This is a genomic window from Tropicimonas isoalkanivorans, from assembly GCF_900112335.1.
GTDB classification, from domain to species: domain Bacteria; phylum Pseudomonadota; class Alphaproteobacteria; order Rhodobacterales; family Rhodobacteraceae; genus Tropicimonas; species Tropicimonas isoalkanivorans.
Genome location: NZ_FOLG01000007.1, coordinates 57,672 through 170,396, shown reverse-complemented (window position 1 = coordinate 170,396; position 112,725 = coordinate 57,672). Strand labels below are relative to the sequence as shown.

The following is a 112,725-nucleotide window of genomic DNA, read 5'->3' as shown; positions in this document are numbered from 1 at the left end:
TCGATTTCCTCCTGCATCAGCGGCCTGAGCCCTGTCGTCCAGGCCTCGGTGAAGACCGGATCCATGACATAGTACGTAAGCACCAGGGCAAGCGAGATTATGAGTGTATTCGGCGGCGACTGCTGCAGCCCCGTCGCCTGGCGCAGGATCGAAAGCACTGTGACAATCAGCGGGAAGCAGGTGGCCATCACCAGAAGGCCGGGCGCGAAGCTGATGAATCCGACGAGCAGGAATAGCTGGATACTGGTTGCGGTCAGGGAGTTGCCCTCCCCGAGGGAGAGAACGACCTCTTGCGCCTGTGCCGATCCGGCCAAAAGGGCTGGCGCGAACACGGCCAAGATCGTCGCGGCCCGCCACACGATGCGGGATCGTGTCACGTCAGGCTCTCGCCGTTCTCGATGATCTCCGTAAGCCGCACGGCGAGTTGCCCCTCCCGCGCGCCGCTCTGTTCGATCAACTGCCCGCGCGCGATCAGCCGGTCGCCGACGAAGAGTTCGACAGGGTCCTCGACGCGCCTGTCCAGCGGCAGAACCGCATTGCGCTCCAGCCCGAGCAGTTCGGAAATCCGTGGCCGGGCGTGGCCCACGGAAACGATGACTTCGACCGGAACTTGGGAGAACGCATTGGATCGGTCGGGCGTAGATGCAGTATCAGGCATTGATGGCTTCCTTTTCAGGCGTGCCGCACTCGAAGAAATCGGTCACGGCAGCGGAAATCTCGAGCAGGACACTGTCGAGGTCGACTTTCTCCTCCGTCCTTCCAATCCGGAGGAAGGCCTGCCCGCCGCCGAGGGACACTTCCTCCCGTATGTCCAGAGGGGGGGCCACCTTGCCGGCGACGATCTGGCGGAGCCGCTCCGCGTTTTCCGGAGCGATCACGATCTCCACGGGAACCTCGGCCGCCTCTTGCGAGACCTCCAACACCCGGTCGAGGATCATTTCGCCCAGGGAGGGTTGCAGGGCGGACGGCAGGATCCGCTCGACCATGCCCCGCAGGATAGCTTCCATTTCGGAGAGGATGGCCGCGCGCGCCTCGTGATAGGTGAAGGACATCCGTTGGAGGTTGTCGGCGAGGACCTCGGAGATGTTCGCCTGTTGCGACACGTGGGCGGCCGCGGCGTCGTCCCAACCGGCCTTGTACCCACTGTCGAAGGCCTGCAGCCGCTCTTCCTCCAGACGGGATTCCGGCAACAGCACGACCGCCGATGCGGTGTCTTCAATGTCGAAGCACTCAAGCTTGAGGGGTTGGCCCATCAGGCGTCCTTCCTGTCATCTTCCATCCAGCTCCGCAGTACTTCCACGGTTTCCTGTTGGCGTTCGTTAATAAGGCTCCGAAGCCGCGCGACCGGGTCCACATCCCGGTTTGCAAGGCTCGGCACCTGGTCCGGGCCGTCCTCCTCTCCGAGGTCAAAGGTGTTGACCACCTGCATCGCCGGAACGAACGGCTCGTCGTCGATTTCTCCGGTGAGGGCCGGGAGGTCGGGAAGATCGCTTGTAGGGCTCGGCAGACTGTTCGGCGGCTCGGCATCAATCCGCGACGGGCTCGGCCCACGCGCAAAGATCGGGCGCACCACGAAGAGGCCGAGGATCAGGGCGACCAACGCCAGGCCGCCGATCTGAAGGAGGCTCATCACGTCGAGGCGATCGAACAGGCCGGGAGCCGCGACACTGTCCAGTTCTGGGAGGGTCTGGAACGCCATCGACCGGATGGTGATCTGGTCGCCCCGCGCCTCATCGAAGCCGACGGCGGCGGCGATGAGCGATTTCAGATCCTCGAGCTCCGCTTCCGAGCGCGGCGTGCTCACAGGGACGCCTGCAGCGTCCGTCGTGTTGAGCGCATTGACGAGCACGGCCACGGTGAGGCGCCGAATGCTGCCGGGAACCTTCAAGATCTCGCGCTGGGTCTCGGACACCTCGTAGTTCACCCGTTCCCGGCTTTCGGCGTTTTGACTGGAGGTGTCCGATGCGCTGGCGGCGGCGTCGCCGTCAGGCAGATTGCTGGCGACCGTGACGCCTCCCCCGGCCGACCCGCGGCTGGTATTGCTCCGTTCTTCGGTTTCGGTGCTGATGGCCACGCGTCCGTCGGGGTCGATCCTGCGTTCCGTGATCGATTCGCGTTCGGTGACCGTTTCGAGGCTGACTTCGACAACGGCATTGCCCTGCCCGACATGGGCTTCCAGCAGCCGCTCCACGTTCCGCTTCAGAGCCGCAGCCTTGCGACCGTCCTCGATCGGCTGTTGGGATTCGGAACCCACAACGATGCCGCTGTCGCTGTCGATCACGGTGACGTCGCCGGACCGCATTCCCGATACGGCCGACGCGACGAGGAATCGGTAGGCCCGCGCCTGTGAGTCAGTGATTCCGCCAACGGCACTGACCGACACCGATGCCGACATTTCGCGCTCCGACCGAAAGCCATGGGAGGGGGCTGCGGAAATATGGATCCGCGCAGTGCGGACCTGCTGGCTTGCCATGATGGTCCGGGCAAGTTCGCCTTCCTTGGCGCGCCAATACGTGGCGTCGAACATCTGCGAGGTGGTGCCGAAGCCGTTCAGGTTGTCTAGAAGCTCGTATCCGGCGCTGCCATTGGACGGCAGCGACTGGCTGGCGAGTTGCATCCGGATCTCGTCCCGCTGGGCCGCGTCGACATAGATTGCCTTCCCCCGCACATCATACGCGACACCGCGTTGCTCGAGCGCGGTCACGACCTCCCCGGCCGCCGCGTCCTCCAGCCCGGCGTAAAGCAGGTCCATCGGGCGCGCAGTGGCGAATCTCGAAAGCGCAAGGACGGCGGCGAACATGGCAAGCGCGGCGGCGACGACCACGATTCGCTTGCGTACGTCCAGTCGGGACCAGGTAGCGAGAACATTCTGCACGCGACAATCTCCAATCGGCGGGTCTTCTGCCCGTCGGCGCATCTTTGGAAGATCTCGCTTAACAATCGGTTAGCCGTTGTCATCGTATCCAGTGCCTCGCGGACCACACGGGAGACCGACATGGCAGACGTCCAGGCTGCGGAAGCGCCACCGGAAAAAACGCGCAAGGGCCTCATGCCCATTCTGATCGGGATCGTCCTCGCGTCGGTGCTCGGTGGCGCAGGATTCATGGCAACCTATTCGGGGCTGCTGGATACCGGGGGCTCGGACGAGGCGCACTCTGCCCACGGGACGGATCAACTGGATACGGCCTTCGTCCCGATGGACCCCGTTGTCATCTCCCTCGGACGGTCGGAGGGGGTGGGGCATCACCTGCGGTTCCAGGCCAACCTCGAGGTCGCGCCCGGGGAGGAGGGGACAGTCGAAGCCCTGATGCCGCGCATTCTCGACGTTTTGAACAGCTACCTGCGGGCCGTTGAGGTCGAAGAGATCGAACGTCCGACGGCGCTCATCCGGATCAGGGCGCAGATGTTGCGCCGAATCCAGCTCGTCGTTGGCGGTGATCGCGTGCGCGACCTTCTCATTTCGCAATTCGTGCTAAACTAGGAGCCAACGATGGATCTTTTTGCCGACGTTCTTCTCATCGCGGGCGCCTTCGGGGCCGCGATTTATTGCCTCGTCCTGTCCCGTCGCCTCAACCGCTTCACCAATCTGGAAAATGGCGTCGGAGGTGCGGTCGCAGTCCTGTCCGTCCAAGTCGACGAGATGACAAAGGCGCTGGAGACCGCGCGCTCGACGTCTCAGGCCTCGGCGGAAAAACTGCAGGCGTTGACGAAGCGTGCAGAAGACGCCGCCGACCGAATCGAGCTGATGTTGGCCACGCTGCACGACGTTCCCACCGCGCAGGATCTCATGCCCGAGGCGAGCAAATCGCGTCAGGTGCGTCGGTCGCGCAGAGTGATGACGACGGAGGCGCGGTGATGTCGCGGCGCCGGAAGCGGAGTCGTCGTGCCGGCCGGGGAGCGTCTTCCACCATCGCCCTGCTGCTGCTGCTGTCCGGCCTGGTGCGTTTGGCGGAGGGCGTCGGGCCTGCCGTGGCGCGCGGCATTGTCAATGCGGATTGGGCACGGGCGGAAGCGGAAGCAGCCATCCCCCAGGTCTGCGACAGCGATTCGGACATTCGCCGGACCCTTCAGATCCTGAAGGACAGGTCGGCCGAACTTGACGCCCGCGAAGCCGAGCTCGCGCAAAGGACGCAGACACTTCGGGTCGCTGAGGAAGAGATCCACCTGAACCTAGCGGCTCTCCAAAAGGCCGAGGCATCCCTTCAGGCGACTTTGGCGCTCGCAGACGGCGCGGCCGAATCGGATATCGACCGCCTTGCCAGCGTGTACCAGAACATGAAGCCCAAGGAGGCCGCAGCGGTTTTCGAGCAAATGGATGCGACCTTCGCGGCGGGCTTCCTGGCCCGCATGAAACCAGTTGCCGCCGCCGCCATCCTGTCCGGGCTTTCATCGGAAAAGGCCTATGCCGCCAGCGTCGTGCTCGCCGGAAGAAACGCCAACGTTCCGACCCAATAGCCCTCAGCCAATCTTAACGCATGCCTGTCAGCTTGCCGGGCGAGAGTCCTGACGTCAGCGGAGCCAGTGAATGATCGGAATCGTCGGAATCATCATCATTTTCGTCATGGTCTTCGGCGGATATATCGCCGCGGGCGGAAAGATGGCGATCATCCTGAAATCGCTGCCCTATGAATTGACCATGATCGGCGGTGCCTCCGTCGGAGCTTTCGTCATTTCCAACGATATCAAGGCGATCAAGCATACCGGGGCGGACATCACGAAGGTTTTCAAAGGGCCGAAGTGGAAGCCCGAAGACTATCGCGACCTTCTATGCCTCCTGTTCGAGTTGATCCGTCTTGCGCGGCAGAATCCTGTCGGGCTTGAGGAGCATATTGAGGCGCCTCGTGAGTCCTCCATCTTTTCGACCTATCAGAAGATTCTCCGCGACGCGGAAGCGGTGGACCTGATCTGCGACACACTGCGATCCGCTTCGATGAACTATGACGATCCGCATCAGGTGGAGGAAGTCCTGGAGAAGAGGATCGAGGCGAATCATGTCCATGCTCTTCATTCGAGCCACGCGCTGCAGACGATGGCCGACGGACTCCCGGCTCTGGGCATCGTGGCGGCGGTGCTGGGCGTCATCAAGACAATGGGCTCGATCGATCAGCCGCCGGAGATTCTTGGTAAGCTCATCGGTGGCGCCCTCGTGGGAACGTTCCTTGGAGTATTCATCGCCTATGGTCTTGTGGGGCCCTTCGCGGCCAAGCTCCGCGATGTCATCGACGAAGACGCCCATTTCTACCAGTTGATCCGGGAAGTTCTGGTCGCCAACCTCCACAGTCACGCGACCAACATCTGCATCGAGGTCGGACGGCAGAACACGCCAAGCCATATCCGCCCGAGTTTCGGAGACCTCGAGGAAGCGTTGAAGGATGTGAAGCAGAGGGACGCGGCATGATCTTCCGTGTCGCAGCAGTCCTTCTGCTCAGTCTTCTTGCAGCGTCCGCGAGCGCGGAAAACGTCCGCGTCCTGTCCGGCGAGCATGACAACTTCTCGAGGCTTGTCATGGTTTTTGGGCGGCCGATCGATTGGACAGAGCGCAAGACGTCGGGGGGATACGAAGTACAGTTCGACAGGTCAGATCTGTCGCCGGATCTTTCCCAGGTCTTCGACCTGATCCCCAAGGATCGGATCCAGTCCGTCGCGTTCGACCAGCCGTCCGGCACTCTGTTGATCGAAAGCCAATGCGCATGTTCGATCGAGGTATTTCGCGCCGGCGCGAACACTGTGGCAATCGACATCACAAGCGATCCGCAAGCGGCCAGCGAAACTGCGCCCCAACCTGACGTCCTGCCTTTCGGCCTGCCGCCTGCCGTCTCGGCAATGGCGCCGATGCCCGAGCGGGCGCCGCATCTCCAGCAACACGATGGTGGGCTGCCGGTGGGAACGCGGGTTACGGATCAGCGGAGGCCCGACAGGCTGACCATCCGCAATGCGATGATCCAGCAACTGGGTCGGGCGGCGAGCCAGGGCCTTGCGGAGATGCGACTGCCGACAGGAAAGGCCCGTCCACGGCAGACGCTGAGCTTGCACGGAGATCCGCAGGCCGAGGCCCGGCATATGGTCACTGAAACCGTGTTCGATCGTGTGAATTTCCAAGGGATCGGGGTCTCCTCACCCCGGTCCAACGGACAATCGTGCCTGGAGTCCACCCTGCTAGAGCCCGAGCAATGGGCCGGTGCCGGCGCGAATATCAGTGACCTCGCCGCGGCCCGGCGGGACCTGCTGGATCAACGTGATCAGCCTGCCAAGATGACTGTCGGGCAAATGGCCCAGGCGTATCTTTCCCTCGGCTTCGGTGCCGAAGCGCTTGCAGTCGTGGAAGAGTTTCCCGGCTTAGTCGATGAAGCTCCCCTTTATCGAACGATTGCCAGCCTTCTTGATCAGGGCGAGCCCATCGGCAACAGCCCCTTCGAAGATCAGGAGAGCTGCGAAGGCGCGAGTGCGGCATGGGCAGTCCTTGCCAGCAGGGATCCCAAAAGCCTGGAGAATATCAACGAGACGGCGGTGCAAAACTGGTTCTTCCGGCTGCCGCCCCTTCCGCGCGCGCAATTGGGGCCGGCGCTGGCGCGAAATCTGCTCGCTGCGGGAGCCGATGACGCAGCGGCCGCGGTGCGGGATGCGACCCGGCGGGCCGGTGAAGCGAAGAGCAGCGAACTGGTCCTGCTGGATGCGACAACGGACGTCGCACCCTCGGAGCGGGATGAGGCGATGGAAACGCTGAACGACGTCGTGGCAAAGAACGGCGAACAATCCCCGCGGGCGTTAAGTGCTTTACTTGCGAACGCCATCCACGAGGGCAGGATCGACCCCAAGCAGGTCGAACTCGCCGAGGCAATGGCTGGCGAAGTGCGAGGCACGGAGATCGGCGCGCACCTGCTGACCCAGGCGAGTATTGCCCGTGCCCATCTGGGCGACTTTCCGGCGGCCCTTGCACATCGCAGGCGCCTAATTGCGGACGGGGTGCCGCCAGGGCCTGCCGATGAACTGCTTTCCGTCATCGTGGACCAGATGATTGTGCTGGAGGACGACGTCGCGCTCCTGCGGTTCGTGCAAGATCCATCGGGCGATCAGCGGCCAGATCTTCTAGAGCCTGAAGTTTTGTATCTCGCCGTGCGCCGTCTGCTGGATCTGGGTCTGCCGAAACTGGCCGGGCGGCTGCTGAAGGTCGATTCCGATCAAAATTCGCCTACTCACCGGCATCTGGCAGCAGGCGTCGCGTTAGGGAACGGGGATTCCTCACTCGCCCTCACGCTCGTCGCGGGCGAGACCGATCCGGCGAGCCTTTCGATCCGGGCGCAGGCATTGGCGCGGCTCGGCGAACATGCGGCTGCGGCGGAAATTCTCGAACGGGAAGGCGACATCCCTGCCGCCGGACGGCAGGCCTGGCTATCTGGCACATCCGGGTTGATTGAAAAGTTCGGCTCCGATGCGGAACGTGCTCTTTGGGAGGTCCGCAAGGGGGCGCCGGACGTCCAATCGCCTGATCCGGAAGCGGGAGCGATCACACTGGAGCAGGCCCGTACCGATATCGCGCACAGCCAAGAAACCCGACAGAGGATAGCGGCGCTTATTGAGTCGTCTCACCTTTCCCAAACTGTCGGAGAGTAACCGGACCGTAACTGATCTGGCGCTAGACCCGACACGGGACGAACCAGAAAGGTGCCCAAATGCCAGGTCAGGAGACCGAATCAATTCATCGGGGCTGGAGAGGTGACGGCACGCGCCTGACCGAAATCGTGGTCTCGGTCGTCCTTGGACTATGGACGCTCTCCGCACAGGCGATGACTCTCGCATCGGACGAAGACGTCTGCCTACGCTGGGCGGAGATCGTTGCGGCAGATAGCGGCGTGCCTGCCGAGGTTATGAAAGCCATCGCAACGCTCGAAAGCGGGCGGAAGATCAACGGATCGGTCCGCCCCTGGCCGTGGACCGTACAGTCACGAGGAAAGGGTCATTGGCTCGACACGTCCCAGTCAGCCGTTGACCTTGTGGACAGCCTCCTTCGGAGCGGGACAGACAATGTCGACGTGGGATGTTTTCAGCTCAACGTGCGATGGCATGGGAAAAACTTCCCGTCGCTCAATGCGATGTTCCGGCCCGAAGACAATGCGCGCTATGCTGCATCTTTCCTGAGGGACCTGTATCGGGAATTCGGCTCCTGGGAGACCGCGGCATCGGCCTACCATTCCCGCACGCCGGAGCTTGCCGCGAAGTACCGCAGTAAACTGAAGCCGATCCTTGCACGGTACGGGGGCAGGGGGAACGAGGCGGTCTCGCCGCAATCCAATCCCGTTCCGGCGGCTGCGGCTGCCCACGTGGTGCCGTTGTTCCCGGCCACGGGCCGGCGAGCCACAGCATCATTGGTTCCGCTTGGTACGGCGCCGGCCGCCACGCCGCTGTTCGGGTTTTTGCAATGAACCCTGTCGCGCTTGGTATGCGGGTCCTGAACCCCACGGTCATGCTGGCCGTCGCCTTGATGGCGGTCATCGTGATGATGGTGCTCCCGATGCCGGCCTGGATCCTCGACATCGGGCTGGCTGCCTCTTTCGCCCTCGCAATCCTGATCTTTACCGTCACGCTTTTCATCGAGCGGCCGCTCGATTTCTCCTCGTTTCCGACGGTGCTCCTCGCCTCCCTGATGCTGCGGCTGTCGCTCAACGTGTCGTCGACCAAGCTCATCATTGGCCAAGGCCACACGGGGACCTCGGCTGCCGGCAACGTCATTCAGGGCTTTGCGATGTTTGTCATGGGCGGCAGCGTTTTCCTTGGGCTGGTCGTCTTCTGCGTGCTGCTGATCGTGAACTTCATCGTCATCAACAAGGGCGCGACCCGTATGGCGGAGGTGGGCGCGCGTTTTGCGCTCGACGGCATGCCAGGCAAGCAGCTCGCAATCGATAGCGATATGTCGGCCGGCGCGATCGACCACAAGGAAGCCAAGGCGCGGCGTGAGCGCGAGCAGGCCGAGACAACGTTTTTCGGCTCCCTCGACGGGGCGTCGAAATTCGTGAAGGGCGACGCGATCGCCGGCCTGCTCATCACCATGATGAACCTCGTGATGGGCTTGGCGATGGGAGTCCTGATCCATGGCATGCCGATCGGTCAGGCCTTGGAGACATACGCGATCCTGACCGTGGGCGATGGTCTCGTCTCCCAAATTCCGGCGGTCATCATCTCCGTGGCCTCCGCCCTTTTGCTTGCCCGTGGGGGAGACCGGGGCGCGGTCGATCTGGCGCTTTTCTCGCAATTGGGCAAGCATCCCCCCGCGCTTCTGACAGTGGGCGGGCTGATGCTGCTCTTCGCAGTGGTTCCGGGTTTCCCGTTCCTGCCGTTCGCGTGCGGCGCGCTTGCCCTGTCTGGTCTGGGACTGCGGGGGATGCGAAATGCGTCCCGGAAGGAGAAGAACGACGAGACGGAGGCATTGGCGGAGGTGCCCTTGCCTCAACAGCGCATCGGCGATGTGTTGGACCTCGACGACATACACCTGGAATTCGCTCCGGATCTTGTCTCGATGGTGCTGGATCCCGCGACCGGACTGGAAGCGCGGATAGGCAACATCCGCAATCACGTTGCGGCGACGTACGGGCTCATCCTTCCGGAGATCCGATTGACCGACAACGCGGGGCTTCCCCAAGGCGTCTACGCGATCCGGATCCATGGCGTGCAACAGGCCAGGGACCGGCTCAAGCCGGGAGAGCTTCTGGCGCTAAAGTCGGGCGATACAGCCGATTTGCCGACGGGCGAGGATGTCTCAGAGCCGGTTTACGGTGCACCGGCCCGCTGGGTTGCGCAGGCGGACCGGGAAGCGGCCGCGCTGGCGGGAACGACCATCGTCGCCCCCGCCGAAGTCCTCGCGACGCATCTGCTGGAAGTAATCAAGCAAAACCTCGCCCGGCTTCTGACGCTCAAGGCGCTCAGGCGCCTTTTGAGCGAACTCACGAACCTGTCGGATGCATCCCGCTCGGAAGCCAATCGCAGACTGATCGACGAGTTGATCCCGGAGCGGGTGCCGATGGACCTGCTTCTGCCGGTTCTGCGCCTGTTGCTCGAGGAGCGGGTATCGATCCGGAATCTGCCCCTCATCCTCGAGGCGGTCGCTGAGGCACGGGGCACATTCGCGGCGCCGGAGGCTATTTGCGAGCACGTGCGGCAAAGGCTTGGTTTCCAGATCGTCTCTGAAATCCGGCGGGACGATGGGACACTTCCACTGATCCAGCTCTCGCCGGAATGGGAGGAGCGTTTTGCCACACACAGGCTGGAAGGGCCTGCCGGGCAAGAGTCTGTTGCCTTGCCGCCGGAAGAGTTCGGCCGTCTCAGCAACGCCATTGCCGAACGCGTCGCGAAAGCCGCGGAGAACGCGACATATCCTGCGCTGATCACCTCAGCCCGGCGCCGGCGATTTCTGTCATCCGTGCTTGCGTCCAAGCGTATGTCCATTCCCGTGATCTCGTACGAGGAAATCAGCCCGGACGAACGACCTGCGATGGTCGGTGTGGTTGCGCGATGATGGTCGACGCCATGCTCTTTGGAGATATCGGGCGCTCGTGGCTTATCATGGGGTTTCTCGTCTTTCTGCGGGTCGGCGGGGCCATGGCCCTTCTGCCGGCATTCGGCGAACAAACCGTGCCGCAACGGGTCCGCCTTGGACTGACCCTCGCCTTCACGATCATCGTGGCACCCACAGTAGACCCGGGCGGCGCCCCCGGGGACCTTCACGCATTCCTACCGCTGCTGGCGACGGAGACCGCCGTGGGGCTGGTATTCGGCCTCGCCATACGGTTGATGATTCATCTGCTCCAGATAACCGCCGCCATGGCCGCGCAGTCGACCTCCCTCGCGCAGATTTTCGGCGGCGCATCCGTCGACCCGCTCCCGGCGTTCGGCCACATTCTGGTGGTCGCGGGGTTGGCGCTGGCGACGGCGACCGGCCTGCACATTCGCGTTGCGGAGGCGCTTATCGGCAGCTACGACGCGTTTCCCGTCGGCTCCGTGCTGGACAGCGCCCAACTTGCCAGCTTCCTGACGGCGCGGGTAAGCGCGATCTTTTCTATGGCGTTCTCCTTCGCGGCGCCATTCGTCGTCGCGGCATTCATCTACAACCTTGCCCTGGGCGCCATTAACAGAGCCATGCCGCAACTCATGGTGGTTATGGTCGGGGCGCCGGCAATTACGGCCGCCGGCCTTGCAATGTTCGCCATCCTGTCCCCGCTCCTCCTGCAGCTTTGGCTCGACGCCTTGGACGGGGTTCTCGCCGATCCATTCGGAGTGGGCCGGTGAGCGGCGGCGACGACAGCGAAAAGCAACATGAGCCGACTCAGAAGAAGCTCGACGACGCGCGGCAAAAGGGCGAAATCCCTCGGTCCAACGATCTCACGTCGGCTGTCGCCTATGCGGGTTTCCTGCTCGTCGCGCTTTCCATGGGGGGGTGGGTATGCCAACGGCTGGCGTCATTTGGGATCGCGGTGCTGCGGCAGATCTCCGAAGTCGGCCCAGGGTCCGGCCAGTTCGCCGGAGGATTGTCCGGTAGACCTTTCGTCGGTCATGTTGGCGCAACGGTGCTGCCGATCGGCTTCGTTCCGGCATTGGCCGTGCTGATCGCATTGGTCGCGCGCCGGGGTTTGGTCTTTGCTCCCGGAAAACTGGCGCCGAAGCTGTCGCGGATTTCTCCCGTTGAAAACGCCAAGAACAAGTTTGGCCGGTCCGGGCTTTTCGAGTTCGCCAAAAGCGCGGTGAAGCTCTTTCTCGTGACATCCGTTTTGGCTTTGTTTTTGAAAGCCCGGTCGACGCAGATTGCTGGCCTCCTGTGGCTCGAGCCGAACGTCATCGCAGCCCAGATGGCACATCTGGCGCTCGAATTTCTATCGATCCTGGTCGTTCTGCTCGCGGTCATCGGCGGCCTCGACCTGCTGTGGCAGAGCATGGACCACAAGCGGCGCAACCGGATGTCCCGCAAGGAGCTACAGGACGAGCAAAAGGACAGCGAAGGCGATCCATACGTGAAGCAGCAGCGCCGGCAGCGCGGCCAGGAGATCGCGTTGAACTCGATGTTGCGCGACGTGGCCGAGAGCACGGTAGTCATTGTCAACCCGGAGCACTACGCCGTCGCTCTGAAATGGTCCCCGAGCTATCCAGGGCCACCGAGTTGCGCGGCCAAGGGTGTGGATGCCGTAGCCGCGCAGATCCGAAAGGCGGCGAACGAGGCTGGCGTTCCGATCCATCGCGACCCGCCGACTGCCCGCACACTTTACGCCACGGTCGAGATCGGGCAGGAGATCCTGCCAGAGCACTATCGCCCGGTGAGCGCCGCTATTCGCTTCGCCGACAGGATGAGACAGCTTGCGCGCAAGAGAGCGCTGGATTGAGCGAGATGACGGAGAACCGAAAGCAAGACTTCGAGAGGTTGAAGGCCGTTACCGAGGTTGCCTGGGCTGCGGCGAGCCAGGGGTTGCGCCGACAGGCCGCACTGGAACGCGCCGCCTCCGCCAAGCTGCAGGATCTGGCGCAGGCGCGTCGCCGGTCGCTGGATGGCCTCGTTGCAGCCGACCAGTCGGATACCGCCATGATTTCCGCCGCGTCAGGCTGGATGATCTGGGCGGAGCGGGAAAGGGAGCGCCTGAACATGGAGTTGGCACGAGCGCGCGCGGCGCTGGCCGGTGAACAGGCAAAGGCCCGGAAAGCGTTCAGCAAGCGGGAAGCGGCTAAGAAGTTGCAAGAAATAGACAAGGAACGCCGACGCCGGCGCCTCGCTGAATAACGGCGCCCCCCAATCGCCGATCTCCGGCTTCGTGTTGCCGCTGGGGAAAAGGACCGCTATTCCACGGTGACCAGCAGGAGAGGCGGACATGGCCAATACAGGACAGGATGCTCAACAGGAGCGCGCTGCTTCGAAACGCGTCGGCACATTACGGGCCCTGTTTCCCTTTCTCGCACCTTACCGCACGTATGTGGTGCTGGCGGGCATCGCGCTCACCGTCACCGCGACGGTTTCCCTGCTGCTGCCGCTGGCTGCGCGCCGCGTGGTCGACGGATTCGGAAGCGGTGCGGTGCACCTTCTGGACCAGTACTTTCTGGCCGCGATCGGCATAGCCGCAGTATTCGCCTTAGGGACCGGCCTGAGGTACTACGTCGTCACGCGGCTGGGTGAACGCGTGGTTGCCGACATCCGCAAGGCGGTGTTCGACCGGATGATCGGCATGAGCCCAGCCTATTACGAGAACATCATGACCGGCGAAGTGATAAGCCGGATCACCACCGACACCACGCTCATTTTGTCGGTGATCGGCTCGTCGGTCAGTTGGTTCCTGCGGAACACGCTGTTGTTTGTTGGCGGGCTGACGATGATGTTCTTCACGTCCGGGAAGCTGACGTTGATGGTTCTGGCCATCGTCCCTCTGGTCATTGTGCCGATTCTGGCCCTTGGACGCAGGCTCAGAGTGCTCAGCCGACAGAACCAGGATTGGATCGCGCGCAGTTCCGGCAGCGCGTCGGAGGCTCTGCAGGCCGCGCAGACCGTTCAGGCCTATTCCCACGAAAAGGTCACCCGTGGTCGGTTCGCCGAGGTCACGGAGGCGAGCTACCTGTCGGCCAAGACGCGGATAAGTGTCCGCGCCATGCTGACGATCATCATCATTTTCGTCGTGTTCTCCGGTATTCTGGGCGTGCTGTGGATCGGGGCCCGCGATGTGCGCGCCGACGTGATGACCGCCGGTGAGTTGGTTCAGTTCCTCATATATGCGGGCATCATGGCGGGTTCCGTCGCGGCGCTTTCCGAGATCTGGGGCGAGTTGCAACGTGCTGCGGGCGCAACCGAGCGGCTGGTGGAACTTCTGGACGCGGAGGATGGTGTTCTCGATCCGGACCATCCGCGGCCCGTTCCCGAAACCGTCACCGGTGAAATTGTTTTTGACAATGTGACCTTCCATTACCCGTCGCGGCCCGCCGAAGCGGCGCTGCATGGGGTAAGCTTCCGAATCGCGCCAGGCGAGCAGGTTGCGCTCGTGGGGCCGTCGGGGGCGGGAAAATCGACGGTACTACAACTGTTGCTCCGCTTTTACGATCCGACGTCCGGTGAAGTCCGGCTAGACGGCGTGCCACTTGCAGAAATGGAACGCGCCGCCTTTCGCCGCGCCTTCGCGCTGGTGCCGCAAGACCCGGTCATCTTTGCCGATACGGCTCGGGAGAACATTCGGTTCGGGCGCCCCGATGCGACCGACGCCGAGGTCATCGCCGCCGCGCAGGCGGCCGCGGCTCATGACTTCATCGACGCTCTGCCGGACGGCTACGACACCTATCTTGGCGAGCGCGGGGTCATGCTGTCGGGAGGGCAACGGCAGCGGGTCGCCCTTGCGCGGGCCATATTGCGCGACGCGCCGGTCCTTCTCCTCGACGAGGCGACCTCCGCCCTCGACTCGGAAAGCGAGCGCGCCGTCCAGACGGCCGTGGCTGCTCTCAGCAAGGGGCGAACCACCCTCATCATTGCGCACCGCCTGTCCACGGTGAAGCAGGCTGACCGAATCCTGGTCTTCGACCATGGCCGCATACTGGCCGAAGGGACGCACGAAGCCCTCGTGGCCCAGGATGGACTCTACGCGCGGCTAGCCCGGCTGCAGTTTACCGAGGGCCTCGCAGCGGAGTAGCCTGTCGTCGCGACAACTGGAGGAGCGGGCGTGACCTTTGCAAGCATCGCCGACCGCGACGCGATCGAAAGAGAGATGCCGTGGAAGGACCGCGACCTTCCGACTACCATATACGAGTTTCTCAGCGAGGCCGGCGCGCGCCACGGCGCGCGTCCGGCGGTGACATTCCAGTTCTTCGCCCGCCCGAATGCTCCCGCGGAAACATTCACGTGGTCCGAGGTTCTCACGCGTTCCCGGCAGGCCGCGAACCTGTTCCGGTCTCTTGGGGTTGGAGAGAACGATGTCGTCGCATTTCTGCTTCCGAACTGCAGTGAAACGGTCTTTGCCCTCCTGGGAGGCATGATCGCTGGCATTGTCGCGCCCATAAATCCGCTGCTCGAGCCCGGTCAGATCAGCGCGATCCTGCGCGAGAGCAAAGCGAAGGTCCTGGTGACATTGCGCGCCTTTCCCAAGAGCGACGTGGCACAAAAAGCGGCGGCGGCGGTGGCGGACGCACCGGACGTGCGCCACGTGCTGGAAGTGGACATGCTGCGATACCTGTCCGGCCCGCAGCGCTGGATTGCTCCATTCTTGCGCCCGAAAACACCGGCCCCGCGAACGGCCGATGTCGCCGACTTCAACAAGGCCATGGGCGCGCAACCTTCAGGCGAGTTGTCGTTCGCTGACAGCGATCATGATCGTGTTGCCGCCTATTTTCATACCGGTGGCACCACCGGGATGCCGAAGGTGGCGCAGCATCTCTACTCCGGCATGATTTATAATGGGTGGATCGGTAATCGGCTACTCTTTGACGAGCGAGACAGCGTCCTTTGCCCGCTGCCGCTTTTCCATGTCTTCGCGGTCTATCCAATCCTGATGTCGATGATAGCCTCCGGCAGCCATGTCATCCTTCCGACACCGCAAGGTTTCAGGGGGGAGGGGGTTTTCGACAATTTCTGGAAGCTGATTGAACGCTGGAAAATCACCTTTATGATTGGCGTTCCCACGGCCTTCGCGGCGCTCATGCAGCGACCTGTCGATGCCGACATATCCACATTGGAGAAAGCTTTCTCGGGTTCGGCTCCCTTGCCGGTCCAACTGTACCGGCGCTTCGAGCAGGCCTCCGGCGTCGAAATCATAGAGGGCTACGGCCTGACCGAGGCGACCTGTCTGGTGGCGATCAATCCTGTAGAGGGCAACAAGAAGGTCGGGTCCGTCGGAATACCGTTCCCTTACACGGAAATCAGGATTCTCCGGCATACCGATGATGGTCCGGTTGAATGCGGGACTGATGAGGTCGGCGAAATATGCGTCCAGAACCCCGGCGTGTTTGTCGGGTCGACCTATACGGAAGCCGACAGGAATCACAGACTGTTCCATCAGGATGTCTATCTGCGAACCGGGGATCTCGGGCGTATCGACGAAGACGGATATCTTTGGATCACCGGACGCAAGAAAGACCTCATCAACCGGGGCGGCCATAACATCGACCCTGCCGTCATCGAAGAAGCCCTCCTGAGCCATCCGGCGGTGGCGTTTGCGGGCGCCATCGGTCAACCGGACGCGTTCGCCGGGGAATTGCCCTGTGCCTACATCGAACTCGTCGAAGGCGGGCAGGTGACGGTGGAAGACCTTCTCGCGTTCGTCAGACCTCGCATTTCGGAGCGGGCAGCAATACCGAAATATATGGAGATATTGCCGGAATTGCCAAAAACGGCCGTCGGCAAGATCTTCAAGCCTGCCCTGCGAAAGCTCGCGATCACGCGCATCTATGATGCGGCGCTTTCTGCCGCTGGAGTTCCGGCCGCAGTGGTAGACGTCGTGGAGGACAAGAAGCTCGGTCTCGTCGCCGTGTTGGACCGTCGCGGCGAGCTGAACGAGGATGCGGTTTCATCGCTCCTGGGGGATTTCACGAGCCCGTGGCGCTGGAAGGGTCAGGATCCGCTTTGATCCGATGACGGACTGCGTTTCATTGCGAGCGTGGTCCAGAGCACAAGGACAGTTCGACGTCCCTTCCATCAATGCACGATGAATTCGGCATGCAAAGCTCCGGCAGCTTTGATGCTGGTAAGGATGTCGATGAGGTCTCGAGGAGCCACTCCGAGCGCATTCAAACCTGCAACCACTTCTGCAAGGGATGTGCCGCCGGACACCTCGGCAAGGCCGATGCCGGGCTCGTCGACGATCTGCGCAGACGTTCGGGGCAAAACAACCGTCTCACCCGGCGCGAACGGGTTGGGTTGAACGGCAATGGGGGCTTCCTCGATTCGAAGCGTCAGGTTGCCTTGTGACACCGCCACCCTCGATATGCGCACGTCGTCGCCCATGACGATAGTGCCGGACCTTTGGTCTACCACCACCCGTGCCCGGCGCTGTGGTTCGACGGTCAGGTTTTCCACATGGCCGATTGTGCGTGCGGGAGATCCCGTACCCGTTGCCGCGATATCGAGTTCCACGGTTCCTGCGTCGAGCATTCGCGACACGGGCCGCCCGAACGAAGCGTTGATCGCCGTCTCGATTCGCCCGGCTGTCGTGAAATCCGGGTCCCGCAAGGCGAGGCGTACGGTCGAGAGCTGGGAGAACTCGAAGTCGATTTCCCTCTCCACCCTCGCGCCTGACGGAATGACGCCCGCCGTGGGCACTCCCGTCACGACTCTTGCGGCATCCCCCTCCGCCTGGGTGCCGCCCGCGATCACGGTCCCTTGACCGACTGCGTATATTTGACCATCCGCCGCCGTCAGCGGGGTCATGATAAGCGTTCCGCCCATCAGGCTCTTCGCGTCGCCAATGGCGGACACCGACACGTCGATCCGGCTGCCGGATCGGGCGAAGGGCGGTAGGGCGGCGGTCACGAATACCGCCGCCACGTTCTTGGGTCTAAATTGTTCGCCGGAAACGTTTACGCCGAGGCGTTCGAGCATGTTTGCCATGATCTCTTCGGTGAACGGCGCATTTCTCAGCCCATCCCCCGTGCCGTGCAGACCAACCACCAATCCGTAGCCGACCAGGTCATTTCCACGCACACCGTCGAATTCGACGAGATCCTTGATGCGAACCTGTCCCGCGGCAGCCGGCCATGCCACAGCCAGAAACATGAGCAGCGTCAGAACCATGCGTATCATCAGAGGTAATCCGAGAGTTTCATCGCCGCCGTTCGTGCGGTCAGGGTGTAGAGCATTTCGAGCTGAGTTTCGGCCTGTTTCAGTTGCGTCGCCCGGTCGTACGGATCCGCTGACAAGATATTGGACATCGCGAGTTTCATCGCCGCTGTCTCGCTGGCGTTGCTTGCAAGAGCGGTTTCAAATGACTCCTGCGCTATACCAACCTTGGCCTGTTCATCGAGCATCTCGGTATTGGCCTGCATGAGCGTCTCACTTGCCATAACGGCCATCTTCGCTTGCTGCGACGACGACGATTGAAGGGGTGCACGGTTGATCAGGGCCGCCAACGCGAGGCCGCGCAACGTGTCGCGCAAGGGGGCGTCTGCAGCGGTGACCGCGATGCTGACTTGCTTTCCTTGCCCGGCGGCCATTGGCGCGAGAGGCGTGGTGGAGCCAAGGTAGGCCACGCTGTCGAAACCGCCGCCTGCAGCGAACCATTCGTCCACGACGGATTTGACGCCAGCCGCTGTGGTTTCGGATGAAACAGCTGTCTCCAGCGCCGCAAGGATCGTCTCCGCCGGGGCAACTGCCGCGCTTTTCGTCGCAATCCCGGCGAAGAGGCTTCGACCGCCGAAGCTCGTATTCAGCCGACTGACGGCTGTCTCGAACGCATCCGTGGCCGATCCCGCGAGTGAGGAAGACAATGCCGATTGCCCCATGCTGCTCGACGCCAGAAGATCGTGAGAGATCCCTTCCGCCGTCTGCCGGATGGATTCCAGAGTGCCCTGTACCGCTCCTGTAAATCCGGCCGCTTCATTGATGGAGCCGCGATAGGCTTCTAGCTGCCCGAGGTTGTTTTCGATGGCGGACAGGGTGCCAAAGTCGCCCTTGACGGCATCGGATACCGAAGCGACCTGTCCTGTCGCGACCTCCTGAGACAAGCGTGCCAGGTCGGCTTTCGTTTGTGCGTTCCTGCTGCGGAAGATGTAGCTCATCGCAAGATCGCCAACGGTGTTGATCGCCATGGCTCAGATCTCCAACAGGTTTTGCATCAACCGGTCGACCGTTTGCATGACGCGCGCATTCGCCGCGTAAGCCTGTTCGATCAGAAGAAGCTTTTGCATCTCGTCGTCGGTATCCACGCCGGATCGCGCCAATTCGGTCTCCAGCGTTTCCACGCGGGCCGCCTCGAACGTTTGTTTGGCTTCGGCGGCGTTCTGTTTCGTGGAGATCGCTGACAAGATGTTGGATGCGAATTCCACAACGCTCCTCTCGACACCGGCCGAATCCCCGGAAGGCGCCACTCGTCGTTCCATCAGGCGGTTCGAGAGTGACGTGAGCAGGGTGGAATTGCCAACGTCTCCTTGCGCTGTCGCGCCCGCGCCATCTCTCATGCGCCAGATCTCGCCGCCGAGGGCCGTGTCCACCGAGGGATGAAGTTGGATCCGCGCCGACACACCTATTTCGTCGACGGCAGTGAACGCGCCGGTGTCGTCCGTGAACAGGCCCCTTGATCCGTCGGCCGTGGAGGTGCCGAGGGCCGGGTCCTGGAAACGTTCGATCAGGTCTCGCGCGAAGGCATCCAGTTCGGCTTGGGCGCCGGGTGCGATCTGGTCCCGGATTTCGAATGCCGCTGCGAGTTTGCCGCCCCCGACAGGGTCATATGCAGCGCCCACGTTTAACGGGTTTCCATTGATGCTGAGGCCGGACAAGGACCCCGCGTCCAATGTCATGTCCGGGGTAATCGTTCCCGTTGTCGTGAATTCGAACTGGGCTGCCGGACCGTCGAGGAGGATCGCTCCGCCGGTGGTGTAAAGCGCGATCTGCCCCCCGTCGCGCGACACCTGGTTCACCGGAACGATCTCGGAAATAGAATTGACGACGTTCTGCCTCTGATCGAGAAGGCCTGAAATGTCGCTGCCTGCATTGCTCATTCGGAAGATCTGCGAATTCAGAGTCTGGACGTGTTCCAGGTTCGAGTTGAGTTGTTCCACCATTCTTCCGATGTCGGAATCTGCGTCCATCCTCATTCCTTGAATATTGTCCGAGATCGACCGAACGTGGCTCGCCAGGGTCGACGCTGCGTCCGCCGCGGCGATGAGGCGGGCATCCTCGTCTGGTCGGCTGGCGGCATCTATCAATGCCGACCCGAAAGCGGTGATTCGTGATTCAAGTGATCCCTCCTCGGTGGGCAGGCCTATCGCGGCCTCTATCCGCAGCCACCCGGACGATGCCGTGCTGGCGTTCGCAAGATTTGCCTTGGCAAGCCGGCAATCGGCGGACGCCCTGTCGTCGGTGACACGCGTGACCCCATCCACCTGCACCCCTGCCCCCGTGGCATTCACGCCATTGGACGAGAGAGAGATCTCCCGCCGCGCATATCCGGGCGTCGTGGCATTCGACACGTTCGCGGAGGCTATCTCTGCGGCACGGCTGGCGGCGGTCAGACCGGACAGGGCATTCGAAAGTGCACTGGAAAGGCTCATTCGGAATTACCTCAAGCGGCTATCACCTCATCGTTTGATGTTGGTGGTTTCCTGCAGCATTTCGTCGACGGTCTGGATGACCTTTGCGTTGGACGAATAGGCCCGTTGGGTCTGGATGAGGTCGGTCAACTCGCCGGCCACGTCCGTTGCCGATTCCTCGAGGGCGTAGCCCACGATGTCGCCCGTCGGACCGTCCCCGGCATCCCAGAGAAAGAAGCTGCCGCTATCGATGGAGGTTTTGTAGGCTTGCGCATCGAGCGATTCCAAGCCGTTGGGATTGGGCATGTCCACCAGCGGGATCTGGTAGACGACGCGGGAGATGCCGATGTCGAAGTTGGCGACGACATAGCCGTTCGCATCCACCTCTACCGAGGTCATGTTGCCGACGGGCGAGCCATCCTTGTGGATTGCGGTCGGGGCGAAGCTGTTGGACAGCTGAGTAAGCCCGGACCCTGAACCGATGGCGCCGATGTCAATTGTCATTGGGCCGCCCGCCACATTCACGGTAAATGTTCCGGCAGCATCGTCATACGCACCGCCGGAAACCGTGGTCACGTTCGCGAGCGTGCCTCCGCTCGCCCGGGTGTCGTCAAAGACCAGGGTGTATTCACCGATCGGTGTGCCGGGATTGGCGGAGTCGGTGAGCTGCATGGTCCAGGTGTTGGTGCTTGGGTCAGCGGCCGTCGCCGGCAACTGGGGCGTGAACGTGATCGTGATCGATTGGGACGTGCCGAGATTGTCGAAATATTCGATTGGCAATGTCAGCGGGTCTCCGGTGCCGCCAGAGTCCGTTTCCGTCGCCGGAAGGTTGACGCCGAGCGACATGGCGGTCGTCGGTTCGCCCGCGAACTGGTTCACGTTGATCTGAACCGGCTCCAGGCCGTCTGCTGTGTCCCGGGGATAATTCGGAACCGTGCCGTCCGGATCTGCCGGCCAGCCGAGAAGCACGAGACCGGACTTGGTTTTCAGGATTCCATCTTCATCGGTCCTGAAGGAGCCGGTCGTCGTAAGAAACATGGGGTTTTCACCGTTGCCGGCGACGACCGAGGACTCCGACGTCACGGGCAGAAATCCGCGTCCGCGGACTGCGAGGTCGGTGGCGTTCGATGTGGTGGCCAGCGATCCCGGCTCGTCAATGATCCGCGTCGTCGTCACCTGGACGCCGCCGGCGGAATAGCTGCCGCCGCCCGAAGCGATCACCATGGAGTGGAAGTCCGCCTCCGCCCGCTTGTACCCGTAGGTGGACGAGTTCGCGATATTGTCGGATATCGTCGACAACCGGCTGGCGTTGGCGGCCAGCCCTGAAACGCCGGCGTTGAGAGACGATGAAATGGTCATGGAGCGCCCTTCTGTTGCTGCGACCGCGTTGGTGGCACTATGCGCCCGCGGGCTTAATGGCGTGCTAACGGGAAAATTTGTGGCGAGTTTCTGGCCCTAGGCTTCCACCGACCGCAGGAGAACAATCTCGAGCCTGTCATTGCGGATAGACATTGGGGGGCGGACGGCGGGTGACCTGTCGGCATGCCCGCTCACCCGCTCCATACGCGTTGGTGCGAGTCTACGGGTCAACATGCTGCGGGCTTTTTCCGACCAGTTCAGGGAATTACTCCACGCCGGATTTTGCAACAGCACGACGGGATATGCCCTGCTGAAGCCTTTCACCGCGACCTGATTCGTTGCATATCCGAAGACCTCGCCGATCAGGTCTATCAGATCTTCGAGCAGCGGCGTCGGTTCGTCCGATCCGTCGACAAATAGGGGATCGCCGTCGAGCGAGAACACTTCCACAATCAGTCCTTCGTCCGTGATCCGGGTCACCACGTGGCGCAAGATGTTGTCGTCCGCCATGCTCTCGCCGCCTCTTGCGAGACGCGATTCGATTTCCGCGAATCGCTCTTCTTCCTCGGTCGGATTGTTTCCGGACGGTCCGGGGGTACGTGGGGCCGGTTTCAGGTTTGTGGCGCCCAGCCCGTTTTGGGCCAGTGTATCTTCGGAAAAGATCGAATCTCCGCCGAAATTACCGTCCCCACCGCCAGACGTCGGGGAAAGGGAGATCGTCGGGCTGAAGTAATCCGCGAGCCCTTGTCGCTGTTTCTCGGTGGTCGCGTTCAGCAGCCACATCAGCATGAAAAAGGCCATCATGGCTGTCACGAAATCGGCATACGCGACTTTCCATGCGCCCCCATGGTGGCCATTGGCGGCCACGACCTTCTTTCGCCTGATGATGACCGGCGCATTTCTGTTGGCGCCCATGTCACCACCTCGTTTTCAACACACCCATGGCGAACCTAGGCTCGGATCCGTAAAGGAAGCCTTGATCCCTGTTCGGCTTTCTCCGGGCCGCCCGCTGCGTCACCTAAGTGCGCACAATGGGCCAAAAATAGCGGCACTGTTTCCCCAAGATGAGGGAACCAATTTGTTTCCTTGTCTTGGGGCATTTGCCACCCAATCTCATTTGCATGAGCCGCTGTACCGACATCGACTCGCGTCGACGAACGCGACTATGCGCATGTTGGAATGCGCGTTTGTGCCATTGCGTCTTTTGGAGGCGTCCGGTGTGAGCCTATTTTCCCGCATCTTTCGGCCGGCACATATGATCGGACTGGATTTGTCGCGCCCCGCCGACGCAATGCCCCGTCCGGAGCGGCTGACGTACGCTATCGGCGATATCCATGGCTGTTTCTCGAAATTGGAGCGAATGCTTGACGAGATTGGCCGGGACAGGGCGGGAAGGGACGCCGACCTCGTGTTTCTCGGAGATTACATCGACCGTGGCGGGAAAAGCTGCCCTGTCTTGCGCCATGTGCACCGTATGCAGCAGGACGATCCAGATCACGTCATTTGTCTCGTTGGCAACCACGACCGCATGATGCTCCAGTTCCTGGAGGCTCCGGTCGGCGTGGGGCAGCGCTGGCTGCAGTTCGGTGGCGAGAAGACCCTTACCAGCTTTGGTGTGCCTGACTTCGGAGAGTTGTCTCACGGTGCGAGGTCGAAAGCATGGGCAAAGGCTCTTCGCGAAGCTGTTGGCCCGGAGCTGCTGGATTGGCTGGCCGCGCGGCCGTTGTGGTGGAAGTCCGGATCGGTCGTTGCGGTCCATGCCTTGACCGATCCTGCGCGCGCCATGGAAGTGCAGAAGGAGCAGGTGCTGCTGTGGGCGCGCCCTCGACCGGTCGCCATTCCTCGGCGCGACGGGACCTGGGTCGTGCATGGACACACGATGGTTGAGAATCCCCAGGTGGGTGGTCGGCATATCTCGATCGACACGGGAGCCTGGCGCGGCGGGCCCTTGACGGCCGCGGTGCTTGGAGATGGCCCGATACGATTCTTGTCTGTGCGGTAGGCTGGCCGTCTGAGGCTTCCATGCACCCCGGCTCCGTCTTCGAAAATCCTGTGCTGTCTTGCGAAAGCATGTAAAAACGTCTGCGCGCCGTCGAAGTCTGGCCACGGCGCATGAGATTTGCATATCGACAGAGGCTACGACGTTGCGGGGGCGCAGGCATTTGTTTTTAAGGCTCCGGAAGGTTGCGTCCGCAGGGCAGCGTATCATAAGGCGGGCGGTTACCGCGGGGACGTGAACGCGTGAAACTCTTGGTTACTGGCGGGGCGGGTTTCATTGGCTCAGCCATCGTGCGACGTGCGGTTTCCGCCGGACTGTCCGTCGTGACCGTTGATGCGCTCACTTACGCCGGGTGCCTGGATAACATTGCCAGCGTGGCCGATAACCCGCTTCACGCCTTCGAGAAGGCCGATATTCGAGATGGTGCGGCGTTACGGGAAATCTTTGACCGCCATCGTCCCGACGCGGTCATGCACCTTGCCGCAGAAAGCCATGTAGATCGCTCCATCGATGCCCCTGCAGTTTTCCTTGAGACGAACGTACTTGGAACGTCCACGCTTCTGCAGGCGGCGCGGGCCTATTGGGAGCGAACAGGAAAGCCGCAGACATTCCGGTTCCTCCACGTCTCGACCGACGAGGTCTATGGCGAACTGGGAGCGTCTGGCAAGTTCACCGAAGTTGCGGCAACCGCTCCAAGTAGCCCATATGCGGCCTCCAAGGCGGCTTCGGACCACGTGGTAGGGGCCTGGCATCGGACCTACGGCCTTCCAATCGGGATCGCGCGCTGTTGCAATACGTTCGGGCCGCATCAGTTCCCAGAGAAACTGATACCCGTGGTCGTCCGAACCGCGCTCGATCACTCTTCCATACCCCTCTATGGCGATGGCGAGAATGTGCGGGAGTGGCTCTACGTCGAGGACACGGCAGACGCGCTCTTGACGGTGCTCCGGAAAGGCATCGACGGGCGGATCTACAACGTCGGAGGCGGCCACAAAATCTCGAACCGGGCGCTCGTGGAGGCAATCTGCGGTCTGCTGGACATTCTGCGGCCGGCTGGAGCGCCCTATGCCGGTCAGATTGCCTTTGTCACCGACCGTCCGGGGCACGACTTTCGCTATGCGCTCGATCCGACACGGATTCGAACGGAACTTGAATGGTCACCGACCTGGCCGTTTGCGATGGCCTTGGAACGAACCGTTCAATGGTATCTCGAGAACGAGGCCTGGTGGCACGCCCGGATGGAAAATGGCGCCCACAAACCAGCAACCTGACGATTTGGTAGCTGTCAAAGAACCACTCCGTCTGCCATGGAGTGAACCCTTGGCGTCACTTAGCTCCTACTAAGTGGGCGTGGCCAATGCGCCCAGAAAGTGAGCAAGATTTCCCTCGGCAGTCGTTTCAGACTATACATAGATGCAGGCCGATCATCTTGGTTCTGCCCGTCGGTGCGCCCTGCAGCGCATACCAGTCACGGAGATAATCAGAGTTGCTCAGACGTCAGCGGCAACCACGGAACCCGATGAACTTTCTCTCCGGCAGCGGCGAGATGGCGGGGAGAATTCGCGATTTCGATTGGCGGTCTCATCCTTTCGGCCGATTGGAAACGTGGCCTCAATCCCTGCGTTCGGCGCTTGGAATCTGCCTGAACTCGGCCTTCCCGACGGCGATTTACTGGGGTCCCGAGTTGCGGCTGCTCTACAACGATGCATGGTCGCACATCCCCGGCCCCAGACACCCTGCGGCCCTCGGCGCACCCGCGCGGGATGTGTGGTCGGATATCTGGCATATCATCGAACCGCAGTTCGTCCACTTGATCGAAACCGGCGACGGCATTTTCGTCGAGGATCAGTACTTGCCCATGCGCAGGTTTGGCGTGCCCGAGGAAACCTATTGGAGCTATAGCTTCACCCCGATACGCGGGGAGGACGGGCTGATAGCGGGCGTTTTCAATTCGGGCAGCGAAACCACGCATAGCGTTCTGCAACAGAGGCACACGGCCTTCGTGCTTTCCTTGAACGATGCCCTTCGGACCGCTTCGGACCCGCAAACGGCACAAAGCGTGGCGCTGCGGATGCTGGCGGAGCACCTCGGTGCCATCCGTGCGGGGATTCGCGAGCGCGACTTTTCCGGCGAGCTTGTTGTTGCCGCCGAGTGGAATGGTCCTCGCGTGTCCCCCATCGGCAGTTCGATGCGGCTGAGCGATCTCGGCGTCGTGTTTTCGCAGCAGATCAGAGCTGGGCACGTCGTCCGGATCAATGCGGTCGATGAGTTTCCCGATGCCGTTGCGCGCGCGTTCTTCAGATCGAAGGGCACGAATGCGGTCGTGGCCGCTCCTTGGATGAAGGACGGAAGCACCGCCGCAGTGTTGTTCGTTCACACACCTGAACCCAGAACTTGGAGCGACCTCGACATCGAGACGATCGAGCAAGTGCTGGAACGCACCATGGCCTGGATCGAGCGAGAGCGGGTTGCCGCGCGCGAAAAGGTGATGGCGCGGGAGATCGACCACCGTGCGCGCAATCTTCTCGCTGTCGTCGGCTCCATCGTGAGGCTGACAACGGCCTCGGACAGTGCCGCCCTGCGACTAGCGATTTCAGAGCGGATCGATGCGCTCGCCGAAACGCATAGCCTTCTCGCGAAGCGACGGTGGGAGGGCGCGACGCTGCGCGACCTGTTGGCGAAAGAGCTCTCGCCATATGGGGTCGATGCGCAGCGGTGCAGTCTGTCGGGTCCGAAGGTCGTTCTCAAGCCTCTGATCGCGCAGGCGCTCTCCATGGTATTTCATGAATTGGCGACCAACGCGGCGAAGTACGGCGCTCTTTCCGCAAAGGAGGGCCGGCTGGATGTTCGTTGGGAACAAGGTGAGGAGAGCCCTCTCGTGATTTCCTGGGAGGAACATCTCCCGTCGCACGCCGCAGAGCCCTCGGATCCCGAGCGCGTTGGGTTCGGATCAGTGCTGCTGGCCAAGGTGGTCGAGGACTATCTAAGTGGGACACTTAAGGGTGAGAAATCGCCAAACGGGGTCGCCTACATGCTGACGCTTCCGCTCGGCGAAGCGCCTGTCACAGGTGGGACGAAAGCCGATACACCACCTCCCATGCCGTCGGATGAGACTTCCGTGCTTATTGTTGAGGACGATGTCCTTATTGCGATGGACTTAGCGGAACTGGTGCGGAGCCTTGGCTACAGTGTATCTGCAGTGACCTCCTCGGTGGAGGAGGGTCTGGAGGTACTGAAGCGTAGCGTTCCGGACATCGCTTTACTCGACATGTTTCTGGATGATGAGACCTCTAAAGACTTGCTGGCCCCGCTGAAGGCGGCCAACGTTCCAATCGTGGTCATGAGCGGCCACATGGCCGACGCGAGCGAGCAATCGGCTTTTTCGGAGTTTCCTCAGCTCGAAAAGCCGTTCTCCGCCGAGAGGCTGGCCCACACGCTGATGAAGCTCGCGCCGCTGGCTAGCGGTGGAGATGTGCGATCGACGTAAATTCTGAAATCGCTGCGTCCTCGGCATAGTTGGCCGAAATGGGGGCAGGGCAACGGTATCGGATTATGCGAATCTAGCCAGAGCGATGGCTCGAGGCTCTGGCGTTTTTTTAATGGTGGATACGAAAGCACTCCACGGGTGATACGCGTTTGAGTGTCTAACTGAATAAAATGCTATGGTAAGATTTCGTGGAGCCAGACGACTACCGGTCATCAGGGTTCTTGCGGGCCAAATTGGTTAAAGTTCCTGCGGTCGGCCGTAAGGTTCTAAACTCCGGAAAGCTTCGATGACTGGGGAACAGGTTAAAATCTGCCCATTCTCGAAAGGTCTGCGAAGCCATAAACGGGCAAAAGATTTGAACGCTTGAGTGCTCGGCACGCCATTCCCACGGGGCTTCTTCACTTTGCCGCAAATGATGAATGCCAGCGGGCGAGCACGTGTTACACGTCTAGAGATGGATTCAATTCTGCACTATCGTGAAATGGCGACCCCGGCAGGACTTGAACCTGCAACCTATCCCTTAGGAGGGGATTGCTCTATCCAGTTGAGCCACGGGGTCTGATTTTCGATCTTACGGGTCTCAGAAAGGGTCGCGCAAGGCTGCCTTTTTGCTCACCGTCTCTCTTTCCAATCTCCGCCGGCCCCCTGATTCCGCCTGGGGAAGTTCGTTCCGAGCAGCTGACCCACGGGGCTGGCATATGCGTTTTGTAGGTGTTCGGGGATGGAGCGCAACCCCTCATATGCAGAGGCGCGCGGGCCATGCAGGAATGTCTGTAACGCTTTAGGCACCCCGCAGAGTTGTAGGGCGGGAGTCGGGCATGCCGGGTTTTCCCGTGCCCGGTGCCGCGGCACCAACGTTCATTGACAACGTGCCGCGCGGATGCTTTCCCGCTTTTAGATATGGCGCTAACTGAATTGGCATGAAGAACGACGATCGCACCACTCCCGCCTCCCCTGTGACGGCCCGCAACGAAGGTCGCCGCCCCCTTACGTTGCGCGATGTCTCCGAAGCGTCCGGTGTCAGCGAGATGACCGTCAGCCGGGTTTTGCGGAATCGCGGGGACGTCAGTGCCGCCACCCGGGAAAGGGTGCTCGAGACTGCCAAGCGCCTGGGCTACGTGCCCAACAAGATCGCGGGCGCTTTGGCATCCAGCCGGGTGAACCTGGTCGCCGTCATCATTCCCTCGCTTTCCAACATGGTCTTTCCTGAGGTCATCAACGGCATTTCCCACGTTTTGGAGGATACCGAACTGCAGCCGGTCCTGGGCGTCACCCATTACCAGCCGGAACTGGAGGAGAAGGTCCTCTACGAAATGCTGAGCTGGCGGCCCTCGGGCGTCATAATCGCCGGGTTGGAGCGGTCGGAGGCATCGCGCGCCATGTTGCTCAACGCCGGCATTCCCGTGGTCGAGATCATGGACGTGGATGGCGACGCCGTGGACTCCGTCGTGGGCATTTCGCATTGGCGGGCGGGTCGTGAAATGGCCCAGGCAATCGTGGACGGCGGCTACCGACGGATCGGTTTTCTCGGCACCAAGATGCCGCGTGACCACCGGGCCCGGAAACGGTTCGAAGGGTTTACCGAGACCCTTTCGAAAGCCGGGCTCGAGGTCGAGGACCAGGAGTATTACGAGGGGCACTCCGGGTTCGCCAAGGGTCGCGAGATGACCGCGCGGATGCTGGAGCGCTCACCCGATCTGGATTTCCTTTATTTTTCGAACGACCTGATTGGCGCGGGCGGTCTGCTCTATTGCCTCGAAAAAGGGATCGACATTCCGGATCGGCTCGGGCTCGCGGGGTTCAATGCGGTGGAGCTGCTGGACGGTCTGCCGCGGAAGCTCGCGACGATGGACTCCTGCCGGCGACAGATCGGAGAAGCGGCCGCGAAAGTGATTGCAGAGCACGCGGGCGGCAACGGCGGCGGAGCGTCGGCAGGCGCGGAACGCATCGTCCTGACGCCGAAACTCACCTATGGGGACACCCTCCGCCGGGGGTGAGCCAATGCTCATGGACACTTTGCGGGCGATGAGGTTAAACCCCTCCAGTCCGGGGCTGAGCCCGGACGGCCGCGCGAGACGCCGATGACAGAGCTTTCCATCGTGATCCCCGTGAAGAACGAGGCCGAGAACATCGGCCCGCTCATTTCCGGTATCGCGGAGGCGTGCGACGGCAAGACCTACGAGATCATCGTGGTTGACGACGGTTCGACCGATGACACTGCCGACATCGTCAACGGGTTGCGCGCGGAAGACGCTCGGATTCGGCTGGTGCGTCATGGCAGGTCCGGTGGGCAAAGCGCAGCGATACATAGTGGGACCCTCGCGGCCCGTGGGCCAATAGTCTGCACGCTCGATGGCGATGGCCAGAACCCGCCGGAAGAACTGCCGAAGCTGTACGGTCCGCTGATGCACGATACCACCGGGCGGTTGGGTCTGGTCGCGGGGCAACGGGTGGGCCGCAAAGACACGGTGAGCAAGAAATGGGCGTCACGCTTTGCAAACGGCCTGCGGGCGCGGGTGCTGCACGATGGCACGCGGGATACCGGATGCGGGTTGAAGGGCTTTCGCCGAGAGGCCTTTCTGGGCCTGCCCTACTTTGACCACATGCACCGCTACATGCCCGCTCTGTTTCGACGCGACGGATGGGACGTGCTGCTGGTCGACGTGAGCCACCGCGAGCGGCAGGCGGGACAATCGAAATACACCAATTTTCACCGCGCGCTTGTGGGCATTCCGGACCTCCTGGCAGTTGCCTGGTTGATCCGTCGACGAAAGAAGGTGCAGGTCATGGCACCCGCAGGGGACAACGAGGGGTCGGGCAATGATTGAGCAGTTGTTCCGGATTCTTCATGTGGACGGCTGGCCCGAATTCTGGTGGGTCATGATAGGTCTCGGGGGGCAGCTTCTGTTCACCGCTCGTTTCCTGGTGCAATGGATCGCATCCGAACGCGTTGGGCGATCCGTGGTTCCGCTGGCGTTCTGGTACCTCTCGATCGGCGGCGGGCTCGTCTTGCTGACCTACGCGCTCTACCGTCGGGACCCGGTATTTATCCTCGGTCAGGCGATGGGAATATTCATTTACGGCCGCAACCTCTGGCTGATTCATGCAGAACAACGCCGCCTCGGATGACTCGCGGAGCTGGCTCCTGCCGGCTGCTGCGATCGCATTGGGCATTACCGGCCTGCGCGTCCTCCTGCTTGCGTTCAACCGCACAGATCTGTTCGTCGACGAGGCGCAATACTGGCTCTGGGGGCAGGAGATGGCCCTTGGATACTATTCCAAGCCGCCGCTGATCGGCTGGGTTATCCGCGCATCCACCGAATTGGGTGGGTCCGACGCGCCGTTCTGGGTACGCCTTCCCGCGCCGCTCTTTCACGGGGTCACGGGACTCATCCTGGGGGCCATCGCAGCGCCACGCTACGGCAGGGCGGCGGCGGTCTGGGTGGTGGCGAGCTATGTCACGTTGCCGATGGTGGTGCTTGGCAGCCTTCTGATTTCCACCGACACGATCATGGTGCCGTTTCTCACGCTGGCACTCGGTGCCTGGCTTCGCGGCCTGGATCGCGGCGGCTCGGTGGTGTGGGCGGCGGTGGCTGGTGCCGCGCTCGGGCTGGCATTCCTCGCGAAGTACGCGGCAATCTACTACCTGCTCTGTGCCGGACTCGCCGCGTTGGTCCTTTGGCATGGGCGACCCGGATCGCGTGTCGCTCTGGCCGGTCTCGTGGCTTTCGCGGTGGTGATTTCCCCGAACGTCTGGTGGAACCTGACCAACGGACTGAGCACCGTGGAACATACGCTCGACAACGCCGACTGGGTCCGCGACCCCGGCACGCGGGCGCACCTGAACTTTGCTGGGCTGGCGGAGTTTCTTGCCAATCAGTTCGTTGTTTTCGGCCCCGTCCTGTTCGCCGCGCTCGTTTGGCTCGTTGCCCGTTTCCGCCACAACCCGGCGGACCGGAAGCTTCTGCTATTGTTTTCGCTCCCCATCGTCACCGTGGTGTGCGTGCAAGCCCTGCTGAGCCGCGCCTATCCGAACTGGGCTGCGACGGCCTACATCGCGGGAACGCTGGCGGTGGTGCCTTGGCTGCTCAACTGGCACACGCGCTGGCTTCGGCTCAGCATGGGGATCCATTTGTTCCTTGCGGTTCTGTTGCCGGTCGCCAGTGTTTGGGGGACAGGGTGGCGCGTCGGGCCGGACGCGAATTTCCTGCTGGAGCGCTATGTTGGGCGGACGGAGATGACGCGAGAAATCCTCGACCGAGCTGACGCCCTGGGTGTTGCGGCCATCGTGGCAGATGACCGCGATGTTCTGGCGGATCTGTTCTATGGGGGCAGGGGGGCGAGCGTGCCGATTTATGCCCGCCCCGTGCTCGGGCGGGCGCCCAATCACTACGTCCTGAAATACCCGCTTCCCGCGACAGTGGAGGGCGAGGTGCTTTATGTGACCAAGAAAGACACGCCACGGGTCGACGACTGCGAAGCGCGGGAGATGGATCGGATTGCGCCCGAGACCGGCGTTTACGCGCAACGGCCACAGCGGCTCTTTGTCCTTCCGGCCGACTGTTTGGCGGCACGATGACCCGGTGCGTTGCGGCTTCCTCGCGACAAGCGACAGATTTTGAGTATGGCGCGTCGCAGGTGGTTTCGCCCCCCGTATCAATCGCTATAGTGGCGGCAGTGAACAAAAGAACGGCAGGGGCAATGAATGCCTGAGCAGCACCGCAAACTGGCCGGCCGGGCAATCGTCTCGGCCGCAGTCATCGTTGGCACGGCATACCCACTGGGCGGCTTTGCCGAGCCGTTGGTGACGGATAGCTACAACCTCTACGGCGTTCCCGGCCTTCTGGAAATGCCGACCGCCGAAAGCGCCGCGGACGCGGAATTCTCCGGAAACTTCAACTGGGTGGACGAGCAGTTCCGCAGCGCGCTGACCTTCCAGTTCGCCCCGCGGCTCTCCGGTACGTTCCGATACGCCAAGGTGCCAGAGTTCGTCGATTACGGCGAAGACTACTACGACCGCAGCTTCGATCTGCGGTTCCAGTTCCTCGACGAATCCATTTGGCTTCCCGCGGTCGCAATCGGCTTCAACGATTTCATCGGCACCGGGATCTATAGCGCCGAGTACCTTGTCGCGACAAAGACCTTTCGGGACAGTCTTCGGGTGACGGGGGGGCTCGGTTGGGGCCGGCTGGGCACCTACGAACCCTTGACGGATGGGAGCGAACGCAAAACCGACCGGGTCGATACCGGCGGATCGTTCAACTTCGACCGGTTCTTCACCGGGCCGATGGCGGCATTCGGCGGTGTGTCTTGGGCGCCGACGGATCAATTGACTCTCAAGGCGGAGTATTCCTCCGATGCCTACACGAGGGAGATGCGGCGTGGCCTCGTGGATCACACCAGCCCGTGGAACTTCGGCGCCGAGTATCGCATCAATGAGGGCGTCAGCCTGCAGGCGGCCTATCTTTATGGTGATACCTACGGTCTGCAGCTGAACTTCACGATGAATCCCAAGGCACCGCTGTTCGGCCCGGGCAACGAACCGGCGCCGCTGCCGGTGCGACCGCGACCGCCCCGCAGTGTGGACCCGGAGGCCTGGAATCTCGAATGGACCGCCGCGACACCCGCCCAGCAGGATCAGTTCAATACCCGGTTGAAAGAGGCGTTGGCGAAGGAAGGCATCAGCCTCGAGGCGATCGACCTGAAGCCGCACAGCGTTGAGATCCAGATCGAGAACAACCGATACTATCCTTACGCAGAAGCGGTTGGACGGATCTCGCGCATCCTGACGCGCGCGATGCCGGAGTCGGTGGAGACATTCTCCATCGTCGCAACGGATGATGGCGTGCCCTATTCGCGGGTGTCCCTGAGCCGGACGGATCTCGAACGCCTGGAAAATGCCCCGTCCGATGCCATTCTGGCGCGGACGCAGTTCAGCGAGGCCCTTCGCTTCGCGCCGCCGGAGAACCGGGTCGGGGACCCGTTCCCACGGTTCACGTGGTACATGGCGCCTTATATCGACTACAGCCTGTTCGATCCCGACAACCCCCTCCGCGCCGACCTCGGCGTGGGTGTGGGCGCAGACGTTATTCTTGCGCCGGGTCTGATCCTGTCGGGCGATGTCCGGCAGCGCTTGGTCGGAAACCTCGACGATGTGGATCGCCGGTCGACGTCCGAGCTGCCGCGCGTCCGCTCGAATTCTTCGCTCTACAACCAGACTGACACCTATCTGAAGAACCTCACCCTGGCCCATTTCGGTCGGCCCTCGGGAGAGTGGTACAGCCGGGTGACCGCGGGCTACTTGGAGCAGATGTATGCCGGTATTTCCGGCGAATTGCTCTGGAAACCGGTGGACAGCCGTCTCGCGCTCGGAAGCGAGCTCAACTACACCGTTCAGCGTGAGTTTGATGGTGGCTTCGGCTTGCAGGACTACGATGTCTGGACCGGGTATTTGTCGGCCTACTACGACTTCGAGAATGGTTACTATGGCCAGATCGACGCCGGTCGATTCCTCGCTGGCGACTACGGCGCGACATTTACCGCCTCCCGCCAATTTGACAACGGCTGGGAGGTCGGCGCCTTCGCGACCTTCACGGATGTGCCCTTCGAGGAGTTCGGGGAGGGATCGTTTGACAAGGGTGTCTTCTTGAAGATTCCCCTCTACTGGGCCAGCGGTCAGCCCTCTCGCGCGGGTTACGGGCTCAAAATTCGTCCGCTTACCCGGGATGGCGGAGCGCGCGTAAGCGTGCCTGATCGCCTCTACGATACAGTGCGCGAATGGCACGAATCCGACTTCGAGGACAGTGGCGGGAGGTTCTGGAGATGATGATGAACCAGACGCTCTGGAGAGTCGGGGTGCGGACGGTCGCCTGCGTGGCCATGCTGGGGGTTCTGGCTTCCTGCGGGAACACACCGACCAGAGGCCAAGGATGGCGCGTATTCACCGAGGCCTACAAGAGCCGGCAGGCTGAGGGCGGTGATCGCGCTGGCGGTGGGGCCGCTGCGGTGCCGGGGGATAAGCAGGCTGCGGTGGCCCGAACGATTGCCAGCGTCAAAGGGCCGCTCATGGTGGCCGTGCTCGACGTCAACAAGACCACGGCGGTACTGACCACGATTGGTCAGAACGGGCCCTACGTCACCTGGACCACGGCCGACAATCAGAGCCTCATTTTCAAGCGCGGCGTGCTCACGGGCACGCGGGGCCTGGGATACGATCTGATGTCATCCGACGCCGATGCAGCGATCAACCTGATCACCTCTCGCCGCCCAGGCACCGTACAGAGAGTGTATCGGCACATCGACGGCCTGAACCAAGAGGTCCCGACGACGCTCTCCTGTACTATCACGGTTGCTGGATCCGATACGGTCGCTCTCAGCACTGGGGCAAGTTACGCCACCACGCGGATGAAGGAGGTCTGTCGGAATGACGAGGTGAAGGTGAGCAACCTCTACTGGGTCACCAGCTCCGGCGCGATCCCGCAGTCGAAGCAATGGATCAGCCAGCAGATGGGTGACCTGGCCGTGCAAGTCCTCCGGAACTAGTCACTTTTCATCGTTGCCCGCTCTGCTAAGGGTGGGATTGGGTACCGTAGTGCAGGAGGTTGCCATGCCACGGACAGCGCTCGTTACCGGCTCTGCCGGGTTCATCGGATTCCATCTGTGTCGTCGGCTGCTGTCCGACGGCTGGCGAGTTCTCGGTCTGGATGCGATGACCGACTACTACGACGTGTCGCTCAAGCGCCGACGGTTGGAGATCCTCCAAGGGTTCGACACCTACAAAACGATCGAGGCACGTCTGGAAACGCCCGGCGTGTTGTCGGACCTTATGGCGGCGGAGAAGCCGGAGATCGTCGTGCACCTCGCGGCGCAAGCCGGCGTCCGCTACTCGCTGGAGGCGCCGCGCTCCTATGTCGAAAGCAACCTCGTCGGAACGTTTGAATTGTTGGAAGCCGCCCGCGCGCATCCCCCGGCGCACATGCTGATGGCGTCCACGTCGTCGGTCTACGGTGCCAATACCGAGATGCCCTACGCCGAGACGGACAAGGTGGATACGCAGATGTCGTTCTACGCGGCCACCAAAAAGGCCAACGAGGCGATGGCGCACTCCTACTCGCACCTCTTCGGCCTGCCGATCACGATGTTCCGGTTCTTTACCGTCTATGGCCCTTGGGGCCGCCCGGACATGGCGCTGTTCAAGTTCGTCAAAGCCATCCGGGAAGGGCGTCCGATCGACGTCTACAATCACGGCCGGATGAAACGGGACTTCACCTATGTCGAAGACCTGGTCGAGGGCATGGTGCGCCTGGTCGACGCAACCCCACCGCGCCCCGATTCGCGCAACGAACTGGTGGGCGGTGACAGCTTGTCGCCAGTCGCGCCGTGGCGCGTCGTGAACATTGGGCTGTCAAAGCCGGTTGAACTCGGTGATTTCATTGCCGCGATCGAAGCGGCCATGGGGCAGGACGCACAGAAGAATTACATGGACATCCAGCCGGGGGATGTTCCGGCAACCTGGGCAGATACGCGGTTGCTTACGGCATTGGTCGGCGACTTGCCTGCAACGTCGCTTGAGGATGGCGTTTCCGCATTCGTGCGCTGGTACGAAGAGAACTATTCCTAGGCAGCGGTTCGACCGATTTCCGCGCACGGCACTGCACATCGAGAATGAAAAACGGCCAACCTCGCGAGAGGCTGGCCGTCTTTAAAGACTGTCGCTCAGTCGAGCGTATCTTAGTTCGTGCCGTCCGAATCGTCGTCGTCGTCGTCGTCGTCGGAGGCCAGAATGGCGATCAGAGCGGCGCCACCAAGCAGGGCGGCGGCGGCACCGTAGCCACCAAGGCTGCCGACCGGCTCTTCAACAACGAAGGGCGCGGGCTCGATCACGGGCTCTTCATAGCCGCCGGCGAAAGACGGAGCGGCCATGGCCACGATCATCGCGGACGACAAGAGAATCTTCTGCATAACAATGACTCCTGTAGCGCAGACCGAGCGTCATGCTCGGCATTCTTCGTCAACATGGCATAATCGAGGGGAAAGGCAAGCGTCGACTTGCGAACTGTTTGAGCAAAATCTCGCATCGTCGCAGACCGTTGCACGAATGCCCATCTCGTTAACCGGCGAAGTTCTGGGTGATGTATATATTGCCGCAATTGCGGCCGCGGGCATCGTAGCTGGCGCCGGTGCCCGTCATGCGAGCGCGGCCGTCCATCAGATTCCGCCGGTGTGCAGACGAATTGTACCAAAGCCGCGCCACGTATCGCGCCAGGCTACTATAGGTGTGCCGGCCGATTCGATTGCCATTCGCCGTCGCGAAGCTGCAGCTCTCCGCATTTTTGATTTGAAAGCGCCCGACCTCGTCGAGGCGATAGAGTGAAACCTTGGCGATGTTCTCGGAGCCCATGCGCCGCACGAGGCCGGTGGAGACCACGCGTTGCTGCGGCGTCCGGCGGCCGCTCTGGTTCGATGTGTGGGTCAATGTGCCGGCTCGTGCCATCCAGCGCGCATGGCCAGCGGCGACCTTCTGCAACCCTGCGGGGGCCGCCAGTCGCGACAATCCCTTGCGGCAGCGCAAATAATTGACCTCCGCCACAATTGCGGCATTCAAGCGTGCCTGATCGATCCTGCCGGGATCGACCGGCTGATTACCACCGCTGATCGCCGGCCGCGCGCACCCGCCGGCAGCCTCGGCCGTCGTGGCAGGCAGCGAAACCGCCGCGGCGACTGCAAGCGCGATCACGCCCAATCGTGCATTTCCAAGGATTCCACTGATCTTCAGCATCCGTATCGACCTCCGGCGTTGCTGTTGCAACTTCCTAACGGCGCCGAACAAAATTGGACCTCTCACGAACTCCTTCTGGAGTTGACGCAGCGCCACGTTGACAGATGCTTTTCGATGGCTCATTCGCGTGGCCACAATTTAGCGCAACAGAGGCGTAAAGATGAAAATTGCCATGATTGGCACCGGCTACGTGGGGCTTGTTTCCGGTGTGTGTTTCTCTGACTTTGGTCACGAAGTCGTTTGCGTTGATAAGAACCCTGCCAAGATCGAGATGCTCGAGCGTGGCGAGGTCCCGATATACGAACCCGGACTTGACGATCTGATGGCGCGGAACGTCGCCGCCGGGCGCCTTTCTTTTACCGGCAATCTCGCTCAAGCGGTAGAGGGGGCCGAGGCAGTTTTTATCGCCGTCGGCACACCTACGCGCAGAGGCGACGGGCATGCCGACCTTTCCTACGTTTTTGCGGCCGCCGAGGAGCTGGCCGCATGCGTTGACGACGGGACCGTGATCGTCACTAAATCGACCGTTCCGGTGGGCACCAACCGCAAGGTTGCCGAGATCGTCTCCAAGGCGAACCCGTCGCTGGATTTCATCGTCGCCTCCAACCCCGAGTTCCTGCGCGAGGGCGCGGCCATCGACGATTTCATGCGGCCGGACAGGGTGGTTGTGGGGGTAACCTGTGATCGCGCCCGCGACGTGATGGGAGAGATCTACCGCCCGCTGTTCCTGCGCGACTTCCCCATCGTCTACACCGACCTCGAGTCTGCCGAGATGATCAAGTACGCCGCCAACGCGTTTCTGGCGACCAAGATTACTTTCATCAACGAAATAGCGGCCCTGTGCGAGCGCACGGGCGCCGATGTGAAGTCCGTTTCCAAGGGCATGGGGCTCGACGGGCGGGTCGGCAACAAGTTCTTGCACGCCGGCCCCGGCTACGGCGGTTCGTGCTTTCCCAAGGACACCAGCGCGCTTGCACGCATTGGTCAGGATCACGCCGCCCCCCTTCAGATCGTGGAGACCGTCATCAAGGTGAATGACGAGGTCAAGCGCCGGATGGTGGAGAAGCTGCGCGACCTTTGTGACGGCAGCTTCAATGGCAAGACGATCGCCGTGTTGGGCGTGACCTTCAAACCCAACACCGACGACATGCGCGATGCGCCGTCCCTGACTATCGTGCCGGCGCTTCTGGGAAGCGGGGCGAAGGTGCGGGTCGTCGATCCCCAGGGGCGTCGCGAAGGTGAACGCCTTTTGCCCGGCGTCACATGGGTGGAGGACCCGTACGAGGCCGCTACCGATGCGGATGCGCTGGTCATTTTGACGGAATGGAACGAATTCCGCGCGCTTGACCTTGGCCGGATCGCTGGCAACATGTCTCGTGCGCGCCTCGCCGATCTACGCAACATCTATTCCGCCGAGGATGCCGAGGCGGCCGGTTTCGAGGAGTACGTGGCGGTTGGTCGTTAACGTCGATCCAATGTCCGAACGTCGTCATGCGGGAGTGGTGCGCCAGCGCGAGATCTACTCGCGCGTTCCGCCGCAGAAGCGGGCGTTCGATATCGGTCTGTGCCTCCTGCTGCTGATCCCCGCCCTGCCGGTGATCGCTGCGATCTGGACCGCGGTCCGCCTGAACGACGGTCCGCCTGCGTTCTATAAGGCGCGGCGGATGAAGGCCCCTCGCAAGCGGTTCACCTTGTGGAAGTTCCGTACCATGGCGCATCGCCGCGGGCCGGAAATGGGCGTTTCGGGGGGCGACAAGCGGCATCGCATCACCACGATCGGGCGAAAGCTGCGCAGCTCCCGTCTCGACGAGTTGCCGCAACTCTTCAACGTCCTGACGGGCGACATGTCCTTCGTCGGTCCTCGCCCACCCGCGCGGCGCTACGTGCGGATGTTTCCGGAGCTCTATTCCGAGGTCCTTAAGTGCCGCACTGGCATCACCGGCCTCGCGACGGTGATGTTCCATGCTCACGAGGAGTGGCTGCTGCGGAGCTGCAAGTCAGCCAAGGAGACGGAGGCCGTCTATATAAGGCGGTGCGTGCCGCGAAAGGCGCGCCTGGACCTGATCTACCGGGACAACTGGTCGATTGGCCTGGACCTTTACTTGCTCTACCTGACAGCCGGAAAGTTCCTTCCGCTCCCGGGCAAACGCCTCAAACGCCTGAAAGCCAAGTCCCGGCGTCGTTGACTGCCACGATTGTGCCTGCCTTATATCGCGATGTCGCCGCGTCCGCGTGCTTCCGTCGTGCTGAGAACGTCGACGCACGCGGGAGGGGATGTTCCGCCCGCCGGCGCATTTTGGCACGCGTCCAGGAGGCCCAGTGGGGATGTCCCAATTTCATTCCAGGTTCGATCTGGTGGCCGGGGCTTGGCAACAAGCCGGATGGCGCGCGCGATTTGATCTTTTGAGCGACCATACCGACAGTGCCACCGTGGCGAGCGGGACGACTGGCGCTTTCCTGCCGACTTACTCCATTGGCAAGATCGCGGATGTGCTCTTGCACGGCACATGGAACACCCACGGCGGCGACACTTGGAAGTTCGACCTCAATCTTGACAGAACCCCGCGGAAAGCCCTGACGGTCGACTACAGCGGCCTCAACGATGCTGGCGAGTGGTTTGCCAAGAAGGCCCTTGCAGCATGGACGGCGGCCACCGGCATCCGCTTCGAAAGCGTGTCGTCGGGCAGTGGGGCTCAGATCGAGATCGATGACGAGCGAAGCGGCGCCACAACCTCCAAGTGGGCCTGGAGCACTGGCGAGATCGATAGCGCGAGCATCAATATCTCGAAGGACTGGATCAAGGGCGACGAGTACACCTACGACGCCTATTCCCTTCGGACATACATCCATGAAATCGGCCATGCGCTCGGTCTCGGGCATCCTGCCGACTATGGATCCACGCTGAATGACGGCGACAACTTCGGAACCGATGCGACCTTTGCCAACGACAGCTGGCAGACTACGGTCATGTCTTACTATTCGCAGAGGGAGAACACCGCGACGGATGCAACACATGCCTATGTGCTGACTCCGCAAATGGCCGACGTTCTCGCAATCCAGCAACTTTACGGCACCACCGACAGTCTTCGCCTCGGCAAGACAACCTACGGCGTTGGCTCGACGGCGGGCGATTTCTACGACGTCCTCGAAAAGAACTGGAAAACGATGGCCTTCACCATCGTGGATGATGGTGGCAACGACACGATCGACTTTTCCAATACCGGTCGGGATCAGGTCGTCGATCTGTCGCCGGGCGCGTTCTCCAGTGTCGGCGCGCGCGTTGGCAACATGGGCATCGCCGTGGGCACGATCATCGAGAACTTCAAATCCGGCAGCGGTGACGATTTGATCTGGGGAAACCGTGTGTCCAACTCCCTGACGGGCGGCGGCGGGACGGACCGCATCAATGGCGCTGGCGGCTCTGACAAACTGTTGGGCGGCAACGGGCAGGATACGTTGCGCGGCCAGGCGGGGAACGACCGGCTGGTGGGTGGCGCGGACGCCGATGCGCTTTTGGGCGGCGGTGGCCGGGACGTGCTCCTGGGCGGTGGCGGTCGCGATACGCTTAAGGGTCAGAATGGGGCCGATGTGCTCGTTGGCGGCGCAGGCCGGGATATTCTGATCGGCGGAGCGGGGAGTGACACATTCGTCTTCGACAGAGGCGCGGGCCGCGATGTCATTCGGGACTGGTCCGATGGCGAGGACCGGGTGGACTTGAAGGATTGGCACCTCTCATCGTTCCGCGAAGCAATGTCACTTGCAACGCCGGTCAACGACGGCATCGCCCTGGGCTTCGGAGACGGCGATACCCTTACCATTCGAGGTCTCAGCCTGGAGACCTTCTCGCCGGGTGACGTGCTGCTTGATGCTTGAGGTCAACCTCGGCGAGGTCGCGCGCATGGCTCGCATAGGGCGCTTCGTCACGGGGAGCCAGAGGTTGACCACGCTCCTCGGCTGACGGTATCTGTGCCCGGGGGATGCAGGCCTGCCAGCCTGCCTTGCAAAAAATTGAACGATCTGGGGGACACATGCGCAACCTGGTCCGGGCCTTTGCGGCCGTCCTATTGCTTGGGGCCTGTGCATTGCCCCGCGGTGCGCCCATCGAATCCGAAATCCTTGCGAACCGCGGCAACGAGAATCCGGATTTCGCGATTTACGAAGTCACCCGCGCGAACCTCAATGCGATCTCTCACTGGCCCGCCACCGACAATGTGCGCACGTTCGGTTGGATTCCGCAGCAGCGCGGCCAGGCCGACATCATTATCCAGCCGTTTGACAAGCTCGATCTCTCGATCTGGGACAGCGAGGAGAATTCGCTCATGGCGTCGCCGGGGCAGAAGCTCGTCGACATAGGGAACTTGCGCGTTACGTCGAACGGTCAGATCTTCGTGCCTTACATCGGTTACATCAACGTGGCCGGGCAAACGCCCGATGGCGCCCGCCGCATGATCGAACGCGAAATGCTGGCCATCGTGCCGTCTGCCCAGGTGCAGCTCAACGTGATGCCCGGCTCGCGCGGCTCGGTCAGTCTCGTGGGGGGCGTAAGCCGGCCGGGTGCGGTGCCTTTGCCGGAAGGCAACTTTACCGTCTTGGGCCTGATCAGCCAGGGTGGCGGCCCGGAAAAGGAACTGCGCAACCCGCAAGTGCGCTTGATACGAGGCAACACGACCTATGGCACGTCGCTCCAGACCCTGTACGAGAACCCGTCACAGGACACCGTCTTGCGCGGCGGCGATAAGGTCGCGCTGGTGAACGACGAACGCTACTTCCGTGCGCTCGGTGCCAGCGGTGAGCAGAAGATCATCTATTTCTCCGAGGACAAGCTCTCCACCCTCGACGCAATGTCGCTCGTCGGAGGCCTCGCGCCAAACAGGGCAAACCCCCAGGGCGTCCTGATCCTGCGAGAGTACCCGGCTTCGGCGGTGCGGGGAGACGGCACGGGTCCGAACAATTCGTGGGTGGTCTTCACGGTCGATCTGACCAGCGGCGACGGGCTGTTCAGCGCCGGTCGTTTCCCGATCCATTCGGGCGACACGGTGCTGGCGACGGAGTCCCCGGTCAATGCGGCGCGAACCGTCTTTGGTCTGGCGGGTACTCTGATCGGGTTCTCAAATCAGTTCCCCGAATAAACCGTGATGTACAAACCATAATCGGGCGGTTTTATGCCGACCTGCGGTTGCAATCCCTTTTGACAAGTGGTCGCATTCCTGCGAGCAAGTCGTTGCAGACAAACCGGTCAGGGTTAGCGTTTCTCGCGATTCAATTCCGGCTGTTCGCTTGCGGTGTTCGGTGGGTTTACTGACAGAATCGTTTGGTTGAAGCAGAGGGCGGGGGATCTGTGCTCCAGTTTTATCGAAGTGCTGAGGATATCTCGGCAATCGCATCACCTGTCGCCGACACCTACGTTTCCCATCTCGGACGGGCAAGCGGGAGTACCGCGGTAAAACCTGTCCGTCTGGCTGCTGTTGTGGTCACCTACAACCGCCTCCACCAGATGAAGCGAACTTTGACGCGCTTGCTGAATGAGCCCTGCGACAAGATCATCATCATCGACAACGGGTCCACCGACGGGACGAAGGATTGGCTTCGTACGCTTAAGGACCCTCGTATTCGCGCAATAATGGCGCCCGGCAATCTGGGCGGTGCGGGCGGCTTCGAACTTGGTCTTCGCAAGGCGGTCGAACTCGACGATCCGGACTGGATGGTCATCATGGACGACGACGCCCGCCCGGAGCCCGGTTGCTTTGACGCTTTCCTCGAAAGCGACTTGACGGAATGGGACGCAGTATCGGCCGCTGTCTACCTCAAAGACGGCCGCATCTGCGAGATGAATCGGCCGACGATCAATCCCTTCTGGCATCTTCCGACGTTCTGCCGGACCGCAATGAAGTCCCTGTTCGGTAAATCGCGCGGAGGCTTCCACATTCCCGACGAGGCCTACAACGGGTCCCCGCAGGAGATCGACGCGACCTCTTTTGTGGGGCTTTTCCTGTCCCGCGAGACGATCGCCAAGGCCGGCTATCCCGATGGCAGCCTGTTCATCTATGGCGACGATGTGCTTTACACGCTCGGGCTCAGGAAGCAGGGCATGCGGATCGGCTTTGTTCCGGAACTCCGCTTCGAGCACGACTTCAACCGCGTCTATAACGGCAACGCCAGCCTCTACAATCCGATCTGGAAGGCCTACTACACGGCGCGCAACGGACTTCTTGTGTACCGTTTCGCTGCCGGAATGATGTTCTGGCCCGCCTTCTTCTTCATCCTTTTCAAATGGATCGCAGCCGGCCGCCGTTATGGCGAGATTCGCGGCACCTACTACCGGATGGTTTGGCACGGCGTGAAGGACGGCCTGGTCGGAAAACGCAGCCGCCCCCATAGCGAGATCACCTCGCTGGCGGCCCGCGCGGACGCCTGATCCCGGAATTCTACTGACAGCCGAGAAGCGGCGCGGGGCCTTCCCGCTCCGCATGTGTGCGTCCTCCTCTTAAAGCGGCGGCTTGGAAAATGCCGGCATTTGCGTGCCGTCGGCTGCGTGCTTCAGGAATGCGCGGCCAGTATCCAGCGCCTCGCGTATCGTCACGTCCATGTCGAGGTAGCGGTACGTTCCGAGCCGACCGACGAAGGTGACTCCACCCTCTTGGTTGGCGTGCTCGACGTAGCGGCCGAGCATCTCCATCTCTCCCATCAGCCGGATCGGGTAATAGGGAATGTCGTCAGCGCCGCAGGCGCGAGAGTACTCCCGGTAGCAGACAGTGCCTTCGTGGTCCTCCCACGGTGCGAAATGCTTGTGCTCGGTAATCCGGGTATAAGGCACGTCCGGGTCGCCGTAGTTCATGACGGCGCAGCCCTGGTAGTCCCCGATTTCGGTGAACTTCTCGAAGTCCAGAGTCCGGTAGCCGAGGCGACCGAGCGCGTAGTCGAAATAGCCGTCCAGCGGGCCTGAATAGAACACGTGGTCGAACCTCTCCGCCATCTCGCGTGAGAAGCGCTGGCCAAGCCGGAGGTCGATCCCCGGGTGGTCCAGAATGCGCTCCACCATCGCGGTGTAGCCGTCCTGTGGCATGCCCTTGAACTGGTGAAAGAAGTAGTGGTCGTCGTAATTGAAGCGCACCGGCAGTCGCTTGAGGATCGAGGCCGGAAGGTCCGTGGGCGATACGCCCCACTGCTTCATGGTGTAGCCCTTGAGGAACGCCTCGTAGAGGTCCGGTCCAACAAAGCGCAGCGCCTGCTCTTCGAAGGTTTGCGGGGTTTCGATCGACGTGTCGGCGATTTCCGCGATGTGCGCGCGGGCCTCGTCTGGCCGCATGGTCTTCCCATAATACTGGTTGATCGTGTGCAGGTTGATCGGCAGCGAGAAAACCTGACCCTGGCTCGTCGTCTTGACCCGGTGATTGTAGGGCAAGAAGGTCTCGAAACGGTTCACATACTCCCAGACCTCGGCATCGTCGGTGTGGAATATGTGGGGACCGTAGATGTGTACCAAAACGCCGGTCTCCGCATCCCGCTCGGTGTGGCAATTGCCTGCAACGTGATCCCGCTCGTCGAGGATCGTCACCTTGTGGCCCGCTTCGGCCATCATGCGCCCGATCACTGCGCCGGAAAGGCCCGCGCCGACCATAAGCAGGTTCAGTTCAGTCATCGTGTCGTGTCTTTCCTATGTGGTCACCTGGGACTGGCCGCCGGATTGGGTCAGCGGTTCAGGATGTATCGGTGGTACCTGTGCAACAGCACGAGTCCCAGCACAAGGCACACCAGCCCGAAAGCCAGCACATAGAGGGGCGAAGCATACCTGGCATCGTAAGTCGCGTAAAAGCCGCGTCGCATGAGGCCGTTGATGTGAACCAACGGGTTGTATGCTACAATATGTTGATATTGCCAAGGAACTTCTTCGAAGATGTAGAGCACACAGGAAATCAGCAGCAGTGGCCGTGTCAGGATACCCCAGGCGGAGGTCCACAATGGGGAAATCGAGAATAGGAAACAGTTCAAGGTGCCGATCCCAAGCCCGAGAAAGCCAGCGAGACCAAGGGACATGCCGATCGCCTCGACATTTCGGATCGTCGAAAGGTGAAAGATGAAATGGATGCCAGACATGATGATGAAAAACACCATCACATGGGTGAGAACGTTAAGCAAAAAACGCGCGAGCAAGGCATCAGTGTACTGAACACCGGGATACTGCAGAAGCGAGCGAGAGTACTTAAGCGAGGAGGCGACCTTGTTGGAGGTCGACATGGCAAGCGAGAACGGGAGAAACCCGGTTGCGTAGAACAGCGGGAAATTTGAACCAAGCGAGGGAATACGGATCTTGAGACCCACGGAAATCACGAAGGTGAACATCGCGATGGCACCGACAGGCTCCAGGATCGCCCAGATGTACCCGCCCGGACTGCGTCCGTAGGTTGTCTGCATTTCCCGCATCATGAGCGCCACGATGGTGCGTCCGGTCTTGAAGGGGCGGGGCCTGGATACGGGCTTCAGGACGGTCGGTTGGATTTCTGGGGTGGTGTCTGTCATTCGGTGTATGATGGCGCCACTGGATAATGTCGCGCGGACTATGTAGGAAGAAGCGGGAGTCTTCCATGACTTTTGTGGTTTGCAGGATCGGACCTTGAGGAAAAACAAAGCAGCCGGGCCTCGCATGGCCAAGGCAACCACGCCTGAGAACGATACCGAACCGTCTGGAAACGTGGAGCACGGGTCCCAACCGGGCAACGTGGAGATGTTGCGCAGGGAGCACCCCACATTCGCTCCCGGGAGCGCAGATGACGAGACTGGGATCGAGACGAAAGAGGGCGCCTTTCTGGAGCGCCGTGAACGCCGGCGCGCGCGGCGCGAGGCGCGGCAGGCTGATGCCGGTGCGAAAAACGCGCCGATGGCAGGTCCGGGCGTCGAAGCGCTCCTTCGCGAGGAAGCGACGGACGAGGCCACCCCAAAGGGCCGCGAAACCGCTCCGGCAAAGGGTGGCGAGGGCAGGAACCGCCGCAAGCGGGCGAAGACCTCAAAGCTGAACGTCTCTCCCCGCAAGGCAGGCGACCCAGCGTTCCCTGTAATGCCGCCCGCGTCCGCCGCGCGGCGCAAGTCCCGCCACATCGGCCTTATGGTCAGTTTCGTTCTGGTGGTGTTCGTGCCACTTGCCGTCGCGGGGTGGTACCTTTATACCCGTGCGGCGGATCAATACGCCTCCAGCATGGGCTTCTCGGTTCGAAAGGAGGACTCCACCTCGGCCTCCGAAATGATCGGTGGGATCATTGATTTCGGCGGCGGCGGCACCTCCGACGCCGACATTCTGTACGAATACATCCAGAGCCAGGCCTTGGTGGAGAAGATTGACCAGCGGATCGACCTCCGTGCGATTTATTCCAAGCCGGAAAACGACTGGTATTTTTCGCTCGCGCCTGACGCGCCCATCGAGGATGTGGTGCGGTACTGGCGGCGCATGGTCACGATTTATTACGATGGCGGGTCCGGCCTGATAGAAACGCGCGTGCTCGCCTTTACGCCCGAGGACGCGCAAGTTGTCTCCCAGGCCATTATGGATGAGAGCTCAGCCACAATTAACCAACTTACCAGCATCGCGCGAAACGACGCTACGAAGTATGCCCGCAACGATCTCAAGCAGGCGGAAGAGCGGTTGAAGGAAACGCGGGCCAATCTTACGCAATTCCGCGCGCGTACGCAGATCGTCGATCCAGCCATCGACGTGCAAGGGCAGATGGGCCTGCTGACGACCTTGCAGCAACAACTCGCCGCGGCCCTGATCGAGTTGGACCTTCTGCGCGACAACACCCGCGATGGGGACCCGCGTATCCGGCAGGCCGAGCAGCGGATCGATGTCATCCGCAAGCGCATTGCAGAGGAACGTAGTAAGTTCGGGGTCGGCGATACCGGCGAGGGCAATCAGGCGTATGTCTCGCTTGTCGGCGAATACGAAACCCTGAGTGTCGACCGCGAGTTCGCGGAAAAGACATACCTCGCGGCCCAGGCGAACTATGACGCCGCGCTGGCGGAGGCGCAGCGGCAGACCCGCTATCTCGCCGCCTATACCATGCCGACGCTGGCCGAGAGTTCACAGTATCCCCAAAGGGCGGTGCTACTGGCGGTTTTAGGTCTCTTCGCGCTCGGCGCCTGGTCTGTCGGGGCGTTGATCTACTACAGCATTCGGGACCGCCGTTAGGACCGGCCCGGTGATCAGACTGACGAACCTGAGCAAGACGTTCAACACCGCCGGCACCTCCAAGGTGGTGCTGGACAACGTTAACGCGGTCTTTCCAACGGGCCAGAGCGTCGCTTTGGTGGGGAGGAACGGGGCCGGCAAATCCAGCCTGATGAAAATCATCGCCGGCACCATGGCCGCCGACAGCGGCACCGTCAGTTCGGACGGCACCGTCTCGTGGCCGGTCGGCTTTGCAGGGAGCTTCCACGGGGAACTGACCGGCGCGCAGAACATCCGCTTCATTGCGCGCGTCTACGGCGTGGACACCGACGAACTTCTGGAATTCGTCGCCCAGTTTGCCGAACTGGGTGAGCATTTCCACATGCCCGTGCGCACGTATTCGTCGGGGATGCGCGCTCGGTTGGCATTCGGGTTGTCCATGGGCGTGGATTTCGACACCTACCTTGTTGACGAGAGCACCGCGGTGGGGGATGCGTCCTTCCGTGCGAAGAGCAAGGAGTACTTTCTCGATCGCCTGTCGAAGAGCAGCGCCATCGTTGTCAGTCACGGCATGAAGCTTTTGCGCCAAATCTGCACGTCAGGGGCGGTTTTGGAAAACGGAAAGCTCGTTTATTACGACAACGTCGAAGATGCCATTGCGCACCACGAATACAACATGAACAGTAGTGAAGATGACGAGGACGAAGTCTGACACCCGAGCCGACCCCCAGAGGTTTCTTGTCACCGGCGGCTGCGGGTTCGTCGGCGCCGCACTCTGCCATCATCTCGAGGCCAGCGGCGTCGAGATCGTCGTTCTCGACAACTTGTCGTCCGGCGATCCGGCTCGCCTGCCTCCGACCGCGGAACTGATCACAGGCGACATTTGCGACCGAAGGGCGATAGATAAGGCCCTCCAGGGGGTGACCGGCGTTTTTCATCTCGCAGCGATTTCGTCGGTCGAGCTCTGCACGACCCACCGCGCAGAAGCGAGCCGGACAAATCTCCAGGGTACGGTTACGCTGCTTGAGGCCACCGGCGACCTGCCTGTTGTCTTCACTTCGTCGGCAGCGGTCTATGGCGAGCAGGTGGACCTACCCGTAAGGGAGGACGCGGTTCCCGCGCCGATCTCGTCCTACGCCATCGACAAGCTGGGCAGCGAGCGTCACATGAAGGAGGCGGCCGACCTGTGGGGTGCGCGCTGCATCGCCGTGCGGCCGTTCAACATCTTCGGCCCGGGCCAGTCGCCCAATTCCCCCTATTCCGGCGTCCTGACGCGGTTCGTGGAGGGCGCGCGGAACGGTGCGCCGCTGACTGTAAACGGGGACGGCGGGCAGACCCGCGATTTCATTCACGTGGGCGAGGTGGCAGAAGCGCTCTTCGCGGCAATGAAGGCCGCCGTCAATTCAAAGCCGGGCATGTATTCGGTGCTGAACATATGCTCGGGGGAGGCGATCTCCATCCTTGATCTGGCCCGACTGGTGAACCGCGAAGCCGGGTCCCAGGTGCCGATCGCTTTTGGGCCGACCCGCCTCGGCGATATTCGCCATTCGGCAGGTGATCCAAGGCGGGCTGAAAAGGAAATCGGTTTCCGCGCCACCATGCCCCTCCAGACAGGGATCGCGGAAATGCTCGCCGAGCGACCCGCGCCGGGGCCGGTGCGCCGCAGCGCTACCTTCTGAGGCGGGCCGGGTCTCCGTCCGCTCAGGCCGCCGAAATCGCCGCCTGGACCGCCCGCTTCCAGGCCTCGTACCGCGTGTCCCGCTCCTCGGTCGCCATCGCTGGCTCGAAGCGACGCTCTTGGGACCAGCGCTCTGCGAATTCCTCCCGCGCGGGATAGAGCCCTGCCTCCATCCCAGCCAGCCAGGCCGCGCCGAGCGCAGTTGTCTCCAGAATCTCGGGGCGGTCCACCGGTGCGCCAATGATATCGGCCAGGAACTGCATCGCCCAATCGCTCGCGGTCATCCCGCCGTCGACTCGCAAGACGGCGTCCGGCTCGTCGGTCGGCCAATCGGCTCGCATCGCTTCCAGCAGGTCCCGGGTCTGGTAGCCGACGCTCTCCAGGGCGGCCTTTGCAAGTTCCGCCGGTCCGGAATTGCGCGACAGCCCGAAGATCGCACCGCGGCAGTCGGCGTTCCAGTAGGGCGCCCCCAAGCCGGTAAAGGCGGGCACAAGGATTACGTTCTGCGTCGGGTCCGCCTTTTCCGCCAGATCCTGGCTCTCGGGCGCGGCGCTGATGATCTTCAGCCCGTCCCGCAGCCACTGCACCACCGCCCCGGCGACGAAGATAGAGCCCTCGAGCGCATAGGTCGGCTTGCCGTCGAACTGGTAGGCGATGGTTGTAAGCAGGCGATTCTTGGACGCAACCGGGGTGTCGCCGGTATTGAGAAGCGCAAAGCACCCAGTCCCGTAGGTCGATTTCATCATGCCGGGCTGGAAACATGCCTGCCCGATGGTGGCCGCTTGCTGGTCACCCGCAACGCCCAATATCGGGATCGCCTCCCCGAAGATCTCCGGATCGGTCTCGCCGAAATCAGCGGCGCAGTCGCGCACGTCGGGCAGCATCTCCACTGGAATGTCGAGAAGCTCGCACATGAGCCGGCTCCATCCACCTCGGTGAATGTTGTAGAGCAATGTGCGGGAGGCATTGGTTACGTCCGTCGCATGCACCTTGCCGCCGGTCAGGCGCCAGATCAGGAAGCAGTCCACTGTGCCGAACAGCAGCTCTCCGGCCTTGGCCCGATCCCGGGCTCCCGGTACAGTGTCCAGCAGCCATTTGAGCTTCGTGGCCGAAAAGTAAGGGTCCAGCAGCAAGCCGGTCTTATCCGTCACGTCGGGCTCGTGACCCGCGGCACGCAACTCCTCGCAGATCGGTGCGGTTCGGCGGTCCTGCCAGACGATGGCATTGTGGATCACCTCGCCCGTCTCGCGATCCCAGACCAGCGTCGTTTCCCGTTGGTTGGTGATGCCGATCGCCACGACGTCGGAGGCCTTTAACTCACATTGCCCGATAATCTCGCGGCACGTCCGTAGCACCGAATTCCAGATGTCCTCCGGGTCGTGCTCCACCCAGCCCGAGGCGGGGTAGATCTGGGGGTATTCCTCCTGAGCGACGGACATGATCTTCATGTCCTTGTCGAAGAGTATCGCGCGGCTCGACGTGGTTCCCTGGTCGATGGCGAGGATGTGGGTCATGGCCTGCCCCTGTTCTCGTATCTTGCAGCGCCAGGACGGCGCTCTCCTCCGATGACCGCAAGACTGGCACGATCATTGGCCCGGAGGAAAGCCTGTTCGTTCAGGGACCTAAGGCTGACATCGCTTCCGGCGGGGCGACTGGCCGCGCCGACGGCTCAGATCATACGGATCACATCCTTATTGATCGCCAGCACATACCCCTTTCGAGCGATGTTGCGCACCAGCAGCGCGCTGACCATCTGGTTGCCGAGGGAATCACGCAGCCGCTTGATTCGCGTGGCTCCCGCAGCCTCTTCGCATTCCTCCGGCGCACGGCCCTGGATCATCGCCTCCAACTCGGCACCGGTGAGAACTTCCTCGTCCATCCGTGCCTCCGCCAGAACGGCGAGCGTTTCGATGGCGGCCTCGGTAAGCTTGAATTCCATGTTGTTGATGAAGACCAGCCGCTCCTCGCGGCTGATGATCAGGTCCGTCACCTGGATGCCCTGCCGCTCGATCTCCCCCATCCGCCGGTTCAGCGCCACGATCATCACCAGCAGAACAAGGGCGGCGATCAACAGCGCGGTGGCCAGCACCAGCAGAACGAAGATGATCTGCCGGTAGCTCTGCAACACGTCGGCGAAGGAGGTTCCGCTTTCCGCAAGGATTTCCAGAAGCTTGATCTCGGCCCCGGATGTCAGGTCGTCATTCGCAACGAAGATCCGCTCCACCCGGGAGTTGAAGGCACCGGCATCTGGCAGGCTCCAAAACAATAGGCCCGCCGTCAGCACGAGGATGCCCACGATGGCGGCGATACCGAAGGCGACGACCCTGTTTCCCGCCTTCAGCGCGTCAGTAACGGAGATGGAACTTGCCGGCACTGTCTTTCCTTTTCCCCAGACCGCTTTCGTCGAACACGCCCAGAACGGTCAGAAGAGTCCAGCCATCGGACGCGATCCGCTTGGGAATCTGTCGCTCGGCGGCCGCCTTGGAGCAATCCTTGCCGCGCAGTTGGATGGTTCCATAGTGGAGCCGCAGCGGTTTGTCCCGCTTCGCCTTGTAATCGGCGTAGCAGCCGGCCTGGGCGGTGCCCGCAACGAGCGCCAGGACCATTGCCAGAGCAGGGAGAAGGGCAGGGTGTCTCATGCGGCGACATTGCGGGCAAACGCCACGATATTCAATAACCCTAATAGGTTGCGGCATTGGTTATCCGATAGCGTCCGGGTGATATTGCCTGATTTGGCGGTGAACCCAATGTTCTCCCCACACCGCCCGTGGCCCCCGCTGCCGGCCAAACGCCCGTCCAGAACAGGAAACCGCCATGTTTAAAACCATCGCCGCGACCGCCCTTTCCGCCACCCTGGCGCTCGGGACACTGGCTCCCAGACCAGCGCAGGCTTTGGAGCAGGGCGACCTAGCCAAACTGCTTGTCGGTGTCGGGATCGCGGCCGTTCTCGCGAAGTCCATCCATGATCGTCAGGAAGAGGAGAAAAAGAAAGACGACCGCAAGAACGACCGTCGCGACTGGCGTCCGAGCGAGCAGACCTACAGGTATCCCTATCCGCAAAACCAGCACCGCTCGCCGCTCATTCAGCCCTACCGACCCTGGTCCGGAGCGCCGCACACCTCGCGTGCGCCCGTTGCGAAACCGCCGCGCGTCCAGGATGTGTACCGCATCGTACCGCGGACCTGCGAGCGCACCTTCCGCTCCGATGGTAGCTACCGGGAGTTCGTGACGCGGGCCTGTCTGGAACGGTCGGGCATACGCACCGCCGGCCTTCCCACGCAATGCGAGCGAATCCTCGACATGCCCGGCGACATCCAGAACCGCAGGGCATGGAACAGCGATTGCCTTCAAAGGAACGGCTACCGAATTCGTTGAGGCGCGGGCCACGCCGGTCCCCCACCCGGCGATACCTGCGGGCAGGGCGCGAGCCAATCTTGCGCCGCGCCGGAATGGCAGGAGGGCTTGGCCCTTCTGCCATTTTCCGTCTTGAAACCCGCGGCATCTCGGGTTGGGTAGAGGGCATGAGTCCCCATCTCGCCTTCGAACAGGCCGCCTGGGCCCGTGGTGCCCGCTTCGTCGTCGGTATGGACGAAGTCGGACGCGGCCCGCTGGCCGGCCCGGTAACGGCCGCAGCCGTGGTGCTGGACCGCACCTGCATTCCCGATGGACTGGACGACAGCAAGAAGCTCTCGGCAAAACGCCGGATGTCCCTTGCGCAGCAAATTCACCAGACCGCGCAGGTCGCCATCGTTCATGTCGGCGTGGAGGAGATCGAGCGCCTCAACATCCTTCACGCCTCGCAACTCGCCATGGCCCGGGCGTTGTCGCTTCTCGCCCAAGAGCCGGACTTTGCACTGGTGGACGGCAACCGGCTCCCCCCCGACTTGCCCTGCGCCGCGCAAACGGTCGTCGGGGGCGATGCGCTCTGTTTGTCAATCGCCGCCGCGTCGATCGTGGCCAAGGTGGCGCGCGATAGCCTCATGGTGGATTTGGCGCAACAACACCCTGGCTACGGCTGGGAACGGAACGCGGGATACCCGACGCCGGAACACAAGCTGGCACTTCAAAATCTTGGGATCACCCCACACCATAGGCGTTCTTTCGCCCCCGTGCGCAATATCTTGTATCAAGTCAAAACGCCAAGTGCTTGATTCAATAAAGAATTTGACGGCGAATCACCTTTGACTCATTCTGTCCACAACGTCGGACGTCGGGGCGAACCCGGTGCTGTGACAGAGGCAGACATGACGAAAACGAAGACCCAGGCAGCGGCGCGAACGCTGCCCCTTAACACGATCCTTGCCGGTGACTGCGTCGAGGAGATGCGAAAGCTCCCCGAAGGGTCCGTTGACCTGATCTTTGCCGACCCGCCGTACAACTTGCAGCTCAAGGGCACGCTGCACCGGCCGGACAATTCCATGGTCGATGCCGTGGATGATGCTTGGGACAGCTTCGCCTCCTTCGCTGCCTACGACGCCTTCACCGAAAGCTGGCTGGCCGAGGCGCGCCGGCTGCTGAAGCCCGACGGCGCGATCTGGGTGATTGGCTCCTACCACAACATCTTCCGCGTGGGTGCCAAGATGCAGGACGCGGGGTTCTGGATCCTGAACGACGTCGTGTGGCGCAAGGCGAACCCCATGCCGAATTTCCGCGGCAAGCGGCTGACCAACGCCCACGAGACGATGATCTGGGCCGGCAAGTCCGAAACCAGCAAGTACACCTTCAACTACGAGGCGCTGAAGGCTCTCAACGAGGGTGTGCAGATGCGCTCGGACTGGGTCCTGCCAATTTGCAACGGCGGCGAACGGCTCAAGGACGCCAACGGCGATAAGGCCCATCCGACGCAGAAGCCCGAGAGCCTGTTGCACCGTGTTCTGATCGGCACGTCCAACCCGGGCGACGTCGTGCTGGATCCGTTCTTCGGCACCGGCACCACCGGCGCGGTCGCCAAGATGCTGGGGCGCGACTTTATCGGGATCGAGCGGGAGCCGTCCTACCGAAAGGTCGCCGAGGCCCGCATCGCCACGGTCCGGCGTCTGGAAAAGGAAGCGCTGCAGGTCTCGACCTCTCGCCGCGCCGAGCCGCGCGTTCCCTTCGGCCAACTGGTCGAGCGCGGGATGTTGCGGCCGGGGGAAATCCTCACTTCTGCCAACGGCAAAGCGGCCAAGATCCGCGCCGACGGCACCCTGATCGCCGACGAAACCCGCGGGTCGATCCACCAGGTTGGGGCTGCGCTCGAAGGCGCCCCCTCCTGCAACGGCTGGACCTACTGGCACTTCCGGCGCGACGGAAAGCCGGTGCCGATCGACGTCCTCCGCCAGCAGATTCGCGCCGAAATGCGCGCCCGCCCCAGCTGACATTCAAGTAACCGCCGGTGCCTGTGGCCTGACACAGTTGGCACCCACCTGGCCCCGCCTTGTCAAAAGGCGGGGCATATTTTTTCCTGTTCTCCCGATTTCTTGTGTCCAAAAATATCCCGGGGGGGGGGGGGGGCGGCTCGCCGCGCCGGGGGCAGAGCCCCCTCCCGCTTCATGGCACCCGTGCGCCACCGTCAGAGGTGCGTCAGCGCAGGCCCGGCAATTGCCCAGACCTTTCGCATCACGGTCGGCAGGGAGGACGGGCGGAAGTCTCGCGCCGGGACGAACGTACCGCGCTCCGGTCGGCAATCGAGATCGACGCTCGCGACCTCTACAGCCAGCCTCAGGTGAAAATGGGTGAAGGTATGGCGCACGTCCCCGCCGAGCACCGTCCATTCCGCAGCGACTGGTGGCGCTGCTTCCGGCGACTCCCCCCAGTCCGAACCCGGCCAGCCCAGCATTCCTCCCAACAGGCCGCGCTCCGGCCGGGTTTCCAGCAACAACGCCCCGTCGCTCCGGCGGGCCACGTAGGCGATGCCAAGGCGGACGGGCTTTGGTTTCTTTTCGGCTTTCCTGGGCAAGTCCGCGGCGCGGCCAGTGGCACGGGCCGCGCACGAGGCCATGAGCGGGCAAATGCCGCAGGCGGGAGACCTCGGCGTACAGATCGTGGCCCCGAGGTCCATCATCGCCTGTGCGTGATCTCCGGGTCGCGCCTGCGGCGTCAGCAGACCGGCCAGGCGTGTCAACTCCGGCTTTGCCTTCGGCAACGGCGTGTCCACATCGAACAGCCGCGCCACCACCCGCTCAACGTTGCCGTCTACCACAGTCTCCGGCCGGTCGAACGCGATGGCCGCGATCGCGGCGGCCGTATAGGGACCGATGCCGGGAAGGGCCAGCAGCCCCTCGCGCGTTTCCGGGAACCGTCCTCCGAGGTCATTGGCCACGACCCGGGCACACTGGAGCAGGTTGCGCGCGCGCGCATAGTACCCAAGTCCCGCCCACTCGGCCATCACCTGCGCGTCCTCCGCCGCCGCCAGCGAACGCACATCTGGCCAGATCTCAGTGAAGCGGCGAAACTTCTCCCGCACCGCAGCTACCGTCGTCTGCTGCAACATCACTTCGCTGAGCCAGACCCGGTAGGGATCGGGGCGCACGCCCGCACGGCGGTCGGCCGGGCCCACGCGCCACGGCAGACCCCGTGCATGGCCATCGTACCAGTCCATCAGATCGGCGCCCGCCGGTTGTACCCATTCGTCACGCAATCTTTATGCCCCCGGTCATCGCCCCTCTGGCCCCCAGCGGACCAGTCGCTAAGATAGGCGCAACGTGAGCAGAAGTCAGGCGTCGGAGCAGGCAATGTCCCCGCGACCAGCAGATCCAAGCAAGCCCAGGCGCCGGATGCGCGGGTTCGAGCGAACCTCGGGCCTCCTCACTCAGCGAGTTCGCCGGGCAACGGAGTCCCGCGGCTTTTCGGAGACGCGCGTCCTGACGCACTGGGCGGAGATCGTCGGCCAGGAGATTGCCGCAATCGCCCGCCCGGTGTCGGTGAATTATGGCCGTGGTAGTTTCGGCGCCACGCTGACTGTCCTCACCACCGGTGCAAATGCGCCCATGTTGCAGATGCAAGAACCCAGGCTGCGGGAAAAGGTGAATGCCGTCTACGGCTACGCCGCGATCTCGCGCATTCGTTTCACCCAGACCGCGCCCACCGGCTTTGCCGAGGGCCAGGCGCAGTTTGCCCCCCCACCGCCCCCCGCGCCGCGCGCGCCGAATGCTGCATGCCGCAGACGGGCGGAAGATCTCGCCGGCGAAGTATGCGACGACAGCCTGCGCAAGGCCCTCGCCAGCCTGGGGGCATTGGTCCTGAACAAAAGCAAAAGACAATCGGAGACACCCGAATGAAGCGTTATCTGACCCTGACGGCCGCAGGTGCTATGGCCGCCGCCGGAATCGGCTACTGGATGAGCACCACGGCGACCGGCCCTGCCGAGGCGCTTGTTCCGGCGGCCCACGCTGCCGAAACCGAAACCGAAAACGCGCCGGCACCGGCCCCCGCCGAAATCGTCGAGATGTCCCTCGGCAATCCGGACGCCAAGGTGGAGGTGATCGAGTACGGCTCCTTCACCTGCGGTCACTGCGCCAACTTCGAGAAGACCGTGTTCCCCGAGTTGAAGGAAAACTACATCGATTCCGGCAAGATCCACTTCATCTTCCGCGACGTCTACTTCGACCGCTACGGCCTTTGGGCCAGCATGGTCGCCCGCTGCGATCCCCTTCGGTACTGGGGAATTCAGAGCCTTGTCTTTGAGGACATCAGCGGCTGGGCTGGCGGCGAACCGGCCGAAGTGGCGGACAACCTTCGCAAGATTGGCCGGAAGGCGGGGCTGTCGGACGAGACGGTCAACGCTTGCCTGCAGGACGCTGGCAAGGCGCAGTCGCTGGTGGATTGGTACGAGGCCAACGCGAAGGAGCATGGCATCGATTCCACGCCGAGCTTCATCGTGAATGGCGAGAAATACAGCAACATGAGCTACGAAGAGTTCTCGAAGCTGCTCGACGACGCGCTCGCAGAGTGACGTGAGCGTCAGCGCAGGGCGGAGAGCAGCGTGTCCAGCTGTGCCCAGTCGTCCAGCTCCAGTCGAACGGGCAAGCTGAGGACATTTCTCCTGAAGGACGCCGGCATCCGCACGGCGTCCTTTTCTGTTGTCACGAGCTGCGCCCCGAGCGCCTTCGCCTCGCTTTCCAGTCGTGTGAGCAGGGCTGGCGTGTAGGCCTGGTGATCGTCCAGCGCTTCGGCGCGCCTGATATCCGCCCCGAGCGAGCGAAGGGTGGCGAAGAATTTCTCTGGATGTCCAATGCCGGCGAACGCAAGCGCCGCTAGCCCGTGCCAGTCCATGCCCGTCTGCAAGGGCTGAAGCGCGCCGGTTACGTGGGGCAGCCCTGCCTCCCTCAGCGTGGTGCCCCACCGCTCAACAAAACGCGCCTGCATCGCGTCCGGTCCGATGCTGAGCACGAGATCGGCGCGGGAAAGGCCCGTCGCGACCGGCTCGCGCAATGGTCCGGCCGGAATGCACCGCCCGTTGCCGAAACCGTGGGCGGCATCAACCACGACAATCGAAAGATCCTTCTCGACCGACGGGTTCTGAAACCCGTCGTCCAGCAGGATACGCCGCGCTCCGGCCGCTTGGGCGGCCCGGACCCCGGCCGCACGGTCGCGCGCGATCCAGGCCGGTGCGAAGGCCGCAATCAGGAGCGGTTCGTCACCGACCGCGTCGGCGCTGTGCTGGGTCGGGTCCACCTGAACGGGGCCCTCAAGCGTCCCGCCATGACCACGACTCACCACGTGGGTCCCGTCTCCCAGCCGCTGTGCAAGGGCGATCACCGTGGGCGTTTTGCCAGTGCCGCCAGCGTTGATGTTGCCGACGCAGATCACCGGCACGCCGGCCTGAAACCCCTCTCCACGGGCCAGTCTTCGTGCGGTGGCCCGGGCGTACAGTGCGCCGAGCGGCGCAAGCACACGGGCCTGCCAGCCCGGCGCGTCAGGCGGGCTGTCCCAGAATGACGGAGCGCGCATCAGAGTCCCCTGCCGCGCAGCGCGACGAGCACATGGTGCGTCAGCCGGTTCAGGACATCGACGCCTTCGGAGGCCGTGTCCCAGGCGTGGAGCGAAAGCGTCGCGGCCGCCTCTGGTGACAACAAGTCGATGACCGCCGGCCCGAGATCTTTGGCGCCGGAAATGCGCCGGCACGCGTCGGCCGCCGCCAGTTTTGCCAAGGCCGGCTCCTCGTTTCCACCCACGGGGCCCGCGATAATGGCCGACCCAAGCGTGGCTGGACCCATTGGGTCCTGCACATCCCCGCCCGCTATGGTGCCCCCCAGATACGTCACCGGGGCCAGCCGATAGCACAGGCCAAGTTCCTCCAGGCAATCGACGATAAAGACATCCGTGTTGTTTTCCGGATCCTCTCCAGCCTCCCTGCGCGCGACGGACCATCCGTGCGAAACAAGTTCCTCGGCCATCGCGGGACCGATGTGGTCGGCCACTGGCACCAGGATCAACAGAAGGCGATGGGCCGTGCGCAATGCTTGCGCGTGCGCCCGCAAGACGATCCCAACTTCGGGTTCGGAGGGGCAGGCTGCGAGCCACACCGGCCGCGCATGCAACTGCGCTGCCAGCGCTTCGCGTTCGGCTTCGAGGGAATGCGGTGGTTTGTGTAGTCGTTCGAGGGGACCCGTCACCTCGATCCTTGCCGGAATTGCTCCAAGCCCGCGGATTCCGTCGGAGTGCCGACTGTCGAGGGCCAGAATACGATCGAACAGGCCGAACATGGTCCGCTGCACGTTTCGCGCTCGGCCGCCGACAGCGTCCGGAGCGACGGCATCCTGAAGGAAGAGCGGGATGTTTCGCCCTGCCGTTCGACCCAGAAGGATCGGGCTATCCACTGTTCCAAGCCAAATTGACACGTCCGGAGACCAATGATCCAGGAAACGTTGAACCGGGCGGTCCGCCTCGAGGGGCGGGTGCTGGCTGATCATCGTTCCGGTCGCGCTGCCTGTGACCGCCTCCGGCAGTGCGTCCGTGGTGAGCAGGATATGCACCTCGTCCAGCTCCTGCTCCAGCAAGTCCTGAAGCGAGAGCAGGGCCAAGGGATCGGTTCCGAGCGGTGCATGGACCCAGAGCAGAATTCCCTGCGGACGCGCGACGTCACTTCGCCCCAATCGTTCGCGGGCCTCCTGCCCGACCGGCCCGTCGCGCAGCGCTTCCGCCGCGAGCCTCCGCGCCAGCGCGGGCGAACGAAGCCGGGCGCGGAGACGAGGGATCGTCAGCGCGTCCAAGGCCGGCCGCTCAGCCGAGTTCTTCGGTGGAAGAGGCCTCCTGCTCTTCGTCCCGCAGCCGGTGAATGTGGGCGATGAAATATCGCATGTGGGCATTGTCCACCGTCTTTTGCGCGTTCTCCTTCCAGGCGTCATGCGCGGTGGCGTAGTCGGGGAACATGCCGACGATATGAATGTCGTCGACATTCTTGAACGCGTTTTTCGACGGGTCGACTAGCTCGCCGCCAAAGACGAGATGCAGGCGCTGCGCCATTGAATCCTCCAGTCCTGTGGGCCGTTTCGCGGCACCCTATCGGGTCGGGGCGATCCGTCAAGCACGTAAGGGGTGCCGCTCTCACCGCCCCGGCGGCATGGTCGCGACCGCCGCGCCGCAGGCGCGGCTCGGCCCAACGCTTTCCGGCGCCCGTCAGGGCGTCTGAAAGGGGCGGGAGGGCTCCCTTCTATCTCCCATGAACCGTCCGACCGTAATGCGCCTGCTGCGGCTCAGGGGTTCAGCAGGTCCACAAGGGCGGTGTGCACCGCCGGGGTCGCGCAGACGACGCCGGCAGCGTGGCGAAGCGGCGAGTTAAAAGCGATCGGAAGCCCCGCCCGGTCCGAAACCCGAGCCCCCGCTTCTTCGGCAATGAGGCTGCCGGCGGCGATGTCCCATTCCCAACTGTTCCGGAGGGTCAACATCCCGTCGAATCGGCCCTGTCCTACAAGGCTCAATCGATAGGCTAGAGATGAGCGGAAATGCCGCTTTATGTCCGGCAGGCCGCCGGGCCAGTGCTCCTGCTTCAGTGCCGGGGCTGCGGCGAGGATGTCGGCCCCCTGCAACGTCTGCCGTGCGCTCGCCTGAAGCAGACGGCCGTTGAGCGCCGCCCCCTGGCCCCGTTCCGCCGTGAACAGCCGCTGGAGCATGGGCAGATAGACCACCGCCGCAATAACCCGCCCCTGCTCCGCCACCGCGAGCGAATGGGCCCACGTCCGGTGCCCTTCGGTGAACGCGCGGGTGCCGTCGATCGGGTCGATGACGAACGTCACCGGGCGGGCCAGCCGCGAGTCGGCGTCGTCCTCGCTTTCTTCGGACATCCAGCCGTAATCGGGCCGCGCCGACGTCAGACGGTCCCTAAGCATGCGGTCGACCGCAAGGTCCGCCTCCGTCACCGGACCTTGGCCGGCCTCCTTTTCCCACACGGCCTGCTCGGTTCGAAAATGCCGGCACGCGATCTCCGCGGCTGCGACGGCCGCGTCGATCAGGAGTTGAAGGTCACTCCCCGGCAAGCGTGAGTCCTTCCACCAGGAGCGAGGGGACGACGCGCGACACGTGGGGCCGCGCGTCGTTGGCGGGAATCAGGCGGGTCAGCATCTCGCGGAGATTGCCGGCGATGGTACATTCGTTGACCGGCCAGGCGATCTCGCCGTTTTCCACCCAAAACCCTGACGCGCCACGTGAATAGTCGCCAGTGGTGGGATTGATCGTGGCGCCGATCATCGAGGTCACGACGAGCCCGCGCCCCATTTGCACGATCAGGTCGTCTCGGCTCGCCTCGCCCTGCGTCAGGGCGATGTTCGAAGCCGACGGAGACGGCGGGGCAGAGGGGCCGCGGGTGGCGTTCGCCGTGCTCTCCAGACCCAGTTTGCGGGCCGTGGAGAGGTCCAGCACCCACCCTTGGAGCACCCCGTCGCGGACGATGTCGCGCTCAGCCGTCGGCAGTCCCTCGGCGTCGAACAGCCGGGAGGCGGGCCCGCGCCGCCGCCGCGGTTGCTCGGTGAGCGACAGGCCCTTGGGGAGCACCGGCCCGCCCATCGCATCCCGCAGCCAGGAGGCGCCCCGGACGATGGAGGAGCCGTTGATCGCAACGAGCAGATGCCCGATCAACGATGCCGCAACGCGTTCGTCGAAAAGCACCGGGAAGGCGCCGGTGGGTGGTTTTCGCGCTCCCGCGCGGGCCAGCGTACGCTCGGAAGCGATACGGCCCACCTCTTCGGGCGTCGGCAGGTCGGACCTGTGCGTCCGGCTCTCGCCGTAATAGTCGCGCTCCATCTTCGTACCCTCGCCGGTGATCGCCACGGCATAGAGGGCTGAATCGGTGCGGGAATATCCGCCGGAAAAGCCGCCGGAGGTGGCCAGGTGCACCCGCCTTCGGCCGTAGCCTGCGGAGGCGGAGTCCACCCGGCTGATCCCGTCCACCGCGAGCGCGGCCGCCTCGGCTTCGCGCGCCGCGCGCTCCATGTGGGCGGGCAGCGGCTCACCCTCTGGGTCGTCCATGTCGAGCACGCTGCAGTCCGTGTCCCGGGCCAGAGCCTCCGCCGGTGCAAGCCCCACGCCGGGATCTTCGGGCGCCTCGCGGGCCATCGCTACGGCCCGATCCGCCATTTCTGCCAGCGTTTCCGGGGTGATCGAGGAGGAGGAGACACAGGCTTGGCGCCGACCGAGGATCGCCCGCAGGCCGATGTCGATGCCCTCCGAACGCTCTGCCTGTTCCAGCGCGCCCCCGCGCACGTCGATGCTGATCGAGGTGCCTGCGATGGCGATGGCGTCAGCGGCCTCCGCGCCGGCCTTGCGGGCGGCATCGAGAAGGGCGTCGGTGAGCTGATCGAGCGGTTGGTCCATCGGCGGGCATCCTTTCTGGCGACGTTGTCAGCAGCTAGGGGCGAACGCCGCGCGACGCAAGATGGCAGGTGCCGCGCTCCGGTTGAACAGCACCGTGCGCTGCGCATATCTACGCACGCACACCCATCTGATTGCAAAGGAGCCAGACTCGATGCGTCGCGTCGCCCTGTTGTGCCAGTCCTTCGTCCTTGCCACCGCCTGTTCCCTGGCGCCCCTCGCCGCGCAGGAGGCGCGCCCGCCCGATAGCTTGGCCGAGATGCAGCTCTCCTTCTCGCCGGTGGTGAAGCGCAGCGCGCCTGCGGTTGTAAACGTTTACGCCTCATGGGTGCAGAACCTGCGCACGAGCCCATTCGCCGACGATCCGTTCTTTTCTCAGTTCTTCAACGGCGCCGGGCGGACGGTGCCGCGGGTGAAGAATTCCCTCGGCTCCGGCGTGATCGTGGCCGCCGACGGGATCGTCGTGTCGAACTACCACGTGGTGGAGGAGGCGACCGACATACGGGTCGTGCTGGCCGACCGGCGCGAATACGCCGGCGAGGTCGTCCTGTCGGACAAGGAGGCGGATATCGCGGTGATCCGACTGGACGGCGCGGAGGACCTGCCCTCGCTCGACTTCGCCGATTCCGATGCCGTGGAGGTGGGCGATCTGGTGCTGGCCATCGGCAATCCGTTCGGAGTCGGTCAGACGGTGTCGAGCGGCATCGTTTCGGCCACCGCGCGCAGTTCGGCCGTGGCGACCAACGGGCCGGGCTACTTCATCCAGACGGACGCACCGATCAACCCCGGCAACTCCGGCGGTGCGCTGGTGGACATGCATGGCCGGCTCGTCGGACTGAACACCTCCATCTTGACCCGGTCCGGCGGCTCCAACGGCATCGGTTTCGCCATCCCCGCGAATCTCGTTGCTCAATACGTGGCGCAGGCGCGCAGCGGCAATGGCGACTTCCTGCGGCCCTGGGCGGGTATCGCGGTGCAGCCGGTGGACGGCGGGCTCGCCTCCGCCCTGGGTCAGATCCGGCCAGAGGGTGTGCTGGTGACCGAGTTGCATCCCCAGAGCGGCTTTGCCGCCGCGGGCGTTCGCCCCGGGGACGTCCTGCTCAGCATAGACGGGCTGCCGGTGAACGCCGAGGCCGAGATGAACTACCGCTTGCTGACCCGGGGACTCGGCAAAAGCGTGCATGTGCGCGCGTTGCGGGACGGCGCGGAGCGCGATCTGGAGATCGAGGTTGGCCCTCCACCCGATGGCGGGATGTCCGACCCCGTCCGAATTGGTGGCCGCGGACCCCTCGACGGGCTGCTGGTGGCGGAAATCACACCCCGGCTGATCGCGGAGCTTGACTTGCCGCTGTCGTCCAGCGGCGTGATCGTGCTGCGCGCCGAAGGCGTTTCTGCCCGCTTTGGCCTGAGGCCGGGGGACACGATCCAGAGTGTGAATGGCGCGGAGGTCCGCACAGCCGCGGAACTGAGCCAACTTGCCTCCGGCGACCCGCGCGGATGGGAAATCGAAATCGGCCGCGGCGCGCAGACGCTCGTGCTGAGGGTGCGCGGCTGAGGCCAACGTCCGGGCGGCCATGGACCCTCGGCCAGCAAACGGCTAACAAGCCAAGGACTTGTGACTCGGTCGGTCTCGCCCGGCCAGCCGCGCAGCGCCACCGAGGTGTTCCTTGCCCAGCACGCCCGCCTCCCCCGGCGAATTTCGCCGCCTGACCGAACTCTCCATGATTCTCATCCGCTACGGGTTGGGAGACTTTCTGCGTTACGCCGGCGTCGACCAGATCGTCGAAAAAGCGGGCGAGCTTCTGCACAGGAGCGATGCGGAGCGTATCGCCGACCGGCCCGCACCGGAGCGCCTGCGCTGTGCGCTGGAGGAGATGGGCCCAACCTTCATCAAGCTCGGCCAGATCCTGTCCACGCGGGTGGACCTGCTGCCGCCGGACTACATCCACGAGTTGGAGAAGCTGCGCGACCATGTGCCGACGCTTCCCTTCGAGAACCTGGTGACCGAGATCGAAGCCGAACTCGGCCGCCCCTTAAGCGAAGTCTTTGCTCGGATCGACACGGTCCCGCTGGCGGCTGGCTCCATCGCCCAGACCCACCGCGCCCAGCTTCCCACCGGCGAGGAGGTGGTGGTCAAGATCCGCCGCCCCGGCATTCGCGGTGTGATCGAGGCGGATCTACGCTTGCTCCGGCGTCTCGCCCGGTTCGCTGCGCGGCGGTTCGACGATGTCGCCCGGCTGCACCCAGAGGCGATCCTGAGGGAATTCGCCAACTCGATCCACGTCGAACTCGATTTCGCTATCGAAGGACGCAACGCCGAGACAATTGCCAAGAACTTCGAGGGTGACCCTGCGATCTCCACGCCGAAGGTCTTTTGGGACTGGACGAGCGAACTGATGAACGTCCAGGCCTTTATCGACGGCGTTCGGGGCAGTGACCCGGCGGCAGTGGACGCGGGTGGTTTCGACAAGCGGGAGATCGCGCGGCGAGGCGCCAATGCCGTTCTGAAGATGATGTTCGAGGACCGGTTCTTCCACGCCGACCCGCATCCCGGGAACGTCTTTTACCTGTCGGGCAACCGGCTCGTCTTCATCGATTTCGGCATGGTGGGGCAACTCTCTCGCCAGCGGCGGGACGAGATGGTGGATCTGCTTTACGGGATGGTGGAGCGCCGCCCGGACAAGGTGACCGAGATCCTGCTCACCTGGGCCGACGCCGACGAGCGGCAGAACCTGGCGCTTGAAGGGCGGATCGACGCTTTCATCGACCGTATCCATGGGGTTGCGCTCGACCGGCTCGATATCGCGTCGCTCACCCGGGACCTGTTCTCGGCCATGCGGGACCACAACCTCGCGCTGCCCTCCGACCTGACGCTTATGGCCAAGGCATTCGCCTCGCTCGACGGGATGGGCCGGCAGCTCGATCCGGGGTTCGACATGGTGGCGGAGGCCCAGCCCTTCCTGCGCCGGCAAATGATGCGCCGATATGCGCCGGACCGTGTCCTTCGCAAGGCGAAGGATGGGGCCGCCGAGGGGGTGGATCTGGTGACGGGGCTGCCGCGCGATCTGAAGAAGCTGCTCCAGATGGCGCAGCGGGGGCAGCTCAACCTTGGAATCGACGTGGTCCGGATGGAGCGCTACCTCGACCGTTTCGACCGGTCGGTGACGCGGGTCTCCATGGCCATCGTCACGGCGGCGCTGATTGTCGGCTCCTCCATGGTGATGAGCTTTTCCGGCGCGAAACTCCCCGTAGGCCTCTCGGTCTTCGCCATGCTCGGGTTCGCCGGCTCGGTCATCGGTGGCTTCTGGCTGATCTACACGACGTGGCGCGGTAACGGGCGGCGTTAGGCCGCCGCACCCCACATTCCTTTTGGGAGCCGCCGTCGAATGGCTTCACCTGTCACGGAACGCCCCGCCGGCGATTTCCGCAGGCGGGGCGTCACGTGTCACGTTCGCCGGCCTCGCGGGCCGCACGGTGTCAGAACGGCAGTGGCGCGCCGTTGATGAGGATCGTCCCTTTCCCATCGATGGAGATCTCGGAAAGGAGTTCGTCCGGCCCTTCGCCCGGCTTGGCGAACATGCCGGTCATCATCCGCACCATCATCAGCTGTTCGGCGGGGATCAGGCCGACCTTCGAGAGGTTCTCTATCAGTGCGTTGCCCCCGACGAGCTTAAAATTGGCTGTCCCTTCGGGGCGCTGCATCTCGGCCGGTGTCGCCTCGGCCGCGTCGGGGAAGGTGAATGCGCCCTCGCCGGTCAACTCCGCCCCCGCGATGGAGAGTTCCAATGCGTTGAGCGTGACGCTTTCCAGTTCACCGGGCGTCTCGGCGGACATCATGGCCTGCTCGTCAAAGATGTCGACGGTCCAGCGACCGGCCCCCGTCAGGTCCAACACGAGCGTCGCCGGATCGCGCGGAAGCACGCCAGCCGGATCGACCATGGACCAGACTTCCTCGCCGACGCTCAAATCCTCCAGCGCAATCCGCATCGCGAAGGGCGCTGCGGTGTCTTTCGGCTGCGTCGGAATCTCGAACGTCGTGGCGCTGCGACCGATCTGCGCCGTAAGCTCGGGCACCGGAATCTGACCGCCCGATGCCGTTACCTCAAGGCCCTCGTACGTCACGTCGTAGCGCATCTGGTCTGCGTCCAGCGAGAACACGGCGTTGCCACCCGTCATGCTGCCATTGGCCGTCATCGTCTCGGTACCGTCGTCGAGGTCCAAGTTGAACGTGACGGGCCCATAGGTTGCCTCACCCGCGCTCGCAAAACCGTCGGCCAGCATCTTGCCCACGTCGCCATCGGGATCGGGAGCCATATTGCGACCGCTGCTGCGGGAGGTGATGTCCTTCACCGTTGCGTTCAGCTTGATGGTGCCGTCGCCCTCGGGGTCGTCCATGGACAGGTCGAACGTAGAGCCGGCTGCAGACAACTCCGTGGCAACGGACCCGGGCTCGGCGTCTCCGGAGGTATCGTTCCATTCAACGTCGTCGAGGCTGAGAAGGAGGTCCATCGGGACGTCCTGGTCGTTAACCTTGAAGTCGTCCACCGTCAGTTGCATCGACGGCGCCGCGTAGTCGAAGGATGCCCCGCTTCCCGCGTCTGTCCCCGTCATCGTCGCGTCCGTTTGAGTCACGGTCATTGCAAGGTCGAGCTTGTCGCCGGCCTCGTCGATCCCGTTCACGGTCATCGGAATGGTGTCGGGGACCGTGATGTCGACGCTGCCGTCGTCCTGCTCGTCGAAAACAATATCGCCCAAGGTGCCGACCACGGTCATCTCGTCGAATTCGGCGGTAAGGGTCACGCCGCTGACGGTCAGCTTCCCGTCCATGGTCGCCTCGCCGGAACTGGTCATCGTCTGACCGTAGCGTTCCGCGGCTGACTGCCAGCTCTCCCATGCCTGTTGCGCCGTCAGGCTCCAGCTCGCGTTTGCGGCGGTCACCAGTGCGACGACGGAGACGCCGCCCATGATCCATTGTTTCATTGCGACACGACCTTCCTTGTAAAAACCTTGCGCCGACCTTCCGTCAGGGTCAGCGTGTGGTCAAGGGCGGGCGCAGCGACCGCATGGGCAAGCAGCACGTTTCGCCCCGGCTCGGCCAGCTTCCACACTTGGCGGACGTGCCCGTCAAATATGCGATGCAGTCCCCCCTTTCGCCTCGTCGAAAAAAACGGCATTCGGGGAGGGCAGGGTGCAGAAGGGAGTGCAAGCCATGACCGACATGACCGGGAAGGTCGCGCTGATCACCGGGGCAAGCCGCGGCATCGGCGCCGCAACGGCGCGTGTGTTTGCGCAGGCCGGCGCCAGTGTCGCGCTGGTCTCCCGAAGCAACGAGGCGCTGGCCGAATTGGCCGGCGAGATCGGCGAGACGGCGCTGGCCATCCCGTGCGACATCTCCCGGTACTGGGAGGTGCAGGCGGCGGTGAGCGCAACTGTGCAGACCTTCGGGCAGGTGGACGTTCTGGTAAACAATGCCGGCGCGATCGAGCCGATTGTTCACATGGCGGATGCAGACCCCGAGTCTTGGGGGCAAACGATCGACGTGAACCTGAAAGGCGTCTTCCACGCGATGCGAGCGGTTCTGCCGGTCATGCTCGGCCAGGGCAGCGGGAGCATCTTGACCGTCAGCTCCGGCGCGGCCCACGGCCCGGTGGAGGCCTGGAGCGCCTACTGCGCGTCCAAGGCCGGGGCGGCGATGCTGACCCGCTCCGTCGACAAGGAATATGCGCACCTGGGCATCCGCGCTATCGGCCTCTCGCCGGGAACCGTGCAGACGGAGATGCAGAAGGTCATCAAGGAGAGCGGCATCAATCCGGTCAGCAAGCTGGAGTGGTCCGATCACATCCCGCCCGAGTGGCCGGCACGGGCGCTCCTGTGGCTGTGCGGCGTGGAAGCAGACGAGTTCGAGGGGCAGGAGGTCTCGCTGCGCGACGAGGCGATCCGCCGCCGGGTGGGGCTGATCGAATGATCGAACTGCGGCGGGACGAGGCGGTCTGGACGCTTACCCTGAATCGGCCGGACAAGGCCAATTCCCTCACGCGGGAGATGTTGAGCACCATCGAATCTGTTGCCGCCGAGGCGGAGCAGGCCTGCATTGCGGCGCTGGTGCTGACCGGCACGGGCAAGGTCTTCTCCGCCGGGGCCGATTTGGACGAAGCGCGCGCAGGCCTGGCCACCGACGGCGTGTGGGAGCGGGTCAGCGGGCGCATCGCCGCTCTGCCGTGCCTTACGGTTGCGGCGATGAATGGCACACTGGCCGGGGGTGCCTTTGGAATGGCACTGGCGTGCGACCTTCGTATCTGTGTGCCGAGCGCGAAGTTTTTCTATCCGGTGATGAAGCTCGGCTTCCTGCCGCAACCCTCCGATCCCGTCCGAATGTCGGCTCTGGTCGGCCCGGCGCGCACCAGCATGATCTTCATGGCAAGCCAGAAGGTCGACGCCGCCACCGCCCTCTCCTGGGGGCTAGTCGACCAGATCGTCGAACCGGAGGACATGGACGAAGCCGTCGAGGCCCTGACGGAGGCCGTTCGCGCCGCCCCGGCGGAAATCAGGAATGGGATCAAGCGCATGATCCCACGCTAGCAGGGCATTCACCCGCCGTCGTGGTCAGGGCGCGGGGCGGGATGTCAGGGCATCGCGGATCTCGATCAGAATGTCTTTCTCGGTGTGCTCCGGCTCGGCAAGCTCCTTGGGTCCCATTGCCATTTCCTGCACCCGGTTGACGCCCCTGACGAGCAGGAAGACGACCCAGGCGATGATCAGAAAATTGATCACCGACATGATGAAGCTGCCATAGGCAAAGGTCGCGGCGTGCTCCCCTTCGCCCATCCGGACCGCCAGTCCGGAAAAGTCGACCCCGCCCGTGAACAGCCCTATCAGCGGGTTGATGAGGTCTTCGACCAGCGAGCTGACGATGGCTGTAAACGCGGCCCCGATTATTATGCCGACGGCCATGTCCATGACGTTGCCGCGCGCAATGAAAGTTTTGAATTCGTTTAGCATTTTCAGTCTGTCCCCGATAATTCGCCCTGCTTGGACGAGGGCATGCCCAGTTATGGCCCAGCCTGTGATTCTGGTCACCCAAAACCTTCGGCGCGTGCTCAGCGCCGCCGGCGCGGCCCCGGGGAGCGGGCGTGGAAGTCCGGCGGCCTGCGCGAGACCCACGCGATGAACTTCGCCAGACGCGGATGGTCCCGCAGGGCGTCGATGGAGGCGTAATCGCGCGCTAGTTCGGTCTCGGTCAATGTCGCGTGGATCTCGTTGTGGCAGATCTGGTGCAGGCGCACCGTCGGCCCGCCCTTGCCGCCGCGCAGCTTCGGGACGAGGTGGTGCAGGCTCTGGCGGGCGTGGCGCGGAATTGGCCGGCCACAGAGGGGGCAGAGTGGGTCGCTTGGGTTGTCCGGTCTGTCGGGCACGGCGGCGCGTTGGGTCCTTTTCGTTTGGCGGCAACCGCTTGTTGTCGCCGGTGGTCTGAAACAAGATGGCGCGCGCGTCGACCGTGGGCAAGGCGAGGGTATGGAGCAGGTACAGGCACTGGTGGTGGGGGCAGGCCCTGCCGGGCTGATGGCGGCCGAGATGCTGGCGGATGCCGGAGCGCAGGTCGTCGTCTGCGAGGGCAAGCCCTCTATCGGCCGCAAGTTCCTGATGGCTGGGAAGTCGGGCCTGAACCTGACGAAGTCCGAACCGCCGGAGCGGTTTCTGGCAGCCTATGCGGAGGCGGCCCCTCACCTGGTCCCGATGCTCGCCGAGTTCGGGCCGCAGGATGTATGCGCCTGGGCCGCAGCGCTCGGTCAACCGGTTTTCACCGGCTCCACTGGGCGGGTCTTCCCGGTGGCGATGAAGGCGTCTCCGCTGCTGAGGGCGTGGGTGAGGCGGCTCACGGGAAAAGGCGTGGAGGTAAGGACCCGCTGGCGCTGGCGGGGGTGGCGTGACGATGCGGCGCTCTTCGAAACGGCGGACGGCGAACGCGCCTTGGCGGCGCGGGTCACGGTACTCACTCTCGGCGGAGCGAGTTGGGCGCGCCTTGGATCGGATGGGGCATGGGCGCCGGTCCTTGCGTCGGCGGGCATTGAGCTCTCGCCTTTCGCGCCGGCCAATGCTGGGCTTGAGGTGGCGTGGAGCGCCCCGATGGCCCGGCATTTCGGCGCACCGTTGAAGGGGATCGCTCTGTCGGCCGGTGGCCTGCACACGCGCGGAGAATGCGTAATTTCGGCGCGTGGCCTGGAAGGGGGAGGGATATACTCTGTCTGCCGCGGTGTGCGGGAGGGGGCGCCGCTGTGGCTCGATCTGCTTCCTGACTGGTCGGCGGAGAAGGTGGCCGCGGAACTCGCGCGCCCGCGCGGTCGGCAGAGTTTGAGCAATCACCTGCGCAAGGTCCTGCGGCTCGATCCGGTGCGCATGGCGCTCCTTATGGAATTCGGCAGGCCATTGCCGGGCGAGGCGACGGCCCTGGCCGCCTTGGTCAAAGCACTCCCGATTCGGCACGCGGGCTTGCGCCCGCTCGACGAGGCGATTTCGACCGCCGGCGGTGTTCGATGGGAGGCGGTCGGCGCAGGGCTCGCGCTAAAGGCGCGACCGGACGTTCACGTCGCAGGTGAGATGCTGGATTGGGAGGCGCCGACGGGAGGCTACCTGTTGACAGCCTGCCTCGCGACAGGCCGATGGGCTGGGAAGGCCGCGGCGGTGGGTCTGTAAGGCAGCACATTCGCTTGCCCTGTACCTCCGAGGCGGTCAGCGCGCCATGGCGCGTTTCAGCGCCGGACGGGACCGCATTCGTTCGAGATACTGCGCAAGGCGGTCCTGCGTGATCGGGAAGCGCGCAGCATCGGCCCAGTCGCCGCAGTGCGTGAGGATGATATCCGGTACGGTCATCGTCTCGCCCATCAGGAAGGGCCCCTCCGACATGCGTGCCACCAGTGTCTTTTGGCTGTGCTGGAATTCCCATCGGAGGCTTTTCTTGATGGCGGCCTCCCGCAGGTCTTCAGGCAGGATGAAACTGTGCCGCGCCGACATCCACAAAGCGGCATCGAACTCGTCGAGCAGGAACTGGGTCATGCTGTCCTGCCGGGCCCGATCCAGTGTGCCGGCCGGAAAGGTCAGTGCTCCGTGGCGGTCGGCCAGAAAGGCGAGGATAGCCGTCGAATCCGTGATCGGCGTGCCGTCGGCGACCAGAACCGGCACCTTACCGGCGGGATTGAGCGATATCACATCCGGGGAGCGCGGTGGCGCCGGGAGGTGCTCGTAATCCAGGCCCAACTCCTCGAGCATCCAGAGCACGCGCAACGCGCGGCTCTCCACACTACCCACCACCGTGTACATGTCTCGTCGCCTCCCCTCACGCGCGCCAGTTGGGTGGCGCGTCGGAGCAGGCTGTCACGCGGGCGGGCGAGGGTAAAGGGCAAGTTGCCCGGCGTTCGACGGTGGTCAGGTGCGTGCGGACCGGAGCCAGGCCAGCCGGATGAACAGCCGTTCCACCAGCGCCATCTGTGGCGCGGTCTGCCCGGCGGAGCGCAGGGCGAGGTCGGTGTCCACCAGCAAGGGCAGGGCGCGTTCCAGACGGCGCAGGCCCCAGTCCTGGGCCTGGCGGATCATCCGGTCCCGGCGCGGGCCGAATACCGGCGGTCGCTGGCGGGCGAGGCCGGCGGCCGGCCCCTTCGGATCGGCGGCGGCGGCATGAAGCGCCCGGAAATGCCGGGAGGCGGCAATGATCAGCCCGACGGACGTTTCGCCCTGACCGGATAGCTTCTGCATCAACGGACCGATTCTGGCGGTTTGCCCCTCCGCCACGGCGTGCAGTAAGTCGTCGGTCGCCGCTTCGATGGTGGCGGGGGCGAGGTCGGCCACTTCCGCGCCTGTGAGCGGCGTGTCGTCTCCGATCTTGTAGAGCGCGATCTTTTCAAGGGTTTGCCGAAAGTCGCCCGGATCGAGAGCCCGTGCCAGCGATTCCAGGTCGGCCATTGCATCGGGAGCGGTGCGCGACAACCCGGCGCGCGCTAGTTCAGCCTTGATCTCGCCGCGCGTGGGCGGGTCGTCGTAAATGGCGGCCGCGAAGGCGTTGGCGGCACCTTCGAACAGCTTTCGCAGCTTCGAGCGCGCAGGCAGTTGCCCGGCGGTAGCGACGATCATCGCATCGCCCGCCTGCCAGTCTTCCAGTGCGGCCTGAAGAGCGGGCGCGCTGCCCTCGTTTGCGTCGTCCACCAGCACGGCGCGCGGGCCGGGAAAGAAGCCGACCGCCTTCGTCGCATCCAGAAGCGCGGCCGGGTCGCGGCGCAGATCTCCGCCCGCAATGCGCGTCAACCGCATCTCGGCCTCGCCCTCCGCCCCGATCAGCGCCGCGACAAGATCCTGCCGTTTCAGGGCGACCCGCATCGCGTCGGAGCCGTAGATCAGGATGCCCGCGCGCTTCGGGTCCGGCTTGGAGAAGAAGGCGTTTGCGTCCCTCGGCGCGAGCTTCACGGCAGCCAGCTCCCCGCGCCTGCCGTCAGCCGTGCGACGATCTGGTCGGCGAGGATCACCATCAGCCGTGCCCGGGCGTCGTTCTCGGAGGCCCGGGTGGCGACGGTGGTGCCGATGGCGGAGTAGGAGGTGAAGCTGTCGACCTGACCGCTCGTCAGAACCTTGCCGGTCGCGCGTTCGGTGAGCCTGTAGCGGACCACGCCGATGAGCTGGTAGCGCAGCGTTTCCTGATCCGGCGTGATCGCCAGACCCTCGCTTTCCGTCACGATGTGGTAGCTTAGAATATACGGTGCGGCGTCGGAGCTGCGCCCAAGGCGATCCTCGAATTGGGCAACAAGCTCATATCCGTCTCGGCTGTCGGGAGCGTCGGCGCGAATCTGTCCGTAGAGCCGTTCGCCGACGCCTCCCGGCGCGTAAACAGGCGTGAAGCCGCAGCCCGCGAGCGCGGCGGCCGCGAACGCGGCAATCATGCTTCTACGATCAGACGACCACATTCACGATCCGCCCAGGCACCACGATCAGTTTCTTCGGCTGGCCGCCATCGAGCGCCTTCACCACCGCGGGATGCTCCAAAACCAGCGTTTCGACGGCGGCCTTGTCGGCGTCCGCCGCCACTTCGAGCTCGCCGCGCCGCTTTCCGTTGATCTGGATCGGCAAGGTGACACTGTCCTCCACCAACAGGGCCGGGTCGGCCTTGGGCCAGGCCGCCTGGGCCACCAGCCCTTCGCCCGCCAGCAACGACCAGACCTCTTCGGCCAGGTGCGGGGTCATCGGCGACATGAGTTGCGCCATGGTCCGCATCGCCTGCGCCCTCGCCCCCGCGCTCGCCTTGGATTTCGCGATGGTGTTGGTGAAGCCATAAAGCTTGGCGATCGAGGTGTTGAAGGCGAACCCCTCGATCCCCTCGGTCACGTCCGCGATGGCGCGGTGGGTTGCGCGCTCCAGCGCGGCGTCCTCTGCACCCCCCTCCGGGGCGCCCGCGTCCTTCAACTCGAAGGCAATGCGATAGACCCTGCCCAGATGCTTGAACGCGGCTTCCGCGCCGGCCGCGGTCCACTCCACGTCCCGCTCCGGCGGGCTGTCGGACATGACGAACCAGCGTGCGGTATCGGCGCCGTAGCTTTCGACGATGGCGACGGGGTCGACAACGTTCTTCTTGGACTTCGACATCTTTGCGGACGGTATTACTTCCACCGCCGCACCGGTGTCCCGCAGGAAGACACCGTCGTCGCGACGCTCCACGTCTTCCGGCAAGTGGTAGACGGGCCGGTCCTGAGCGTCTCGCGTCTGGTAGATCTCGTGCGTGACCATGCCCTGGGTAAAGAGGGCCTCGAAGGGCTCCTTGCAGCGCTCGGGCAAATGACCGGTCAGGTGCATCGCCCGGGCAAAGAAACGGGAGTAGAGCAGGTGCAGGATCGCGTGCTCGATGCCGCCGATATACTGGTCGACGTTCATCCAGTAACCGGCCTCGGCCATGTTGGTCGGCGTTTCGGCGTGAGGCGCGGTGAAGCGCGCGAAGTACCACGAACTGTCCACGAAGGTGTCCATCGTGTCGGTCTCGCGCTTGGCCGGGGCGCCACACTTGGGGCAGGGCACGTCGCGCCACGTGGGGTGCCGGTCGAGAGGGTTGCCGGGCTGGTCGAAGCTGACGTCGTCGGGCAGGCGGACCGGCAGGTTCTCGCGTTTTTCCGGCACCGTGCCGCACGTGCTGCAGTGGACAACCGGAATCGGGCAGCCCCAATAGCGCTGGCGGGAGAGGCCCCAATCCCGCAGGCGGAACTTGGTCACGCCGCGGCCGACGCCTGAGTCTTCACAAAATGCGATGGCAGCGTCGATTCCCTGCGAACCGGTCTGCGCCTCGTCTCCGGCAAAGCCCTTTACGTAACTCACCTTCTCGGACTTCTGCGGCACATAGGCGTCGCCGCCGTCATCCGGCGCCACGAAGCCCTCGGCGTCGAGCGGCTCGAACGTCGAGACCACGGGAAGGTCGTACTTTCGGGCGAACTCCAGGTCGCGAGCGTCATGCGCCGGACAGCCGAAGATCGCGCCAGTGCCGTAATCCATGAGGATGAAGTTCGCGATATAGACCGGCAGTTCCCACGCCGTGTCGAAGGGGTGTCGGACGGTCAGCCCGGTGTCGAAGCCCCGCTTCTCGGCAGTCTCCAGTTCTTCTTCCGAGGTCCCCATGCGGCGGCACTCGGCGTTGAACGCGGCAATCTCGGCGTTGTCCTTTTCCAGCGCCTTTGCCAACGGGTGGTCCGGCGATATGCCGACAAAACTCGCGCCCATCAGCGTGTCCGGCCGGGTGGTATAGACCTCGACCCTGTCGAATCCGTCCGGGTCGTCGACCAGCGAGAAGGCAAATTGGAGGCCGCGGCTCTTGCCGATCCAGTTGGCCTGCATAAGCCGCACCTTCTCCGGCCATTTCTCCAGCCCGTCGAGGGCCTCCAGCAGCTCTTCGGCGAAATCGGAGATCTTGAAGAACCACTGGGTCAGCTCACGCCGTTCCACCAGAGCGCCGGACCGCCATCCACGGCCGTTCTCCACCTGCTCGTTGGCGAGCACCGTCATGTCCACCGGGTCCCAATTGACGACGGCGGCCTTGCGATAGATCAGGCCTTCTTCCAGCATGTCGATGAACAGGCGTTGCTGCTGGGCGTAGTATTCCGGGTCGCAGGTAGCGAACTCCCGCGTCCAGTCGATTGACAGGCCCAGCGGCTTCATCTGGGCGCGCATCTCGCGGATGTTGTCGTAAGTCCAAGTCGCCGGATGCCCGCCGGAGGCCATGGCGGCGTTCTCCGCCGGCATACCGAACGCGTCCCAGCCCATCGGGTGCAACACGCTGAACCCGCAAGAGGATTTGTAGCGCGCGATGACGTCGCCCATGGTGTAGTTGCGCACATGTCCGATGTGAATGCGCCCCGACGGGTAGGGAAACATTTCCAGCACGTAATACTTGGGCCGTTCGGGATCGTGGACGGCCCGGAAGCACTCCGCGTCGTCCCACGCGGCCTGCCACTTTGGTTCGATTTCAGACGGAATCAGGCGGGACATCGCGCTACCTCGGCTCACGTGACTTCAGGCGTTGCGCGGCTTGATAAGGGCGGGGTGCGCCAGCGTCCAGTGCGCGAATTGCTCTGCTCAGAGTTGAGAGTGGGCGATACGGATCTGTCGGGCGCGGGTAAGGATGGCGTCCTCGACGGCTCGTACGGTGTCCGGATCGGCCGGGCCGGACCGGGTGGCCAGAGCGACCTTCAGCGACCGGGCGTCCAGCGCCGGGTCCGTCACATAGACCGTGGCGCGATACGCGCGGCCCCCGCCGGGCGGGGTGCCGTAGCCGGTCACGATCACGCCGGAGAAGGGATCGATCCGCTGGATCGGCAGGAAGTTCAGGACGTCGAGCGACGCATTCCAGAGGTAACGGTTAACCTCGAGCGTGACGTTCGGATTGTCGGCGTCCGAGAACAGGTCCCAGATCGTGTCCCGCTCCCGCCCTTCGTCGTCTACGCGCGGGTTGAACTCGTCGGGTACGTTGCCGGAAGGATTCCTGGAAAACGGGTTGCCGCCGCACGCTGCCAGAAGGACCGCCAGGCTCAGTGCAGCGGCTGTCCGCGTCACACGCTGAAAAGTCATTCCGTACCCGCCCTTTCGTGTCCTTTCCGCATGGTCTAACGGAGGCGGCTTGGCCTCACAAGTCCCCAGGCGTTCGGCAGGCTTTTGCTACTGTGGCAAAGCTGCACCAAAACGCGCGGCCGGCCGGCCCAGTCTTAACGGCGCCTTGCATTCAAGCACCTGCGGAGCGAGACAGTCCACATACCCAGCTCGGGCCAAAACCGGGTTGCGGTGCACCTTTGAGATACACGAGGGAAAACGATGAAAAAGGTTCTTCTTACGTCGACCGCACTGGTCGCGTTCGCGGGCGCCGCGGCCGCAGAGGTCACCCTGAGCGGGTGGGCTGAAATGGGTGTCGTCGGTGGTAAAGACGTCGAGTCGCAGTTCTGGAACGATGTCGACGTTGACTTTACGATGACCGGTGAGGCCGACAACGGTCTGACCTTCGGCGCGAACGTCGATCTCGACTCCGCTTCTGATCTGGGCAACCACACGGGCGAAATGGAAGACGTCGAAATCTTCTTGAGCGGCGAATTCGGCACCGTGACGATGGGCGATACCGACGGCGCGCTTGACTGGGCGCTGACCGACGCCGCCGACTGGGGCAACCCGGGCACGATCGACGACTCCGAGACCGCCCACTGGGGCCGTCAGGACACCTACCTGGACGGCATCTACGACGGCCAGATCTTCCGTTACGACTACACCTACGGTGACTTCGGCTTCGCCCTGTCGCTGGAAACCGACGACCGTTCGGACACCGTTCTGGAAACCGAGTTCGGCGACGTGGACCGCAACGACCTGGCCTGGGCCATCGGTGCGAAATGGACCCCGGAACTGGGTGCCGGTACCCTCAAGCTCGGCATCGGTTACCAAGAAGGTGATCAGGGCTCCGTCGGCTTCGGCCTGACCGACGCCCAGGTTGACCAACTGTCCAACGAATTCGCCTCTGCGTTCTTCGATCTCGACCCGCTTACCCTCACCGAGCAGGAAGCTGGCTTCATCGAAGCATTCGACGGCGTCTTCGGTTTCGACGCGAACACCGGCGAGTCCGACGAACTGCTCGTCGCGCTTGGCGATGACGTGTCGGTTGCCGGTATCTCCGCCGGTTACGAGATGGACAACGGCTTCTCCTTCGGCGGCAGCTACTCCGACTGGAGCGGCGACGACCTGGATAGCGGTTCCTTCTGGGGCATCGGCGCCGGCTACGCTTGGGAAGCCTTCTCGATCTCCGTCAACTACGGTGAGCACTCCTTCGAGTACGAAGGCGGTTCCGGGCTCGACACCTCGGGCTACGGCGTTGCCATGGGCTACGACCTCGGTGGCGGCCTTTCGATCCTCGCCGGCTACGGCAAGTCGGAAGCTGACCTGAAGATCAAAGGCTCGTTCCTCGGCTACGACCCGATCCTGGAAGAGTTCACGGACACCGTGTACGACGTCAACGAGACGTTCGACACCGAGTTCGACACCTGGTCGCTCGGTCTGAAAATGGACTTCTGATCTCTGGATCGGATATTCTGCAGGAAAGAGCGGGCACTTGCCCGCTCTTTTCTTTTTGGGCGTCGGGATGATAGCTGAGGGGGCCATTATCCCGGAGCCGGTCATGCTTCCTCTCAATCCCGCTCGTGCCCCTGCTGAATACAAGCGCGCGCTCGCCCTGCAGCAGGCGGGCCGTTTGGAGGAGGCACGTGCTGTCTACGCCGGCATCCTCGCGGTTGTGCCGAAGAGCCCGGAAGTCCATTTCAACATGGGCCGAATCGCGCAACGCCTGGGCCGCCCCGACGACGCAGTTCGTCACCTCACGGCCGCCCGTGCCCTGAAACCCGCCGAACCCGCAATCCTTGCAGCGTTGTCCGAGAGCCTTTTGGCTGCCGGGCGGGGGGAGGAGGCGCTTGCTACCTACGAGTCGCTGATTCAGAAGGCGCCGAAGGATGTGCGCTACAGGATCGATAAGGCATTCCTGTTGCAGCGGCTGGGCGACTTCGATGCGGCCGAGAAGGAACTGCGCAAGGCACTCAAACAGGCTCCAATGCGCGGCGACCTCTATCGGCTGCTGGCGGCCAACAGGAAATTCAAACCGGGCGATCCTCTGATCGGCCAGATGGAGAAGGCCTACCGCGACAAGCGTCTCACTGGCGGTCAGCGCGTCCAACTGGGGTTTGCGCTCGCCAAGGCAATGGAAGATACGGCCCAAACCGACCGTGTCTTCAGCTATCTCACCCCCGCCAACGCGGAGATGAAGGCTGCATACCGCTACGATATTGCCGCGCGTCGGGCCGAGGTCGACGGGCTCATTCGGGCATTCGAAGGCTACGATTTCACCGCCGCCGCCGGAGGCCCGGACGACTTCGCTCCGATCTTCGTGACTGGCCTGCCGCGGTCTGGCACGACGCTGGTGGAGCAGATCCTCGCCAGCCATTCCCAGATCACCGGGGCTGGGGAACTGCCCCACGCGGTGCGGCTCGCCTACGGCGTCCTCGGCAAACGCGGAGGTGGATTTCGGGCGATGGCCGACGTGTCGGCGGACGACATCGCCCGGTTGGGCTGCGCTTACCGCGACACCCTGCGCCGCATCGTGAACTTCGACCGGGTTGTCACCGACAAGTCGATTCAGTCGCATATGGTGATGGGACTGCTGAAGCAGGCCATTCCCTCGGCGCGTTTCATCGTCGTGCGCCGGGACCCGCGTGACATGCTGTTCTCGATCTACAAGAACATGTTTGCAGAAGGCACGCACCGCTACGCCTATGATCTCGCCGACTTGGCTGGGTACTATGCCTGCTTCCTGAAAATCCTGGAGTTCTGGCGCAGCGTCTTTCCCGGCGGCTTCCACGAGGTGCATTACGAGGATCTCGTGGCAGACCCGGAGGGCCAGAGCCGGGCGCTCGTGGCGGCGGCTGGCGTGCCGTGGGAGGACAGCTGTCTGTCCTTCCACGAGGCGCGGGGCGAAGTGCGCACGCTTTCCGTGAGCCAGGTGCGTCAGCCGATCTACCGCAGTTCGGCGCAGGCCTGGCGGAAATACGAAAAGGAACTGGCGCCATTGATCGAGGCGCTGGACCGCGAGGGAGTTTTGCCGGATGGGGCTTGAGGACATACAGGCACGGACTGCGCGCGCGGAGTCGGAGGCAGGGCGAACGGCGGGGGCGGTCACGCTCATCGCGGTGTCGAAGGTGCAGCCGCTGGATCGCGTCGAATCGGTGCTGGAGGCTGGCCATCGTGTTTTCGGGGAGAACCGGGTGCAGGAGGCGCAGGGGAAGTGGCCAGAGTTCCGAGAGCGGTTCGACGGGGTCCAATTGCACCTGATTGGCCCGTTGCAAACCAACAAGGCGCGGGCGGCGATGGAGTCGTTCGACGCGATTCATACGTTGGACAGGCCGAAGCTGGCGGGAACGTTGGCACGGCTGGCACAGGAAACGGGGCATTGCCCGCCGCTCTTCATACAGGTGAATACTGGCGAAGAGCCGCAGAAGGCGGGAGTCCTGCCGAGCGAAGCGGACGGATTCATCAAGGACGCTCGCGCTCTCGACTTGCCGGTCACCGGGTTGATGTGCATTCCACCGGTGGACGAAGAGCCGAGCTTGCACTTTGCGCTGCTCGCGAAGATTGCGGAACGCAATGGGCTGGAAGGGCTCTCCATGGGGATGAGCAGCGATTTCGAGCAGGCGATCGCGCAGGGGGCGACCCATGTGCGGGTCGGTTCTGCGATATTCGGAGCGCGCGATTACGGTTGACCGCGCGACGATACTCTCTTGCTTCCGGCGGGGATATTTTCCGACACAAAAAGCGGTTCAGGGCACGATGAGACGGGTGCCGGGGGCAATCCGAGCTGCGATCCAGAGCAGGTGATCGCGGCGGAAAGCGATACATCCTTCGGTCGGGTGACGTGGTTTGCGCCAGGTATGGAGGAAAATGGCGGAGCCCCGTCCGGGTGTTGCGGCAGGCCAGTTCCAATCGGTCAGAAGAATCACATCGTAAAGTGGATCCGGGCGGCGCAGGCATTCGTGGCCAAAGGGGTGCGGAGCCCGTACGAGATGGTTGTAGGACGGATCGCGCGGGTCATCGGACCACAGGTCGCCCAGCCGGATATTCCGGGCCCAAGTGCTTGGCGGCGTGAGCCGGTCCGCGCGGTAGAGCATTCCGACGATATGATGCGTGCCCCTTGGCGTTGCGCCGTCGCCCTCACGTTTATCGGATCGGGCGCCGCCGCGCCCGATGGCCGCGGGAAATGTGCGACCTTGGAATCGGACGCCGCGCTGGGTCAGGACGAGGTCGAAGGGGCTCACAGCAGGTGGCCGGACTTGGCGGCTTTTGTCGCAAGGTAGGCGGCATTCTCCTCGGTATGGCCGACCTTGAGCGGCACGCGTTCGGTCACGTCGATTCCCTGCGCCTGCATCATGGAGATCTTCGCCGGGTTGTTCGTCATCAGCCGGACGCTGGAGAACCCCATCTCCCGCAGCAGGGCAGCGCCGATGCGGAAGTCGCGCTCGTCGTCTTCGAAGCCGAGGCGGTGGTTGGCCTCCACCGTGTCAAACCCCTGATCCTGAAGGCTGTAGGCGCGCATCTTGTTCGCCAGACCGATACCGCGTCCCTCCTGGTTAAGATAAAGCAGCACGCCGGCGCCCTCCTCGCCCATGGCGGCGAGGGCGGCGTGAAGCTGCGGGCCGCAGTCGCACTTGAGCGAGCCGAGCAGGTCGCCGGTAAAGCAGGCGGAGTGCAGTCGGGCCAGGACAGGTTTGGCCCGGTCAGGATGGCCGATTTCGACCGCGTAGTGTTCTTCCCCGCCATCGTCGGGGCGGAAGACGTGCAGGTGGCCCGCGCCGGAAAGCGCCATGGGCAAGCGGGCGGAGACGACCTGCTGGAAGTTTGCCGCGTCCGCCGGAAGGCCGTCGGTGGCCAGATCCAGCGTGGTCAGGTCCAACGCGTCAGCAGAGCCCGGGTCGGGCAGTGGGCAGAGCAGGACGGCGGGCAGCAACCGGGCCTGTTTGGCAAGGGCTATAGCCGCCCGGTGAAGCGCGGCGGAGCCCTCGCGCTCGGTGCGAAACGGCCCCTTCATCGGCTCGGCGAGATCGTCGGCAGGGTCGGCCACCGATTGCGCCCAGGCGAGGGTGGCACCACGGGGAAGAGCGATGCGGGCAAGATCCCCGTCATACGGGCGGGCCTTCAGCGTCTCGGCGCGGCGAGCGGTGACGGCAAGAACTGCCCCTGGGCTCGCAGTGAGTTGGGCAAAACGCTCCGGCGAGAGGCTTTCCACTGCCGCGACCAGCGCCGCCTGTTCGCCTAGCCTCAAATGCACCGGTACACCCATGCGCAGGTCGGCGCGGGCACGGGCGCGGCGTTCGGCGGGGCTGGGGGACAAGGGCATGGCGGCTCGCTCGGTTCGGGGCGGAGGGTTACCACGATCCAAATGGTGCAGGAAGATGAAACATATCCGGTCCCGCACACACATCGGCGTGATAATCTTGCAGCAATTCTTGCCGTTCACGTCAACCGCACGCATCTGCCGATCAACGAACGGAGGGTTTCGACATGGGCACGTTGAAGAAAATTCTGCTGGTCGACGACGAGGAAGATTTGCGCGAAGCGTTGAGCGAACAACTCGTGATGACCGAGGATTTTGACGTCTTCGAGGCTGCGTCAGGCCATGAGGCGATGGAGAAGGTGAAGGCGGGTCTGTTCGACCTCGTGATCCTGGATGTGGGTCTGCCGGATACGGACGGTCGGGAGTTGTGCCGGCTGATGCGCAAGCAGGGGGTGAAATGCCCGATCCTCATGCTGACCGGTCACGACAGCGATGCCGACACGATCCTGGGGCTGGACGCGGGCGCCAACGACTACGTGAGCAAGCCGTTCAAGTTCCCGGTGCTTCTGGCGCGGATCCGGGCTCAGCTTCGCCAGCACGAGCAGTCGGAGGACGCCGTGTTCCAGCTTGGCCCCTACACCTTCAAGCCGGCGATGAAGATGCTGATCGACGAGAGCGAACGGAAGATCCGGCTGACGGAGAAGGAAACCAACATCCTTAAGTTCCTCTACCGGGCGTCCGAGGGGGTCGTCGCGCGGGACGTGCTGTTGCATGAGGTCTGGGGCTACAACGCCGGGGTTACCACGCATACGCTCGAAACGCACATCTACCGCCTGCGGCAAAAGATTGAGCCGGATCCTTCGAATGCGCGCCTGCTCGTGACGGAATCAGGTGGTTACCGGCTGGTTGCATAGGACGCAGCGGTCAGGGAAGCGTTAACCATTTTAAAGTAGCGTATGCCTGCGCTGCCCGATTTCGGGCGCCGGATCTTCCCTGTTGCACTGGCCCGGGCTTCTCGCCCGGGCTATTTTTTGCGCCGCAGCAAGGCATTCACGGCCCATGTCGAAAGAAGTGCGCATGGACCTGTACCTGGAGACTGACCTTCGCCTGGACCGGACCCTCGCCGTTCCGCGCGCGGTTGTCTGGGTGTGCTGGACGACGCCGGCGCATTTTTCACACGATTTCGTCCCCAAGCCTCACAAGGTTACCGCGCGTGACATCGACCTGAGACCCGGGGGACGGTTCAACACGACCTTCAAGGTGGCCGGCACCGATTGCGAAAATCACGGAATGCTTCTGGAAGTGTTGGACGGCGAGACGCTGGAGCTTACAGACGGGTACACTGAACGCTGGAAGCCTACGCCGGAGCCGTTTCTGACGGTGATACTGTTGCTCTCCAACAGTACACGGCGACTTCTCGGCATCGCACGCCGGAAGCGCGGCAAACGCACACGGCCAAGGGATTTTTGGACGATTGGGGCACTGTCGCCGACCAACTCTAATCCTCCGTTAAGGAGCTGATCGCCTAACGCGGCAGTTGAGCCGGAGCGCTGCCGATGGGCCAGCGCTTAGTTGGCCGGTGGCAGGGTCGCCTTGAAGCTCACGTCGAGCGTGGCATCCGGCTCCTCGGTCGAGCTCACGACCATGTTCGCCTTCGTCAGGGCTGCCGAGAGATTGCCGGTAACGGCAATGTCCGACCCCTGCCGCTGGAAATCCGTCACGGTCAGTTCGAGGTTTTTCCCGGAAGCGGTCAACTCGGTATCGCCCCGATCCAGCAGCACCTCCGCCGCCGTCACTTCGGGTTCATCGTCGTTTGTGAGGCTGAGGGAGACGGTCAAACGCGGCGAAGGATCGGCCTCCTCCGGGGCAGCGACGAAACGGATCGACGTCGATGCGCCGTCGTCGTGCCAGGCGCTATCCGTTTGGGTGCCGCGGACGGACCAGGCCAACACGGTAAGGTCCAGCGTGCCTCTGACACGGCCCGCATCATCTTCCTGCGCGGGCGCTTGGCTGGCGCAGATCAGGGCGACGGCGAGAAGGGGCGGCAGAAAACGGGCGGCCATCAAGGAATCCTTTGGTAGTGGTCGTCCGGACCATAACACCGGTCCACGGGGGATCGTTCCCCCCCTTTCACGCACTGGCCATTCTCTGCCGACCGCCTTAAGCCTGTGTCGCATCGACCAGCCCGAGGACCGCGCTCCATGCCCTTCACCATCGCCACCTGGAACATCAATTCCGTCCGACTTCGGGCCGATCTCGTGACGCGGCTGATGCGGGATGAGGCTCCGGACATCCTGTGCCTGCAGGAATGCAAGTGCCCGTTGGAGAAGCTCCCCACCGAGATATTCGCAGAAGCGGGGTACGGGCACATAATCGCGCGGGGGCAGAAGGGTTACAATGGCGTGGCCATCCTGTCGAAGATGCCGATCGAGGATATCGGGGACCGCGATTTTGCGGATCTGGGCCACGCACGCCATATCTCCGGCAAACTGGAGAACGGCGTGGTCATCCACAACTTCTATGTGCCAGCAGGCGGTGACAAGCCGGATCGCGAGATCAACGTGAAGTTCGGCCAGAAGCTCGATTACCTCACCGCGATGCGCGATTGGTTCCGGGACCACCGCCCGGAGAGGGCGATCCTCGTGGGCGATCTGAACATTGCCCCGCGTGAAGACGATGTATGGAACCACAAGGCGCTTCTGAAGATCGTCAGCCATACCCCGATCGAGGTTGCGCATCTGGCGGATGTACAGGATTCGGGCAGGTGGGTCGACGTGACCCGGGCGGACATTCCGGAAGGCAGGCTCTACTCCTGGTGGTCGTATCGGTCGCCGGATTGGGACGCCGCGGACAAGGGACGGCGGCTCGACCACATCTGGGCCACTCCCGATATTGCCGGCGCCGCCCATGGAAGTCGGATCCTGCGCGATGTCCGCGGCTGGGAGAAACCGTCTGACCATGCCCCTGTCTTCGCCACCTTCGACCTCTGAGGCGCCCTTGCAAGGGGGGCGACGATACGCCATCTATCGCCCAACCCATTGACGAGGAGCCTCCAAATGCTGGAATCTGGCCAGAATGCCCCGCAGACCGCCGCCGCCGACCTAATCAAGGACGGGACCGAAGCGACCTTCATGGCCGACGTGGTCGATGCCAGCCGGGAGGTGCCGGTCATTGTCGACTTCTGGGCAACCTGGTGCGGCCCCTGCAAGACGTTGGGTCCAACTCTTGAAGCCGCTGTGCAGGCCGCCGGTGGTCGGGTCAAGCTGGTCAAGATCGACGTCGACCAGAACCAGCGCCTGGCGCAGATGCTGGCGCAACAGGGTTTGCCGCTCCAATCCATTCCGACCGTCGTTGCCTTCTATCAGGGGCAGGTGGCCGACATGTTCCAGGGTGCCCTGCCGCAATCGGAAGTGAAGGCCTTCATTGAGCGCGTCGCGGGTCTGGCCGGCGACGGTGGGTTGGCGGAGGCCGTGGAGGCTGCCGAGGGGATGTTGGCCGACGGCGCCGTGGTCGACGCGGCGCAGACCTTTGCCGCCATCCTGGGCGAGGACCCGAACAATGCCGCAGCCTACGGCGGGCTGGTCCGCGCACATCTGGCACTGGGCGAAACGGAAAAGGCGGAGGAATTCTTGGCCGCTGCTCCAGCCGAAATCGCCAACGCGCCTGAGGTCGAGGCCGCGCGTGCCCAACTGGCCCTCTCCAAGCAGGCCGCGGATGCAGGCCCGCTGACCGAATTGCGCGCGGCCGTCGATGCGGATCCGGCCGATCATCAGGCCCGGTTCGACCTTGCCACCGCGCTTCATGCGAGCGGCGATACCGAGGGCGCTGTCGCCGAGTTGCTGGAGCTTTTCCGCCGTGACCGCGAGTGGAACGACGGCGCCGCGAAGTCTCAGCTCTTCACCATTTTCGATGCTCTGAAGCCCACGGATCCGATTGTCCTGAATGGCCGCAGAAAACTGAGCTCGATGATATTTGCCTGACGGGCCGTTCCGGCTACCTTGAGGCTATGTTTGCAATAACCGATCTGCCGGATACGATCCCGCTGTTCCCACTGCCCGGCGCTTTGCTGTTGCCGCGCGCCCGGCTTCCGTTGCACATCTTCGAGCCGCGATACCTCGCAATGCTCGACGATACGCTCAAGACGGAGCACCGGCTGATCGGCATGGTGCAACCCCGCGAGGGGAGCGCGAAGGGCGGGCTTCAGTCGATCGGCTGCGCCGGACGGCTGACTGCGTTTTCGGAAACCGAAGATGGTCGGTATATGATTACGCTGGCCGGGATGTCCCGGTTTCGCATCCTCTCCGAGTTGGAAGGGTTCACGCCCTATCCGCGGGCCGACGTCGCCTGGGACCGATTCGAGCGCGATATCGGGCCAACGGAACGCGACGAGGGATTCCGCCGCGTGCCCTTCCTGGACCTTCTCGCGAGGTATTTGGAGGAAAAGGGTCTCTCCACCGATTGGGACAGCCTGAAAGAAGCCGACGACGAGCTTATGCTCAACTCGCTTTCGATGCTGTTGCCGTTGAGCGTGGGAGACAAGCAGGCCCTTCTGGAGGCGCCCACGCTGACCGACCGGCGGGAGACACTGACCGCGCTCCTCGAATTCTCGCTCCATTCCGGCGACGACGGAACCGAGGTGATGCAGTGAGCGACGACACCGCGTCAAAGGGCGCCGCTTTCGACCGCAAGATGCTGGAGGCGCTGGTGTGTCCGCAGACGCGCACGGTCCTGTCCTACAACGCCAAGCGGCAGGAACTGGTGTCGCGGGCGGCGCGGTTGGCGTATCCCATCCGGGATGGCATACCCATCCTGGTCATCGACGAAGCGCGCGTTCTTGAGTGACGCCGGCCTGCCGCGTCAGGCCGGCTTACCCTTTAAAAGGTTCGGCACGTCGCCGGACACGCCCGCCGCTTCCCGGATGAATGTCCGCCGCAGGGCAGGGAGCTTGTCGATGATCCCCATGCCGAGGCCGCGCCCTATCCGAAGCAGGGGATTGTCGCTGGAAAACAGCCGGTTAACCGCGTCCATCCCGAAGGCCAGCGTCGCGCGGTCGAAGCTGCGCCATTGGCGGTAGCGGTCGAGCACGAGAATCGAGCCGATATCTTCGCCCCGCCGGCGCGCATCGGCCAGCACTTGCGTCAAGGTCGCCACGTCCGCCAGACCCTGATTGAACCCCTGTCCCGCAATCGGGTGCACGCCTTGGGCCGCATCCCCGATGAGGGCCACCCGGTCCTTTACCGTCTGGTTGGCCATCGTGAGATTGAGGGGGTAGCGAAAACGCTTCCCGGCGAGTTTGATATCGCCCAGGAAATCGCCGAAGCGCGGGCGCAGCGCGGCGAGGAATCCTTCATCGTCGAGGCTGGAGATATGCTTTGCCGTTTCGGGCTCTTCGGCCCAGACGATGGAGGAGCGGTTCCCCGGGAGCGGTAGGATCGCAAGCGGCCCATGGGGCATGAAGAACTGGTGCGCTGTGCCATTGTGGGGCTTTTCGTGCTCCACCGCGCAGACGAGGGCCGTCTGGCCATAGTCCCAGCCAGTGCGTTGGATGCCCGCCCGTAGGCCCACGCCGCTCTTGCGTCCGTCCGCGCCCACAAGGAGCGCGCCGGTGAGCGACTGGCCCAACTCCAGAGTCACACGGGCCTCCGTCGGGGTGATCTGCTGCGCCACGACCGTCTCGCCTGGACGGTGGGTGATCTTTGGCTCTGCCTCGATTGCCTCCAGCAGAGCGCGCCGCAGGTAACGGTCCTCCAGCATGTACCCCATCGCGCCTTCGTCCAGTTCGCCATGGTCGAAATGCATCGCAAAGGGCAGAACCGGCCCCTCGCCCGGGCGGCCGTCGGTGGTGACGATATGTTCGATGGGTTGCGCGTGCTCGGCCACCTTGGTCCAGATGCCGATGGCCGACAGAAGGCGCTGCGAGGCGAGGGCCAGAGCATAGGAGCGCCCGTCGAACCCTTCGTCGGTTCGGACCTCCCGGCTCAGGGCGTCGATCACGGTGGATGTCATGCCCGCCTGGGCACAGGCAAGCGCCAGCGCCGGGCCATTCAACCCGCCGCCGACGATCAGGATGTCGCTGTCATGTGTCATTGCGATGAGAGATACGCCTCGCGGCGGCGTTGTCCATGCGCTGCCCTGCCGCGACGGTCGGTTTTGATGGCCGTTCTGTGCAGGGCGGCTGCCGGGGAGGGGGGGCTGTCTGCCCCCCGCGCCTGGCGGCGCTCCCCCCGAGGGTATTTTCCTCCACGAGACATCCGGGGAGGGGCGGGCCGATGGCGTTGGCAAAATGCCACAAGCCACCGAGTAGTGAGACATTTTCTGGACCCGCAATCCATGCGTGGCTAATCTGTCACCAAACGGGGCAGCACGACCCCGATCCCGAGGCAGTACAGACATAGCGAGCGCATGACGTTCCCCGACAGGTTTTCGGACCTTCCCGATTACGCATTTCCGCGTCTGAGGACGCTGCTGGCCGATATCGCGCCGGCCGGCGAGGTCATAGACATGACCATCGGCGAGCCGCGCCATGCGATTCCCGACTTCGTGGGCGAGATCGTGAGCGCCAACGTCGATGCGTTCGCCAAGTACCCTCCGAACGACGGGACGCCCGAATTACGGCAGGCGATCTGCGGCTGGCTGAGGCGCCGCTATGGTGTTTCCGTCGATCCCGACACGCAGGTGATGGCTCTCAATGGCACGCGGGAGGGGCTGTTCAACGCGGCCATCGCGCTCAGTCCGGAGCGGAAGGTTGGAAAACCGCCTGCGATTCTGTTGCCCAATCCGTTCTACCAAGTCTATGCGGTCGCCGCGTTGACCGTGGGTGCTGAACCGGTATTCGTTCCGGCGACCGCCGAGACCGGATTTCTGCCGGATTACACCGCGGTGTCGCCGGAGATTCTGGACCGCGTGACGGTGGCGTACATCTGCTCGCCGTCGAACCCTCAGGGCGCCGTGGCCGACGAGGCCTTTTGGGCGCGGCTGCTGGACCTGGCCGAGCGGCACGATTTTCGCATCTTCGCCGACGAGTGTTATTCGGAGATTTACCGCACCACGCCTCCGCCCGGGGCCATGCAAGTGGCGCAGGCGCGCGGGGCGGACCCTGAGCGGCTGGTGATCTTCCATTCCTTGTCGAAGCGGTCGAATCTGCCCGGGCTCCGGTCAGGCTTTGTCGCGTCGGGGCCGGAGTGCATGACGCGCATTCGCAAGCTCCGGGCCTATGCGGGGGCGCCAGTGTCGCTGCCGTTGCAACGCGTTGCGGAACGGGCCTGGGCTGATGAGGCGCACGTGCGTACTTCGCTCGCCATCTACCAGGAGAAATACCGCCTGGCAGATGAGATCATGGCCGGCGTGCCGGGGTACGCGGGGCCGGAGGGCGGCTTCTTCCTGTGGTTGCCGGTGGACGACGGTGAGGCCGCGGCGCGCCGGGTATTTGAACAGGCGGGCGTGCGGGTAATGCCTGGCGCCTATTTCGGCCGCGAGGTGGACGGTGTGAACCCCGGGGCGGGGTATGTCCGCGTCGCGATGGTCGCAGGGATGGATGAATTGCAGCGCGGGCTTCAGGCGCTCCGCCGCTGGCTTTACGAGCAATAAGGACACCAAGATCCGATGGCATATCAGACACGACAGCGCGACCCTCTTCTCGACACTTCCATGCAGGAGGCGATCGAACGGCGCGGACGGGAGTTGGTCGGCCTCGTGCTCGTGGCGCTGGCGGTGGCAACGGCGTCCCTTCTGGCCAGCTACACGCCGCAGGACCCTTCGTTCTTCTCTGCCACGGATGCGCCTGTGCGCAATCTGCTGGGCCGATTTGGTGCCTCCATCGCGGCGCCGCTCTTCATCGTCGTCGGGAAGGGCGCGTGGTCGCTGGCGGCCATTTCCCTTGCCTGGGGCATTCGCTTGCTTATTCACAATGGAACGGAGCGGGCGCTCGGGCGTGGCCTTTTCGCGCCGATCGCCGTGGCGCTGACGGCTGTTTATGCCTCGACAGTGGTGCCCGGCGCAGGCTGGAACCACAGCTTCGGGCTGGGCGGGCTGTTCGGCGACACGGTACTCGGGGCGCTGCTCAACATCTTGCCAATCTCGGCCAGCTTTGGTGTCCGGTTGCTGGCGCTCCCCTTGGGTCTCGGTGCGCTCGCGCTATTGCTGTTCGTCTGCGGGTTCACGTTCGACGAACTCCGCCGCTGTGGCCGATTCATCCTCGTTGGAGTGATCCTCCTTTACGCGGGTGTCGTACGCGGGTTGGGAATCGGCATGTCCGGCACGGCCGTAGTGGCCCGGGGGCTTGTGGCGAAGGGCGAGGAAACCCGCGCGCGCCGTTCCGAGCGGATGGCTGTGACAGCGGAGGACGATGAATGGGACCTGGTCGATGATGAGGCCCCCGACGCCGAGTCGTTTGGCCGGGCTGAGCCGCCGGTGCGCCGGCGCGTCGGTGGAGGACTGCTCGACTCCGTCTACGCGCTGGTTCGCCGCGCACCGGCTGCCCAGGGGACCATGATTGAGCAGGATCTGGCGCTGCCCGAACTGCCGTCTGGCGAGGAGATCGAGGCGCCCAGTGAAGAGCGGATAAAGGAGCGCATCGCGCATGCCATTCGCCTCCGGGCGCGGGGGACAACCCCAACGGCGGTCCCGACCGTGGGACGGGCCGAGCCTCCGGTGGTGCGGCCGCGCAAACCGGAACCACTGGTTCTGAAGGTTCCCGGCGCCGTGCCGCCCGCTCCGATGGCGCAATACGACGACGATCAGCCGACGCCCCAACCGGCGGTGGAGGTTGCGCATCGGCAGCACGTGGCCGCCGAAGAGATGGCGTCGGTAGGCGCGTACGAAGGGGACATGGCGCCTGGCTCAGACGAGTGGTCCGGCGGCCCGCGCGTCGCTCCGGCGATACACGAGCGGGGCACGCCCTACGATCCGGAAGACGATGACACGCGCGCCGTTGTCCAGCACCCTGCGCGCAAGGCGCCCAAGCCCTCCCGGCAGGCTCGTGCGGAGGCGCAGCCCTCACTCGCCCTCGAACCAGAGGCAGCCTCCGCCTATGACACCCCACCGCTGTCGCTGCTGACCAACCCGGCGTCGATCACCCGCCACGTTCTCTCCGACGAAGCACTGGAAGAGAACGCCCGGATGCTGGAGAACGTGCTCGACGACTACGGCGTCAAGGGCGAGATTGTGTCCGTCCGCCCCGGCCCGGTCGTCACCATGTACGAACTGGAACCGGCGCCCGGCCTCAAGGCCAGCCGGGTGATCGGGCTCGCCGATGATATCGCTCGCTCCATGTCGGCCCTCTCGGCCCGTGTCTCGACGGTGCCGGGCCGGTCGGTGATCGGCATCGAACTGCCCAATGCCAACCGCGAAAAGGTCGTTCTGCGGGAGATCCTCTCCGCGCGGGAATACGGCGACACTTCCATGCCGCTGCCGTTGGCGCTCGGCAAGGACATCGGCGGCGCGCCCGTGGTGGCGAACTTGGCCAAGATGCCCCACTTGCTGATCGCGGGTACGACGGGCTCCGGTAAGTCGGTCGCCATCAACACCATGATCGTCTCGCTGCTCTACCGGCTCAGCCCGGAAGAATGCCGGATGATCATGATCGACCCGAAGATGCTGGAACTGTCCGTCTATGACGGCATTCCGCATCTGCTCTCGCCCGTTGTGACCGATCCCAAGAAGGCCGTCGTGGCGTTGAAATGGGTCGTGGGCGAGATGGAAGACCGCTACCGCAAGATGTCCAAGATGGGCGTGCGCAACATCGAAGGCTACAACAGCCGCGTGAAGGATGCGCTCGGCAAGGGCGAGATGTTCTCCCGTACCGTGCAGACGGGCTTCGACGACGAGACCGGCGAGCCCGTGTTCGAGACCGAAGAATTCGCGCCCGAACTGCTGCCGTTCATCGTCGTTATCGTGGACGAGATGGCGGACCTGATGATGGTTGCCGGCAAGGAAATCGAAGCCTGCATCCAGCGCCTCGCACAAATGGCGCGGGCGTCGGGCATCCATATCATCATGGCGACCCAGCGGCCCTCCGTCGACGTCATCACGGGTACGATCAAGGCAAACTTCCCCACCCGGATCTCCTTCCAGGTGACCTCCAAGGTCGATAGCCGGACGATCCTTGGCGAAATGGGCGCCGAGCAGCTTCTGGGCATGGGCGACATGCTCTACATGGCGGGCGGCGCCAAGCTGACCCGGGTGCACGGGCCGTTCGTCAGCGACGAGGAGGTTGAGGAGATCGTCAACCACCTCAAGGCCTACGGCCCGCCGGACTACGTGGGCGGCGTCATCGAGGGGCCCGACGAGGAGAAGGAGAGCGACATCGACCTCGTTCTCGGCCTCGGCGGCAACACCGACGGGGAGGATGCGCTCTACGACCAGGCTGTCGCGATCGTTCTGAAGGATCGCAAATGCTCCACCTCCTACATCCAGCGCAAGCTCGCCATCGGCTACAACAAGGCCGCGCGGCTTGTGGAACAGATGGAGGACGAGGGGCTGGTCAGTGCCTCCAACCATGTGGGCAAGCGCGAGATTCTCGTGCCGGAGCAAGCCTGACGGCCCTGCGCCGCAGGCCTGCGATCCGCCGGTCACGTGCCTGTGAGAGAGGAAGGACTGGAAAGGTCCGCGCCGAGATCATACTGAAAGCGTATGATCAAACGCTTCCTCTCCACATGCCTTCTCGTCCTCGCGGCGGCCAGCCCGGTCGCAGCCGAGAAGATCCCGCTCAACGCGCTGTCCAACTACCTCAACGGGTTCAAGACCGCGCAGGGTGAGTTTACGCAAGTCAACTCTGACGGCACGATCTCCACGGGCCGTCTTTTCATTCACCGGCCGGGTCGGGTGCGATTCGAGTACAATCCGCCGGACAATTCCCTGGTCATGGCGGGTGGGGGGACGGTGGCGGTCTTCGATCCCAAGTCCAACGCCGGCCCGAACCAATATCCGCTCCGGCAGACGCCGCTGAACCTCATCCTGCGTCAGAACGTCAATTTCGCGAGCGCCCGGTCGGTCGTCGCGCATACGACGGACGGTAAGACGACCAGCGTTGTCGCGCAGGACCCGGAGCATCCGGACTACGGCACGATCCGCCTCGTCTTCACCGATAAGCCGGTCGAACTGCGCCAATGGGTCGTCACCGATGGCAGCGGTGAGCAAACCACCGTTATCCTCGGCGAGTTGACGAAGGGGGTGTCGCTCGGGCCGTCGCTCTTCAGTATTCCGCAGGAGATCTCGCGCCGCGAGTGACGGAAGCCCTGCGGCGGGATCTCAGATCTTGCCGCAGGTCCGCAACTGCCGATCGTAGAGCAAGGCGCGCTCTCCGACGTTGGAAGAGACGCGCATCAGCCAGCTCTTGGAGGTGTGGCTGCCGCGGTTATAGCCGTTCCACCCCTCGTGATAGGCGAGGTATTGGCGCTGCGCGTCATAGAGGGGAACGCCGGTCTTCTCCCGCGCCTTGTTCATGTACCAGCCCATGAAATCTGTCGCGTCCTTGATGTTGTCGCGTTTGGCGCGCCGGTTCCCCGTCTCGCGTTTGTACTGGTCCCAGGTCCCATCGAGCGCTTGCGAGTATCCATAGGCCGAGCTCTGACGCCCCATGGGGATCACGCCGAGTGTCCATTGGATGGGAGTCCGGGCGTTCCCGTCGAACTTGCTTTCCTGATGGATCACCGCCATCTGCACGGGCACCGGCACGTCCCACTTCCGTTCGGCGCGCCGCATTGCGCGAAGGTACTTCGGCCGCTCGTTCACGATGCTGCATGCATTGTCGAGATTTCGGGGACTCACCTTGTTGCCGCCCCCACAGCCGGCCAGGGCCATGAGAACGCACAGGGCGCAAAGGATTCTGCTCATCCGCCTGTCCGATCCGATTATGTGTCTGCTCGTTTTTTCTCAGTGTAAGCCAAATATTCGACGGGGTGAACGGGCAAGCGTGCGGGGACACGTAAATTGGCCGAGAGGTCTGGGAGGCAGACCGAGGCGACGCGCGAAATTTCGGCCAATGCGGGTTCAGTGTGGGATGATGAGGGGCTGAGGATACAGCACTGTGAAGCAACTGTTCACACACTGTTTCTAGGGCCTTATCCACAAGTAGCATGGACACACATGAAACCTCCCCTTAACTATTAAGAAGTGGGGAAAGTATCAGTATGCAGACAAGTGTAGCCAAATATCATTTAGGTCAAGTCGTTCGTCACCGAAAGCACCCTTTCCGCGGCGTTGTTTTCGATGTGGACGCGATGTTCTCGAACACAGAGGAATGGTACGACGCGATCCCGGAGGAAAGCCGGCCCGCGAAAGAACAGCCGTTCTATCACCTCTTGGCCGAAAACAACCAAAGTTACTATGTCGCCTATGTATCGGAGCAGAATCTCGTGCCCGACTACTCTGGCGAACCGGTGGACCATCCAGACTTGCCAGACCTGTTCGGGGAATTTTGCGACGGCATCTACCCGCTGGAATTCCAGTTGAACTGAACAAGCCGGACAGGTGCGCACCGGAGGGCGCCCCTTGGGGTGAGCGCTCGCCGGCCGGTGCTGCCATGTTCCGGGGAAAACCTCGGCGCCGCGTTGGGTGGGGGCTGAAAAGCACGGCGCCGAGGGAAGCCTTGTGCAGCTACAAGAGACAATCTGCAGGTTCCGGCAGGCAATTTGGCGGCGCGAATGCGGCAAAGCCGTGGCAGATTGCCTTGGCAGTCAGAATTTGCCTGATTTCGCTAGAGAAAAAGTGAGCAGGTTCCGCCCATTTTTCCTCTCGTACCTCAGATCATCCGCCAACTCCCGTATGAGCAACCACCCGAATCCGCCCTCTGGCAGATCGTGGAGTGTGACGTCGAGATCCTGCGGATGCCCCGGAGGGAGAACCTGATTCGGCATCGCTGCGCCGTTATCCTCCACATTCAGGTTTATGGCGTCCCCGGCAGGGTCGATTGCGATGGAGAGATAGCCGGACGCGCGACACGGGTAGGCGTGCTCCACGACATTGTTCATGACCTCACCGAGAACAACCTCCACCCGTTCGCACTCGTCTTCCGACAATCCGAGATGAGCCAGGGCGGCCGCGATCGTAACCAGCCCTCGACGAACCTCATTCGGTTCACTGATCAAGGTCAGGCGCAGGTCTGGTTCACGGCTCTGACCACCGCGATCGAGAGGACGTTTGCCCGGGCCATGAGCATTGGGCCTGACTCGTGGCGAATCGATAGCGCCGTGCGCCAATGCGCCGCCCGTTCGATCCGCCTCAGACGAGTCGGCATTCCGTTCGTCCATCAGGCCGCGTGGCTCCCCCCGCCGAGGATCTCGTCCGCCGATCCGTGTATCACGAAGACGGAGTCCATCCGCGTTAATTGGAAGACCTTCTGAACCTTGGGTGTCAAACCCGCGAGTTCCAGTGATCGTTCCTGCCCGAGGTGTTTCTTGACCGCGACCACCGCCCCGAGCCCGGAAGAGTCGAGAAAATCGACCTGCCTCAGGTTCAGGACGATGCGCGGTGGCGGATCGGCGCAGATATCCCGCATCCGGTCCTTGAACTGGATCGCGCAGGCCGCATCGATTCGCTTCGAAAGAACGTCGATGCGGAGAATGCCGTCCTGCCGGCGGGTTTCGAACTCCATGCCGCACCTCCGATACGTGTCATCGCTGTCCGGCAGGCTGGACGGAAAAACTTACCATTCGGTATGCAGGCGTCAATTGAAGTGTTGGAGAAGATCTTTGGGTGAAACAACTGGGTACGCGCCCCCGACGGAACCGGTGCGCGTTCTGCACGAGGACGCGCAGCTGCTGGTCGTGGAAAAGCCCGCGGGCCTCCTGTCGGTTCCGGGCAAAGGCGCAGAACTGGCGGACTGCCTTCTCTCTCGGTTGGAGGTCGCGTTCGAGGGGACGCTTCTGGTGCATCGTCTGGACCGGGATACCTCCGGCGTCATGGTCTTCGCGCGTACGAAGGCTGCGCAACGGCATCTTGGGCTGCAGTTTGAAAGGCGCCATACGTCGAAGCGATATATCGCCCGCGTCCATGGGCAGCCAGCGTCCGAGTGCGGAAGGATCGATCTGCCGCTGATCGCGGACTGGCCGAATCGCCCGAAACAGATGGTCGATTTCGACAGGGGCAAGCCGGCAGAGACGCATTGGCGCGTCCTCGAACGGGAGCCGGGCGCCACGCGTGTCGAATTGCTGCCGGTGACAGGACGGAGCCATCAGCTTCGGGTGCATATGGCGGCGATCGGGCATCCTATACTGGGTGACCCACTCTATGCTGAAGGAACAGCGCGCGAGGCGGCGCGGCTGATGTTGCATGCCGAGCGACTTTTGCTGCGCCATCCCGATGGCGGCGCGCCGATGACATTTACCGCGCGCTGCCCGTTCTGAAAGACCGCTTCACCCGGCCCGAGCGATTACCCTTCGGGATAGCCGCCCACCGATTTGACCTCGAGAAACTCCTCGATGCCCCAGACGCCGCCTTCGCGTCCATTGCCGGACTGCTTCACGCCGCCAAAGGGCGCTCCGGAGCCACGGGATTTCCCGTTCAGCACGACCATCCCTGCCCGAAGGCGGTGGGCAAGGCGGCGCTGTCGGGCCTCATCGCTGGTCTGGGCGTAGTTGGTCAGACCGTATGGGGTATCGTTTGCGATCCTGATGGCCTCCGCCTCGCTCTCGAACGGGATCATGGAGAGCACCGGGCCGAAAATCTCTTCCCGTGCGATCGTCATGTCATTGGTCACATCCGCGAACACGGTAGGGCGGGCAAAGAAGCCGCGGTTCAGGCCCTCCGGGCGGCCAAGGCCACCGGCGACCAGGCGTGCGCCTTCGTCGAGCCCTTTCTGGATGAGTCCCTGAACCTTGTCCCATTGTGCCTGGCTGACGAGAGGCCCGATGTGACCGCCAGCCTTGTGCGCCGGGCCGACCTCGGTCGCTTCGGCGGCGTCGCGGGCGATCTCGACCGCCTCGTCGTAGAACGATCGCTCGACGAGCATTCGGCTCGGCGCATTGCACGACTGACCAGTGTTTTCCATCATGTCCGCGACGCCCCGGCGAACGGCCTCCTCGCCCGCGTCGGCAAAGACGAGGTTCGCGCCCTTGCCGCCGAGTTCGAGGCTGACCCGCTTGATGGTGTCGGCAGCGGCCTTGCTGATGGCAATGCCGGCCCGGGTGGAGCCGGTAAAGCTGACCATGTCGATATCGGGGTGGCACGACAGTTGGCTGCCCACGCCTGGGCCGTCCCCGTTCACCATGTTGTAGACACCGGCGGGCACACCGGCCTCGTCCAGAATCTCCGTGAAGAGGACGGAGGAGAACGGCGCAATTTCGGACGGTTTCAACACCATGGTGCACCCGGCAAGCAGGGCGGGAACGACCTTGAGCGCGACCTGGTTCATCGGCCAGTTCCAGGGCGTGATCATCGCAACGGTCCCGACTGGCTCCATCAGGATCTTCGCGCCGGGCGCGTGCGGTCCAAGCAGCCGGACGAACTGGAAGTCGCGCGCCGCTCGCAGGCCCGCCTTGATATGTCCCGAACCCGCCGCGACCTGTTCCGCGCGGGAGAAGTCGATGGGAGCGCCCATCTCGAGGCTGATCGCCTCGGCCATATCCTCAGCCCGATTGTTGTAGATCTCGAGCAGGCGCTCGACCAACGCGATCCGGTCTGACGGATCCGTCCGGGACCAGTCGTCAAAGGCGGATCGGGCTGCTGCAACCGCGGCATCGGTGTCGGCCTGACTGCCGAGCGAAATCACGCCCACCTCTTCTTCGGTTGAGGGGTCGATCACCGGAAAATCGCTTGCCGTAACCGGATCTACCCAGCTTCCGTCGATGTAGAACTGGCGTTTTTCGATCATTGGACGTCCTTCGCAGGGGTAATTTTGCGACACACTGTCACCGCGACGCGGAGGCCGCAAGATCGGGCTTCCGTTCGCTGCTCTGCGGCATATCTAGGACCGGGGGAGGAACGAAATTCGACGTAACGATCATTCTAATGGAAGCGAAGGAGACCCGTAATGGGCCTGCGTATCAACGACACCGTTCCCGATCTGAAGCTTCGAACGAGTCAGGGAAACATCCCGTCGTTCCATGACTGGATCGGCGACCACTGGGCGATCCTGTTTTCGCATCCGAAGGATTTCACCCCCGTCTGCACCACCGAGTTCGGCGCAGTGGCCCAACTTGCGGACGAATGGGCAAAGCGCAACACGAAGGTCATCGGTCTGTCCGTCGACAGCGTGGAAGAGCACGAGAAGTGGATCGGCGACATCGAGAAGGTGGCCGAAACGAACGTGACCTTTCCCATCATTGCCGATGAGGACCTGGAAATATCGAAGCAGCTCGACATGCTTCCGGCCGATGCCTACCTGCCGGACGGCCGCACGGCGGCGGACAGCGCTTCTGTGCGGGTGGTCTTCATCATCGCGCCGAACAAGAAGCTTCAGCTCTCGATGACCTACCCCATGTCCGTGGGCCGCAACTTCGCGGAGGTGCTGAGGGCGCTGGATGCGCTGCAGGCAACCTATGGAACGCCGATCGCCACGCCGGCCAACTGGACCATGGGCCAGGATGTCATCGTGGCGCTGTCTCTCGACGATGCCGCCGCCAAGCAACAGTTCGGCGACTTCGACGCAGTTCTTCCCTATTTGCGGAAGGCAAAATCGCCCGTCTGACTTGCAGCCGATGGCAGTATGGAGGCCCCGCATTGCGGGGCCTTTTGCCGTTTTCTGCCCAGCCGCAAGATGTGCGGCTGCGCCTCGGGCGCTAGATTGGGCGCGCTCCAAGCCTGTGGCGCGAACGCAACAATGACTCGCTCCGCTGTACGGGGGGAGGGGAGGATGGGGGGACATGCAGCTTGCCTCAATCCGCCGAGGATGGCACAGTTCGCGCCAACCCATTGTGTGAGAACACTTTCCCCACCGCAAAATTTCGGAGAAGTCGATGCCTGCCAGACGCCGTTTCCTCCTTGGAGCCGCCGCTGCCCTCTGTGCCCCGAGCCTGGTGCGGGCGGAGCAGCAGTTTGAACTGCCCGACGAGTTCCGCGCGCAGGTCGTTCGCGTGCGCCCGGGCTTCGCTCCCGGCGACATCCATGTCGAGTTGGGCCGGCATTTTCTCTACTTCATCGTGGGCGAAGAACGGGCGATCCGGTACGGCGTGGCGATAGGCTCGGAAGGTCGTAACCTCTCGGGGTCGGCCTATGTCGGTCGCAAGGCGGAATGGCCGAGTTGGACACCGACCGCGAACATGATCCGCCGGGAGCCGCAAGTCTACGCGAAATGGGCGGGCGGGTTGCCCGGAGGGCCGGAAAACCCCTTGGGGGCACGGGCGCTGTATCTGTACCGGGGTGGAAAAGACACCCGGTATCGCATTCACGGCACGCCACAGCCGTGGACGATCGGCCGGTCGGTTTCCTCCGGCTGCATCCGGCTGCACAATGACCACGTCATCGATCTGTACGAGCGTGTGCCAGTTGGGACGTCGGTGACCTTCCACTGATCTCGCGCCTATGGCGACGGGGAAGGGGGGGCTGCCTGCCCCCCACGCCTTGCGGCGTTCCCCCCGGGGATGCTTTTCGGACACAAGAAATACTGGCGGCGGACGGCTGGCGACGCCGTCCTCATCGCTGTGACCTAGTACACTACGACCTTCGTGCCGAGAGGAACATGGTCGTAGAGTTCCACGACATGTTCGTTCTGAAGGCGGATACAGCCCGACGAGAACGACCGGCCGATCGTCCAGGGCTGCGGCGTGCCGTGGATCCGGTAGAGCGTGTCGCGATTTCCCTGGTAGAGGTACAGCGCCCGGGCGCCGAGCGGGTTTTTCTCGTGCCCGCCGGGAAGCCCGTTTTTCCACTTGGCGTAGACGTTCGGCTCCTGGCGGATCATGTCCGCAGTCGGCGTCCAGCTTGGCCATTCGGCCTTGCGGCGCACGTGGGCCACGCCCTTGAAATTCCGCCCGGGCGCGCCGACCGCGATGCCGTACCGGCGAGCCTTGCCGGCGCCCAGCGTCCAAAAGAGCAGGTGCTCGTCTGGCATCACGTGGATCTCGCCTTCCGGCAAAGTCTCCGGCACAGAAACGATCTGCGGGCGGAACTTGCGCGGCAGGCGTACGGTTTTCTGGGTGGCGGCGGCCGCCGGCATTGGCAGTGCCGTGGCGGCGGTGGCCAGGGTTGCGGAAAGCAGGAATTCGCGTCGTCCAATCATTCGTGACTGCCCCTTCGTCGGATTGATTGCGCGCCGTTGATAGGGGATTCGCCGGCCAAACCGAAGTGACGTAGGGCCGCGCCGCGGCATTCGGCGGTGGTGTGTTGCCCTCGTTCATCTGGCTGGACGAGCCGGTTGCGTGGGATCAAACCGTTTGACGGATGTCAGATCGACCGTCCTATACTGCGGTGAGCGGTCGCGGGACGCGTCGCTGCGCAGGGAGGTCCGCACCCCTGCCGCGTTGGCACGACCCGCTCCCGGCGGGCAATCGATCGCGCGGCGGTGGGGACGGGGAGCATTGGGGAGAACTGCCGGATGGCGAAGCTCGTGGCAATTTTGAATGTGGTAGCATGGTCGGGCTTTTGGGCGTTCGGCTACCTGGCCCTCACGGCCGGCGGCGACTCCACCGGCCAACTCATGACGGCGATGGGTCTTGCCGTCATCGGCGCCGGACTGGGGGTCTGGGCGTATCTGTGGCTGGTTCGGCACAGCGAACGCACGGGATATGCCAAGCCGCCGAAGCGGGCATTTCCAGAGCAACATCGCGAGCCGGAGAAATACGAGGATTCCCACGGCGCGGTCTGAGGGAAACGACTGGGCCGGTGGTATTCAGGTGCCGTTGTCGGCCGGATCCTGCGCCTCATTTCCGCGGGCCGAGAGGAAATGGCCAAGCCCTTCGAGCGCAGGGATGTGTTCGCAAAAGGTACGCACCGCAACGAGCAACGGCGTTGCCACAAGCATACCCACCACGGACCAGAGCCAGGCGAAAAAGGTCACGCAGAGAAACACTACGACCGTATTCAGTTGCAGGCTTCGCCCGACAAAGTAGGGCGTGATGAACTGGCCTTCGCAAGACGTCAGGGCGAAATACGCGATCGCGGGCACGATTGCCTCGCCGAGGCTGTCGAGGCTCACAATACCCACCACGAAGGAGAGCCCTACACCGAATAGTGCGCCTACGTAGGGGACGAAGTTGAGGAGGAAGGCGAGTATGCCGAAGATGGCAGGGTTCGGCATCTCGAACCACCACATTGACAAACCGACGGCGATGCCCAGCCCGGCGTTGATGGTGGAAATTGTCAGCAGGTATCTGGACAGCTTTCGTTCTATGTCGTGCGCGATGCGAACGGCGAGCCGCTTGTTCTTGAACGTCGGCAAGACGTGGACAATCTTCTCATAGAACATGTCGCCCGATGCCAGCAGGAAAAAGAGCAGCACCAGAGTAAAGACCACCTGCGCAAGAATTCCTGGTACCGACATCGCAAGGGAGAATGCGTTGCTGTCCTGTTCGACGCGGACGCGCTGCACTCCTGTCTCCTCCGTTCCGGTATCCCCGCCGGAGGTGAGCTTGTCGAGTTGTTCGGCGGCCTTTCGCACACCCTCCGTCGCCCCACGCAGCTCGTAGAGTTTTCTCCGGAATTCCCATCCGATGGTGGGGGCTCTCTCGATCCAGTCGGCCGCCGGCACGGCAAGGCTGCCCACGCCGACCGCGCCGCCGCCGAGAAGGGTGCCGACGATGAGAAACGCTGCGATCCCGGGCGCAATGCCGAGGCGGCCCATGCGGCGGCGTACCGGACCGAAGACCAGGGTCAGCAGCACGGCCAGAACCACCGGCATCATGAAGGCTCGCGCATAGGCAAGGCCGGCCACGAGCAGCAGCAGGAATATGCCGATGACAGCCCAGGACGGGCCGCGCGTGATGGTTACGGGACGCTCCTCGGCGTCGACGGCTTGCGCTTGTTTGTCCATGAATCCTCTCCCGTCAGAAAGGAAGCGCGCCGTGGCGCCGCGTCAATCCCGGACTGCGATCTAATTACGCAGCATGGTGCCCCGATTGGCAAGGCGAGGCTCCCAAGGACCTACTCCGCAGCGAGCGGCTTGGCCTCGCCGCGGCCGATTTCGACGATCTCCGCGATCACGCCGCGGATGACGTCGCGGAAGGTCGCGAATTCCTGGCTGGGGCGGACGCGACGTTCGTCCATGTAAAGGCCGCGGTCGATTTCCACCTGGACCACGTGCTGATGGCGCGACGGCCGGCCGTAGTACTGGGTGATATAGGCGCCGGCGAAGGGGGCGTTACGGACCACGCGCAATCCGGCAGCGGCAAAGGCGGCTTCCACACGGTCCATGATGTCCGGCGAGCAGGCGGCGCCGAAGCGGTCCCCCAGCACGACATGCGGCTTGCGTCCCGGCGGGCCGGCCATCGTTTGAACCGCCTCATGGGGCATCGAGTGACAATCGATCAGGACCGCAAGGCCGAACTGTGACTTCGCCTCCTCGATGAGGGACTGCAGACAGGTATGGTAGGGCTTCCAAACCTCAGCCAGCCGAGACCGAGCCTCTGCAAGCTCGAGCTTTCCGTTGTAGATGGCCCGGCCGTTCGCCACGACCCGGGGAATCACTCCAAGCCCCGAAGTCACACGGGGGTTATGGGAGGACGAGCGCACACCGCGCACCAAGGCCGGGTCGAGTTCGTCGGCGCCACGGTTGAGATCGACGTAGGCGCGGGGCGCCAGCGCCGACAGCAGCGGCGCACCAAGGCTCGGGGCACTATCGAACAGCCTGTCGACGAAAGCGTCCTCCGAGGACCGTATCGACATCTCGTCCAGCACGGATTTGCGCAGGAACTCCCACGTGTAGTCCCGCCCGCTGTGGGGCGAGGCAAAGATCACACCGGTGGCGTGATCGCGCGGCATGTCGAGTCGGTAGGGCGCGGTCGGCATGGCATCTCCTTGATGCATTCATATAGCGGTATATTCGTCGCTGCCAAAAGCCCTTGAACCCCCTTCCGCTTCGCTTTATACGCCCCTCCACCGACGCGGTAATGATCCGCGTCCTTTTCCTTTGTGGGCAGGGGCGTATGACGGATCGATTCGGCGGAGGACGGGCGGTTAGCTCAGCGGTAGAGCACTACGTTGACATCGTAGGGGTCACTGGTTCGATCCCAGTACCGCCCACCATTGAGAATTCGGGTCCGGGACGTTCCGGCCCAGTGGCGAAACAAACGGCGCCGTTTAGCGCCGGCGACAGAGGAAAGGGAAGACCATGAAGGTCCGCAACTCGCTCCGCTCGCTGAAATCGCGGCACCGGGATTGCCGTATCGTGCGCCGCAAGGGCCGCGTATACGTCATTAACAAGACCCAACGCCGCTTCAAGGCCCGCCAGGGCTGATCAGTCGAGCTATGAAGTATTTGGAAAGGGCCGCGATCATCGCGGCCCTTTCTGCGTTTGCGCCACGTATGCGAGTTTGTAAGATGGGGTTTCGCGTCCGCTATCTCCTTAGGTGTTTGCCGTTTTCTGGCATCATGCAAAATCACCCAGCGACGGGGTAACCCCGCCACCGCTTGATGGATCGCAGCGCGAAGGATGTTTGCATACCGGACACCCCTGGCAGGCGAGCGAGGCAGTTGCGGTGGATGTTGTCGTAATCCGCCACGTCGCGGGCGACGATGCGCAGAATGTAATCGGCGCTGCCGGTGGTCAGCACGCATTCGAGGATTTCGTCGTAGAGCATGACGGCGCGTTCGAAGGCGTCGAGTGCTTCCTGGGTCTGCGAGGTCAGCGTGATTTCGACGAAGGCCTGCAAGTCCAGGCCGAGGGCGCGGGGATTCACGCGGGCCGAATATCCCTCGATCAGGCCGCCCGCTTCCAGCAGCTTCACCCGCCGATGGCAGGCTGACGTAGACAGGCCTATCCGCTCAGCAAGCTCCGCGACGGGGATATCCGATTCCCTTTGCAATTCCCGCAGGATTTGCGCATCGAAGCGGTCCAGCATGGCGTGCGCCCTTTCGTCGGTATCGTCGGAATTTTTACCACACTCCCGAGGGTTTGCGTCAAGAAATCGAACCGGAACCCGGCAGTCGGCAGGCAAAATTGCTGCAGTATGCAAGGGAGACGCAGGGATGCTTGTTGGCGTACCGAAGGAAATCAAGAACCACGAATACCGTGTCGGGCTGACGCCCGAATCCGTCGCCGAGTTGGTCGCGCACGGGCATTCGGTGCTGGTGGAAACCGGCGCGGGCGTGGGTATCGGCGCAGACGACGAAGATTACCGCTCCGCCGGGGCTCAGGTGGCTGATACGGCTGACGAGATCTTTGCCGAGGCCGAAATGGTCGTGAAGGTGAAAGAGCCGCAGCCGGCCGAATGCGCGATGCTGCGCCCCGGGCAGGTGCTCTACACCTATCTGCACCTCGCGCCGGATCCCGACCAGGCTCGTGCCTTGATGGCGTCCGGCGTGACTGCCATAGCCTATGAGACAGTGACCAGCCCGTCGGGCGGCTTGCCCCTGCTGAAACCCATGAGCCAGGTCGCAGGCCGCATGGCGGTTCAGGCAGGCGCCACGGCTCTGGAAAAGGCGCACGGCGGCCGCGGTGTGCTCCTCGGGGGGGTGCCTGGTGTGGCGCCGGGCAAAGTCGTGGTCCTCGGTGGTGGCACCGTTGGCTTCAATGCGGCGCAAATGGCGGTGGGCCTGGGGGCGGACGTAACCATCCTCGACCGCAGCCCGGAGGTGCTCGAACGGTTGGCGATTCACTTCGAGAGCCGCGCCAAGACAGCCTATTCGACGCGCACCCGGGTTGGAGAACTGATCGCGGATGCGGACCTGGTGATCGGGGCGGTGCTCATCCCGGGTGCCGCTGCGCCGAAGCTGGTCGAGCGCTCGGATCTTGCGACCATGAAAACCGGCGCCGTTCTGGTGGACGTGGCGATCGACCAGGGCGGATGTTTCGAAACATCCCACCCCACGACGCATGCCGAGCCGACGTTTGAAGTGGACGGCGTCGTGCATTACTGCGTGGCCAACATGCCGGGTGCGGTCGCCCGCACGTCGACCTACGCTCTCAATAATGTCACGCTGCCGTTCGCGCTTCGTATGGCCGACCTTGGCTGGCAGGAAGCGATGCGCCGGGACTCCCACTTGCGCAACGGGTTGAACGTGTGGAACGGACAGATCACCTGTGCCGCCGTGGCGGAGGAGCTGGACAGCAATCTGGTGGACGCAGAGATGGCGCTGGCCGAGTCCGCCTGAAAGAAAAAGTGGGCGGAACGACGTCGTTCCGCCCACATGCTTCGTCGGCGCCAAGTGCCGTCTACTGGGTGATATTGCCGAGCACGCCGCCGATGGCCGAGACCATGCCGATTGCGGTTTGCTGGTCCATGAACCCTGTCACTTCCATCCCGCGGTCGCTCTGGAATTTCCGGATAGCCGCACGCGTCTCCCGGTCGAACGTGCCATCCACCGGGCCCGGTTCGTAACCGAGTTGCTGCAGGCGCCGCTCGACGAGGGTGCGCGACATGTCGGTCAATCCCAGCTCCGCTTCGACCTCCCGCGCCGCTTTCCGCGTGGCCTTGTCAGGAGCGTCGGGGGCATCGGAGGCCTTGTCCTGCTGAGGTTCGGACAACTTCGCGATCCGGGTTTTCGCCGCATCGGCATTGGCACCATTGGGGTGGGTCGAGAGATAGGCGCGATAGGCGGTTTCCGTGTCAGCCTTGCGTGCTTGCTCCCAGTCGCGTCGCTCGAGTTCCGCATCCGCCGCTTTGGCTTCGGCCTCAATCCGGTCGAGGCGTTCGTTTGCGATGGGCGCGAAGAGGCCGTCGGGGTAGCGCTCCAGATAGGTCCGCAGGCCGGCCTCGTCCGACCCCTCGCCCAGAGCAGCCCAGGTTTCGCGGTCCGCCTTTTCCTGCGCCAGTTGCTGTCGACGTGCCTCGGCTTCATTTTCGGCCTGACGCTTGTCGGCCTGTAGTGCGATACGGTCGATCTGCGGGCGCGTCAGGTAGCCGTTGGAGGGGAAACCGTTCGCTCCCTGAAAACGGGTGATCGCCGACCTGCTGGCCGGACCGAAAACGCCGTCGGGCGTGCCGGGTGCGTGACCGAGCAGGGCAAGGTTTTCTTGAATCTGACGCCGCGCTGTCCGGTCGAGGCCAAGTGCTTCCTCGGCCATGCGGGCCTCGCGGTTGGGCTCGTTCTGAATTCGGTCGATGGAGGCTTTGGCCTCATCGGCGAAATAGCCCTCGGGATACCGGTCCAGATAGGCCTCGTAGGCGTCCACGCTGTCCTGCGCCTGTGTCGCTTGCCAAAGCGCCCGTTCGACCTCTGCCTCGTTGGGTTGCGCAGTGGGGCGTTCCTGGCCCTCGGGCAGAAACGCCACGATCTCGGAAAGGAAGCCCTGACCGGTGACATTGTTTGCCTGCGCGATCGACTCGGGCAGGTTCCGGCCTTCTTCCAGAAGCGGGCCGGCGACAAAGGCGGCGATCTCTGCTCCGCCGCCGCGCACCACGGTCACGCCTTGGGGTATCGTCTCAAGGCCCAAGCCGGCGTCCAGCCCCTCTCCCGGCGTCCCGTCGCCGCTCTCCTGCCCGATGGCGACCACGGACCGGCCCTGCAGGTGTCCTGCAATGGCCAGGACCGTTTCCACCGACAGGCCGACGTCGTCGACAGTCGCAAGGTTTGGCAACTGTTCAAGGTCGCGGACGAGCAGCCAGTTTCGGCCATCGCCGCGCACGAACCGGCCTGACAGGTGGACGACGGCGCGCTCTTCTTCGGACAGGCCATCCATGAAGTCCGACAGTGCCGAGCGCATCTCGCCGATCGAGGCGGCGTCGGCGGTGATGACCTCGAAGCCGGCGTTGCGGAGGGCTTCGGCGGTGTCCTCCATGGGGGCGCTTCGCAACAGTCCGCGTCGCTGTTCTTCCGGCGCGCCGATCACCAGGGCCCGGTCTGCCAGAGCGGGGATTGCCGCGAGAGCGCATCCGCCCAACGCCATGACAAAAGCTAGCTGTTTCATTATTATCCTCTTCATGCTCGCTTGATAGCGACCGTAGGACGGGTCGACATGTTATTAAATAACAGCCGCCGGGGTGTTGCTGTTCCCTCACGTCGTCTCGGCAGATTCCCGCCCTGAACGCGTTGGGTGGCGAAGGTCGACGGGGCGTCCCATGTGGTCGAGAGAGGACGTCGCCGCTCAGAACCTGCCCGACATGGGGAAACCGCATTGGCGGATGTCACCCCCATGGCGCGTCATTGCGGCGCAAGGGCTTTTCCACGATCCTGCCACAAAGAAAAGACCTTATACCGAAGACAAATTCGCTGAGCATTTCAAGGGAATCCATATGAACCAGCTTCCTCTCCCCGGCGGGAGCATCGTCCTGATCCTTCTGGCGGTCTTTATCGTTCTCTGCGCCTATCTCGCCGTTCGCATCGTCGGACAGTCGGAAAAGTTCGTGATCGAGCGGTTCGGGCGTCTTCACTCCGTGCTCGGGCCGGGCCTCAACCTGATCGTGCCGTTCCTGGACCGCGTCGCGCATCGGGTCTCGATCCTGGAACGGCAGTTGCCAAATGCCACGCAGGACGCGATCACCAAGGACAACGTTCTCGTTCAGATCGACACGTCCGTCTTCTACCGCATCAACGACCCGGCCCGCACGGTTTACCGGATCCGCGACATCGACAGCGCCATCGCCACGACGGTCGCCGGGATCGTGCGCGCCGAGATCGGCAAGATGGAACTCGACGACGTCCAGTCCAACCGCGCCCAGCTCATTGCCCGGATCAAGGAATCGGTCGAGGATGCCGTGGACGACTGGGGGATCGAAGTCACGCGCGCCGAGATCCTGGACGTCAATCTCGACGACGCCACCCGCAATGCCATGCTCCAGCAGCTCAACGCCGAGCGGTCGCGCCGCGCCCAAGTGACGGAGGCCGAGGGCAAGAAACGTGCGGTAGAGCTTCATGCCGACGCGGAACTCTACTCCGCCGAGCAGATCGCCAAGGCGCGCCGCATCCAGGCCGACGCCGAAGCCTATGCCACGGGCGTCGTTGCCAAGGCGATCAAGGAAAACGGACTGGAGGCGGCGCAGTATCAGGTCGCGCTGAAACAGGTCGAGGCGCTGCAGGTGCTCGGGGCGGGCGAGGGCAAACAGACCATCGTGCTGCCGGCGGACGCCGTTGACGTCTTCCGCGATGCCTTCACCCTTCTGAAGGGGCGGCCGTGATGTGGTGGTCGGAATGGTGGGTCTGGATGGTCGCAGGGCTCCTGCTCGCCATCCTCGAAGTGCTGGCGCCCGGCTGGATCTTCCTCGGCTTCGCGATCGGGGCCGGCGTCACCAGCCTGTTCCTGCTCGTCGGCGGGCCGCTGGCCGCGTGGCTCGCAAGCTCCCTCCCGGCGCTGTTGGTGTTCTCCGCGGTGCTGTCGCTGCTTGCATGGCTGGCTCTGCGACGTTTGCTGGGATCGAGGGCCGGATCGGTGAAAACCTACGATGAGGACATCAACGGCTGAGACCATGCGCGGCTTTGCCGTGAAGCGTATTGCTTGCTTGGCGCGTCACCATCTTCATCCCCGCTCGACAAGAAACTCTGGCCCGGAGGCAAGGGCGAAGCTCGCCGGGCCGCGCCCTCCCTCTGGAGAGGACGCTCCCATTTCGTTCGGTAGGCCGCTTTATTCAGTTTAGCGGGTAAATTTCTTGTACTTCACCCGCTTCGGCTCCAGTGCGTCCGGGCCGAGGCGGCGGGCCTTGTCTTCCTCGTAGGCTTCGAAGTTGCCCTCGAACCACTCCACTTGGGCCTCGCCCTCGAACGCGAGGATGTGGGTGCAAAGGCGGTCTAGGAAGAAACGGTCGTGGGAGATGATGACGGCGCAGCCGGCGAAGTCGTCCAGCGCGTCCTCAAGGGCACGCAGCGTCTCAACGTCGAGGTCGTTGGTCGGCTCGTCGAGGAGCAAAACGTTGCCGCCCTCCTTCAGCAGCTTCGCCATGTGGACGCGGTTGCGTTCGCCGCCCGAGAGCAGGCCGACCTTCTTCTGCTGGTCGCCGCCCTTGAAGTTGAAGGCGCCGCAATAGGCGCGGGAATTGATCTGGGCGTCGCCCAGTTCGATCACCTCGCCGCCGCCGGAGATCTCCTCCCAGACGGTGTGGTTCGCATCGAGCGAGTCGCGGGACTGGTCGACATAGGCCAACTCCACCGTGTCCCCGAGCTCAACCGTGCCTGAATCGGGCTGCTCCTGCCCGGTGAGCATCCGGAACAGCGTGGACTTGCCGGCACCGTTGGGGCCGATCACGCCGACGATGCCGCCGGGGGGGAGGGAGAAGCTGAGATCCTCGATCAATTGCTTGTCGCCGTAGTGTTTGGAGAGACCGTTGACCTCGATGACCTTCTGGCCGAGGCGCGGCCCGTGCGGGATGATGATCTGCGCGCGGCCGACCTTCTCCCGCTCGGACTGTCCCGCCATCTCCTCGTAGGCTGCGATCCGGGCCTTGGACTTGGCCTGGCGTGCCTTCGCGCCCTGCCGAATCCAGCTGAGTTCTCGCTCCAGCGTCTTCTGCTTGGCCTTGTCCTCGCGAGCTTCCTGCTCCAGCCGCTTGGCTTTCTGCTCCAGCCACGCGGAGTAGTTGCCCTCGTAGGGAATGCCCCGTCCGCGGTCGAGCTCGAGAATCCAGCCGGTAATCTCGTCGAGGAAGTAGCGGTCGTGGGTGACAATCAGGCAGGTGCCCTTGTAGTCGATCAGGTGCTGCTGCAGCCAGGCGACGGTCTCTGCGTCGAGGTGGTTGGTCGGTTCGTCGAGGAGCAGCATGTCGGGCGCTTCCAGCAACAGCTTGCAGAGCGCCACCCGGCGCCGCTCGCCGCCCGAAAGGTTCCCCGGCATGGCGTCATCCGGCGGGCAGCGCAGCGCCTCCATGGCGACGTCGATCTGGCTGTCGAGGTCCCAGAGGTTCTGGCTGTCGATCTCGTCCTGCAATTGCGCCATCTCGTCGGCGGTCTCGTCGGAGTAGTTCATGGCCAGTTCGTTGAACCGGTCCAGCTTGGCCTTTTTCTCGGCAACGCCCAGCATCACGTTCTCGCGGACAGTCAGGCTCTCGTCGAGCTGTGGTTCCTGCGGCAGGTAGCCGACCTTCGCGCCCTCTGCCGCCCAGGCTTCCCCGGAGAAGTCCTTGTCGATGCCGGCCATGATCCGCATCAGCGTCGACTTACCCGAGCCGTTTACGCCGACAACACCGATCTTTACTCCCGGCAGGAAACTCAGCCGGATGTTCTCGAATGTCTTCTTGCCCCCCGGATAGGTCTTGGAGACTCCATCCATGTGGTAGACGTACTGATAGGCTGCCATTGGGAGAACTCCGCGCTGAATCTCTGGGTCCGGCCTGATCTAGCGACAGGCGCGCGGCAGTTCAATCGCTCCTGCAGGCCGGACCGGTTCGGCTCAGAAGTATTCCCAGTGGGCCGGCGTGAATGCATAGGCCTCGCCCGCGCTCTCCACGTAGCCGACGCCGGGGAAGGGCATGTGCATTCCGGCGACCATCTGGCCCGTTCCGGCAACGGAGGCCAGAAGGTCCTTTCGGGTCGCCACCGACTGCGCGGGGTCGGTATCGTAGACGGTCGTCACCTCGGGTTTTGCAAGCTGGATGGCGGCGACAACCAGGGTGTCGCCCCAGATCAGCAGGCTCTGGCCCTTCGACTCCAGCATGTAGCCCGTGTGGCCGACCGTATGGCCGGGCAGGGGGCGGGCGACGATGCCGGGGGCGACGTCGGCCTCGCCGGAGATCGTCTTCACCCGGTCCCCGTAGGCGGCGATCACGCCTTTCGCCAGATCGAACGCGCCCTTGAATGCGTCCGGCGCCTTCGCCTGGATCTCGTCGGAGGTCCAGAAGTTCACGTCGGACTCGGTCACGACAAGCTCCGCGTTCGGATAGAACGAAGAGCCGTCCATGACCGCGCCGCCGATGTGGTCGCCATGCATGTGGGTGATGATCAGCTTGCTGATTGCGGCCGGGTCTTTGCCCAGAGCCTGCATCACCCCGGCCACGCCGCCCAGTGTCGGGCCGAAGACACCGTCGGCGCCGGAGTCGATCAGCCATGTGTCTCCACCAGTCTCGACAAGGTAGGTATTGACGGACCCATGGATGTTGGCGGGATCGTAGTGGTTATCCTCCAGAATCCGGGCCGCCCCCTCAGGTTCGATTCCCTGCATGACGGAAGGGTCGAGTGGGATGAAGCCGTCAGACATGGCCGTGACCGTCATGTCGCCCACGCGAAACCTCTGGGCGGCGGTCACCTGCATGCCGCCGTCCGCGGCGCGAACCCTGATTGGAACGATCGCCCCGCTGCCAGCCGCGAGCAGGGACGCCGAGGCGGTCATCATGAAATGTCGTCTGTCCATCGTATCCTCCCTGAAATCTGCGATCTGTCTGGTGCAGTCGTGGCGGGAAGCATACCGCGAGATTGACAGCGAACGGTAACGGAAACACAAGTCGGCGGATGGGATCGCGCCAAGGGGAGCAACCAGTCCGTGAGATATGAATTGCCCCATGCGGTGGATGGGCAGGCCATCGGCTTGCTGGGAGGCTCGTTCAATCCCCCCCACGCCGGACATGTCCACATCACGCGGGAGGCGCTGAAGCGCTTTTCGCTCGACCGGGTGTGGTGGCTGGTCAGCCCCGGAAATCCGCTCAAGGCGGAGGGACCTGCGCCGATGGAACGCCGGCTCGCTGCTGCGCGGGCGCTCGTCCATCACCCGTCCGTAGACGTCACCGATGTTGAGGCGCGCATTGGCACGCGGTTCACCGCGGAGACGATCGAACGCCTGCGGAGGCTCTATCCACGTACGCGCTTCGTCTGGCTCATGGGCGCCGACAACCTGGCGCAGTTCCACAAGTGGGATCGGTGGGAACAGATCATGGAGATGGTGCCCGTCGGGGTGCTGGCGCGTCCAGACGGGAGAATGCCGGCGCGGATGTCCAAGGCTGCCGCACGGTATGAACGGTGGAGGCTGCCGGCGCGGGAGTCGCATATGCTGGCCCGCGCGACCCCGCCGGCGTGGTGTTTCGTCAACGTCCCGATGCTCGACATCTCGTCCTCCGAGATCCGGGCGAGTGGGCACTGGTGACGGGGCGCGGCGGGAGGATGCGATACCGGTGCGCCACGCCCCCTGACAATGCGGTGAAGCGCTCGATTGCGCGCTTGCGGGGGTCAGTGGCCTCCGGTTACGTCGGGTCCATGGAGGAGATGCCTCGTTCAAAGATGCGCCGCTGGGTGCTGGCCGGTCTGCTGTCGGCCGGTGCCGACGTCGCGTTGGCAGCACCGCCGGGCCGGTCGCTTCGCCCGGCCCCACGGCCCGGCGGGGCAGGCGCCCGGATGGCGCCGTCGCCGGAATACCTGGTGGAGCGCGCGCGGCTCGGTGCGACCAAGGTCGCGTTCGTCGTCGCGGATGCCGAAACCGGCGAGGTTCTGGAGGTGATGAAGCCGCTGTTGCCACAGCCGCCGGCGAGCACCGCCAAGGCCCTGACCTCCCTTTACGCACTTGACGCACTCGGTCCAACGCACCGCTTCGCGACGAGGCTGCTCGCCACCGGACCGGTGGAGGACGGCGTTCTGAAGGGCGATCTGGTTCTCGCGGGCTCCGGCGACCCGACGTTGGATACGCGGCGCCTTGCCGAACTCGCGGACGGATTGAAGGAGGCGGGCGTGACCTCCGTCGAGGGCGACTTCCTTGCCTGGGACGGCGCGCTGCCCAACCTGACGGCGATCGATCCGGAGCAGCCAGTGCAGGTGGGGTACAATCCGGCGATCTCGGGGCTGAACCTGAACTTCAACCGGGTCCATTTCGAATGGCGCCGCAACGGGTCTGGCTGGACCACGGCCATGGACGCCCGGACGGACAACTATCGCCCCGATGTGCACGTCGCGCGCATGTCCGTCGCGAAGCGCCGCTATCCAATCTACACGTACGAGGATGGTGGCGAGGCCGACCTGTGGACCGTCGCAAGCGGCGCACTGGGCAAGAACGGCAGCCGCTGGCTCCCGGTTCGCAAGCCCACCGCTTACACGGCGGAGGTGTTCCAGACACTGGCCGGTGCGCAGGGCATCCGTCTCGACGCGGCGCGGCGGGTGGCTGAACTGCCGGAAGGGGCGGAACTCGCGCGTGTCGAAAGCGCGGATCTGCGGGACTTGCTGTACGAGATGCTGAAGTATTCCACCAACGTCACCGCCGAGGCCGTGGGCCTGGCCGCCTCAGCTGCCCGCGGCCCGGTGCCGACTACGCTGGCGGACTCAGCAGCCCGAATGGGCACCTGGCTGGAGACGGGGATCGGAAGCCCGCGCGTGGCCATGGTGGATCATTCCGGGCTTGGCGGGCAGAGCCGCATCACGGCGACGGACATGGTCCGCAGCCTGGTGGAACTTGGCCCGCGTCACGACCTGGAGCCGTTGCTGAAGCCCATTCGGATGAAGGACTCGGCCGGGCGCCCAATCGACTCCTATCCTGCGAGAATCAAAGCCAAGACCGGCACGCTGAATTTCGTAAGCGCCTTGGCGGGTTACGTCACGCTGCCCGGAGGAAGAAAGCTCGCCTTCGCCACCTTTGTCGCCGACCCCGCCCGGCGGGACGCCATTCCGGTGGAGCAGCGGGAACGGCCGGAGGGGCTGAGCAGTTGGCTGGCGCGCGCGCGTATCCTGCAACTCCGTCTGATCGACCGTTGGGTCACGGTTCACGACAGGCCCGCGTGAGGGGCGGGCGCTACGCCGTCATGTGCCGGGCACGGGCGCCCTGTTCGATGGCGGCGGCGTGGAGGCGGGAAATATTGAGCTCGTGCCGGATTTCCTCCAGCAGCCTCAATTCCGCATCGCTCAACCGGCCATCCGCCGCGGCAACGTCGCAGCAGAGCGCATAGGCCGTCTCGTGGAGTTGCTGGGGCAGGGTGTCCCGGGCGAGCCCCATAAGGGCATCGATCCCGTCCTCGTCCTCGAACATATCGAAGACGAGCTTCGCCACGTCGGGGATGTGGACCGGGTCGTAGT

109 protein-coding genes and 2 tRNA genes (2 of these 111 running past the window's edge) are annotated in these 112,725 nt (G+C 63.6%); 64 read left to right on the top strand and 47 right to left on the bottom strand.

All coding sequences use genetic code 11. The annotated features are described in order from the left end of the window. The 4 genes in view from fliP to fliF are tightly spaced (each overlapping or abutting the next) and all read right to left on the bottom strand, a layout consistent with a single transcriptional unit that may run on beyond the window. A protein-coding gene (gene fliP / locus BM075_RS13200; RefSeq protein WP_093361152.1) for a flagellar type III secretion system pore protein FliP crosses the window boundary here: on the bottom strand, positions 1-377 show its 5' portion. It extends 376 nt beyond the left edge of the window; only the first 377 of its 753 coding nucleotides appear in the window; its start codon is at positions 375-377; its stop codon lies beyond the left edge, outside the window. Beyond that, on the bottom strand, positions 374-658 hold the full coding sequence (locus BM075_RS13195; RefSeq protein WP_093361151.1) for a FliM/FliN family flagellar motor switch protein: 285 nt from the start codon (positions 656-658) through the stop codon (positions 374-376). The genes fliP and BM075_RS13195 overlap by 4 nt, the downstream gene beginning before the upstream one ends. Further along, positions 651-1,253 (bottom strand): FliH/SctL family protein, encoded by a 603-nt coding sequence (locus BM075_RS13190; RefSeq protein WP_093361150.1) that lies wholly within the window; start codon positions 1,251-1,253, stop codon positions 651-653. Before BM075_RS13190 ends, BM075_RS13195 begins: the two co-directional genes overlap by 8 nt. After that, entirely contained in the window at positions 1,253-2,917 is a 1,665-nt protein-coding gene (gene fliF, locus BM075_RS13185) for a flagellar basal-body MS-ring/collar protein FliF (protein WP_093361149.1), read from the bottom strand. Before fliF ends, BM075_RS13190 begins: the two co-directional genes overlap by 1 nt. Positions 2,918-2,995: 78 nt before the next feature. On the opposite strand from fliF, the gene BM075_RS13180 reads away from it, so the two are divergent. From BM075_RS13180 to BM075_RS13125, 12 genes are all read left to right on the top strand, one after another. Then, positions 2,996-3,481 carry a flagellar basal body-associated FliL family protein gene (locus BM075_RS13180; protein WP_093361148.1) on the top strand — a complete coding sequence of 162 codons (486 nt, stop codon included), beginning with the start codon at positions 2,996-2,998 and terminating at the stop codon, positions 3,479-3,481. Positions 3,482-3,490: 9 nt separating this feature from the next. Then, a complete protein-coding gene (locus BM075_RS13175; RefSeq protein WP_093361147.1) occupies positions 3,491-3,856 on the top strand; it encodes a hypothetical protein in 366 nt (121 codons plus the stop codon). Further along, entirely contained in the window at positions 3,856-4,455 is a 600-nt protein-coding gene (locus BM075_RS13170) for a MotE family protein (RefSeq protein ID WP_093361146.1), read from the top strand. Before BM075_RS13175 ends, BM075_RS13170 begins: the two co-directional genes overlap by 1 nt. A 70-nt stretch (positions 4,456-4,525) precedes the next feature. Next, on the top strand, positions 4,526-5,398 hold the full coding sequence (motA, locus tag BM075_RS13165) for a flagellar motor stator protein MotA (protein ID WP_093361145.1): 873 nt from the start codon (positions 4,526-4,528) through the stop codon (positions 5,396-5,398). After that, positions 5,395-7,611, top strand: coding sequence for a hypothetical protein (locus BM075_RS13160; protein WP_093361144.1), 2,217 nt, complete (start codon positions 5,395-5,397; stop codon positions 7,609-7,611). The genes motA and BM075_RS13160 overlap by 4 nt, the downstream gene beginning before the upstream one ends. Positions 7,612-7,670: 59 nt before the next feature. Next, positions 7,671-8,420, top strand: coding sequence for a transglycosylase SLT domain-containing protein (locus BM075_RS13155; RefSeq protein ID WP_093361143.1), 750 nt, complete (start codon positions 7,671-7,673; stop codon positions 8,418-8,420). Next, a complete protein-coding gene (gene flhA, locus BM075_RS13150) occupies positions 8,417-10,507 on the top strand; it encodes a flagellar biosynthesis protein FlhA (RefSeq protein WP_245758844.1) in 2,091 nt (696 codons plus the stop codon). The genes BM075_RS13155 and flhA overlap by 4 nt, the downstream gene beginning before the upstream one ends. Beyond that, complete coding sequence (locus tag BM075_RS13145) at positions 10,504-11,277, top strand: flagellar biosynthetic protein FliR (protein WP_245758843.1); 774 nt, start codon at positions 10,504-10,506, stop codon at positions 11,275-11,277. Before flhA ends, BM075_RS13145 begins: the two co-directional genes overlap by 4 nt. Further along, positions 11,274-12,362 (top strand): EscU/YscU/HrcU family type III secretion system export apparatus switch protein, encoded by a 1,089-nt coding sequence (locus BM075_RS13140; protein WP_093361142.1) that lies wholly within the window; start codon positions 11,274-11,276, stop codon positions 12,360-12,362. Before BM075_RS13145 ends, BM075_RS13140 begins: the two co-directional genes overlap by 4 nt. Continuing rightward, entirely contained in the window at positions 12,359-12,754 is a 396-nt protein-coding gene (locus BM075_RS13135; protein ID WP_093361141.1) for a hypothetical protein, read from the top strand. The genes BM075_RS13140 and BM075_RS13135 overlap by 4 nt, the downstream gene beginning before the upstream one ends. A gap of 88 nt (positions 12,755-12,842) precedes the next feature. Continuing rightward, positions 12,843-14,636, top strand: coding sequence for an ABC transporter transmembrane domain-containing protein (locus BM075_RS13130; protein WP_093361140.1), 1,794 nt, complete (start codon positions 12,843-12,845; stop codon positions 14,634-14,636). A gap of 30 nt (positions 14,637-14,666) precedes the next feature. Then, a complete protein-coding gene (locus BM075_RS13125) occupies positions 14,667-16,565 on the top strand; it encodes an acyl-CoA synthetase (RefSeq protein WP_093361139.1) in 1,899 nt (632 codons plus the stop codon). A gap of 68 nt (positions 16,566-16,633) precedes the next feature. Here BM075_RS13125 and BM075_RS13120 read toward each other — a convergent pair whose 3' ends face one another. From BM075_RS13120 to BM075_RS13100, 5 genes are all read right to left on the bottom strand, one after another. Then, positions 16,634-17,737, bottom strand: a complete 1,104-nt coding sequence (locus tag BM075_RS13120) for a flagellar basal body P-ring protein FlgI (RefSeq protein WP_093361138.1) — start codon at positions 17,735-17,737, stop codon at positions 16,634-16,636. After that, positions 17,737-18,741 carry a flagellin gene (locus tag BM075_RS13115; protein WP_093361137.1) on the bottom strand — a complete coding sequence of 335 codons (1,005 nt, stop codon included), beginning with the start codon at positions 18,739-18,741 and terminating at the stop codon, positions 17,737-17,739. The genes BM075_RS13120 and BM075_RS13115 overlap by 1 nt, the downstream gene beginning before the upstream one ends. Positions 18,742-18,744: 3 nt before the next feature. Then, entirely contained in the window at positions 18,745-20,202 is a 1,458-nt protein-coding gene (flgK, locus tag BM075_RS13110) for a flagellar hook-associated protein FlgK (RefSeq protein WP_093361136.1), read from the bottom strand. Between the two features lie 27 nt (positions 20,203-20,229). Beyond that, the gene (locus BM075_RS13105) at positions 20,230-21,540 is read right to left on the bottom strand and encodes a flagellar hook protein FlgE (protein ID WP_093361135.1); all 1,311 of its coding nucleotides are present in this window, start codon (positions 21,538-21,540) and stop codon (positions 20,230-20,232) included. A 96-nt stretch (positions 21,541-21,636) separates the two neighbouring features. Further along, complete coding sequence (locus tag BM075_RS13100; protein WP_245758842.1) at positions 21,637-22,407, bottom strand: OmpA/MotB family protein; 771 nt, start codon at positions 22,405-22,407, stop codon at positions 21,637-21,639. On the opposite strand from BM075_RS13100, the gene BM075_RS13095 reads away from it, so the two are divergent. The 3 genes from BM075_RS13095 to BM075_RS13085 all read left to right on the top strand — a co-directional run bounded on the left by BM075_RS13095 (position 22,328) and on the right by BM075_RS13085 (position 27,026). Then, complete coding sequence (locus BM075_RS13095; RefSeq protein WP_245758841.1) at positions 22,328-23,542, top strand: metallophosphoesterase family protein; 1,215 nt, start codon at positions 22,328-22,330, stop codon at positions 23,540-23,542. The two genes, BM075_RS13100 and BM075_RS13095, sit on opposite strands and share 80 nt — an antisense overlap. Positions 23,543-23,781: 239 nt before the next feature. After that, positions 23,782-24,810 carry a dTDP-glucose 4,6-dehydratase gene (gene rfbB, locus BM075_RS13090; RefSeq protein ID WP_093361133.1) on the top strand — a complete coding sequence of 343 codons (1,029 nt, stop codon included), beginning with the start codon at positions 23,782-23,784 and terminating at the stop codon, positions 24,808-24,810. A gap of 248 nt (positions 24,811-25,058) precedes the next feature. Next, complete coding sequence (locus BM075_RS13085) at positions 25,059-27,026, top strand: HWE histidine kinase domain-containing protein (RefSeq protein ID WP_093361132.1); 1,968 nt, start codon at positions 25,059-25,061, stop codon at positions 27,024-27,026. Positions 27,027-27,508: 482 nt separating this feature from the next. Here the strand turns inward: BM075_RS13085 and BM075_RS13080 are convergent. Continuing rightward, positions 27,509-27,585 (bottom strand) — tRNA-Arg (locus tag BM075_RS13080). Positions 27,586-27,946: 361 nt separating this feature from the next. Here BM075_RS13080 and BM075_RS13075 point away from each other — a divergent pair. From BM075_RS13075 to BM075_RS13045, 7 genes are all read left to right on the top strand, one after another. After that, positions 27,947-29,023 (top strand): LacI family DNA-binding transcriptional regulator, encoded by a 1,077-nt coding sequence (locus BM075_RS13075; protein ID WP_093361131.1) that lies wholly within the window; start codon positions 27,947-27,949, stop codon positions 29,021-29,023. Positions 29,024-29,107: 84 nt separating this feature from the next. Then, positions 29,108-29,854 carry a glycosyltransferase family 2 protein gene (locus BM075_RS13070; RefSeq protein ID WP_093361130.1) on the top strand — a complete coding sequence of 249 codons (747 nt, stop codon included), beginning with the start codon at positions 29,108-29,110 and terminating at the stop codon, positions 29,852-29,854. Next, positions 29,847-30,155 carry a lipid-A-disaccharide synthase N-terminal domain-containing protein gene (locus tag BM075_RS13065; RefSeq protein WP_093361129.1) on the top strand — a complete coding sequence of 103 codons (309 nt, stop codon included), beginning with the start codon at positions 29,847-29,849 and terminating at the stop codon, positions 30,153-30,155. Before BM075_RS13070 ends, BM075_RS13065 begins: the two co-directional genes overlap by 8 nt. Then, positions 30,130-31,605: an ArnT family glycosyltransferase gene (locus BM075_RS13060; RefSeq protein WP_093361128.1), complete on the top strand. Its 1,476-nt coding sequence runs from the start codon at positions 30,130-30,132 to the stop codon at positions 31,603-31,605. Before BM075_RS13065 ends, BM075_RS13060 begins: the two co-directional genes overlap by 26 nt. A gap of 126 nt (positions 31,606-31,731) precedes the next feature. Beyond that, positions 31,732-33,852 (top strand): YjbH domain-containing protein, encoded by a 2,121-nt coding sequence (locus tag BM075_RS13055; RefSeq protein WP_093361127.1) that lies wholly within the window; start codon positions 31,732-31,734, stop codon positions 33,850-33,852. Continuing rightward, positions 33,849-34,568, top strand: coding sequence for a YjbF family lipoprotein (locus tag BM075_RS13050; protein ID WP_218152856.1), 720 nt, complete (start codon positions 33,849-33,851; stop codon positions 34,566-34,568). The genes BM075_RS13055 and BM075_RS13050 overlap by 4 nt, the downstream gene beginning before the upstream one ends. Positions 34,569-34,632: 64 nt before the next feature. Next, positions 34,633-35,646: an NAD-dependent epimerase/dehydratase family protein gene (locus BM075_RS13045; RefSeq protein WP_093361125.1), complete on the top strand. Its 1,014-nt coding sequence runs from the start codon at positions 34,633-34,635 to the stop codon at positions 35,644-35,646. Between the two features lie 110 nt (positions 35,647-35,756). Here the strand turns inward: BM075_RS13045 and BM075_RS13040 are convergent, their stop codons facing one another. Continuing rightward, positions 35,757-35,987, bottom strand: coding sequence for a hypothetical protein (locus BM075_RS13040; protein WP_093361124.1), 231 nt, complete (start codon positions 35,985-35,987; stop codon positions 35,757-35,759). Between the two features lie 148 nt (positions 35,988-36,135). Continuing rightward, positions 36,136-36,804 carry a CAP domain-containing protein gene (locus BM075_RS13035; RefSeq protein ID WP_177208342.1) on the bottom strand — a complete coding sequence of 223 codons (669 nt, stop codon included), beginning with the start codon at positions 36,802-36,804 and terminating at the stop codon, positions 36,136-36,138. A gap of 160 nt (positions 36,805-36,964) precedes the next feature. Here BM075_RS13035 and BM075_RS13030 point away from each other — a divergent pair, with 160 nt between their 5' ends. The 5 genes from BM075_RS13030 to BM075_RS13010 all read left to right on the top strand — a co-directional run bounded on the left by BM075_RS13030 (position 36,965) and on the right by BM075_RS13010 (position 43,219). Then, on the top strand, positions 36,965-38,269 hold the full coding sequence (locus BM075_RS13030) for a UDP-glucose dehydrogenase family protein (RefSeq protein ID WP_093361122.1): 1,305 nt from the start codon (positions 36,965-36,967) through the stop codon (positions 38,267-38,269). A gap of 10 nt (positions 38,270-38,279) precedes the next feature. Then, positions 38,280-38,990, top strand: coding sequence for a sugar transferase (locus BM075_RS13025; RefSeq protein WP_093361121.1), 711 nt, complete (start codon positions 38,280-38,282; stop codon positions 38,988-38,990). Between the two features lie 139 nt (positions 38,991-39,129). After that, positions 39,130-40,677: a M10 family metallopeptidase gene (locus BM075_RS13020; RefSeq protein WP_177208341.1), complete on the top strand. Its 1,548-nt coding sequence runs from the start codon at positions 39,130-39,132 to the stop codon at positions 40,675-40,677. Between the two features lie 104 nt (positions 40,678-40,781). Continuing rightward, a complete protein-coding gene (locus BM075_RS13015) occupies positions 40,782-41,933 on the top strand; it encodes a polysaccharide biosynthesis/export family protein (protein ID WP_245758840.1) in 1,152 nt (383 codons plus the stop codon). Positions 41,934-42,181: 248 nt separating this feature from the next. Continuing rightward, a complete protein-coding gene (locus BM075_RS13010; RefSeq protein WP_281244949.1) occupies positions 42,182-43,219 on the top strand; it encodes a glycosyltransferase in 1,038 nt (345 codons plus the stop codon). Between the two features lie 69 nt (positions 43,220-43,288). Here BM075_RS13010 and glf read toward each other — a convergent pair whose 3' ends face one another. Both glf and BM075_RS13000 read right to left on the bottom strand, forming a co-directional pair. Then, positions 43,289-44,434 carry a UDP-galactopyranose mutase gene (gene glf / locus BM075_RS13005; RefSeq protein WP_281244948.1) on the bottom strand — a complete coding sequence of 382 codons (1,146 nt, stop codon included), beginning with the start codon at positions 44,432-44,434 and terminating at the stop codon, positions 43,289-43,291. A 59-nt stretch (positions 44,435-44,493) separates the two neighbouring features. After that, positions 44,494-45,321, bottom strand: coding sequence for an ABC transporter permease (locus BM075_RS13000; RefSeq protein WP_093361118.1), 828 nt, complete (start codon positions 45,319-45,321; stop codon positions 44,494-44,496). 124 nt (positions 45,322-45,445) lie between these two features. Between BM075_RS13000 and BM075_RS12995 the strand changes: the two genes are divergently transcribed. Genes BM075_RS12995 through BM075_RS12985 form a run of 3 tightly spaced genes read left to right on the top strand, consistent with a single transcriptional unit; the run spans position 45,446 to position 48,639 of the window. Further along, on the top strand, positions 45,446-46,981 hold the full coding sequence (locus BM075_RS12995; protein WP_245758837.1) for a KpsE/RkpR family capsule polysaccharide export protein: 1,536 nt from the start codon (positions 45,446-45,448) through the stop codon (positions 46,979-46,981). Positions 46,982-46,991: 10 nt separating this feature from the next. Further along, positions 46,992-47,672: an ABC transporter ATP-binding protein gene (locus tag BM075_RS12990; protein ID WP_093361117.1), complete on the top strand. Its 681-nt coding sequence runs from the start codon at positions 46,992-46,994 to the stop codon at positions 47,670-47,672. Then, positions 47,653-48,639 (top strand): NAD-dependent epimerase/dehydratase family protein, encoded by a 987-nt coding sequence (locus BM075_RS12985; RefSeq protein WP_093361116.1) that lies wholly within the window; start codon positions 47,653-47,655, stop codon positions 48,637-48,639. The genes BM075_RS12990 and BM075_RS12985 overlap by 20 nt, the downstream gene beginning before the upstream one ends. A gap of 22 nt (positions 48,640-48,661) precedes the next feature. Here BM075_RS12985 and glpK read toward each other — a convergent pair whose 3' ends face one another. The 3 genes from glpK to BM075_RS12970 form a co-directional block, all read right to left on the bottom strand. Then, a complete protein-coding gene (gene glpK / locus BM075_RS12980; RefSeq protein WP_093361115.1) occupies positions 48,662-50,152 on the bottom strand; it encodes a glycerol kinase GlpK in 1,491 nt (496 codons plus the stop codon). A 155-nt stretch (positions 50,153-50,307) separates the two neighbouring features. Next, positions 50,308-51,012, bottom strand: coding sequence for a winged helix-turn-helix domain-containing protein (locus BM075_RS12975; RefSeq protein WP_093361114.1), 705 nt, complete (start codon positions 51,010-51,012; stop codon positions 50,308-50,310). Continuing rightward, positions 50,984-51,277, bottom strand: coding sequence for a hypothetical protein (locus tag BM075_RS12970; protein WP_093361113.1), 294 nt, complete (start codon positions 51,275-51,277; stop codon positions 50,984-50,986). The genes BM075_RS12975 and BM075_RS12970 overlap by 29 nt, the downstream gene beginning before the upstream one ends. Positions 51,278-51,452: 175 nt before the next feature. Between BM075_RS12970 and BM075_RS12965 the strand changes: the two genes are divergently transcribed. The 3 genes from BM075_RS12965 to BM075_RS12955 all read left to right on the top strand — a co-directional run bounded on the left by BM075_RS12965 (position 51,453) and on the right by BM075_RS12955 (position 53,995). After that, on the top strand, positions 51,453-52,013 hold the full coding sequence (locus BM075_RS12965; RefSeq protein WP_093361112.1) for a hypothetical protein: 561 nt from the start codon (positions 51,453-51,455) through the stop codon (positions 52,011-52,013). A gap of 146 nt (positions 52,014-52,159) precedes the next feature. Then, positions 52,160-52,789: a ribonuclease HII gene (locus BM075_RS12960; RefSeq protein WP_093361111.1), complete on the top strand. Its 630-nt coding sequence runs from the start codon at positions 52,160-52,162 to the stop codon at positions 52,787-52,789. Positions 52,790-52,882: 93 nt separating this feature from the next. Then, positions 52,883-53,995, top strand: coding sequence for a site-specific DNA-methyltransferase (locus tag BM075_RS12955; RefSeq protein WP_093361110.1), 1,113 nt, complete (start codon positions 52,883-52,885; stop codon positions 53,993-53,995). 194 nt (positions 53,996-54,189) lie between these two features. On the opposite strand, the gene BM075_RS12950 is transcribed toward BM075_RS12955, so the two are convergent. Then, positions 54,190-55,218 (bottom strand): A/G-specific adenine glycosylase, encoded by a 1,029-nt coding sequence (locus BM075_RS12950; RefSeq protein ID WP_093361109.1) that lies wholly within the window; start codon positions 55,216-55,218, stop codon positions 54,190-54,192. Between the two features lie 133 nt (positions 55,219-55,351). Between BM075_RS12950 and BM075_RS12945 the strand changes: the two genes are divergently transcribed. Then, positions 55,352-55,897 (top strand): DUF721 domain-containing protein, encoded by a 546-nt coding sequence (locus BM075_RS12945; RefSeq protein WP_093361108.1) that lies wholly within the window; start codon positions 55,352-55,354, stop codon positions 55,895-55,897. Then, positions 55,894-56,571, top strand: a complete 678-nt coding sequence (locus tag BM075_RS12940) for a DsbA family protein (protein WP_093361107.1) — start codon at positions 55,894-55,896, stop codon at positions 56,569-56,571. Before BM075_RS12945 ends, BM075_RS12940 begins: the two co-directional genes overlap by 4 nt. An 8-nt stretch (positions 56,572-56,579) precedes the next feature. On the opposite strand, the gene lpxK is transcribed toward BM075_RS12940, so the two are convergent. From lpxK to BM075_RS12915, 5 genes are all read right to left on the bottom strand, one after another. Next, positions 56,580-57,569, bottom strand: coding sequence for a tetraacyldisaccharide 4'-kinase (lpxK, locus tag BM075_RS12935; protein WP_093361106.1), 990 nt, complete (start codon positions 57,567-57,569; stop codon positions 56,580-56,582). Next, positions 57,569-58,831 (bottom strand): 3-deoxy-D-manno-octulosonic acid transferase, encoded by a 1,263-nt coding sequence (locus BM075_RS12930; protein WP_177208340.1) that lies wholly within the window; start codon positions 58,829-58,831, stop codon positions 57,569-57,571. Before BM075_RS12930 ends, lpxK begins: the two co-directional genes overlap by 1 nt. 10 nt (positions 58,832-58,841) lie before the next feature. Continuing rightward, positions 58,842-59,084, bottom strand: a complete 243-nt coding sequence (locus tag BM075_RS12925) for a DUF4170 domain-containing protein (protein WP_093361104.1) — start codon at positions 59,082-59,084, stop codon at positions 58,842-58,844. A 230-nt stretch (positions 59,085-59,314) separates the two neighbouring features. Beyond that, complete coding sequence (locus BM075_RS12920) at positions 59,315-60,094, bottom strand: inositol monophosphatase family protein (RefSeq protein ID WP_093361103.1); 780 nt, start codon at positions 60,092-60,094, stop codon at positions 59,315-59,317. Further along, positions 60,081-61,427 carry a TldD/PmbA family protein gene (locus tag BM075_RS12915; RefSeq protein ID WP_093361102.1) on the bottom strand — a complete coding sequence of 449 codons (1,347 nt, stop codon included), beginning with the start codon at positions 61,425-61,427 and terminating at the stop codon, positions 60,081-60,083. Before BM075_RS12915 ends, BM075_RS12920 begins: the two co-directional genes overlap by 14 nt. 151 nt (positions 61,428-61,578) lie before the next feature. On the opposite strand from BM075_RS12915, the gene BM075_RS12910 reads away from it, so the two are divergent. Continuing rightward, positions 61,579-62,979, top strand: coding sequence for a trypsin-like peptidase domain-containing protein (locus BM075_RS12910; protein ID WP_093361101.1), 1,401 nt, complete (start codon positions 61,579-61,581; stop codon positions 62,977-62,979). A gap of 112 nt (positions 62,980-63,091) precedes the next feature. Next, complete coding sequence (locus BM075_RS12905) at positions 63,092-64,771, top strand: ABC1 kinase family protein (protein WP_218152855.1); 1,680 nt, start codon at positions 63,092-63,094, stop codon at positions 64,769-64,771. A gap of 130 nt (positions 64,772-64,901) precedes the next feature. On the opposite strand, the gene BM075_RS12900 is transcribed toward BM075_RS12905, so the two are convergent. Beyond that, positions 64,902-66,404, bottom strand: a complete 1,503-nt coding sequence (locus BM075_RS12900; RefSeq protein WP_093361100.1) for a DUF2125 domain-containing protein — start codon at positions 66,402-66,404, stop codon at positions 64,902-64,904. 229 nt (positions 66,405-66,633) lie between these two features. Here BM075_RS12900 and BM075_RS12895 point away from each other — a divergent pair, with 229 nt between their 5' ends. Continuing rightward, complete coding sequence (locus BM075_RS12895; RefSeq protein ID WP_093361099.1) at positions 66,634-67,389, top strand: SDR family oxidoreductase; 756 nt, start codon at positions 66,634-66,636, stop codon at positions 67,387-67,389. After that, the gene (locus tag BM075_RS12890) at positions 67,386-68,003 is read left to right on the top strand and encodes an enoyl-CoA hydratase/isomerase family protein (protein WP_093361098.1); all 618 of its coding nucleotides are present in this window, start codon (positions 67,386-67,388) and stop codon (positions 68,001-68,003) included. The genes BM075_RS12895 and BM075_RS12890 overlap by 4 nt, the downstream gene beginning before the upstream one ends. Before the next feature lie 24 nt (positions 68,004-68,027). On the opposite strand, the gene mscL is transcribed toward BM075_RS12890, so the two are convergent. Next, positions 68,028-68,429, bottom strand: coding sequence for a large-conductance mechanosensitive channel protein MscL (gene mscL / locus BM075_RS12885; RefSeq protein WP_177208349.1), 402 nt, complete (start codon positions 68,427-68,429; stop codon positions 68,028-68,030). 92 nt (positions 68,430-68,521) lie between these two features. Further along, positions 68,522-68,836 carry an HNH endonuclease family protein gene (locus BM075_RS12880; protein ID WP_093361096.1) on the bottom strand — a complete coding sequence of 105 codons (315 nt, stop codon included), beginning with the start codon at positions 68,834-68,836 and terminating at the stop codon, positions 68,522-68,524. Between the two features lie 100 nt (positions 68,837-68,936). Between BM075_RS12880 and BM075_RS12875 the strand changes: the two genes are divergently transcribed. After that, positions 68,937-70,115, top strand: a complete 1,179-nt coding sequence (locus BM075_RS12875) for a TIGR03862 family flavoprotein (protein WP_093361095.1) — start codon at positions 68,937-68,939, stop codon at positions 70,113-70,115. A gap of 36 nt (positions 70,116-70,151) precedes the next feature. On the opposite strand, the gene BM075_RS12870 is transcribed toward BM075_RS12875, so the two are convergent. The 5 genes from BM075_RS12870 to BM075_RS12850 form a co-directional block, all read right to left on the bottom strand. Continuing rightward, positions 70,152-70,739: a glutathione S-transferase family protein gene (locus BM075_RS12870; RefSeq protein ID WP_093361094.1), complete on the bottom strand. Its 588-nt coding sequence runs from the start codon at positions 70,737-70,739 to the stop codon at positions 70,152-70,154. A gap of 105 nt (positions 70,740-70,844) precedes the next feature. Next, positions 70,845-71,876 carry a DNA polymerase III subunit delta gene (holA, locus tag BM075_RS12865; RefSeq protein ID WP_093361093.1) on the bottom strand — a complete coding sequence of 344 codons (1,032 nt, stop codon included), beginning with the start codon at positions 71,874-71,876 and terminating at the stop codon, positions 70,845-70,847. After that, positions 71,873-72,346, bottom strand: a complete 474-nt coding sequence (gene lptE, locus BM075_RS12860; protein ID WP_342741250.1) for an LPS assembly lipoprotein LptE — start codon at positions 72,344-72,346, stop codon at positions 71,873-71,875. Before lptE ends, holA begins: the two co-directional genes overlap by 4 nt. A gap of 10 nt (positions 72,347-72,356) precedes the next feature. After that, entirely contained in the window at positions 72,357-74,930 is a 2,574-nt protein-coding gene (leuS, locus tag BM075_RS12855; protein WP_093361091.1) for a leucine--tRNA ligase, read from the bottom strand. A gap of 87 nt (positions 74,931-75,017) precedes the next feature. After that, positions 75,018-75,509, bottom strand: a complete 492-nt coding sequence (locus BM075_RS12850) for a DUF3576 domain-containing protein (protein ID WP_093361090.1) — start codon at positions 75,507-75,509, stop codon at positions 75,018-75,020. Between the two features lie 240 nt (positions 75,510-75,749). Here BM075_RS12850 and BM075_RS12845 point away from each other — a divergent pair, with 240 nt between their 5' ends. From BM075_RS12845 to BM075_RS12835, 3 genes are all read left to right on the top strand, one after another. Next, positions 75,750-76,988, top strand: a complete 1,239-nt coding sequence (locus BM075_RS12845; RefSeq protein ID WP_093361089.1) for a porin — start codon at positions 75,750-75,752, stop codon at positions 76,986-76,988. A 103-nt stretch (positions 76,989-77,091) separates the two neighbouring features. After that, positions 77,092-78,576, top strand: coding sequence for a tetratricopeptide repeat-containing sulfotransferase family protein (locus tag BM075_RS12840; RefSeq protein ID WP_177208339.1), 1,485 nt, complete (start codon positions 77,092-77,094; stop codon positions 78,574-78,576). Continuing rightward, positions 78,566-79,219 carry a YggS family pyridoxal phosphate-dependent enzyme gene (locus BM075_RS12835; protein WP_093361087.1) on the top strand — a complete coding sequence of 218 codons (654 nt, stop codon included), beginning with the start codon at positions 78,566-78,568 and terminating at the stop codon, positions 79,217-79,219. Before BM075_RS12840 ends, BM075_RS12835 begins: the two co-directional genes overlap by 11 nt. Positions 79,220-79,276: 57 nt before the next feature. On the opposite strand, the gene BM075_RS12830 is transcribed toward BM075_RS12835, so the two are convergent. Further along, positions 79,277-79,771, bottom strand: a complete 495-nt coding sequence (locus BM075_RS12830; RefSeq protein ID WP_093361086.1) for a L,D-transpeptidase family protein — start codon at positions 79,769-79,771, stop codon at positions 79,277-79,279. Beyond that, entirely contained in the window at positions 79,768-80,850 is a 1,083-nt protein-coding gene (gene ribA / locus BM075_RS12825) for a GTP cyclohydrolase II (protein ID WP_093361195.1), read from the bottom strand. The genes BM075_RS12830 and ribA overlap by 4 nt, the downstream gene beginning before the upstream one ends. A 164-nt stretch (positions 80,851-81,014) precedes the next feature. On the opposite strand from ribA, the gene BM075_RS12820 reads away from it, so the two are divergent. Both BM075_RS12820 and BM075_RS12815 read left to right on the top strand, forming a co-directional pair. After that, entirely contained in the window at positions 81,015-81,701 is a 687-nt protein-coding gene (locus BM075_RS12820) for a response regulator transcription factor (protein ID WP_093361085.1), read from the top strand. Positions 81,702-81,864: 163 nt separating this feature from the next. Next, on the top strand, positions 81,865-82,308 hold the full coding sequence (locus BM075_RS12815; RefSeq protein ID WP_342741249.1) for an SRPBCC domain-containing protein: 444 nt from the start codon (positions 81,865-81,867) through the stop codon (positions 82,306-82,308). 47 nt (positions 82,309-82,355) lie between these two features. On the opposite strand, the gene BM075_RS12810 is transcribed toward BM075_RS12815, so the two are convergent. Then, a complete protein-coding gene (locus BM075_RS12810; protein WP_093361084.1) occupies positions 82,356-82,850 on the bottom strand; it encodes a hypothetical protein in 495 nt (164 codons plus the stop codon). 138 nt (positions 82,851-82,988) lie between these two features. Here BM075_RS12810 and BM075_RS12805 point away from each other — a divergent pair, with 138 nt between their 5' ends. The 4 genes from BM075_RS12805 to BM075_RS12790 all read left to right on the top strand — a co-directional run bounded on the left by BM075_RS12805 (position 82,989) and on the right by BM075_RS12790 (position 85,629). Continuing rightward, on the top strand, positions 82,989-83,777 hold the full coding sequence (locus BM075_RS12805; protein WP_093361083.1) for an exodeoxyribonuclease III: 789 nt from the start codon (positions 82,989-82,991) through the stop codon (positions 83,775-83,777). A 66-nt stretch (positions 83,778-83,843) separates the two neighbouring features. Then, positions 83,844-84,767, top strand: a complete 924-nt coding sequence (locus tag BM075_RS12800) for a tetratricopeptide repeat protein (RefSeq protein WP_093361082.1) — start codon at positions 83,844-83,846, stop codon at positions 84,765-84,767. 26 nt (positions 84,768-84,793) lie between these two features. Then, positions 84,794-85,435 (top strand): LON peptidase substrate-binding domain-containing protein, encoded by a 642-nt coding sequence (locus BM075_RS12795; protein WP_093361081.1) that lies wholly within the window; start codon positions 84,794-84,796, stop codon positions 85,433-85,435. 41 nt (positions 85,436-85,476) lie between these two features. Beyond that, positions 85,477-85,629 carry a Trm112 family protein gene (locus tag BM075_RS12790; protein WP_093361194.1) on the top strand — a complete coding sequence of 51 codons (153 nt, stop codon included), beginning with the start codon at positions 85,477-85,479 and terminating at the stop codon, positions 85,627-85,629. Between the two features lie 15 nt (positions 85,630-85,644). Here BM075_RS12790 and BM075_RS12785 read toward each other — a convergent pair whose 3' ends face one another. Further along, positions 85,645-86,874, bottom strand: coding sequence for a UbiH/UbiF/VisC/COQ6 family ubiquinone biosynthesis hydroxylase (locus tag BM075_RS12785; protein WP_093361080.1), 1,230 nt, complete (start codon positions 86,872-86,874; stop codon positions 85,645-85,647). 315 nt (positions 86,875-87,189) lie between these two features. Between BM075_RS12785 and BM075_RS12780 the strand changes: the two genes are divergently transcribed. From BM075_RS12780 to BM075_RS12770, 3 genes are all read left to right on the top strand, one after another. Further along, complete coding sequence (locus BM075_RS12780) at positions 87,190-88,374, top strand: aminotransferase class I/II-fold pyridoxal phosphate-dependent enzyme (protein WP_093361079.1); 1,185 nt, start codon at positions 87,190-87,192, stop codon at positions 88,372-88,374. A gap of 15 nt (positions 88,375-88,389) precedes the next feature. After that, positions 88,390-91,323 carry a DNA translocase FtsK gene (locus BM075_RS12775; protein ID WP_093361078.1) on the top strand — a complete coding sequence of 978 codons (2,934 nt, stop codon included), beginning with the start codon at positions 88,390-88,392 and terminating at the stop codon, positions 91,321-91,323. Positions 91,324-91,416: 93 nt separating this feature from the next. Beyond that, on the top strand, positions 91,417-92,013 hold the full coding sequence (locus BM075_RS12770; RefSeq protein WP_093361077.1) for a LolA family protein: 597 nt from the start codon (positions 91,417-91,419) through the stop codon (positions 92,011-92,013). Positions 92,014-92,034: 21 nt separating this feature from the next. Here BM075_RS12770 and BM075_RS12765 read toward each other — a convergent pair whose 3' ends face one another. Further along, positions 92,035-92,619: a transglycosylase SLT domain-containing protein gene (locus BM075_RS12765; RefSeq protein ID WP_093361076.1), complete on the bottom strand. Its 585-nt coding sequence runs from the start codon at positions 92,617-92,619 to the stop codon at positions 92,035-92,037. A gap of 296 nt (positions 92,620-92,915) precedes the next feature. Between BM075_RS12765 and hspQ the strand changes: the two genes are divergently transcribed. After that, positions 92,916-93,242, top strand: a complete 327-nt coding sequence (gene hspQ, locus BM075_RS12760) for a heat shock protein HspQ (protein WP_093361075.1) — start codon at positions 92,916-92,918, stop codon at positions 93,240-93,242. A gap of 219 nt (positions 93,243-93,461) precedes the next feature. On the opposite strand, the gene BM075_RS12755 is transcribed toward hspQ, so the two are convergent. Together BM075_RS12755 and BM075_RS12750 are read right to left on the bottom strand one after the other, a co-directional pair. Continuing rightward, complete coding sequence (locus BM075_RS12755) at positions 93,462-94,034, bottom strand: ATP-binding protein (protein WP_093361074.1); 573 nt, start codon at positions 94,032-94,034, stop codon at positions 93,462-93,464. After that, a complete protein-coding gene (locus BM075_RS12750; protein WP_093361073.1) occupies positions 94,034-94,378 on the bottom strand; it encodes an STAS domain-containing protein in 345 nt (114 codons plus the stop codon). The genes BM075_RS12755 and BM075_RS12750 overlap by 1 nt, the downstream gene beginning before the upstream one ends. A gap of 97 nt (positions 94,379-94,475) precedes the next feature. Between BM075_RS12750 and BM075_RS12745 the strand changes: the two genes are divergently transcribed. Beyond that, positions 94,476-95,129, top strand: a complete 654-nt coding sequence (locus tag BM075_RS12745; RefSeq protein WP_245758836.1) for an RluA family pseudouridine synthase — start codon at positions 94,476-94,478, stop codon at positions 95,127-95,129. A 26-nt stretch (positions 95,130-95,155) separates the two neighbouring features. On the opposite strand, the gene BM075_RS12740 is transcribed toward BM075_RS12745, so the two are convergent. Then, complete coding sequence (locus tag BM075_RS12740; RefSeq protein WP_093361071.1) at positions 95,156-96,595, bottom strand: aldehyde dehydrogenase family protein; 1,440 nt, start codon at positions 96,593-96,595, stop codon at positions 95,156-95,158. 159 nt (positions 96,596-96,754) lie between these two features. Between BM075_RS12740 and BM075_RS12735 the strand changes: the two genes are divergently transcribed. Both BM075_RS12735 and BM075_RS12730 read left to right on the top strand, forming a co-directional pair. Next, on the top strand, positions 96,755-97,411 hold the full coding sequence (locus BM075_RS12735; RefSeq protein WP_093361070.1) for a peroxiredoxin: 657 nt from the start codon (positions 96,755-96,757) through the stop codon (positions 97,409-97,411). 268 nt (positions 97,412-97,679) lie between these two features. Continuing rightward, positions 97,680-98,234 (top strand): L,D-transpeptidase, encoded by a 555-nt coding sequence (locus BM075_RS12730; protein ID WP_093361069.1) that lies wholly within the window; start codon positions 97,680-97,682, stop codon positions 98,232-98,234. Positions 98,235-98,368: 134 nt separating this feature from the next. Here BM075_RS12730 and BM075_RS12725 read toward each other — a convergent pair whose 3' ends face one another. Further along, entirely contained in the window at positions 98,369-98,941 is a 573-nt protein-coding gene (locus BM075_RS12725; RefSeq protein WP_218152854.1) for a L,D-transpeptidase, read from the bottom strand. A 315-nt stretch (positions 98,942-99,256) separates the two neighbouring features. Here BM075_RS12725 and BM075_RS12720 point away from each other — a divergent pair, with 315 nt between their 5' ends. Then, positions 99,257-99,526: a hypothetical protein gene (locus tag BM075_RS12720; RefSeq protein ID WP_093361068.1), complete on the top strand. Its 270-nt coding sequence runs from the start codon at positions 99,257-99,259 to the stop codon at positions 99,524-99,526. 24 nt (positions 99,527-99,550) lie between these two features. On the opposite strand, the gene BM075_RS12715 is transcribed toward BM075_RS12720, so the two are convergent. Further along, a complete protein-coding gene (locus BM075_RS12715; RefSeq protein ID WP_093361067.1) occupies positions 99,551-100,690 on the bottom strand; it encodes an AI-2E family transporter in 1,140 nt (379 codons plus the stop codon). A gap of 110 nt (positions 100,691-100,800) precedes the next feature. Continuing rightward, a complete protein-coding gene (locus tag BM075_RS12710) occupies positions 100,801-101,664 on the bottom strand; it encodes an N-formylglutamate amidohydrolase (protein ID WP_093361066.1) in 864 nt (287 codons plus the stop codon). A 162-nt stretch (positions 101,665-101,826) separates the two neighbouring features. Between BM075_RS12710 and BM075_RS12705 the strand changes: the two genes are divergently transcribed. Together BM075_RS12705 and ykgO are read left to right on the top strand one after the other, a co-directional pair. Next, positions 101,827-101,901, top strand: a tRNA-Val gene (locus BM075_RS12705). An 85-nt stretch (positions 101,902-101,986) separates the two neighbouring features. Beyond that, complete coding sequence (gene ykgO / locus BM075_RS12700) at positions 101,987-102,112, top strand: type B 50S ribosomal protein L36 (RefSeq protein ID WP_089233906.1); 126 nt, start codon at positions 101,987-101,989, stop codon at positions 102,110-102,112. A 142-nt stretch (positions 102,113-102,254) separates the two neighbouring features. On the opposite strand, the gene BM075_RS12695 is transcribed toward ykgO, so the two are convergent. Continuing rightward, the gene (locus tag BM075_RS12695; RefSeq protein WP_093361065.1) at positions 102,255-102,716 is read right to left on the bottom strand and encodes an Lrp/AsnC family transcriptional regulator; all 462 of its coding nucleotides are present in this window, start codon (positions 102,714-102,716) and stop codon (positions 102,255-102,257) included. A 127-nt stretch (positions 102,717-102,843) separates the two neighbouring features. Between BM075_RS12695 and ald the strand changes: the two genes are divergently transcribed. Next, positions 102,844-103,968 (top strand): alanine dehydrogenase, encoded by a 1,125-nt coding sequence (gene ald / locus BM075_RS12690; RefSeq protein ID WP_093361064.1) that lies wholly within the window; start codon positions 102,844-102,846, stop codon positions 103,966-103,968. Positions 103,969-104,029: 61 nt separating this feature from the next. On the opposite strand, the gene BM075_RS12685 is transcribed toward ald, so the two are convergent. Continuing rightward, entirely contained in the window at positions 104,030-105,724 is a 1,695-nt protein-coding gene (locus BM075_RS12685; RefSeq protein ID WP_177208338.1) for a peptidoglycan-binding domain-containing protein, read from the bottom strand. A gap of 325 nt (positions 105,725-106,049) precedes the next feature. Between BM075_RS12685 and BM075_RS12680 the strand changes: the two genes are divergently transcribed. Both BM075_RS12680 and BM075_RS12675 read left to right on the top strand, forming a co-directional pair. After that, the gene (locus tag BM075_RS12680; RefSeq protein ID WP_093361192.1) at positions 106,050-106,931 is read left to right on the top strand and encodes an SPFH domain-containing protein; all 882 of its coding nucleotides are present in this window, start codon (positions 106,050-106,052) and stop codon (positions 106,929-106,931) included. Then, on the top strand, positions 106,931-107,215 hold the full coding sequence (locus BM075_RS12675; RefSeq protein WP_093361062.1) for an NfeD family protein: 285 nt from the start codon (positions 106,931-106,933) through the stop codon (positions 107,213-107,215). Before BM075_RS12680 ends, BM075_RS12675 begins: the two co-directional genes overlap by 1 nt. A gap of 168 nt (positions 107,216-107,383) precedes the next feature. On the opposite strand, the gene ettA is transcribed toward BM075_RS12675, so the two are convergent. After that, positions 107,384-109,039, bottom strand: a complete 1,656-nt coding sequence (gene ettA / locus BM075_RS12670; protein WP_093361061.1) for an energy-dependent translational throttle protein EttA — start codon at positions 109,037-109,039, stop codon at positions 107,384-107,386. A gap of 93 nt (positions 109,040-109,132) precedes the next feature. Next, positions 109,133-110,089, bottom strand: a complete 957-nt coding sequence (locus BM075_RS12665) for an MBL fold metallo-hydrolase (RefSeq protein ID WP_177208337.1) — start codon at positions 110,087-110,089, stop codon at positions 109,133-109,135. A 129-nt stretch (positions 110,090-110,218) separates the two neighbouring features. Here BM075_RS12665 and BM075_RS12660 point away from each other — a divergent pair, with 129 nt between their 5' ends. Both BM075_RS12660 and dacB read left to right on the top strand, forming a co-directional pair. Further along, positions 110,219-110,815, top strand: coding sequence for a nicotinate-nucleotide adenylyltransferase (locus BM075_RS12660; protein ID WP_093361191.1), 597 nt, complete (start codon positions 110,219-110,221; stop codon positions 110,813-110,815). Positions 110,816-110,949: 134 nt separating this feature from the next. Beyond that, positions 110,950-112,434, top strand: coding sequence for a D-alanyl-D-alanine carboxypeptidase/D-alanyl-D-alanine endopeptidase (gene dacB, locus BM075_RS12655; RefSeq protein ID WP_245758835.1), 1,485 nt, complete (start codon positions 110,950-110,952; stop codon positions 112,432-112,434). 10 nt (positions 112,435-112,444) lie between these two features. On the opposite strand, the gene BM075_RS12650 is transcribed toward dacB, so the two are convergent. Continuing rightward, positions 112,445-112,725 carry the 3' portion of a tellurite resistance TerB family protein gene (locus BM075_RS12650; RefSeq protein WP_093361059.1) on the bottom strand. It continues 142 nt past the right edge of the window, so only the last 281 of its 423 coding nucleotides appear in the window; its start codon lies off the right edge, out of view — the gene reads right to left on this strand; it ends in the stop codon at positions 112,445-112,447.

Excerpts from the sequence above, each read along its gene's own strand:
- BM075_RS12925 (WP_093361104.1), bottom strand. The coding sequence starts at position 59,084 with ATGGCGCAGCGCCTGCATCTCGTCTTTGGCGGCGAGCTAGTCGACCCG.
- BM075_RS13035 (WP_177208342.1), bottom strand. The coding sequence starts at position 36,804 with ATGCTGAAGATCAGTGGAATCCTTGGAAATGCACGATTGGGCGTGATC.
- BM075_RS12845 (WP_093361089.1), top strand. The coding sequence starts at position 75,750 with ATGAAAAAGGTTCTTCTTACGTCGACCGCACTGGTCGCGTTCGCGGGC.
- BM075_RS13060 (WP_093361128.1), top strand. The coding sequence starts at position 30,130 with ATGCAGAACAACGCCGCCTCGGATGACTCGCGGAGCTGGCTCCTGCCG.
- BM075_RS12685 (WP_177208338.1), bottom strand. The coding sequence starts at position 105,724 with ATGAAACAGCTAGCTTTTGTCATGGCGTTGGGCGGATGCGCTCTCGCG.
- glpK (WP_093361115.1), bottom strand. The coding sequence starts at position 50,152 with ATGACCCACATCCTCGCCATCGACCAGGGAACCACGTCGAGCCGCGCG.
- BM075_RS12715 (WP_093361067.1), bottom strand. The coding sequence starts at position 100,690 with ATGGACAAACAAGCGCAAGCCGTCGACGCCGAGGAGCGTCCCGTAACC.
- BM075_RS12720 (WP_093361068.1), top strand. The coding sequence starts at position 99,257 with ATGGCGAAGCTCGTGGCAATTTTGAATGTGGTAGCATGGTCGGGCTTT.
- BM075_RS12955 (WP_093361110.1), top strand. The coding sequence starts at position 52,883 with ATGACGAAAACGAAGACCCAGGCAGCGGCGCGAACGCTGCCCCTTAAC.
- BM075_RS13045 (WP_093361125.1), top strand. The coding sequence starts at position 34,633 with ATGCCACGGACAGCGCTCGTTACCGGCTCTGCCGGGTTCATCGGATTC.
- BM075_RS12800 (WP_093361082.1), top strand. The coding sequence starts at position 83,844 with ATGCTGGAATCTGGCCAGAATGCCCCGCAGACCGCCGCCGCCGACCTA.
- BM075_RS12910 (WP_093361101.1), top strand. The coding sequence starts at position 61,579 with ATGCGTCGCGTCGCCCTGTTGTGCCAGTCCTTCGTCCTTGCCACCGCC.
- BM075_RS12775 (WP_093361078.1), top strand. The coding sequence starts at position 88,390 with ATGGCATATCAGACACGACAGCGCGACCCTCTTCTCGACACTTCCATG.
- BM075_RS12965 (WP_093361112.1), top strand. The coding sequence starts at position 51,453 with ATGTTTAAAACCATCGCCGCGACCGCCCTTTCCGCCACCCTGGCGCTC.
- BM075_RS13030 (WP_093361122.1), top strand. The coding sequence starts at position 36,965 with ATGAAAATTGCCATGATTGGCACCGGCTACGTGGGGCTTGTTTCCGGT.
- BM075_RS13175 (WP_093361147.1), top strand. The coding sequence starts at position 3,491 with ATGGATCTTTTTGCCGACGTTCTTCTCATCGCGGGCGCCTTCGGGGCC.
- BM075_RS12740 (WP_093361071.1), bottom strand. The coding sequence starts at position 96,595 with ATGATCGAAAAACGCCAGTTCTACATCGACGGAAGCTGGGTAGATCCG.
- BM075_RS12675 (WP_093361062.1), top strand. The coding sequence starts at position 106,931 with ATGTGGTGGTCGGAATGGTGGGTCTGGATGGTCGCAGGGCTCCTGCTC.
- BM075_RS12710 (WP_093361066.1), bottom strand. The coding sequence starts at position 101,664 with ATGCCGACCGCGCCCTACCGACTCGACATGCCGCGCGATCACGCCACC.
- hspQ (WP_093361075.1), top strand. The coding sequence starts at position 92,916 with ATGCAGACAAGTGTAGCCAAATATCATTTAGGTCAAGTCGTTCGTCAC.
- BM075_RS12665 (WP_177208337.1), bottom strand. The coding sequence starts at position 110,089 with ATGGACAGACGACATTTCATGATGACCGCCTCGGCGTCCCTGCTCGCG.
- BM075_RS13020 (WP_177208341.1), top strand. The coding sequence starts at position 39,130 with ATGTCCCAATTTCATTCCAGGTTCGATCTGGTGGCCGGGGCTTGGCAA.
- BM075_RS12755 (WP_093361074.1), bottom strand. The coding sequence starts at position 94,034 with ATGGACGAACGGAATGCCGACTCGTCTGAGGCGGATCGAACGGGCGGC.
- BM075_RS12850 (WP_093361090.1), bottom strand. The coding sequence starts at position 75,509 with ATGACTTTTCAGCGTGTGACGCGGACAGCCGCTGCACTGAGCCTGGCG.
- lptE (WP_342741250.1), bottom strand. The coding sequence starts at position 72,346 with ATGATTGCCGCGTTCGCGGCCGCCGCGCTCGCGGGCTGCGGCTTCACG.
- BM075_RS13145 (WP_245758843.1), top strand. The coding sequence starts at position 10,504 with ATGATGGTCGACGCCATGCTCTTTGGAGATATCGGGCGCTCGTGGCTT.
- BM075_RS13050 (WP_218152856.1), top strand. The coding sequence starts at position 33,849 with ATGATGATGAACCAGACGCTCTGGAGAGTCGGGGTGCGGACGGTCGCC.
- BM075_RS12945 (WP_093361108.1), top strand. The coding sequence starts at position 55,352 with ATGTCCCCGCGACCAGCAGATCCAAGCAAGCCCAGGCGCCGGATGCGC.
- BM075_RS12950 (WP_093361109.1), bottom strand. The coding sequence starts at position 55,218 with ATGGACTGGTACGATGGCCATGCACGGGGTCTGCCGTGGCGCGTGGGC.
- BM075_RS12735 (WP_093361070.1), top strand. The coding sequence starts at position 96,755 with ATGGGCCTGCGTATCAACGACACCGTTCCCGATCTGAAGCTTCGAACG.
- BM075_RS12810 (WP_093361084.1), bottom strand. The coding sequence starts at position 82,850 with ATGGCCGCCCGTTTTCTGCCGCCCCTTCTCGCCGTCGCCCTGATCTGC.
- ribA (WP_093361195.1), bottom strand. The coding sequence starts at position 80,850 with ATGCCCTTGTCCCCCAGCCCCGCCGAACGCCGCGCCCGTGCCCGCGCC.
- BM075_RS13075 (WP_093361131.1), top strand. The coding sequence starts at position 27,947 with ATGAAGAACGACGATCGCACCACTCCCGCCTCCCCTGTGACGGCCCGC.
- BM075_RS13105 (WP_093361135.1), bottom strand. The coding sequence starts at position 21,540 with ATGACCATTTCATCGTCTCTCAACGCCGGCGTTTCAGGGCTGGCCGCC.
- BM075_RS12940 (WP_093361107.1), top strand. The coding sequence starts at position 55,894 with ATGAAGCGTTATCTGACCCTGACGGCCGCAGGTGCTATGGCCGCCGCC.
- BM075_RS12795 (WP_093361081.1), top strand. The coding sequence starts at position 84,794 with ATGTTTGCAATAACCGATCTGCCGGATACGATCCCGCTGTTCCCACTG.
- BM075_RS12785 (WP_093361080.1), bottom strand. The coding sequence starts at position 86,874 with ATGACACATGACAGCGACATCCTGATCGTCGGCGGCGGGTTGAATGGC.
- BM075_RS12985 (WP_093361116.1), top strand. The coding sequence starts at position 47,653 with ATGACGAGGACGAAGTCTGACACCCGAGCCGACCCCCAGAGGTTTCTT.
- ykgO (WP_089233906.1), top strand. The coding sequence starts at position 101,987 with ATGAAGGTCCGCAACTCGCTCCGCTCGCTGAAATCGCGGCACCGGGAT.
- BM075_RS12835 (WP_093361087.1), top strand. The coding sequence starts at position 78,566 with ATGGGGCTTGAGGACATACAGGCACGGACTGCGCGCGCGGAGTCGGAG.
- BM075_RS13025 (WP_093361121.1), top strand. The coding sequence starts at position 38,280 with ATGTCCGAACGTCGTCATGCGGGAGTGGTGCGCCAGCGCGAGATCTAC.
- BM075_RS12915 (WP_093361102.1), bottom strand. The coding sequence starts at position 61,427 with ATGGACCAACCGCTCGATCAGCTCACCGACGCCCTTCTCGATGCCGCC.
- BM075_RS13195 (WP_093361151.1), bottom strand. The coding sequence starts at position 658 with ATGCCTGATACTGCATCTACGCCCGACCGATCCAATGCGTTCTCCCAA.
- BM075_RS12820 (WP_093361085.1), top strand. The coding sequence starts at position 81,015 with ATGGGCACGTTGAAGAAAATTCTGCTGGTCGACGACGAGGAAGATTTG.
- BM075_RS13065 (WP_093361129.1), top strand. The coding sequence starts at position 29,847 with ATGATTGAGCAGTTGTTCCGGATTCTTCATGTGGACGGCTGGCCCGAA.
- BM075_RS13190 (WP_093361150.1), bottom strand. The coding sequence starts at position 1,253 with ATGGGCCAACCCCTCAAGCTTGAGTGCTTCGACATTGAAGACACCGCA.
- BM075_RS13170 (WP_093361146.1), top strand. The coding sequence starts at position 3,856 with ATGTCGCGGCGCCGGAAGCGGAGTCGTCGTGCCGGCCGGGGAGCGTCT.
- ald (WP_093361064.1), top strand. The coding sequence starts at position 102,844 with ATGCTTGTTGGCGTACCGAAGGAAATCAAGAACCACGAATACCGTGTC.
- BM075_RS13130 (WP_093361140.1), top strand. The coding sequence starts at position 12,843 with ATGGCCAATACAGGACAGGATGCTCAACAGGAGCGCGCTGCTTCGAAA.
- BM075_RS13040 (WP_093361124.1), bottom strand. The coding sequence starts at position 35,987 with ATGCAGAAGATTCTCTTGTCGTCCGCGATGATCGTGGCCATGGCCGCT.
- BM075_RS12695 (WP_093361065.1), bottom strand. The coding sequence starts at position 102,716 with ATGCTGGACCGCTTCGATGCGCAAATCCTGCGGGAATTGCAAAGGGAA.
- flhA (WP_245758844.1), top strand. The coding sequence starts at position 8,417 with ATGAACCCTGTCGCGCTTGGTATGCGGGTCCTGAACCCCACGGTCATG.
- BM075_RS12815 (WP_342741249.1), top strand. The coding sequence starts at position 81,865 with ATGGACCTGTACCTGGAGACTGACCTTCGCCTGGACCGGACCCTCGCC.
- fliF (WP_093361149.1), bottom strand. The coding sequence starts at position 2,917 with ATGCGCCGACGGGCAGAAGACCCGCCGATTGGAGATTGTCGCGTGCAG.
- BM075_RS12780 (WP_093361079.1), top strand. The coding sequence starts at position 87,190 with ATGACGTTCCCCGACAGGTTTTCGGACCTTCCCGATTACGCATTTCCG.
- BM075_RS13160 (WP_093361144.1), top strand. The coding sequence starts at position 5,395 with ATGATCTTCCGTGTCGCAGCAGTCCTTCTGCTCAGTCTTCTTGCAGCG.
- BM075_RS13095 (WP_245758841.1), top strand. The coding sequence starts at position 22,328 with ATGAAAAAGGCCATCATGGCTGTCACGAAATCGGCATACGCGACTTTC.
- BM075_RS13115 (WP_093361137.1), bottom strand. The coding sequence starts at position 18,741 with ATGGCGATCAACACCGTTGGCGATCTTGCGATGAGCTACATCTTCCGC.
- BM075_RS13155 (WP_093361143.1), top strand. The coding sequence starts at position 7,671 with ATGCCAGGTCAGGAGACCGAATCAATTCATCGGGGCTGGAGAGGTGAC.
- BM075_RS12840 (WP_177208339.1), top strand. The coding sequence starts at position 77,092 with ATGCTTCCTCTCAATCCCGCTCGTGCCCCTGCTGAATACAAGCGCGCG.
- BM075_RS12875 (WP_093361095.1), top strand. The coding sequence starts at position 68,937 with ATGGAGCAGGTACAGGCACTGGTGGTGGGGGCAGGCCCTGCCGGGCTG.
- BM075_RS13070 (WP_093361130.1), top strand. The coding sequence starts at position 29,108 with ATGACAGAGCTTTCCATCGTGATCCCCGTGAAGAACGAGGCCGAGAAC.
- BM075_RS13085 (WP_093361132.1), top strand. The coding sequence starts at position 25,059 with ATGAACTTTCTCTCCGGCAGCGGCGAGATGGCGGGGAGAATTCGCGAT.
- BM075_RS13015 (WP_245758840.1), top strand. The coding sequence starts at position 40,782 with ATGCAGGCCTGCCAGCCTGCCTTGCAAAAAATTGAACGATCTGGGGGA.
- BM075_RS12750 (WP_093361073.1), bottom strand. The coding sequence starts at position 94,378 with ATGGAGTTCGAAACCCGCCGGCAGGACGGCATTCTCCGCATCGACGTT.
- BM075_RS13000 (WP_093361118.1), bottom strand. The coding sequence starts at position 45,321 with ATGACAGACACCACCCCAGAAATCCAACCGACCGTCCTGAAGCCCGTA.
- BM075_RS12805 (WP_093361083.1), top strand. The coding sequence starts at position 82,989 with ATGCCCTTCACCATCGCCACCTGGAACATCAATTCCGTCCGACTTCGG.
- flgK (WP_093361136.1), bottom strand. The coding sequence starts at position 20,202 with ATGAGCCTTTCCAGTGCACTTTCGAATGCCCTGTCCGGTCTGACCGCC.
- dacB (WP_245758835.1), top strand. The coding sequence starts at position 110,950 with ATGCGCCGCTGGGTGCTGGCCGGTCTGCTGTCGGCCGGTGCCGACGTC.
- BM075_RS12895 (WP_093361099.1), top strand. The coding sequence starts at position 66,634 with ATGACCGACATGACCGGGAAGGTCGCGCTGATCACCGGGGCAAGCCGC.
- BM075_RS12870 (WP_093361094.1), bottom strand. The coding sequence starts at position 70,739 with ATGTACACGGTGGTGGGTAGTGTGGAGAGCCGCGCGTTGCGCGTGCTC.
- leuS (WP_093361091.1), bottom strand. The coding sequence starts at position 74,930 with ATGTCCCGCCTGATTCCGTCTGAAATCGAACCAAAGTGGCAGGCCGCG.
- BM075_RS12680 (WP_093361192.1), top strand. The coding sequence starts at position 106,050 with ATGAACCAGCTTCCTCTCCCCGGCGGGAGCATCGTCCTGATCCTTCTG.
- BM075_RS12725 (WP_218152854.1), bottom strand. The coding sequence starts at position 98,941 with ATGATTGGACGACGCGAATTCCTGCTTTCCGCAACCCTGGCCACCGCC.
- BM075_RS12970 (WP_093361113.1), bottom strand. The coding sequence starts at position 51,277 with ATGAGACACCCTGCCCTTCTCCCTGCTCTGGCAATGGTCCTGGCGCTC.
- BM075_RS12890 (WP_093361098.1), top strand. The coding sequence starts at position 67,386 with ATGATCGAACTGCGGCGGGACGAGGCGGTCTGGACGCTTACCCTGAAT.
- BM075_RS12770 (WP_093361077.1), top strand. The coding sequence starts at position 91,417 with ATGATCAAACGCTTCCTCTCCACATGCCTTCTCGTCCTCGCGGCGGCC.
- ettA (WP_093361061.1), bottom strand. The coding sequence starts at position 109,039 with ATGGCAGCCTATCAGTACGTCTACCACATGGATGGAGTCTCCAAGACC.
- BM075_RS13120 (WP_093361138.1), bottom strand. The coding sequence starts at position 17,737 with ATGATACGCATGGTTCTGACGCTGCTCATGTTTCTGGCTGTGGCATGG.
- BM075_RS12790 (WP_093361194.1), top strand. The coding sequence starts at position 85,477 with ATGCTGGAGGCGCTGGTGTGTCCGCAGACGCGCACGGTCCTGTCCTAC.
- BM075_RS13055 (WP_093361127.1), top strand. The coding sequence starts at position 31,732 with ATGCCTGAGCAGCACCGCAAACTGGCCGGCCGGGCAATCGTCTCGGCC.
- BM075_RS13180 (WP_093361148.1), top strand. The coding sequence starts at position 2,996 with ATGGCAGACGTCCAGGCTGCGGAAGCGCCACCGGAAAAAACGCGCAAG.
- BM075_RS12900 (WP_093361100.1), bottom strand. The coding sequence starts at position 66,404 with ATGAAACAATGGATCATGGGCGGCGTCTCCGTCGTCGCACTGGTGACC.
- BM075_RS12730 (WP_093361069.1), top strand. The coding sequence starts at position 97,680 with ATGCCTGCCAGACGCCGTTTCCTCCTTGGAGCCGCCGCTGCCCTCTGT.
- lpxK (WP_093361106.1), bottom strand. The coding sequence starts at position 57,569 with ATGCGCGCTCCGTCATTCTGGGACAGCCCGCCTGACGCGCCGGGCTGG.
- BM075_RS12765 (WP_093361076.1), bottom strand. The coding sequence starts at position 92,619 with ATGAGCAGAATCCTTTGCGCCCTGTGCGTTCTCATGGCCCTGGCCGGC.
- BM075_RS12995 (WP_245758837.1), top strand. The coding sequence starts at position 45,446 with ATGGCCAAGGCAACCACGCCTGAGAACGATACCGAACCGTCTGGAAAC.
- motA (WP_093361145.1), top strand. The coding sequence starts at position 4,526 with ATGATCGGAATCGTCGGAATCATCATCATTTTCGTCATGGTCTTCGGC.
- BM075_RS12960 (WP_093361111.1), top strand. The coding sequence starts at position 52,160 with ATGAGTCCCCATCTCGCCTTCGAACAGGCCGCCTGGGCCCGTGGTGCC.